Below are 115,343 nucleotides of genomic sequence, written 5' to 3' on the forward strand. Positions count from 1 at the left end.
GAGCACTCCGGTCTGGGCGGACTCATTACCGAATTCTTCATCAATGTTGCGAACAAAGACACCTTCCCGGTCATGACCTTTTTTAGTTCTGCACTGATTAACTTCGCCGTTCCGTCTGGCGGCGGGCACTGGGTTATTCAGGGGCCGTTCGTGATGCCCGCAGCCCAGGCGCTGGGCGCTGATCTCGGTAAATCGGTAATGGCGATCGCCTACGGCGAGCAATGGATGAACATGGCACAACCGTTCTGGGCGCTGCCAGCACTGGCAATCGCCGGACTCGGTGTCCGCGACATCATGGGCTATTGCATCACTGCCCTGCTCTTCTCCGGCGTCATTTTCGTCATTGGTTTAACGCTGTTCTGACGGCACCCCTACAGACAGAAGGAATATAAAATGAAAAATTGTGTCATCGTCAGTGCGGTACGTACTGCTATCGGTAGTTTTAACGGTTCACTCGCTTCCACCAGCGCCATCGACCTGGGGGCGACAGTAATTAAAGCCGCCATTGAACGTGCAAAAATCGATTCACTACACGTTGATGAAGTGATTATGGGTAACGTATTACAAGCCGGGCTGGGGCAAAATCCGGCACGTCAGGCACTGTTAAAAAGCGGACTGGCCGAAACGGTGTGCGGATTCACGGTCAATAAAGTGTGTGGTTCGGGTCTTAAAAGTGTGGCGCTTGCCGCCCAGGCAATTCAGGCAGGTCAGGCGCAAAGCATTGTGGCGGGGGGTATGGAAAATATGAGTTTAGCGCCCTACTTACTCGATGCAAAAGCACGCTCTGGTTATCGTCTTGGAGACGGACAGGTTTATGACGTAATCCTGCGCGATGGTCTGATGTGCGCCACCCATGGTTATCATATGGGGATTACCGCCGAAAACGTGGCTAAAGAGTACGGAATTACCCGTGAAATGCAGGATGAACTGGCGCTACATTCACAGCGTAAAGCGGCTGCCGCAATTGAGTCCGGTGCTTTTACAGCCGAAATCGTCCCGGTAAATGTTGTCACTCGAAAGAAAACCCTCGTCTTCAGTCAAGACGAATTCCCGAAAGCGGATTCTACGGCTGAAGCGTTAGGCGCATTGCGCCCGGCCTTCGATAAAGCAGGAACAGTCACCGCCGGGAACGCGTCTGGCATTAACGACGGTGCTGCCGCTCTGGTGATTATGGAAGAATCGGCGGCGCTGGCGGCGGGCCTAAAACCACTGGCACGCATTAAAAGCTATGCCAGCGGCGGCGTGCCCCCCGCATTGATGGGTATGGGGCCAGTACCTGCCACGCAAAAAGCGTTACAACTGGCGGGGCTGCAACTGGCAGACATTGATCTCATCGAAGCCAACGAAGCATTTGCTGCGCAGTTCCTTGCCGTTGGGAAAACCCTGGGCTTTGCACCTGAGAAAGTGAATGTCAACGGCGGAGCCATCGCGCTGGGGCACCCTATCGGCGCCAGCGGTGCACGAATTCTGGTCACACTATTACATGCAATGCAGGCACGCGATAAAACGCTGGGGCTGGCAACACTGTGCATTGGTGGCGGCCAGGGAATTGCGATGGTGATTGAACGGTTGAATTAATGAACAAAAACGCCCGATAGCGAAAGTTATCGGGCGTTTTCTTGAACATCGACAGCGAAGGTAACCCCATCAATCACCAGTCAAAACTTTTTACCAGCGTCAGCTCGCCAGCATTACGCATTGGCACGATAAAGGTTTCCTGTTTCTCATTCACAGATCCCTCATCCGTAATCAGCGTCAATTGGGCCGTAGTCAATTCAGTCTCACTATTACCGCCATAGTAGTTGATATAAACCTGATAACGCCCAGGGATCGGCGCGGGCATGGCAAAAATCTCTGGTCCATAACCTGTCGTGACATCCATATCCAGTGCACCACTGTTTTTCAGCACGGTGTTACCGTACCAGGCGTGTTCGCCATCGGGCGTGACAACATGGAGATCGAGATCGGTGTTGTCCGTATCCCACGAAAGAACCAACCGTAAACGCGCACGAATCATCCCTGCGCCTGGCGTAGAGTAAAACTGCATTTTTTGTCGGCTTTGCCCATCGGGGCTGATGACCTGCACGCTGTTGCTGCCTTCAGTGAAAATATAAGGGCGTGCAAATGAACCATCAGATTCAATTCTCTGCGGCATACTGACGCCGTTAACCACCAGCCGCCCCTGCTGAACTTTGCCCGCCGCAGCATAATTTTTTATTTTGCCGCGGATCTGCGCTGAGATATTTTGATCATCTGCCATGTTGACGGACGACGCGGGGTAATTGATCGATTGTGAGAAATTAGCATCTTCACCATCCGCTGGATGCCAGCCAGAGAGCGGCGCATCAATCTCGACATCCTGAACACCTTCGCTGTGGGCAACAGGTGAAAGCGCCACCAGTAACAACGGAAGAAAAATCTTTCGCATAGTATTAGTCCATTAATAATTGTCGGGTCAGCGTTTCGATATAGTTCTCATCCAGCCCGGTGGGATAACCATCGAACGCCAGATGCAGATACTCATGGGTTAAATCCAGTCGATCCTGAAGCGTAAAGAAGTTACGAATAAATAACCGTTTCTGCTGCCGATCGGTGTAAGGAAAACCCGAGACTAAACGGCAAACCGCAAAGACTTCAGGCTCGTTATAGCCCGTCTCACTTTGTAAGATTTGCCGCCACTGCGGCATTTTTTCCGCCAGCCAGGCTTTCGCTTTTGGCAATAACTGGCAGGTTGAACGTGGCGCTCCCCAACGGGCCAGGTTGTTATTGGGATAGGCAAACGAAAGTATCTGGTCGTAACGTTCCCCCAGCCCCGCCTGAGCGGTAGCGTGTCGCCAGGAAAGCGTCCCTTCGTTAGCACGGCTACCGTGATAATGTACCTGCTCGCCAGCATAGATGAGATCCTGCGTCCAGGCGGCCATCGCCCTCGCGCCAACAGAGGCTGGCGATGCAGAAACACGTTGAGTGGCGCTGCTGTCCGGGATGGTCAGACAATCGCCTTCGCGATCGGCGTTTTGCTGTAAAAAGGTGCGAATCGCCACGGTCATAGCTTTCGCTGCCTCAGGCGGCGTACTTTTCGCCTCGCGATCCAGCACTCTGGCAACGTACTCTTCACGATCAAGATGCGACTGCAATTTCAGTTTGCCCTTTTCTGTCAGTAAGGTCGTCTCGCCGTGGCTAACAAAGGTAATGTGGTTACCATTGGCAAACATCACGCGATAGCGCCCGTTGAGCACGCCTGATGGTACCGCCTTCGTGCTCTTATCCTGTGTCACTTTTTTCAGTGGATAGCGAGCAAACAGATCCACCAGAACACATTGCCCACTGGTAACTTGCTGTGGTACAGGCAGAACCTGATTAAGAGCGGTGGCATAACGGGTCAATACCGTTTTGCTGGTTCCGCTACCGGAAACCCACAGCGGCGTGCCATCAGTTAGCCAACCAGCAAAACCACCCTGACGGATTTCCTGTTTATCATCGGCAAACCAGCTCCAGGTTTTCACCCGGACCCGACTGCCGAGCATCGACGCCACCCCCATTTTCGAATCGTCCAGCAGCACGTCGAGTAGTATTTCCTGGGCTTTGTTTTGCGCAGGTAACGTCGCGAGTGAATCGAGCAGTGACTTTACAGTTACCGATGTTTCTGGTTTTAGCGTGGTAAGCGACGTTACCCACGTGGGCGACTGACGCTGTTGCCAGTATTGCTCCCACACATCGCTACGAATGTGCAACCGTTGCGGCGCAAAATAGAGACCACAGGAGCGCACCAGAGCGGTATCACGTGTAATACTTTCTCCCGCCTGGCAACAGTAAACTTCTTCGGGAGATTTTCCCTGACACTGGTACGGCTGTTCCGGTTGATGGGTATCTTCCAGCCATGCGTAAACATACAGCTTCCATAAGCTACCCAACGGCGTGGAGAGCGTATCCGGTAGCGTCGAGACGGAAGCTACGCCTGATGGCGTCAACTGATAAAGTTGATCATGCTGCGTACCACGCAGCGCCAGTTGCAGCGGCAGCTCTCCCGCAAGCGTTGGTAAAGAAATCCACGCCAATAGCCAGACAACTTTGCACCAGTTCATCTATTTCACCTGCATCCCGGCCCATACGTCACCAACCGCAAAACGCTGCTGTGCTGGCGCATAAGTGCGCACGTAACGCGCCGGAGGCAGAACGAATTGCCCTTTTTGCGAGAAACGTAACAGATGGCGGAAAGTCACCGTTCCCTTCAATTCTTTCACCGGCACCATATAGGACAGTTCCCCCATTTCATTACGTGCTTTTTCCAGCAGTTGTCCTTTTTGCTTTCCGGTACTGGGTTTACTGACTGAAATACCCCATGTCGTGCGCTCAACGTCAGCCCCTGGCGGCAGCGGTACTTCCAGTTGACCGTAACGTAGCGACGCGTCTTGCTCGCTGGTGAGCGTGATTTCATCGAGGTACAGCGAATCGCTGTCAATTTCATTGCTGGTAACCGATTGCAAGGTGAAGCTCATCTCTTCATCTCCCGGAATCAGCCGATACAACTGTCGCTCAACCGTTACCGGAACATGACTTTGCTGCACGTTTTTTGCCGGTTCACGCCAGCGGATCTGCACATTTTGCGGCGGTAGTTCGTCACCGAAAGAGAGCGTTTCAGGCACTCCCTGACCGACCCAGCGCCAGTATTCGCCCCCTCCGGCAGCTTTCTGTTTGGCCCATGCCCCCACTGGAGCAGGTAATACGACTGGAGGCATTGTAGACATATACTTCGCCAGCCAGTTCATGGCCAGTGCGCGTTCAATACCGGATTGTTGAGTGGTTAAACCACGTAAAATGGCTGCGGCCTGGATTGCATCGCCACCGCTATTTAGCAATATGACAGTGCGCGCCAACGGTTGATTGCTATTCGCCGCTTTCTGCCACGCATCATTCTGAACCTGCGGCATGACAATGGAGGTTAGTTGCGCTTTCTTCATGAGCGTGCTGGATAACACTTTCGCTACCGCATCAGCCAACGGAGATTCCGGCGCGCCGAGAATCAGGCTGTCGTTAATATTGCTAGTATCTTCCGTTGACAAATCTTCCGTTTTTACCCCTCTTTGGGAGATGGTTTCATCCAGCCCTTTTAACAGCGTTCCACAAGGCAGATTCATCTCCTGCGCCCACGCCAGCACCAGCGCACGATGCAATAACGGCATGTTATCCGCCTGCTCCGCATAGCTGTCGAGCATATGTTGCCAGTATTCTGGTTGCTGTGTGACACCCAATGCCTGGCTGGCCTGCCAGTCGGCGTACCATGCCCACGCCGTCATAAACGCATCGCCGCTCTCATCTTCCCCCCACCAGGTAAAGCGCGCTCCCGGCCCCGCCAGTTGCATCAGCCGTAAACGGCTGTTTTGCATCATCTGCCGAATGTCATTTGCAGCAGCACTCTGATGATCGGCAAGCGTACGCCAGGCAAGACTCAGCGGAATAAGTCGGCTGGCGGTGTTGACCACTCCACCCCACGGTTCTTCAATTAACGCATCCAGGTTGTTGCGGAAAATCTCCTGCGGTGTTTCGCTACTTTGTAGCCGGACATTACTTGCCTGCTCGGGCAGCATCAGCGCATTATCGCCACCGCTGAGCATGACGTTCTTCTGCTGTTCGACAGGCCAGGCGTCATCAACAAAAGCCAGTCTGGTGCTAATGCTGTCCTGCACTTGTCCATTTTGCTGCAATTCTGCACTTAACAAACCAGATTGCTGAATGTTCTGCGCCAGAGAAATATAGTTTGCCCCTTTATGTAGCGTCAGCGGCTGACGTGCCTCTTCACCAGCGAATTTGCTCACCAGTTCAACCGGTTCGTTATCCTGTTGGCTGAAGATAAACAGCCCAGCATCTGGTTTATCGCCCTGTCGATAGACCGTTGGCAAACTCCACTTCATATAGAGATTTTTTTCCGAACGCAGGTAAGCTCGCCCCTGCCCGACCAGTCCGTCACCGTTCATCCCACGGGCGGTAATACGCCAGCGAGTTAACGAATCTGGCATCAGGAAAGTAAAGTACGCTTTCCCTTTTTTATCGGTGGTCAGCGATGGCAACCATGCGGCGGTATCAACCTCTTCACGTCGTGGACGTTCCAGCATTTTCACCCGGCGCTCGCTACGGTTGGTCGCGCCAGGCGCAACAGGTTCGCTGGAGAGCGCCTGGTCGTAGCTGATAAATGATAAGCTGGAACTGGTACGAACATTGTTTCGCCCCAGGGGATAGAAAAACTTGCCGATATTTGGTGCGATTTCTGGTTGCAGCGCGTAGATCATTTCATCGACCACGCCGACAGTTAGTTGTGCTGAAACAGGTTTCCCTTTCAACAGCGAGGTTAATTCCACATTCACCAGCTCACCCGGTTGGTACTGGGCTTTATCTGTTTTCACCCGAATATCTAACTGGGGGACAACCACTTTGATACCGGCATTTTGAAAACTGTACTGACCATTGCGGGTATAGAGCACCGAAAAAGTGATGTTAGGCGCAAAGGTATTACTGACTGGAATGCGGGCCTCATACTGGGTATCGCTTACACGTTGCAGCGTCAGCCAGTTGGACGGATGCGATAGCAGCGACTGTTGTTCCACCCGATCGCGCTCCAGTGTTAACAACGCTTCATCAATAGGTTCCGGGAAGGTAATCAGCATCTTCGCGGTTTCGCCTGGCTGGTACAGTGTTTTATCCGCCACAATATCTACCGTACCGGCATGTGCGGTATACCCCGCGCCACTTACAGCATGACTTAATCCCGCGAGAATTAAGCCGTCTTTATCGCGCAAAGTCAGGTTATAGTTGCCCGGTTTGTCAAAATTTACCGTGAATGATTTGCCGCCGGATGCCAGTTCCCCGCTCTGGCTGGCTCTGTCTTCCAGACGCAACCACTCGTACTTAACGGGAACCTGCTTTGACGTTTCCAGCGCAGCATAGCGAAAAACAACCGACTCACCGCTATTACTGTATTGCGCGGCGGTGCTTAGCGTGTAATGCGCCAGGCCGCGTTCAATGAGGATCTCTTTGGTGGTGGTGACGCGATACGCCGCACCGTCGCTGGCAGAGACTGTCAGTAAATAACGACTCGGTTTATCAGAAGCAGGAAGATTCAACGCCACATGACCGCTATCGTCTGAAACAGTTTCACTGTCTTCAAGCGACACCGGGAAACGTCCTGCATAGCGCAAATCGTTACCGACCATCGAAAGTTGTTGTGCGCGTAAGCTTAATTGCACGCGAGCATTTTTTACCGGCTCGCCGTCTGGATAAAGCAGTTGCAGTTTGCCGCTCACCGCCTCGCCGGTTTTGAAATCCTTTTTATCGAGCGCTAAACCAATCTCAAAATGGGGTTTGATGTAGCTTGCGACGCGAAAGCTGCTGCTATAAACCTGATTGCGGTAGGCCAGCCGTAGCTCATAGCCACCAGCAACGGCATTTTCTGGTAACTGAAATGAACTCTGCCCGCCGTTACGGCCATCAAGCGTGACATTAACGGTTTGCAACAAGCTACCGTTGGCGTCCAACACCGAAAGTTTCGCCGGAGCACTGACAATGGGGGATGAATGTAGCGGATCGTGAAATTCACGTCCCATTACTTTGACATCAACACGATCGCCTGCGCGGTACAGAGGACGGTCGGTAAAAATATACAAGCGCGTGTTGTAGATTTCGCTTTCGTAGAAGAAGTTCTCTGATACAAAAACACCGCCTTCAGCATCTTTGCCGAGAATGTATGAACGTTCCGGTGATATATGCTGTAACTGTAACGTACCGCTATCATCGGTGACGCCACGTGTCATCACGCCAAGACCGTCAGTCCAGAGGATCTCAGATCCAGGCTTCGCTTCACCCTGTGTTTTGCCAGCGGTCCACACCAAAAGCTCATTACCCGACACTTTGCTGAGCGCCACGGTATTAGAGACAAACACCACCGTCGTCGCCCGATAACTACCGATCATCGCTTCGACGAGGTACAGCCCCGGCTCTTGTTTGCCCAGAGGGATATAGATATTTCCCGGCTGCGGCGAAATGAAATTACTGGATGCGCCTTCCAGTTTCACGCCCTGCTGCGGCGCAACGGGTTTTGCCTGCCACAATGGATAACGGAACTGTTCCACCAGAGGATATTTCTTCAGCGGTGAAAACTGGCTGTTTTGTACATAACGCGAAGGTTTGATGATGGCATTGCCAATCTGCAACTCGGGTAATGCCTGGGTCACATTCTGCCGCGACTGATAAGAGAAAGAACGTTGCATCACGCGGCGGGACTTGCCGTACCAGTTATCCCACAGCCAGGTTAATGTATTGCTAAGGCCATCGCCCAGATATTGCGGCTGCACCATAATGCGGTGCAGGTTTTTCTGCTGACGCAGGAATGAAATGGGATCAGGAATGCGATATAAACGAATATCCACTCCGCCGTATTCTTCCATCTGATAGCGCTGATAATCACGCCCTGGCGCTTCCAGTCGAATTTTCGCCTCTTCGCCGCTGCTAAAACTGCTGTCGGCGAGCAGAAAGAAGGTACCACCAGCGGGCGGCGCATAGTTGCTGGAAGGAAGCGAATCGTCGGCTTTAACAATCCCCATCCCCGCGAGAGACAGGTACAGGCAGGCCGCTATCGCGCCAGAAAATTTAAACGATAAATGCCAATGAAATTGGGATTGGAATCGTTGGGTATCCATCGGGTGTCCTTCCATGTCATAAGTTGTTGCAGACTGACTGCGCGCATTCCGTTGTCAGTTTTTGTGGCGCTTCCGGTGTGGTAGATGATGTAACGCCCCATCCATACCATTAAGTGCTGGTCATCGCCCTGATCGAAAAAAATCATATCGCCAGGCAACGCCTGGTTTATGTCCTGGCCAATAAAATGGCTGTTGTACTGAATCAAATTAATTGCGGTCACATAGGGGCCAGTTTTCCCATTCCCCTGGCTCCAGTTTTGTGCCAATTGCCGCTGTTCAGGTGTTAGCTCCATCTCTGGCGGCAGATACTGGTTAGATATGCTGTTATTTTTTAGCCATTTACTGTCATGAACTTTCAACGCCTCGTTTGCCGCAAAGCGCACCAGACCCGCGCAATCCTGCTGATACCAACGTGGGCTTGGCCCCTGACGAAGTTGTTCCTGGGCAATGCGCACAAACCAGGCACGAAATAGTCCCGATTGTTCGACATCCAGCATTTCGCTATGGGCGAAAAAACAAAACAGCCAGCAAATCAGCGCCGACAACACGCGCCTCATAATGGTTGCCAGCTAACAGGCAACCACTGCCAGGTAGCCCCGGGCTCCATCTTGACCAGTTTCATTGCATAACGGGGTTGTTGCGATAAAGCGTCCAGCTTAGGCATTAATAAAGTCTGCGCTGCGTTATAAAAAACAGGCTCAAGGTTTTTTGGCAAGCTGGCCAACGTTTCATTACGCAGTAATTTTGCCACCCCTTGTGGATTGATATAGACCGGAATGACGCCATCAGCCGGTATTACATCCACCATTGCCGGGCGCGTTTTGTTCAGCGTTTGCAGCGCGTTATTAACCAGCGTGTCGTCAAGGGAGAAAATCAGCGTCTTGTTCTGCATCGCCAGCGAGACGCGGAAAAAATAATCGGACATCAGTTGTTCTGGTTTCGCCGCCTGGGCTGTGGGATACTGACCATAACGGGAACTGACTTCACGCCGCCAGATTAGCGCGTCGCCCTGTTGTGTTTGCGTTACCGGCAACACACCTTCAGGTGCTTTGCTCTCGAGGGCCCCGATTGTTTGTGTAAACAGCTTCCCTGGCAGTTGCGCTTGCTCGGCAGCGCCATCAAATTGACCAATAAACAGGGGGGTTTGCAACCTGGAATCTTCATACCAGCATAGCCCGGCAGCACCGTCCAACATCCCGCTCAATTTGTCGTTTTCCTGGCTGATATGCGAGAGCATCTCTTCGGCAATACCGTGCGAATAAGGCAGCGCCACGCAGAAGCTGGCGCCAGCAGGCATACTGCGCCATACCGGAGTGAAATCAAAACTGGCATCGACACTGGCGGATTCATCATTCAACGCCAGAAAGCTGCGCCAGCCATCATTGCTCATTTCAAAGCGCACGCCAGCAAAAGAAGGAATTAGCCGCTGGTAACCTAAACCCAGCAAATTAGCGCTAACCACGATACGCTGGCGAACAAGTGGTTTTTCAGCGGAGGATTGCAAACGGTCTTCCAGGCCAAAGCTGGCCTCCCAGCGTTTTTTCCCGCTCAACAAATCACTCGCGATCGCCGTGGCTTCGGTATCCTGCTGGTCGCCTTTAAACAACATATCTGTGCTGGAAAAAACCAGCATCTTGTCCTGATAACGGGTAAACAGCAGTGAGTTATTGCCGTTATAGCGCAGTTGATAAACAGGTATGGTTTCGTTATTAATCGTAATGCTACTGATCTCCGTCTTACTTAACTGGCTGTCGCTGGTGGCGGCAAACAGTAACGGCTCCAATAACTTACTCAAACCACTGCGTTGAATCAGCACGATATAATGCGACAGATGGCCTTGTTTGTCGTGCCACAGCGCCGCTTGCGCTGGCTGGTCTAACAATGAAGAAAAGAGCTTATCTTTCAGCGTTAAATCATGTTCATACACAATGCGCCGAATACTGCCTTCAATCCCCAGACGGTCAGCATGGTTCTGATAATAAAAAACGAAATCTTCACTTAGAACATCGCGCAGAAAAGGAATTGTGAGGAGGTCTTTGGGAAGCTGGCTTAACGAATCGCTGTCGAGAAAGAGGTCCGGCTCATTGAGATCGATTTGCAGATTGTTGTGCACCACCAGAGGCGACAACGTTTTTTCTGGCCCACTGCCAGCATATTGCAATGCCCAGACACCCGCGGAAAGCAGTGCTATTGCGCCAAAACCTACAAGACCATAAAACCGCCAGCCTTTCGCCCTTTTTTCACCACTCATTGCCACATTCCTTGTGTAAAGCCAGCCATTTTTTACGGGCGATGCAAAATTTTCTCGCGCCTTAATACAACAAAAGCCCAGACTTTGCAGCCTGGACTTTTCAATTCAAAAAAGGGAGATTACTCCCTTTTGGCATGAAGAAATAAAATTATTCTTCTTCTGGTTCGTCGTCAACGTCCACTTCCGGAGCGATTTCATCGTCCCCTTCCGCTGCGCTGCCGTCAATAGCATCCAGATCTTCATCGTCAACTGGTTCTGCAACACGTTGCAGCCCCACCACGTTCTCCCCTTCTGCAGTACGGATAAGGATCACGCCCTGGGTGTTACGGCCCACGATGCTGATCTCCGACACGCGAGTACGGACCAGCGTCCCCGCATCAGTGATCATCATGATCTGGTCGCAGTCATCAACCTGCACCGCGCCAACCACTAAACCGTTACGTTCGGTAACTTTGATGGAGATGACCCCTTTCGTCGCACGCGACTTAGTTGGATACTCCTCCACCGCGGTACGTTTACCGTAACCGTTCTGCGTTGCAGTAAGGATTGCGCCATCGCCGCGCGGCACGATCAGAGAGACGACTTTATCGCCTTCGCCTAAACGGATACCGCGAACACCGGTAGTGTTGCAACCCATTGCGCGGACAGAAGACTCTTTGAAGCGCACCACTTTACCTTCGGCGGAGAACAGCATCACTTCGTCTTCACCGCTGGTCAGGTCAACGCCGATAAGTTCATCGCCTTCAACCAGTTTGATCGCCACTTTACCGGCAGTACGCAGACGGTTGAATTCGGTCAGGACCGTTTTCTTCACGGTACCGTTAGCGGTCGCCATGAAGACTTTCACGCCTTCTTCAAACTCGGTCACCGGCAGGATCGCAGTGATACGTTCGTCCTGCTCCAGCGGCAGCAGGTTGACTATCGGACGACCACGCGCGCCACGGGTCGCTTCCGGCAGTTGATAAACTTTCATCGAATAGACGCGACCACGGCTGGAGAAGCACAGGATATGATCGTGGGTGTTCGCCACCAGCAGTCGGTCGATAAAGTCTTCATCCTTAATACGTGCGGCAGATTTACCTTTACCGCCACGACGCTGCGCTTCGTATTCAGAAAGCGGCTGATATTTCACGTACCCCTGATGAGAGAGCGTGACAACAACATCTTCCTGAGTGATCAGATCTTCCAGGTTGATATCTGCGCTGTTGGCAGTGATTTCCGTGCGGCGTTTGTCACCGAACTGTTCACGAACCAGCTCCAGCTCTTCACGGATCACTTCCATCAAGCGATCGGCGCTGCCAAGAATACGCAACAGTTCCGCAATCTGATCTAACAACTCTTTATATTCGTCGAGCAGTTTTTCATGCTCAAGGCCGGTCAGTTTCTGCAAACGCAGATCCAGAATCGCCTGAGCTTGCTGCTCGGTCAGATAGTACAACCCGTCACGCACGCCAAACTCGGGTTCCAGCCATTCTGGACGCGCAGCATCGTCGCCAGCACGTTCCAGCATTGCGGCAACGTTGCCCAGCTGCCACGGATTGGCAACCAGTGCGGTTTTCGCTTCTGCCGGGGTCGGCGCATGACGGATCAGTTCAATGATCGGGTCGATGTTCGCCAGCGCCACAGCTAATGCTTCAAGGATATGCGCACGGTCACGGGCTTTACGCAGTTCGAAAATGGTACGACGGGTCACCACTTCGCGGCGGTGACGAACAAACGCAGCGATGATGTCTTTCAGGTTCATGATCTTCGGCTGACCATGGTGCAATGCCACCATGTTGATACCGAAGGAAACCTGCAACTGGGTCTGGGAATAGAGGTTGTTGAGCACCACTTCACCGACCGCATCGCGTTTAACTTCAATCACGATGCGCATCCCGTCTTTGTCAGACTCGTCACGCAACGCGCTGATGCCTTCCACGCGTTTTTCTTTTACCAGTTCCGCAATTTTCTCGATCAGACGCGCTTTGTTCACCTGATACGGAATTTCGTGGACGATAATGGTTTCACGCCCGGTTTTGGCGTCAACTTCCACTTCGGCGCGCGCACGGATGTACACCTTACCGCGACCGGTACGGTAAGCTTCTTCGATACCACGGCGACCATTAATGATCGCTGCCGTCGGGAAGTCCGGCCCCGGGATGTGTTCCATCAGCCCTTCAATGCTGATGTCTTCATTATCAATATACGCCAGACAACCGTTGATGACTTCCGTCAGGTTGTGCGGCGGGATGTTGGTTGCCATACCTACGGCGATACCGGAAGAACCGTTCACCAGCAGGTTAGGAATTTTGGTCGGCATGACGTCCGGAATTTTTTCCGTGCCGTCATAGTTATCAACGAAATCGACCGTCTCTTTTTCGAGATCGGCCATCAGTTCATGGGCAATTTTCGCCAGACGGATTTCCGTATAACGCATTGCCGCCGCAGAGTCGCCGTCGATAGAACCGAAGTTACCCTGACCGTCTACCAGCATGTAACGCAGCGAGAATGGCTGCGCCATACGGACGATCGTGTCATAAACCGCCGAGTCACCATGGGGATGGTATTTACCGATTACGTCACCAACGACACGGGCAGATTTTTTATAGGCTTTGTTCCAGTCATTGCCTAGTACGTTCATGGCGTAAAGTACGCGACGGTGTACCGGCTTCAGGCCATCTCGGACATCCGGCAGCGCACGGCCAACAATGACCGACATAGCATAATCCAGATAGGAGCTCTTCAGCTCTTCCTCAATGTTGACCGGTGTAATTTCTCTCGCAAGGTCGCTCATCTAACCGCTATCCCTCTACTGTATCCCGGATTCAAAGGTCGCAAATTATAACACAGCCGCGCAGATTGAGGTAAACCTATACGCTTTATTCACATCCAATGCCTGATATACTCGATTGTCTTGCCAATTACGGAGTAGAAGTGCCAATGAATGCCGAAAAATCGCCGATAACCCATAACGTAGACCACGAAGAGATCGCGAAATTTGAAGCCGTTGCTTCCCGCTGGTGGGATCTGGAAGGCGAATTTAAGCCACTGCACCGCATTAATCCGCTGCGTCTGGGCTATATTGCCGAGCGTGCTGGCGGATTATTTGGCAAAAAGGTGCTCGATGTCGGTTGTGGCGGCGGCATTCTGGCCGAAAGTATGGCGCGAGAAGGCGCGACAGTGACCGGACTAGATATGGGATTTGAGCCATTGCAGGTGGCAAAACTGCATGCGCTGGAAAGCGGTATCCAGGTCGAGTACGTGCAAGAAACCGTTGAAGAGCACGCGGCAAAACATGCCGGGCAGTATGATGTAGTGACCTGCATGGAGATGCTGGAGCATGTTCCCGATCCGCAATCAGTCGTCAGAGCCTGTGCGCAACTGGTGAAGCCAGGTGGCGATGTCTTTTTCTCGACGCTTAACCGCAACGGCAAGTCGTGGCTGATGGCAGTGGTCGGCGCGGAATATATTTTGCGCATGGTGCCGAAAGGCACGCATGATGTGAAGAAGTTTATTAAACCGGCAGAATTGCTGGGCTGGGTGGATCAGACCAGTTTAAAAGAGCGTCATATGACCGGGCTGCATTACAACCCGATCACGAATACTTTTAAGCTCGGCCCCGGCGTTGATGTGAACTATATGCTGCACACGCAGAATAAATAAGATTGTTAGCCGGATACTTCCGGCCACCGTGCCAATGCCTGATGCGACGCTTGCCGCGCCTTATCAGGCCTACAAATGGCTCCCCCGTAGGACGGATAAGACGTTTACGCCGCATCCGGCTACGATTCCAATGTCTGATGCGACGCTTAACGCGTCTTATCAGGCCTACAAACGGTCCCCGTAGGACGGATAAGGCGTTTACGCCGCATCCGGCTACGATTCCAATGCCTGATGCGACGCTTACCGCGTCTTATCAGGCCTACAAATGGCTCCCCCGTAGGACGGATAACGCGTTTACGCCGCATCTGCCAACAGTGCAGGTCAGACAGCGATTACCATTTCACCGTCATCGATAAAAACCCTGCCGTCTGGGAAAAATCGTCGCTTCCTTTCTGCCACGCCACGCTACCGCGCAGGGAAACTCGCTGACTGATATTGCCTGTGATTCCCACTTTTATTTCACCCCGTTGCTTCACCGCATCGTCGCTGACAGTGCTGCCATCTTCTTTAATTTCCGCCGAATGGGGATCGTGATAATAATTCAGATCTAACGTTGGCGTGACATGAAAGGCGGTACGCCACTCACTATGTAATCCAAGCCGCGTCTGAATATCATCACCCTGTGATTGTGAAACCCAGGCATGATTGGCCGCGGTGAAATCGTTTTGCTTCACTCCCTGATAGATAACCTGCGCCTGAGGTTCAATCAACACGCCGCTTCCCGGCAACCATTGATACCCTGCTTCCAGCGAGGCGACAATCCCTGATGAATGGTAATGATCTGTGCCGTCGCCGGGTTCGGAAACATCATTGTTAAACCAGGCGTATTGCAGCCAGCTATCCAGCCACGCGCCCTGTTGCTGGCTACCATGTTGAAACCAGCTTGAGGTTAGCCCTACAGAATAACCATGGTTCTGGTTATCGGCACGGGTCGAGGTAATATTTGAGCGACTATCGCCCTGATTATCGCTATAGCCGCCAACCGCCCCCAGCATCCACTCACCATCATCGCCCCAACGTTCAGTCAGCAGGTTACCGCTAAGCTGTACCGTAGAGGTGTCTTCGTGCTGGGCCAACTGCCCCGCTGCCGTGTAACGATAATGCCCGCCAATAACACGCAGATGTAACGGTTGACCATCACCGCCGGCGTGATCGCGCCGCTCCATGACAAACGCCAGGTTTGCCGCCCGCAAGTTATTAAGATAGCCCCCGATTTTCGCGTTCAGCACGGGTTGATAAGCTGGTGTCGGGTCCGGCGTTGGGTCTGGAGTTGGGTCAGGGTCAGGATCTGGCGTAGGATCAGGATCGGGAGTCGGATCAGGCGGAGGCGTCGGGGTCACTTTTTGCGAACGCAAATACCAGTCGTTGTCATCTTCTACTAACGTGTAGTCATAGGCTCCCATATTGACGTAACCGTTACCCGACAGACTAAACTGCGCGTTATTTTGGTATTGCGCGGGATCGGCGACAAAATCAACGACTTTAATGCCCGTGGATGTCGGCTCGCCAATACCGGTAATGGGGTTAACCTCCACCGTAGTGCTACCGGAAGTATTGCCATTAAGCACCAACATATCGCTCGCAGAATCATCGCCATCTAATTCACTGTCGAGCAGCAACATACCACCGCCAGTATAATCGCCATTCACCGTCAATGTATCGCCAGCAACGCCATTTTGCAGACTGACTGCACCGGACGTATTGGTCAGATCACCATTAACCGTCACGTCTGAAAGATAAGTCAGGCTGTCAGTTTCAAGGTTGGTATTAAGCTCACCTGTCAACGTCATGCCGTCGGTGGCATTCACCAGCGTACCGCCACCACTAAATAACGCAGCATCCAGCGCCTGGCTCGTATCCTGTTGTGTCAATCGCAACACAGTACCATCGGTTATGTCGATATCGCCGCCAGAGGTGGCATCGATTGAGCGTATATCCTGATTTTGCCCGGTTTCAAACACACCATCTTCCCCTACCCACAGTGAAGATGCATAAGGAATAATATTCTCCGCATCGCCTTTTAGCGTTCCGTCCTCCACACGTACCGCAGACGTCGCGGTGCCGCTGGCAGTCAACTCCAACGTCCCTCCCCCACTTTTAGTCAACGTACTCACGCTATCCAGTTGTTGTCCGGTACTATCCGCCATTAATCCGCCCCATTGCGTATCGACGCCATCCTCCACACGGATTTCACCATCAGCGCGCATTTCAATATTCCTGCCCTGACCTGTTGTAGCCGAGCGAGTATCAACATCAGCCGTCACATCCATTTCACTGTGTTGTTGAGGATCTGTGAAGATCACTGAGCGGTTGTAACTTGTATCCCCCAATTGCGAATTATCACTGACTTCAAGCGTACCGGAGGCTATTTGCGTATTACCGAGGTAACCGTTGTTATTCGCCAGCGTGACGCGCTGCTCCCCCGCATTGATGACGACATAAACGCCATTCTGGCTGGCATCACTGCCGCCAATATGTAAATCATCGCCACTGCTGATATCAACGACATCATTACTGCCAATCACCGTCCCCCCGCTGCCGCTGATTTGCAGGCCGTCATTGTACGAGCCATCGCCATCCCAGGTGGTGAAATCAGAGAGGTCCAATACTCCGCCATTCAACACGATCGATTGCGGATCGGACTGCATTGCCAGTAAATCGGCCTGATTTCCCGCCAGCGACAATACGGCGTTATCTTCCACCACAATATCGCCGGTTAATGCCATCGACTGCGCCCCTGTCAGGAGGTAGCTGCCATCTTGCGCTACCGTCAACTGTCCTTCACCCTGAATCGTGCCGGAAAAACCGCCCTGGTTTACGGTAACATTACCGCCTGCGTCGATATTCAAAATGCCATTAGCAAAACCGGTTAATGAGTGCACAAACGTTTGTTGTGTATTGCCAACATTCAGTTCTGCCTGATACTCAGGATGAACAGTGCTGCCGACCATCAGACCAAAGCAATCCTGCGGATCGCTCTGACAGTGCGTGTCGCCGACATTCATTAACTCATCGCTGCGCCCCAGCGTCACCTCGCCATTCTGGATACTCATCTCGCCGGTAAACGCATTATTGTCGGCATTGAGGACTAACTCTCCCGCGCCCTCTTTCACGATGACTCCCGTTCCGGCAAGAGAATCAATCGCGCCATCGTTGCTGGTATTGCCTATTATCAGCGTCTTATCGGCGGCAATGTTAAATTCAGCCACACTATGGCCGATATACATAAAGCCCCCCGCCGCTGCCGTCGCCGAATGGCCATATCCCGAGGCGCTGTTATTTTCATCAATCATCACACCATTGTTTTGGTCATAATTATCATCAACAGAAATATCAATAAGATACGGGGATGTGGTGCTGCTGGTATAAATTGCTCCGCCATAACCTTCGGCATAGTTATTGGTAAAGGAGGTATTATTAATTATCGTTTTTCCTGAAAGATGTGTGTTATCCGTATTATTATCCGTAACATCAATGGCACCGCCGTCCCCATCACTATAGCTGGTTGATGTATATGCCTGATTATTATCAAAAATGACATCATTTAAATAAACATCATTATTGATAGAATAAATAGCACCACCTTTACCATCATTGGCGATATTATTCTCAAATATCGCATTAGTGATATTTAAATCCACATCACCGGCATCGTTTGTTCCCGCAGAATAAATTGCTCCGCCATAGCCCCCTGCAACGTTACTGTCGAAAATAACATTCGCAAGATTTATCGTTGAATTTTCTTTGGCAAAGATAGCTCCGCCATTATTATATTCGCCACTAATCGAGTTATTAGCAAACAGGGTCATCCCCGTTTCATTTTGTGGAGATATCGTAAAGTCAGCACCTTGTTGTAAAAATACTGCGCCACCACTGGCATTATTAGCCATATCCGAAAAAATCAACCATTGCCCGTCAGCAACATTCCAGGCCTGTGAACCTCCAGAAACGTTCTGTCGGCTTGCCTGGCAACTGGTAGTAACGTTTCTCCCCTGACATGAAGCCATAATCTGCGACGCTGCGTTAGCACGCGTAAACGCGCAGGCAACGACAGCCGGGAAAATTAATAGATATCCCTTCCTGATAAAAACAATCCGTTTTTTATTCATAATCTGACAGCCTGTGAGAAATAACACGCCATCATTAAAAATCATTTTGTGATTATCGATACACATCAATTGTAAAAAAAACGCATAAAAGAGATTATTCCACTAATAATATCCACCTCAAATGGGGCTATTATTTTCATTAAAGCCACTGAATCTTTAAAAAATAATAATTAAAAAACATCATAGCGATTAATGCTTTTCTTGTTTACCTGGAGTAATAAACAAAGCGAACTTTAATTTTACATTTACTGATTAAAAAATACCTGTTTTGTGAACTGAAACCATTTACATCCGTTCACATTATGAGCATGGCATCACGCACATATGTTGTATAAATCCGTGCCGTCATCAAATTTTGCGACATTGTTAAAAAGAACAATAAATAATCCAGATCAATAATCATCTCAAATTTAGCGTTCAAGAAATCATCGAACAGTTATTTTTAACAAATTTTTCTCTTCCCATTGACTTTCCCGAACACCTTGTCTGACCTAAGATGCGTGGAAGTCACTTTTTCCTCCCCGAGTTATCCACAAAGTTATGCACTTGCAAGAGGGCCATTTTCACACTATCTTGCACTGAATCCCAAACATACCCCCTATATATAGTGTTCTCAGTGGCTTTCCTCACTACTTGTAGCCAGGGCAATACTATTGCGGAAAGAATTCCAAAAACAGGTACTACAGACATGAATCAGAATCTGCTGGTGACAAAGCGCGACGGTAGCACAGAGCGCATCAACCTCGACAAAATCCATCGCGTTCTGGACTGGGCGGCAGAAGGACTGCATAACGTTTCGATTTCCCAGGTCGAACTGCGCTCCCATATTCAGTTTTATGACGGTATCAAAACCTCTGACATCCACGAAACCATTATCAAGGCAGCTGCTGACCTGATCTCCCGTGAAGCACCGGATTATCAGTATCTCGCCGCACGCCTGGCGATCTTCCACCTGCGTAAGAAAGCCTACGGCCAGTTTGAGCCGCCAGCGCTGTATGACCACGTAGTAAAAATGGTCGAAATGGGCAAATACGATAATCATCTGCTGGAAGACTACACGGAAGAAGAGTTCAAGCAGATGGACACGTTTATCGATCACGACCGTGATATGACCTTCTCTTACGCTGCCGTTAAGCAACTGGAAGGGAAATATCTGGTACAAAACCGCGTGACCGGCGAAATCTACGAGAGCGCCCAGTTCCTCTATATTCTGGTTGCGGCGTGCCTGTTCTCGAACTACCCGCGTGAAACACGTCTGCAATACGTGAAGCGTTTTTACGACGCGGTTTCCACATTTAAAATTTCGCTGCCGACACCGATTATGGCAGGCGTACGTACTCCGACTCGTCAGTTCAGCTCTTGTGTACTGATCGAGTGCGGCGACAGCCTGGATTCCATCAACGCCACCTCCAGCGCGATCGTGAAATATGTTTCTCAGCGTGCAGGTATCGGTATTAACGCTGGTCGTATTCGTGCACTGGGTAGCCCAATTCGCGGTGGCGAGGCGTTCCATACCGGCTGTATCCCGTTCTATAAACATTTCCAGACCGCAGTGAAGTCCTGTTCTCAGGGCGGCGTGCGCGGTGGCGCAGCAACGCTGTTTTACCCGCTCTGGCATCTGGAAGTTGAAAGCCTGTTGGTGCTGAAGAACAACCGCGGCGTTGAAGGCAACCGCGTGCGCCATATGGACTACGGCGTACAAATCAACAAACTGATGTACACCCGCCTGCTGAAAGGCGAGGAAATCACCCTGTTCAGTCCATCTGATGTACCGGGGCTGTACGACGCGTTCTTCGCCGATCAGGAAGAATTTGAACGTCTGTACACCCAATATGAGAAAGACGACAGCATCCGCAAACAGCGCGTGAAAGCCGTTGAGCTGTTCTCGCTGATGATGCAGGAACGTGCGTCTACCGGGCGTATTTACATTCAGAACGTTGACCACTGCAACACCCATAGCCCGTTTGATCCGGCGGTAGCGCCAGTACGCCAGTCTAACCTGTGCCTGGAAATCGCCCTGCCGACCAAACCGCTGAATGATGTCAACGACGAAAACGGTGAAATCGCACTGTGTACGCTGTCCGCTTTTAACCTGGGCGCAATTAACAGCCTGGATGAACTGGAAGAACTGGCAATTCTGGCAGTTCGCGCACTTGATGCACTGCTGGATTATCAGGATTACCCGATCCCGGCAGCAAAACGCGGGGCAATGGGCCGTCGTACGCTGGGTATTGGTGTGATCAACTTCGCTTACTATCTGGCTAAGCACGGTAAACGCTACTCCGACGGCAGCGCCAACAACCTGACGCATAAAACCTTCGAAGCCATTCAGTATTACCTGCTGAAAGCCTCTAATGAGCTGGCGAAAGAGCAAGGCGCGTGCCCGTGGTTTAACGAAACCACTTACGCGAAAGGCATCCTGCCGATCGATACCTATAAAAAAGATCTGGATGCCATCGCTAATGAGCCGCTGCATTACGACTGGGAAGCATTGCGTGAGTCGATCAAAACGCATGGCCTGCGTAACTCCACGCTTTCTGCCCTGATGCCGTCCGAGACCTCTTCGCAGATTTCTAACGCCACTAACGGTATTGAACCGCCGCGCGGTTACGTCAGCATTAAAGCGTCGAAAGACGGTATTCTGCGCCAGGTGGTGCCAGACTATGAGCACCTGCACGACGCCTATGAACTGCTGTGGGAAATGCCAGGCAACGATGGCTACCTGCAACTGGTAGGTATCATGCAGAAATTTATCGATCAGTCGATCTCTGCTAACACCAACTACGATCCGTCACGCTTCCCGTCAGGAAAAGTGCCGATGCAGCAGTTACTGAAAGACCTGCTCACCGCCTACAAATTCGGGGTCAAAACGCTGTATTATCAGAACACCCGTGACGGCGCAGAAGACGCACAGGACGATCTGGTGCCGTCAATTCAGGATGATGGCTGCGAAAGCGGCGCATGTAAGATCTGATATTGTGATGCCGGATGCGGTGTAAACGCCTTATCCGGCCTACGGCTCGGTTTGTAGGCCTGATAAGACGCGCCAGCGTCGCATCAGGTGCCGGATGCGGCGTAAAATGCCTTATCCGGCATTAAACTCCCAACAGGACATATTCATGGCATATACCACCTTTTCACAGACGAAAAATGATCAGCTTAAAGAACCGATGTTCTTTGGTCAGCCGGTCAACGTGGCCCGCTACGATCAGCAAAAATATGACATTTTCGAAAAACTGATCGAAAAGCAGCTCTCTTTCTTCTGGCGTCCCGAAGAGGTTGACGTCTCCCGCGACCGCATCGATTACCAGGCGCTGCCGGAACACGAAAAACACATTTTTATCAGCAACCTGAAATACCAGACATTGCTGGATTCCATTCAGGGACGTAGTCCAAACGTCGCGCTGTTGCCGCTGATCTCAATTCCTGAACTGGAAACCTGGGTAGAAACCTGGGCATTCTCAGAAACGATTCACTCTCGTTCCTATACTCATATCATCCGTAATATCGTTAACGATCCGTCTGTTGTATTCGACGATATCGTCACCAACGAGCAGATTCAGAAACGTGCGGAAGGGATCTCCCGTTATTACGATGAACTGATCGAGATGACCAGCTACTGGCATCTGCTGGGTGAAGGTACGCACACTGTTAACGGTAAAACCGTGACCGTTAGCTTGCGTGAGCTGAAAAAGAAACTTTATCTCTGCCTGATGAGCGTTAACGCGCTGGAAGCGATTCGCTTCTACGTCAGCTTCGCTTGCTCTTTTGCGTTTGCAGAACGTGAACTGATGGAAGGCAACGCCAAGATTATTCGTCTGATCGCCCGTGATGAAGCTCTGCATTTGACTGGCACCCAGCATATGCTGAATCTGCTACGTAGCGGCGCGGACGATCCAGAAATGGCGGAAATTGCCGAAGAGTGTAAGCAGGAGTGCTATGACCTGTTTGTCCAGGCGGCACAGCAAGAAAAAGACTGGGCGGATTATCTGTTCCGCGATGGCTCGATGATTGGTCTGAACAAAGATATTCTCTGCCAGTACGTGGAGTACATCACCAATATTCGCATGCAAGCAGTCGGTTTGGATCTGCCGTTCCAGACGCGCTCTAACCCGATCCCGTGGATCAACACCTGGCTGGTGTCTGATAACGTGCAGGTGGCTCCGCAAGAAGTGGAAGTCAGTTCTTATCTGGTCGGTCAGATTGACGCGGAAGTGGACACCGACGATTTGAGCAACTTCCAGCTCTGATGGCCCGTGTTACCCTGCGCATCACTGGCACACAACTGCTGTGCCAGGATGAACACCCCTCCCTTCTGGCGGCGCTGGAATCCCACAATGTGACGGTTGAGTATCAGTGCCGCGAAGGCTACTGCGGCTCTTGCCGCACACGACTCGTTGCAGGTCAGGTAGACTGGATTGCTGAACCGTTAGCCTTTATTCAGCCAGGGGAAATTTTGCCCTGTTGTTGCAGGGCAAAAGGCGATATTGAAATTGAGATGTGAGCTTAGTGGGCAACATTTCGCTTACCCGACTTACAAAATCTGGGATTTGCAAGCCGGGTAAGGCAAAGTCGTCACCCAACAATTTTAGTGTTTATCTTTCAGGAAATTCACCGCTTTATCTGGAAAATCGGTAAATAGCCCGTTCACTCCCGCCTTGTTATACAGAACGTCATACAGTTGATTCACATCTGTCGTATATTCCGGCAGCTTATCCGACCGTACAGTATAAGGGTGCACCACCAGCTTATTCTGCTGCGCATCTTGTACCATACCCGTGAGTTTGATATTGCCCGGCTGAGATGTCTCCTCAATCAGCATATGGTAATCCGGTCCGATACCGTCAGCATATTCTGCCACCTGTTTCATGGCACCCGGCTTAAACATCCAGTCGTAGTTGTAATTGACCCAGGTTCCATCCGCTTGTTTCTGCTGGGTTTCATTCCAGTCGGTGTAGGCGATTAGCTGTACCAGATTGAGATCCATACCCATTTTCGGTTCCAGCTCATTCTTAATACGCTTCAGTTCATCAACATCAAAGCATTGCAGATAAACTTTATCGTCTTTACCGGTGTAGCCATATTTCTTCAGCACTTCCAGCGTTTTCGCCGCAATATCCTTCCCTTCCTGATGATGGAACCACGGCGCTTTAATTTCTGGATAGATACCAATATTTTTTCCGGTCGAATGGTTTAATCCCTGAACAAACTCAATCTCGTCTTCGAAAGTGTGTACCCGGAAGTCAGATTTACCCATCGGGAAACGTCCCGGGTAAGTCTGCACTTTTTTACCGTTTTCAATATCAAAGCCTTCGGTAAATTTCAGGGATTTAATTTCATCCAACGTAAAATCTATCGCGTAGTAACGACCATCTTTACGCGCCCGATCCGGGAAACGATCGGCAACATCAGTCACGCGGTCAAGATAGTGGTCATGCAGAACGACCAGATGGTCGTCCTTAGTCATTACCAGATCTTGCTCCAGATAATCCGCCCCCTGCGCATACGCCATCGCTTTTGCTGGCAGCGTATGCTCCGGCAAATAACCGCTGGCGCCACGATGCGCTATCACTATTTTCTCGCTGCTATCCGCCGCCATTGCACCGCTCCCCATGATCATCGAACTCATCATGATCGCCATGCTAAGGTTTTTCAGCGTCAATTTCATGTCATTAGCCTCCGTTGCGTTTTTGTCGTAATTCCTGATGGCGGCGTTTTTCGCCAATCATCACAATAATCAACAAGATAACTGCCAGGATACTGCCGCCAATCATCACCATGAAGCCGCCATCCCAGCCAAAGTAGTCAACCGTGTAGCCGACGATCGCACTTGCCGCTACAGAACCGCCCAGGTAACCAAACAGTCCGGTAAAACCAGCCGCAGTACCTGCCGCCTTTTTCGGCGCCAGTTCCAGCGCGTGCAAACCGATTAACATGACAGGGCCATAGATCAGGAAGCCGATGACGATCATACAAATCATATCGACAGTTGGGTTGCCAGCCGGGTTCAGCCAGTAAACGATAGTGGCGATAGTGACCAACGTCATAAAGAAGACGCCGGTTGCGCCACGATTACCGCGGAAGACTTTGTCCGACATCCAGCCGCACAGCAGGGTGCCCGGAATGCCCGCGTACTCATAGAAGAAGTAGGCCCAGGAAGATTTATCCAGCGCGAAATGCTTCACTTCTTTCAGGTAAGTTGGCGACCAGTCAAGAATGCCGTAGCGCAACAGATAAACGAACACGTTGGCGATAGCGATGTACCACAACAGTTTGTTCGGCAGCACATACTGCATGAAGATTTGCTTCGCGGTCAGCTCCTGTTCCGCTTTTTCACTGTAGTCGTCAGGATAATCATTTTTATATTCTTCAATCGGCGGCAGACCACAGGATTGCGGGGTATCGCGCATCATTGCAAAAGCGAACAACGCCACCAGAATGGCGCAGAAAGCTGGCATATAAAGCGCCGCATGCCAGTCATTGAACCAGGCCATCCCCAGCAGAAACAGCAGCGGCGGGATACCACCGCCGACGTTATGCGCACAGTTCCAGACGGAAACAACGCCACCGCGTTCTTTCTGCGACCACCAGTGCACCATCGTACGTCCGCACGGCGGCCACCCCATCCCCTGAAACCAACCACAGAGGAATAACAGCACAAACATCACGGCAATGCTCGATGTCGCCCACGGCACAAAGCCCATAAACAGCATAACGGAGGCAGCCAAAATCAAGCCTGCTGGCAGGAAAACGCGCGGATTCGAGCGATCCGAAACCGAACCCATGATAAATTTCGAAAAACCATAGGCGATTGAGATCCCGGAAAGCGCAAAACCTAAGTCGCCGCGTGAAAATCCCTGCTCTACCAGATAAGGCATTGCAAGAGCAAAGTTCTTACGAACCAAATAGTAAGCAGCATAGCCAAAGAATATCCCCAGGAAAATCTGCCAGCGCAATCGACGATAAGTCGGGTCGATCTCCGCAGCAGGTAAGCGCGCTTTGTGTGGCGCTGGTTTAAAAATACTCAACATTTATAGCCTCCGTGGCCCGTAGTCTTATTTTGTGATTAACAGCCTGATTCACCAGGAGAATCTGCCATTGTTTTAGTGGTCGCGATGTTAATTAATCATTCATTTTATGAATGTGAATTACCGCACACATTGCTGAATCAAATTCAACAAATGTTCAAAATGACGCACGAAATCACGTTTCACTTTCGAATTATGAGCGAATATGCGCGAAATCAAACAATCAATCATTTTTATATGGCTAAATGATAAAAAACGAACTTTTGAGGGATAACAATGAAAACTCGCGACTCGCAAACAAGTGACGTGATTATCATTGGCGGCGGCGCAACGGGAGCCGGGATTGCCCGCGACTGTGCCCTGCGCGGGCTGCGCGTGATTTTGGTTGAACGCCATGATATTGCCACCGGCGCTACCGGGCGTAATCATGGATTACTACACAGCGGCGCGCGCTATGCGGTGACAGATGCAGAATCAGCGCGCGAATGTATTAGCGAAAACAAGATACTGAAACGCATTGCGCGTCACTGTGTCGAACAAACTAATGGCCTGTTTATCACTCTCCCGGAAGACGACCTCTCCTTTCAGGCGACTTTCATCCGCGCCTGCGAAGAGGCAGGAATTAGTGCAGAAGCTATTGACCCGCAGCAGGCGCGCATTATCGAACCTTCTGTTAACCCGACACTGATTGGCGCGGTAAAAGTCCCTGATGGCACCGTGGATCCATTTCGTTTGACCGCAGCCAACATGCTTGATGCCAAAGAACATGGCGCAGTTATCCTTACCGCACATGAAGTGACGGGTCTGATTCGCGATGGCGCGACGGTGTGTGGCGTGCATGTGCGTAATCATCTCACTGGCGAAAAACAGTCGCTGCATGCCCCTGTCGTCGTTAACGCTGCCGGGATCTGGGGGCAACATATTGCCGAATATGCCGATTTACAGATTCGCATGTTCCCGGCAAAAGGATCGCTGCTGATCATGGATCACCGCATTAATCAGCACGTGATTAACCGCTGCCGTAAACCTTCCGACGCCGATATTCTGGTGCCTGGCGACACCATTTCTCTTATTGGTACGACATCTTTGCGCATTGATTATGACGAAATTGACGACAATCGGGTGACGGCAGAAGAAGTCGATATTTTATTGCGCGAAGGGGAAAAACTGGCGCCGGTAATGGCGAAAACGCGTATTTTGCGGGCCTACTCTGGTGTACGTCCACTGGTGGCAAGTGATGACGATCCCAGTGGACGTAATGTTAGCCGTGGCATCGTTTTACTCGATCACGCTGAGCGCGATGGCCTGGATGGGTTTATCACGATTACTGGCGGCAAACTGATGACCTACCGTCTGATGGCGGAATGGGCAACTGATGCTGTATGCCGCAAACTCGGCAACGCACGTCCCTGCATCACCGCAGATACCCCGTTGCCGGGCTCACAAGAACCGACTGAAGTCACATTGCGTAAAGTGATTTCCCTGCCTGCCCCACTTCGCGGTTCTGCCGTTTATCGTCATGGCGATCGCACACCTGCGTGGCTTAGCGAAGGTCGTCTGCATCGCAGCCTGGTCTGTGAATGCGAAGCTGTTACAGCAGGTGAAGTGCAGTACGCCGTAGAAAATCTAAACGTTAATAGCCTGCTGGATTTACGTCGCCGTACCCGTGTCGGAATGGGCACTTGTCAGGGCGAACTCTGTGCCTGCCGCGCTGCCGGATTACTGCAACGTTTCAATGTCACCACCTCCGCGCAATCTATCGAACAACTTTCCACCTTCCTTAACGAACGCTGGAAAGGCGTGCAGCCCATTGCCTGGGGAGATGCACTGCGCGAAAGCGAATTTACCCGCTGGGTTTATCAGGGACTGTGTGGTCTGGAGAAGGAGCAGAAAGATGCGATTTGATACAGTCATTATGGGCGGCGGTCTTGCTGGATTACTCTGCGGCCTGAAACTGCAAAAGCACGGTCTACGTTGCGCGATTGTCACTCGTGGACAGAGCGCGCTGCATTTCTCGTCTGGATCGCTGGATTTGCTGAGTCATCTGCCAGACGGACAGCCAGTGAATGATATTCACACCGGACTGGAAGCGTTAAGCCAACAAGCCCCTGCACATCCTTATAGTCTGCTCGGCCCACAACGTGTACTCGACCTTGCTTGTCGGGCGCAATCGTTGATTGCAGAAAGCGGCGCACAATTGCAAGGCAGCGTAGAACTGGCGCACCAACGGATTACCCCACTCGGCACTCTGCGCTCGACCTGGCTAAGCTCACCGGAAGTGCCAGTCTGGCCACTGCCAGCAAAGAAAATATGTGTGGTGGGGATAAGCGGTCTGATGGATTTTCAGGCACATCTTGCGGCAGCTTCGCTACGCGATCTGAAGCTGGAAGTTGAAACTGCCGAAATAGAGCTGCCGGAACTGGATGTTCTGCGCAACAATGCGACTGAATTCCGCGCCGTGAATATTGCACGTTTTCTTGATAACGAAGAAAACTGGGCGCTGTTATTGAGGGCCCTTTTACCTGTTGCTAATACCTGTGAAATGATCCTGATGCCAGCCTGCTTCGGTCTGGCGGATGACAAACTCTGGCGTTGGTTGAACGAAGAATTACCTTGCTCATTAATGTTGTTGCCGACGTTGCCGCCTTCAGTACTGGGCATTCGTTTGCAAAACCAGCTTCAACGTCAATTCGTACGTCAGGGAGGCGTATGGATACCGGGTGATGAAGTGAAAAAAGTGACCTGCAAAAATGGCGTTGTGAACGAAATCTGGACGCGCAATCACGCAGATATTCCGCTGCGTCCACGCTTTGCCGTGCTAGCCAGCGGTAGTTTCTTTAGCGGTGGACTGGTAGCAGAACGTAATGGCATTCGCGAGCCGATTCTCGGCCTTGATGTCCTGCAAACCGCAACGCGCGGAGAATGGTATCGGAGTGACTTTTTTGCGGCCCAACCGTGGCAACAGTTTGGTGTAATCACTGACGAAGCGCTACGCCCGTCGCTGGCGGGTCGAACCGTAGAAAATCTGTTTGCCATTGGGTCAGTGCTGGGCGGATTTGATCCCATTGCTCAGGGATGCGGGGGCGGCGTTTGCGCTGTCAGCGCATTACATGCTGCTCAACAGATTGCCCAGCGTGCAGGAGGTCAACAATGAACGACACCAGTTTCGAAAATTGCATTAAATGTACAGTTTGCACCACCGCCTGCCCGGTCAGTCGGGTAAATCCGGGTTATCCGGGACCGAAACAGGCCGGACCGGATGGCGAACGTCTGCGTCTGAAAGATGGCGCACTGTATGATGAGGCGCTGAAGTACTGCATTAACTGCAAACGTTGCGAAGTCGCCTGCCCGTCCGATGTGAAGATTGGCGATATCATTCAGCGCGCCCGGGCAAAATATGACACCACGCGCCCATCTCTGCGTAATTTTGTCCTGAGCCACACCGATCTGATGGGCAGCGTTTCTACGCCATTCGCACCAATAATAAATACGGCCACCTCGCTGAAACCAGTGCGGCAATTACTTGATGCGGCGCTAAAAATCGACCATCGCCGCACGCTGCCGAAATACTCCTTCGGCACTTTCCGCCGCTGGTATCGCAGTGTGGCGGCGCAGCAAGCGCAATATAAAGATCAGGTGGCGTTCTTCCACGGTTGCTTCGTCAACTACAACCATCCGCAACTGGGTAAAGATTTAATTAAAGTGCTCAATGCGATGGGCACTGGCGTGCAATTGCTTAGCAAAGAGAAATGTTGCGGCGTGCCGTTAATTGCCAATGGTTTTACTGATAAGGCGCGTAAACAAGCCATCACTAACGTGGAATCGATCCGCGAAGCGGTAGGCGTAAAAGGCATTCCGGTCATTGCCACCTCCTCTACCTGTACCTTTGCCCTGCGCGACGAGTACCCGGAGGTGCTGAATGTCGACAACAAAGGCTTGCGCGATCATATTGAACTGGCGACCCGCTGGCTGTGGCGCAAGCTGGACGAAGGTAAAACCTTGCCGCTAAAACCGCTGCCGCTGAAAGTGGTTTATCATACCCCGTGCCATATGGAAAAAATGGGCTGGACGCTCTACACTCTGGAACTGTTGCGTAAAATCCCCGGGCTTGAGTTAACCGTACTGGACTCCCAGTGCTGTGGAATTGCCGGAACCTACGGTTTCAAAAAAGAGAACTATCCCACTTCACAAGCTATCGGCGCGCCGCTGTTCCGCCAGATAGAAGAGAGCGGCGCGGATCTGGTGGTTACCGACTGCGAAACCTGCAAATGGCAAATAGAGATGTCCACCAGCAAACGTTGTGAACATCCCATTACGCTGCTGGCGAAAGCGCTGGCTTAACCTGCCTCCTGATGCCCGGTAAGTACATTGCTTATCGGGCATTTTTGCGTACGCGATTCCGCACCCAATGTATGCGTTTCATCACAGTGAAAATTCCCCGGAAAACGTCTCGCAAAGGCTGAAACTGGCAGATGTCAAAGGCCTGAGATACCCGTAATGTCGCGTCATCATAAACATCAGGTGACGGACAACCATGACAGAATCAACAACATCCTCCCCGCATGATGCGGTGTTTAAAACGTTTATGTTTTCACCTGAAACCGCGCGGGATTTTCTGGAAATACATCTGCCGGAACCGTTGCGTAGACTTTGCAATCTACAAACGTTAAGGCTGGAGCCCACCAGTTTTATTGAAAAAAGTTTACGCGCTTACTACTCGGATGTTTTATGGGCGGTGGAGACCAGCGACGGCGAAGGATATATCTACTGCGTGATTGAGCATCAGAGTTCGGCGGAAAAAAACATGGCGTTTCGACTGATGCGTTATGCCACCGCCGCCATGCAACGCCATCTGGACAAAGGCTATGACAGAGTCCCGCTAGTGGTGCCAATGCTGTTTTATCATGGCGAAACCTCGCCCTATCCGTACTCTCTCAATTGGCTGGATGAATTTGACGATCCGCAACTTGCCCGACAGCTCTATACCGAGGCATTTCCTTTGGTGGATATCACCATCGTGCCTGACGACGAAATCATGCAGCATCGCCGCACGGCCCTGCTGGAACTTATCCAGAAACATATTCGCGACCGTGATTTAATCAGTCTGGTCGACAGGATCACTACGCTTTTGGTTAGAGGCTTCACTAATGACAGTCAATTGCAAACACTGTTTAATTATCTGCTGCAATGCGGCGATACCTCCCGTTTCACCCGCTTTATTGAGGAGATTGCCGAACGTTCACCGCTACAAAAGGAGAGATTGATGACTATTGCTGAACGACTGCGACAGGAAGGGCACCAAATTGGCTGGCAGGAAGGTAAATTGGAGGGATTGCAGAAAGGTAAAGTAGAAGGTATGCGTGAACAAGCCATTAAAATTGCTTTGCGAATGCTGGAACAGGGCATCGATCGTGACCTGGTGCTCACAACGACCCAACTCAGCGAAGCGGATCTGGCAGCAAAACCCCACTGATCAACACAAAGGCCCACAGGTAATCCCCATGGGCCTTTGATTTTAATAGCTTCCTTTTATTCGTTGCCTGTTTTTGCCTGATTTAAACATCGCCAGACGCTTATCCAGAGCATCACTGTAGAGCATCGTATCAACGCCAACAGCGACAAAGTTCGCCCCCCATGCAAGGCATTGCTGTGCCATATCCGGGTCCACAGCCAGAAAACCAGCCGCTTTCCCTGCAGTACGGATTCGTCGGATGCTGGTTTCAATAATATGCTGCACTTCCGGGTGCCCGGCGTTATCCGGGTAACCTAACGATGCAGAGAGATCCGCTGGCCCAATAAACACGCCATCAATTCCTTCAACGTCGAGAATTTCATCAAGATTATCCAGCGCCGTTTTACTTTCCACCTGTACCAGCAAACAAAGCGAATCATTGACCCGCGCCATATAATTTTCAATGCGCCCCCAGCGAGCGGCCCGCGCTACGCTGGCGCCTACTCCTCGTTCGCCGTGAGGTGGATAGCGCATCGCAGACACCACCTGCTGCGCCTGCTCGGCGGTATCTACCATCGGGATCAACAGAGTTTGCGCCCCAATATCCAGCACCTGTTTAATCAGCGACTTACTGCCCTCAACAGGGCGAATCACCGGCTGGCTGGCATAGGGCGCTATCGCCTGTAACTGGTGATAGAGATCCTGAATGGTGTTTGGCGCATGCTCCCCGTCAATCAACAACCAGTCATAGCCGGAAGTGGCGGCGATTTCTGCCATATAGGCGGTGGTCGAACTCAACCACAGACCGATTTGCACTTCTCCCTTGCATAATCGTTCTTTGAAGGGATTGGTTAATAATGCGTTCATAATGTTCCTTGACCTGTTAATGATGTGCCGCGTCGGTCTGCGCAACCGTGCGATTTACACGCAGAGTAAAGATGATCAGCGAACCGATAACCGCCACCGCTGCCAGCGTCAGTAATCCCGCCGCATCGCTGGCAAACAGCGTTTCTGCTTTCACACGCAAAATCGGGGCGATAAAACCACCGACTGCGCCAAACAGGTTTACAAAACCAATCCCCGCAGCCAGCGCCGTACCGGAAAGCAGTTGGGTCGGCATAGTCCAGAACACCGGCTGCACGGCAATAAATCCTATTGCCGCGACACACAGCGCAACAATCGCCAGTACTGGCGAAAGCAGACCAGAAAGCCCGATACCAATGCCTGCAGCCAGTAATGTCAGCGCCGCAATAGTGCGCCGTTCGCCAGTTTTATCGGAGTAACGAGGAATAAGCCAGGTGCCAAACAGCGCAGCAACCCACGGAATGGCGGTGACCACTGAGGCCGTAAAGCCGACTTTTGTGCCCAGCAATGCAGCAACCTGCGTCGGTAAAAAGAAAATTAATCCATAAACCGCCACCTGAATAGTCAGGTAGATAATCGCCAGTTGCCAGACTCGCCCATTACGCAACGCATCGCTCAGTCGCGAAGTCACTTTCTGTTGCTCTTCACTTGTTAGCTGCTGAATAAGCAATGTTTTTTCTTCTTTGCTCAGAAAACGCGCCTGTTGCGGTGTGTCATCGAGCCAGAAGAAAGTGAATACGCCTGCGCCCACCGCCAGCAATCCTTCAATCACAAACATCCAGAACCAGCCGGGATGTCCCATAAATCCGTGCATCTCCAGTAGCGCCCCGGAAAGTGGTGAACCGAGCGTTAATGCCAGCGGCGCCCCCATATAGAACAGTCCCATGATGCTGGCGCGATTACGTTGTGGAAACCATTGCGAGGTAAGATAAATCATCCCCGGGAAAAACCCGGCTTCCGCGGCGCCAAGCAGAGTGCGAATTATCAGAAATTTCGCTTCAGTATCGGCCCATGCCATGGCTGCCGAAAGAAATCCCCACAGCAGCGTCGTCGTACCAATCCAGCTTCTGGCCCCCAGTTTGCGCATTAACAGATTTGCCGGAACACCGAGAAGCGCATACACCACAAAGAAAATACCGGCACCTAACGCATAAGCTTCATTACTCAGCCCGGTATCTATCTGGTAGGTCTGTTTGGCGAAACCAATATTTGAACGATCGAGAAACGCCAGTACGTATAGCGCCAACATAAACGGAATCAAACGCGCGCGGTTTTTCTTCACCACGGCGTCAAGCAAAGCGGTGCTCATAAAAAGCTCCTTAGAACATGTGGGCGTTACCGTTATCACCGCAACGCCCGGAGTGATTAGTGGCTGTAGGGACGTTTCAGATTGCAGTCACGATTGAGTTCAACGCCGAAGCCAGGTCTATCGAGCACCGACTTGTGAATACGACCATTCACTGGCACCGGTTCATCGCGCAGAATGGGATCAAACTGCGGACGCATCGTTGAACAATCCGGGCTGGTCATCAGGAATTCACTGAAGGGAGTATTGGTAAAGGTGATCACCGCATGGTGAGAGTAGACAGATGATCCATGTGGCACCACCAGCTGTCCGCGTGATTTGGCGATTGCGGCAATTTCCACCAGCGTGGTCAGGCCGCCACACCAACCGACATCCGGCTGCATAATATCAATACCGGTTTCTGCAAGCGTGCGGAAAGATTGCAATGTGCCGTGGTGTTCACCACTGGTGACCATCATTCCCGCAGGTGCGTTGCGCTTTAGTTCGCGATAACCTTCATATTGCTGCGGCGGCAGGCACTCTTCGATCCATTTCAGGTTATAAGGCGCGCAAGCATGGGCCAGTTTGGTGGCATAATTCACGTCCTGACTCATCCAGCAGTCGAGCATCAACCAGAAATCCTCTCCGCATTTTTCACGCATATCCGCGACCATCGCGGCATCTTTACGGATCCCCGCATCACCATCATGCGGTCCCCAGTGCGTCGGCATCTTGCCGCCGATAAATCCCATCTCTTTTGCCAAATCCGGGCGCGCACCAGTGGCATAGAACTTAATTTCATCACGTACTGCACCGCCTAAGAGTTTGTAAACCGGCAGCCCGACCACTTTGCCGAACAGATCCCACAGCGCCAGATCAACACAGGAAATCGTGTTCATTACCAGACCGCCTGAACCGGAGTAATACATAGTCGCATTGAGCATTTGATCGTGGATCAGTTTGATATCACTGACACATTTGCCCTCAATAAAACGGTTAAGGTGCTTTTCGACAATAAAACATCCCATTTCGCCAGCCGTGGATACGGCGAATCCGGTCTGGCCGTTTTCCGCTTCGACTTCAACAATTAACGTACCAAGGACGTTAATGCCAAATGACTGACGGGACTGTTCATAATCGCGGTACTTACTCATCGGAGTAGCGATATGATCGTCGATCCAGTGATTCGCCCCCTGGTCGTGATAATCACCGCCGCCAGCGCCTTTTTCTGCTGTTGCGCCGCCAGTAAACCAGGCGCGAACCTGTTTGATTTTGGGTAGGGTCATAATGCTCTCCATTTTATGATGCCAGTAAGTCAAAGGGACTTTTCCATCCCAGCAGACGTGAAATATCTTTGGCGCAGGCAATGGCCTTCCCCGCCAGATAATCACGGTTTTCTTCATTGATTTGTAAACGCGTACCCACTACCGATATCGCGGCGGTAAGTTCGTTATTGGCGTTAAACACCGGTGCGGCGACGCAACGAACATCGGCGTAATCTTCACCGTTGTCATAGCTCCAGCCCTGGCATCGAATACGCGCCAGTTCCTCGTGAAGTTGTTGTGGGTGAGTCATCGTCATCGGTGTCGCCTGTTCCCAGTTCAGACGCTCGATGATGCTTTGCCGTACAGTATCTGGCTGCCAGGCCAGCAGGCATTTGCCTATCCCGGATCGATAAAGCGACAAACTTTTTCCTTCATGGGAGCGCACGCTGATGGTGGCAGAGGATTCCACTTTCAGAATGTAATAAGCACTGCCGTTATCGATAATCCCCAGGTGGCAAAGCAACCCGGTGGTATCCATCAGTTGCGTCAGACGTGGTCGTGCCAGTTCACGGAGATCCATCTTGCTTAACGCATGACCAGAAAGCTCCACCAGTTTGGTCCACAGACAAAAATTTTCCTGATGATCGAGGCTAAGAAAACGTTGCCGCTTGAGCTCGTTAAGCAGCAGATAGGCCGTGCTTTTGGGGATTCTCAGCGTGTCGATGATTGTCGCGGCGCTACAGGGGCCAATGCGGGCAATCAAATTGAGAATATCAATAGCCCGTGTCAGGGCGGGAACTTTACTTGATTCCAACATACTGGACTCCAGTCTTAGATACTGGAATCAGTCTCTTCGCTCAGGGCAGGTAAAATTGTGAAGCGCATCAAATCCCATTTCTCGTCCAGAGGACTGGAGAAATTACGCATAAATTTGTGGATTGGCGCACAGATTTTTTCTTACTGAGTACAACATGTTGGACAATTTTACGGGGGGGAATGTGCCGGTGTCGTAAACCGGCACAGTGTGGCTGATCAGGCGGTTAAAGTCAGCGACTCAATAACGTCAATCCAGCCATGCTCGCTGGCAACATCCTGACCGTTCAACCAGCGACGCAGCATATTCAGCGCCATCATTGCGCACACGTCCTGGCGCACGCCCAGGTCGTAACGCGTGGTACTGAAATGTACACGCAGAGCGAAAGTACCGTCAGGCGTGGATAGCGCAAAATTAAGATGTTCGTTCTCAAGGCCAGAGATAGCCAGCGCCAGCCCAGCGAAATGGTTCGCCCGCCGTTCCGTTATCCAGTGCGCTGTCTGCGCCAGTGTTTCTTCCTGTGATGGCACCACTTCGCAGGCCAGCAACGGCGCTCCCACGCGGGAAAGTTGCAGTGCCAGCAAACCGCCGGTAAATTGTTCGCTTAAGGTCAGGCTGAACTGGCGTTTATGCAATTCACGGCAGATTTGTGCTGGCAGTCCTTCGGTACCTTCAAAAATTATGCTCTGCCCGGCGACGCGCTTCACTTCCAGCCACAGTTTTTCCATCGTCTCTTGTTCTGAGGCGGGTCCGGTCAGTTTCAGTTCGATTATCGGCATGGATGAGCGATAGCCCATCGTCACGCCTGGCGGCAGTTGTAGGTAATCCAGACTTTGCGCCAGATCGCTTTCTGAACGCCCAAAAGTGGTCAATCTCAAACAAACTGGCGGCTGTGGCAGGGAAAAACGCTCACGCAGACGTGGCAGAATTTCATGCTCAACCATCACCTTAAATTCCGATGGGACGCCGGGGGTGAAAAACATCAGGCAACGATTGAGCTGCACGGCAAATCCACAAGCGGTTCCCACCGGATTATTGATAAACTCAGCGCTGACGGGCAGTTCCGCCTGCTTACGATTGCTCGGCGCCATCATCCGACCACGTTCGCGGAAATAGCGCTCCATCTCCGCCAGCCAGCCTTCGTGCAACACCAGCGCCTCGCCTTTTGCTTTTGCAGCAGCCAGGGCGCTTAAATCATCGCTGGTCGGCCCCAATCCGCCATTTACAATCAGCACATCGGCATACTGACTGCGTTCACGAAGAATGGAGACTAAATCCTCAAGGTTATCGCCTACCGTATTGCGGCGAGATAACGGCAACCCCTGATGGAAGAAAAAATCGGCCAACCAGGCAGCGTTAGTGTCAACGATTTGCCCATGTAACACTTCATCCCCGGTGGAGAGCATTTCCACTTTTAACATTGCTTTCTCCTGATTTTGTTATCAAATCACTATAACGCAAAGGGAGACAAGGCGGGGGAAGAAACTAACTGGCGCGGCAGAACGTCGCGCCAAAAGACGACATCAGAAGCTGGCATTTACCCCAACATACGGACCATCAGCAATAGCGTTATCTCGATTGCCATCTTTACCCGCCAGGTTCAGATAACGGTAACCCGCTTCAATACTGAGCGGACGCATAATGGTATAACGCGCCCCCGCATTCGCTTCTTCATAGCTTTGAATGCCGCTGGAGAGCGAGTCTGGAGAATAATAATACTCACCAAACAGGCGGAAACTATTGCCAATTTTCCACTGCAAGCCACCGCCTACTGCCGCCGCATAACCTTCATTATTGTCGTTAGGGTTGGTGTAAACCCCTTTTCCACCCACCGTCGCCATTAACGGACCAAGCGGTAGATTGAGGCCCAGACCAACTCCGGCAACATCACCATCATCATCGTTATGCATCCAGTTACCGCTTAATGCCAGTCCCGTGGTTTCAGTACCAAAACCGACGCCAATGTTGGTATATTCTTTACCTGCCTGACCACTGATACTCATCGCATTAACAGATGCAGATACCAACAGCATTCCAGCCAGACTTAATAGCGCACTCTTTTTCATTTTTACTTTTTCCCGCAAGAAGATAATCAAAATTCCCCAAAGCTGCGGGATTGTACTGCCTGACGCCGGGGATTCAATGAGCGAAAAAAGTGATCTACTAACTTATTGTAACTAAATGCTTCTTGAATAGTTAAGCAATGAAAAAGTAATAACGAAAAAATTAATCGCCACGGGAATAATCATCATCGTGGTTATCATCGCAAAAAAGATCAATGCCACTTTCACGCGCGTATTCGTTGCCGTATTCTTTTATTTTCTTTTCAATTATAAGGAAGACTCCTGTGCGACAACGGACTATTGTTTGCCCCTTAATTCAAAATGATGGCGCTTACCTACTGTGTAAGATGGCTGACGATCGCGGCGTGTTTCCGGGACAATGGGCGCTGTCAGGCGGTGGTGTAGAGCCCGGCGAGCGTATTGAAGAAGCATTGCGCCGGGAAATCCGCGAAGAGCTCGGCGAACAACTGATTCTTACCGATATCACGCCATGGACCTTCAGTGATGATATTCGCACCAAAACTTATGCAGATGGACGCAAAGAAGAAATTTATATGATTTACCTGATCTTTGACTGCGTCTCTGCTAACCGGGAAGTGAAAATTAATGAAGAGTTTCAGGAATACGCATGGGTAAAACCTGAAGACCTGCCAGCATACGATTTGAATGTTGCGACCCGCAAAACATTACGTTTAAAAGGTCTGATATAAACCAATAGTGGCAGCAATTACGGCTGTCACTATTAATTCTCAATGATTAACAAATTCGCCATCAAGAAAAACTTTCCCTTTTTCAACATGCATCACCAGACCATCAAGATAATCAGGGTTAAATGTCACATCACGTTTATCTTTAGCAATATACGTCAGGCAATGGTTATGAGTGAAAATGACGATGTTTTTATCGGGTGACTTTGTTTGCACATTTTTTATTGTGTTATAAATTTCACTGCCACATTGCAAAAGTTTTTTATCTACCGTCAGTTTTTTACCTGCAGAAAACCAGGTCGCCGACTGAATAGTTCGCACCGTGTTACTGGAATAAAGATTGAAATTGGGTATATCCGCACTAAAAGCCTTACCCAATTCACGGGCATCACGAGTACCTTTTACGGTAATCCCTGTTTTATCTGATAAACATGGGTTGCCGGAACGATCGCAACGCTCTGCATGACGAAACATAACGATAACCGGGCGCTGCTGTGCCAGTCTGGCCAGCGTTTTATTGTCAATACGCGGCAACCCATTGCCACTCCAGGCTGTATGTGTACCCAGCCCCACCATTGTGGCAAGCGCCAGCAAAATGGCAGCATTTTTTTTCGACGTAAATAAAGTCCGGCAAAAGGCTAACACGTAAACACCACCTATAGGCAAGCGTAATCAGATAAATGCCATGAAAATAAACGATATTTTCATCGGTAAATAGCGACTGGAGAGATATTAAAAATCTTACAACGCACGCAAAATGCCTTAAAGTTTTGCCAAATGCAAAGCATAAATAAGAAAAAAACAAAAAAATTTAATATGTAATACTTATAGTTATTTCTTAAGGTTAAGTTAACATTCTACCCTTAGCATTCTGCCCCAAATGGCAAAATATACATAACGTTCCCTATGGCAAATATAAACAAATAGCGGGGATAAGTTTTCAATGGCTGAAGGAAAAACAATGTCAGACTTTTTGCCTTTTTCACGCCCATCAATGGGTACGGAAGAACTCACCGCAGTAAAAGACGTTCTCGAATCAGGATGGATAACCACTGGCCCGAAAAATCAGGCGCTGGAAGAAGCCTTCTGTCAGTTAACGGGAAATCAATATGCCATCGCTGTCAGTTCTGCCACTGCAGGAATGCATATCACCTTAATGGCATTGGGCATTGGCGCTGGCGATGAAGTGATTACGCCGTCAATGACCTGGGTCTCGACCCTCAATATGATCGCCCTGTCAGGCGCAACACCAGTGATGGTAGATATCGATCGCGATACTCTGATGGTCACTCCTGAACAAATCGAAGCCGCCATTACCTCCCGAACTAAAGCGATTATTCCGGTACATTATGCCGGAGCGCCTGCAGATATGGACGCTATTCACGCCATTGCCGAACGTCATGGTATCGCGGTCATTGAAGACGCCGCTCATGCCGTCGGTACGTATTACAAAGGTCAGCATATTGGCGCGAAAGGTACCGCCATTTTTTCATTTCACGCCATCAAAAATATTACCTGCGCAGAAGGTGGACTGGTGGTGACCGATGATGAAAATCTTGCCCGCCAGTTACGGATGCTGAAATTTCATGGTCTTGGCGTTGATGCTTATGACCGGCAAACCTGGGGGCGCGCTCCGCAGGCAGAAGTATTAACTCCGGGCTATAAGTACAATCTTACTGATATTAATGCTGCGATTGCCCTGACGCAGTTACATAAATTAGAGCAACTTAATGCCCGCCGCCGCGAAATTGCCCAGCAATACCTGCAGGCGATGCAATCTCTCCCCTTTCAACCATTAAATCTTCCTGTATGGCCGCACGTTCATGCCTGGCATCTGTTTATTATTCGTGTCGATGAACAGCGTTGTGGCATCAGCCGCGACGCATTAATGGAAGCATTAAAAGAAAAAGGCATTGGCACCGGATTGCATTTCCGCGCCGCCCACACGCAAAAATATTATCGCGAACGTTTTCCCACACTATCGTTACCTGATAGCGAATGGAACAGCGAACGGATCTGTTCATTGCCCCTGTTCCCGGATATGACCACCGCCGATGCCGAACGCGTCATCGCGGCCCTTCACCAACTCGCAGGACAATAATTCATGTCTGAAATCCACCCTGTTAAGAAAGTCTCGGTGGTTATTCCTGTTTATAACGAGCAGGAAAGCTTACCGGAATTAATCAGGCGCACTACCGCCGCCTGTGAGTCGTTGGACAAAGAGTATGAGATCCTGCTGATTGATGACGGCAGTAGCGATAATTCCGCACAAATGCTGGTCGATGCCTCACAAGCGGAAGGAAGCCACATAGTGTCAATTTTACTTAATCGCAATTACGGGCAGCACTCGGCGATTATGGCGGGTTTCAGTCATGTGACGGGCGATTTGATTATTACCCTTGATGCCGATTTGCAAAATCCCCCAGAGGAGATCCCGCGTCTGGTCGCTAAAGCTGATGAAGGTTATGACGTGGTAGGCACCGTACGTCAGAATCGTCAGGACAGTTGGTTTCGTAAAACGGCATCGAAGATGATCAACCGTCTGATCCAGCGCACCACCGGCAAAGAAATGGGGGATTATGGTTGCATGTTGCGCGCTTATCGGCGACACATTATTGATGCCATGCTGCATTGCCATGAACGTAGCACCTTTATTCCTATCCTGGCGAATATCTTTGCTCGCCGCGCCATTGAGATCCCGGTACATCACGCCGAGCGTGAGTTTGGTGAATCCAAATACAGCTTTATGCGCCTGATCAATTTGATGTACGACCTGGTGACCTGCCTGACAACCACGCCGCTTCGTATGTTAAGTCTGCTCGGCAGCATTATTGCGATTGGAGGTTTTAGCATTGCGGTTCTACTGGTAATTTTGCGCCTGACGTTCGGCCCGCAATGGGCGGCAGAAGGTGTATTTATGCTGTTTGCCGTGTTATTTACCTTTATTGGCGCTCAATTTATTGGCATGGGATTGCTCGGTGAATATATCGGCAGGATCTACACAGATGTCCGCGCCCGCCCCCGTTATTTTGTTCAGCAAGTTATCCGTCCCTCCAGCAAGGAAATTAAATAATGAAAACCGTTGTTTTTGCTTATCACGATATGGGTTGCCTGGGTATTGAAGCCTTGCTGGCTGCCGGTTATGAAATTAGTGCTATTTTTACCCATGCTGATAATCCTGGCGAAAAAGCGTTTTATGCTTCAGTCGCCCGTCTGGCGGCGGAAACGGGAATTCCAGTTTATGCACCAGATAATGTCAATCATCCACTGTGGGTGGAACGAATCGCCCAAATGTCGCCGGATGTGATTTTTTCTTTTTATTATCGCCATCTTATTAGCGACGATATTTTGCAACTGGCTCCCGTGGGGGCATTTAATTTGCACGGTTCATTGTTACCGAAATACCGCGGACGTGCGCCGCTGAACTGGGTATTGGTAAATGGCGAGAACGAAACAGGCGTTACGTTGCATCGGATGGTAAAAAAAGCCGACGCCGGAGCGATTATAGCGCAACAACGGGTCGTTATTTCCCCGGATGACATTGCTATTACACTGCATCATAAATTGTGCCACACGGCACGCCTTTTACTGGAACAAACATTACCCGCCATTAAACATGGTCATTTCCAGGAAATCGCCCAACGCGAGAATGAAGCCACCTGTTTTGGCCGCAGAACGCCAGATGACAGTTTTCTCGACTGGCACAAACCGGCAGACGTACTGCATAACATGGTGCGCGCGGTAGCCGATCCGTGGCCCGGTGCTTTCAGCTACGCCGGCAATCAAAAATTCACCGTCTGGTCGTCACGTGTTCATCCTGATACAAGCACCGCACAGCCGGGGAGCGTAATTTCTGTTGCACCACTGCGGGTGGCCTGTGGTCATGGCGCTCTGGAAATCATCACCGGGCAGGCAGGCGATGGTATTACCATGCAAGGCTCACAACTGGCACAAACTCTGGGTCTGGTAGAAGGTTCACGCCTGAATAACCAGCCGCTTTGCGCTGCCCAACGTCGTACCCGAGTATTAATCCTCGGCGTTAATGGTTTTATTGGCAATCATCTGACAGAACGCCTGCTGCGCGAAGATCATTATGAGGTCTACGGTCTGGATATTGGCAGTGATGCTATCAGTCGTTTTCTAAATCATCCACGTTTTCATTTTGTCGAAGGCGATATCAGCATTCATTCTGAATGGATTGAGTATCACGTCAAAAAATGTGATGTCGTATTACCGCTGGTGGCAATTGCCACACCTATTGAATACACCCGTAATCCTCTGCGTGTATTTGAATTAGATTTTGAAGAGAATCTGCGCATTATTCGTTACTGCGTGAAGTATCGTAAACGCATTATCTTCCCGTCGACCTCAGAAGTTTACGGAATGTGTAGCGATAAATACTTCGATGAAGATCATTCTAATTTGATTGTCGGTCCGGTGAATAAACCGCGCTGGATTTACTCGGTATCAAAACAGTTACTTGACCGGGTTATCTGGGCATATGGCGAAAAAGAAGGATTGCAATTTACTCTCTTCCGCCCGTTTAACTGGATGGGCCCACGACTGGACAATCTCAACGCGGCACGCATCGGCAGTTCGCGCGCTATTACGCAACTTATTCTCAATCTGGTGGAAGGTTCGCCAATTAAGCTGATTGATGGCGGAAAACAAAAACGTTGCTTTACCGACATTCGGGATGGCATTGAAGCACTGTTCCTTATTATCGAAAACGCGGGTAATCGCTGCGACGGCGAAATTATTAATATCGGCAATCCTGATAACGAAGCCAGCATTGAAGAGCTGGGCGAAATGCTGCTGGCAAGTTTTGAAAAACACCCGCTCCGTCACCATTTTCCACCGTTTGCTGGTTTCCGTGTGGTGGAAAGCAGCAGCTATTACGGGAAAGGATATCAGGATGTGGAACACCGTAAACCGAGTATCCGTAACGCCCGCCGCTGCCTCGGTTGGGAACCGAAAATTGATATGCAGGAAACCATTGACGAAACACTGGATTTCTTCCTGCGCACGGTCGATCTTACGGATAAATCATCATGACTCAGGTTGGCCTGCGTATTGATGTCGACACATTTCGTGGCACCCGTGAAGGCGTGCCGCGTCTGCTGGAGACTTTAAACCGTCATAACGTGCGAGCCAGTTTTTTCTTCAGCGTTGGCCCTGACAATATGGGCCGTCATTTGTGGCGGCTGGTGAAGCCCAAATTCTTATGGAAGATGCTGCGCTCAAACGCCGCATCACTTTATGGCTGGGATATTTTGCTGGCGGGGACGGCCTGGCCTGGAAAAGAGATTGGCGATGCCAATGCCGACATCATTCGCGAAGCGGCTAAACACCACGAAGTCGGCCTGCATGCCTGGGATCACCACGCATGGCAGGCCCGGAGCGGAAGCTGGGATCAGCAAACGATGGTGAACGATATTGCTCGCGGCCTTCGTACACTGGAAGAGATTATCGGTCAACCAGTAATCTGTTCTGCCGCTGCTGGCTGGCGTGCCGACCAACAGGTGGTTGAAGCCAAAGAAACATTCCATTTGCATTACAACAGCGACTGTCGGGGCGCCATGCCATTTCGTCCGCTGCTCGAATCGGGGAAACCCGGCACCGTGCAAATCCCGGTAACATTGCCCACCTGGGATGAAGTCATTGGTCGTGAAGTGAAAGCAGAGGATTTTAACGGCTGGCTTCTTAACCGTATCCAGAGAGATAAAGGTACGCCGGTTTACACTATTCATGCAGAAGTCGAAGGCTGTGCCTGGCACCATGATTTTGTTGATCTCCTGAAACGTGCGGCCCATGAAGGGATTACATTTTGTCCGTTAAGTGATCTGTTACCGACATCCCCTGACGCTTTGCCGCTTGGGCAAATTGTTCGTGGAAGTATCCCTGGACGGGAAGGCTGGCTTGGTTGCCAACAAACTGTGAGTGCTCTTCCATGAAATCAGTTCGCTATTACGCTGCATTCTTTGCGTTTATTGCCGTCTATTATCTGTTGCCGATCAACACTCGCCTGCTCTGGCAACCTGATGAAACGCGTTATGCGGAAATCAGCCGGGAAATGCTTGCCTCCGGCGACTGGATCGTGCCGCATCTGTTGGGGTTGCGTTATTTCGAAAAGCCGATTGCCGGATACTGGATCAACAGTATTGGGCAATGGTTGTTTGGCGCGAATAATTTTGGTGTTCGGGCTGGCGCAATCTTCGCAACCTTATTGACTGCGCTCCTGGTTAGCTGGTTTGCCTGGCGTTTATGGCGAGATAAGCGCCTGGCGCTTCTCGCCATGCTCATTTATCTGTCGCTATTCATTGTCTACGGCATCGGTACTTATGCCGTACTCGATCCGTTAATTGCGTTATGGCTGATAGCTGGAATGTGCAGCTTCTGGTTAGCAATGGAAGCGCAAACCTGGAAAGGGAAAAGCGCAGGATTCTTACTGCTGGGATTAACCTGCGGCATGGGGGTTATGACGAAAGGTTTTATCGCTCTGGCCGTCCCGGTCTTGAGCGTGCTGCCATGGGTGGCAATGCAAAAACGCTGGAAAGATCTCTTCATTTACGGATGGTTGGCGGTCATCAGTTGCATCGTGGTCGTCTTGCCGTGGGGACTGGCGATAGCGCAACGAGAGCCTGATTTCTGGCATTACTTTTTCTGGATTGAGCATATTCAGCGCTTTGCTATGGATGATGCTCAGCACAAAGCCCCCTTCTGGTATTACTTACCCGTGTTCATTGCCGGAAGCCTGCCCTGGTTGGGATTACTTCCGGGCGCCTTGCGAACTGGCTGGCGAAACCGCACTCATTCCGGGACCGTGTACCTGTTAAGCTGGACGATTATGCCGTTGCTGTTTTTCTCTATCGCTAAAGGTAAACTGCCAACCTATATTCTTTCCTGCTTTGCCCCTCTGGCGATACTAATGGCGCATTACGCTATGCAGGCGGCAAAAAATAACCCTCTTGCGCTACGCACCAACAGTTGGATAAATATCGCATTTGGCGTTATTGGCATTATTGCCACGTTTATTGTTTCCCCCTGGGGGCCAATGCGTGCGCCGATTTGGCAGAACTTCGAAAGCTATAAAGTCTTTTGTTCATGGTCGATTTTTTCGCTATGGGCACTTTTCGGCTGGTACACATTAACGAAAGTGGAAAAAACCTGGCCCTTTGCGGCGCTTTGTCCATTGGGGCTGGCGCTGTTAGTGGGATTTTCGATTCCTGACAGGGTAATGGAATCAAAACATCCACAGTTTTTTGTCGAGATGACGCGAGAATCGCTACAACCGAGTCGCTATATTCTTACCAACAGCGTTGGGGTTGCGGCAGGACTGGCATGGAGCCTACAGCGTGATGACATCATTATGTATCGCCAGACTGGCGAACTGAAATATGGCCTCAACTACCCGGATGCAAAGGGGAAATTTGTCAGCGGCGATGATTTCGCCAGCTGGCTAAGCCAACATCGCCAGGAGGGGATTATTACACTCGTACTCACGATTGACCGCGATAAAGATATCAACAGCCTTGCCATTCCGCCCGCTGATGCCATCGATCATCAGGGACGTCTGGTACTCATTCAGTATCGTCCTAAATGATCTGGTTGGTATTAGTCTTTGCGAGCCTGCTTAGCGTTGCCGGGCAACTCTGCCAGAAACAGGCGACTCGCTTTGTGGCGATAAGTAAACGGCGCCAACATATCGCCCTGTGGATGATGTTGGCGCTGGTCTGCCTCGGCCTGGCGATGGCGCTCTGGTTACTGGTATTGCAGAACGTGCCCGTGGGGATTGCCTATCCCATGCTGAGCCTGAATTTCGTCTGGGTAACGCTGGCGGCAGCAAAACTCTGGCATGAACCGGTAACCATACGGCACTGGTGCGGAGTGGCATTGATTATTGGCGGCATTGTGATTCTTGGGAGTACGGTGTAATGGGGATAATGTGGGGATTGTTCAGCGTCATTATTTCGTCTGCAGCACAATTAAGCCTCGGTTATGCGGCGGGTCATCTGCCGCCGATGATGCAGTTTTGGGATTTCATCCCGGCGCTTTTTGCGTTTGATATCGGCGCCCGGATGCTGGTCGTCGGACTGGCAGGGTATCTGCTCTCAGTTTATTGCTGGTATAAAACGCTGCATCAACTGGCACTCAGCAAGGCGTATGCCTTGTTGAGTATGAGCTATGTGTTGGTATGGATTGCATCAATAATACTTCCCGGCTGGGAAGGAACTTATTCACTGAAAGCCGCGTTGGGCGTCGCCTGTATCATTGGTGGATTAATGGTGATTTTTTTGCCCGCCCCCAAACAACGCTACTGACTTTTCCCATCGGATTGACACTGCCGCGCCCACTCCTCAACGCTATAACAGCTTGCCGATATCACTTTCACCGTGCACTGCTTTTCCCGGTTAATACAGTAAAGGGCATTCTGTAAAGGAGAGAGCAGATCCCCCACTTTCATGGCGAAGTCACTCTTTACTTCGGCGATCATTTTTATCGCCCCCCCGACATCGCAGAGCACAAGTATATGTTTGTTATCTTGTTTATCGCAGCATGACTTTTTGATCAGCCATTCCATTGCATTATCCTGTCAGATAAGATTTTTCATATTAATTTACACATTAACAGATAAACCTATCATCAATAGCAATGGAATGGTGAAAATGAGATATAAAACTAATGATTTCTTAATACTGGCGTTGAACCCACTCTTTTAATGCCTGACGCGAAATTTTAATCCCCCCATTTTTCAGCTCTGGCGGAAGCGTAAACCAACGCACCGGTTGTTGAAAACGGGCCAGTTTATCTTTCACCCATTCGCTAAGATCACCATTTTCGTGGTCATACTCCACAACCGCTACCGGGCGATGACCAAACTCTTTGTCTGCAACGGGAACAATAAACACCTGCAAAACCGCAGGATGCGCATTAATCACTCGTTCAACTTCTTCCGGCTGAATGCCTTCGCCGCCGCTAAAGAACAGATTGTCCAGACGCCCAACAATAGTCAGCTTGCCATCATGCATCTCGCCGCGATCGCGCGTGGCGTACCAGCCTTCGTCATTGACCAGCGGCACCAGTTGCCCGTTACGCCAGTAACCTTCCGCCATACTGGCGGCCCGTAGCCACACCTCATCGTTGACGATTTTAACTTCCCGCCCCGGCAACGGCGAACCGACGTCAGCCAGGCCATCAGCTTCTTTCGCACAAACCGTGGAGGCGAATTCCGTCAGACCATAACCACACCAGCAACGAATGCCCTGCTCGCGCGCCTCCTCCGTCAGTTCGACCGGGATCGCCGCACCACCAAGCAATACCGCTTTCAGGGACACAGAACTGTGGTTAACCAGCAAACGCCAAAGCTGCGTCGGTACCAACGACGCGTGGGTACAACCTGCCAGCATTTGTTCCAGCGGCTGTTTATCGCGTACCGTCATCCGTGCGCCAGCATACAACCAGCGCCACATAATCCCCTGGCCGGAGACATGGAATAGCGGCAAAGAAAGCAACCAGTCGTCCTGCTCACCAAACGGAATCAACGATAGCACGCCTTCGGCACTTGCCAGATGCGCCTGACAGGTATGGACAGCGGCTTTCGGCAACCCGGTAGAACCAGAGGTCAACGTCATTGAGCACAGACGAGTTGGCTGCCACGGAGCGGCATGTACGCCTTCGGCTGCCTGAATATGCAGCAATGTTAACGCCGGAAAGGTGTTTTCTCCCTCCGGCGCCAACGCAAATTGCAGCGTAAGATTAGGCAGTAACGCCTCAAGCAACGATTGCGGAAGCTGTGGATTGACGGGAAGCACCCGTGCTCCACATTGCAATAACGCCAGCCAGGCAAGCAGTGTTTGCGGCGAATTCCACGCCCGTAACATCACGCCGCTGCCAGCGATCACGCCCTGCGACGCAAAGCCCGATGCTAACGCATCCACACGAGCGCAAAGCTCATGCCAGTTGAGTTGCTCGTTATTGAGTCGTAAGGCAGTGGCTTTTCCCCGCACCTGCCGCCAGTGACGCCACGGCCAGTCTGAGAAAATCATAACAACCGCTCCAGTGCATCAACTTCCACTAATGGCAGCGGGCTACCCGGCCAGCGACGAACCTGCTGCGCCTGCATCAAATCCAGCGTGTCCAGCCCCGGAATAGTGTCTGGCGTTAACCAGGCAGCAATCCGCGCCAGTTGTGTTAAGCCTAAGCTCGACTCAATGGAAGAACTGATCACCGCCGTCAGCCCCAGCGCATGGGCCGCCTGTACCTGCTCGCACACTTTATCCAGACTGCCTGTGAGTGTGGGTTTGATAACCACCGCACGTACGCCCTCTTCCGCCGCAAAGGTAAAATCAGGTTCACGCAGACTTTCATCCCAGGCAATGGCAATGCCGGTTTCACGGGCAAACGCACGCGAATCATCGCGGGTTTTGCACGGTTCTTCGAGAAAAGCAATGCGATCGCGATAATCCGGGTTAACGTATTTGGCAAACTGCTGGCCTTTCAGCGGCGTCCAGGCGCGATTCGCATCAAGACGCAAATGCAGATCCGGGATTGCCTCCAGCAACAAATTCACCACCATGCCGTCACGCACCGCCTCATATAATCCCACTTTGACCTTCGCCACTTTCTCGCCCGGCATATCGGCAAGTTTGAGGATAAGATCGTCGGGATCGCCATTACATAACGGTGCAGCACGGTAATTCGCCGCCTGCGGCAACGCATCGGCGAGCTCTGCCAGCGCACAGCTCACGCCAAAGGCCACCGAGGGCATCTCTGGTAAGGCACAATCGCCAGTCAGCCAGCCATTTACCCAGGTAAGCAGCGCGCTTTGCGCCTCTTCCCAGCTTTCCTGACTGAAACCCGGCAGTGGGGAGATCTCTCCCCACCCTTCGCGCTCGCCGTCGCGCAAGCAAACGTATAGCCCGTCGCGGGTTTTTAACCGCCTGTCGCGCAGAACCACCCCCGCGTCCATGGGGATCTGCCAGCGGTATACCTGCGCGCTACGCATTACGGATTCCGCTTGAATTTGCTGAAATCAGGCTGACGTTTCTGGTTGAAAGCGTTGCGCCCTTCCTGACCTTCTTCGGTCATGTAGAACAGCATGGTGGCATTACCCGCCAGTTCCTGCAGACCTGCCTGTCCGTCACAGTCGGCGTTCAGCGCAGCTTTCAGGCAGCGCAGCGCCATCGGGCTGTTTTGCAGCATTTCACGGCACCAGCGCACGGTCTCTTTTTCCAGATCCGCCAGCGGTACAACGGTGTTCACCAGGCCCATATCCAGCGCTTGTTTCGCGTCATACTGACGGCACAGGAACCAGATTTCACGCGCTTTTTTCTGCCCGACAATGCGAGCCATGTAAGAAGCGCCCCAGCCACCATCGAAGGAGCCGACTTTCGGGCCAGTCTGGCCGAAGATGGCATTTTCCGCCGCAATGGTCAGGTCGCACATCATGTGCAGAACGTGACCACCGCCGATGGAGTAGCCTGCAACCATTGCCACAACCGGTTTCGGGCAGGTACGGATCTGACGCTGGAAGTCCAGCACGTTCAGATGATGTACGCCGGAGTCATCTTTATAGCCGCCGTAATCGCCGCGCACTTTCTGGTCGCCGCCGGAGCAGAACGCTTTATCGCCTGCGCCAGTCAGAATGATCACGCCAATGCTGTCGTCATAACGCGCATCCGCCAGCGCCTGAATCATCTCTTTTACCGTCAGGGGACGGAAGGCATTGCGCACCTGTGGACGATTAATGGTGATTTTTGCGATACCGTCGGCAGATTTTTCATAACGAATGTCCTCAAAACCTTCGGAGCAGTCGTGCCATTCAACCGGTGCGTAAAGCATTGCTTCATCAGGATAAATCATATTGTGTCCTTTAGTCAGAAACGCAAAATCTGCGCCAGACATGCGATGACGCCAGCGGGGTTTTCCCGGTGCGCGTTATGTCCGGCGCGAGGAATTACATGGCAGTCAGCAGCCAGTTCCGCCGCCAGAGCGCGGAATTTGCTGTCTCGTTCACCACATAAATAATAAAACGCAAATGTACGGGCGCTAAGATTAGCACGTAAATCAGGCTGGACGGATAGCGAGGTGGCCTCCAGCATCGCTGCAAGCGTTATACCGTTATTGTTACTGCGCAACGCCACCAGCTCCCGGCGTTGTTCGTCATTTAGCGAGGCAAAAACAGGCTGTTGATACCAGTCAGCAAAAACTACGGCTAACGATTCTGTGCGAAAACGTTGTGCCCAGCGATGATCGGAACGCTGGCGTTCTGAGCGTTGTTCAGCACGTTGCAGCCCCGGATGTCCACCTTCAACAATGAGTCCACACAGTCCCAACATCCCCTGACAAGCCGCCATCATCGCCACACGTCCGCCAAGCGAATATCCCACCAGCCAGTAATTAAGGATATTGTAACTAACAAGGGTTTTACGCAGTAAACCAATGACATCCGCAAAACCATCAACGCTAATTGCCGCCGAACCACCGTGACCTGGGAGATCAACATACAACCGCGAGTAGTCGGCAAACGCCTCGCCTGTTTCCTGCCATTCCCGACAATCGCCAGAAAAACCGTGCAAAAACACCAGCCAGGGCAAACCAGGCTTACCGTGTTTTGCCTGTGCGTGGAGGATCATAAATGACTTACCTGCGCCAGCAGTTGCTGGAGAGTCTGCGCGCCGTCGATATCATTAACCACCATTTCAATTACCGTGGCGGTTGGAGTGCGCCACGCACCCGCCAGGATCGACTCAAATTCATCCCAGCTTTGTGGGCGATGATATTTCAGCTCGAACATGGCAGCAGCGTGCTCAAAATGAACATTTTGCGGCATCAGATAAAAACGCTCGCGCTCGTTTTGAGGTGTCGGTAACAACGAGAAAATTTGTCCGCCGTTGTTGTTCACCACAATTAATACCAACGGCGCGGAAACCTGACGCAGCAACGCCAGTGCGTTCAGATCGTAGAGGGCCGAGAGATCGCCCACTATCGCTAGCGTAGGTTTTCCACTCGCCCGCTGAACGCCCGCAGCGGTAGAAACCAGCCCATCAATACCACTGGCGCCACGGTTGCTGTATACCGGATACCCCGCCGGAAGTTGCGAGAGGGCATCAATCAAACGCACCACCAGGCTGTTGCCGACAAACAGTTGTCCCTGTTCAGGCAGATAATCGTTGATACGATGCGCCAGTTGCGCTTCGCCAAATACATCACGGCGAGAGATAACCGCCTGCATTGCCTGTTCAGCCAGACGAGGGATCTCCACGCACCAGGGCTGGCGTTTTTCAGCCGGATGCAGCTCCAGCCAGTCGGCAATATTGGCAATTAGCCGACGCCCACGATGGTGCGCTGGATCAAGCCGCCCTTCGATGTTATCGACAATCCAGTATTCTTCTGGTTCGCAATTCGCCTGCCATTGCAGTAGTCGTTTGCCGGTCAGGCTGCTACCCAGTTGCACGACAATCTGTGCCTTTTGCAACTCGCTGATAGCTTTGGCATTGCTTAACCAGAGATCGGCACACGGTAATGGCTGCCCGGTTTGCGACAACACATCGCCAATCAACGGCCAGCCAAGAGTCTGCGCCCACAGAGCAACCTTTTTGCCCTCTTCCGCACTCATACGCCCGGCAACCACCACGCCGCGCTTTTGCCGCCAGAAGAACCAGTCGCGCTGTTTTTCGCTCTCCAGACGAGGCGCCTCGCGTAGCCACGGTTTATCATCCTGCCACCAGTCGCCCAGACGTTGTTGCCACGCGAGCCCGGTATCGTCCATCTCGCCATACAACGGTTCTGCAAACGGACAGTTGATATGTACCCCGCCCGCATGCAGCGTACCGAGAGCGTGGTCGATGGTGGATACCAGCCAACGCGCAGGAATATCCTGAGTCGGGCGCGGTAGTGAAATACTATGCGCAGGGTGAGAAGCGAACATACCCGGCTGACGAATCGCCTGATTCGCGCCGCAGTCAATGAGTTCCGGCGGGCGATCGGCCGTTAACAAGATCAGTTTTTCTCCGGTTAACCCGGCTTCAATCAACGCCGGATAAAGATTAGCCACCGCAGTACCGGAGGTAACAATCACCGCCACCGGCTGTTTGCTGACCTTCGCCAACCCCAGCGCCATATGCCCCAGACCACGCTCATCAAAATGGGTATGGTGAATAAAAGCGGAATTTTCCGCTGCCGCTAACGTTAACGGCGTAGAACGAGAACCAGGAGCGATGCAGACGTGTCTTACGCCGTGACGCGTTAATGCTTCCAGAATGACCGCCGCCCAGCGTCGGTTAAATGCGCTTACTGACATGAGTTTGTCCGGTATCAATATTGCGGCTAAGTATAAGGAGCTACAAAAATAGATTATTGATATGAATCGGTAATGATGCGACTCATTACTGTTCTATTTGTAATAAAGTGCGCAGCCCTGCCGCTTTGTTGTCGATTTCCTGCCACTCTTGCTCAGGATCTGAGCCTCGGACAATGCCTGCTCCGGCATACAGCCGCACGACATTGCCGCTGATTTTCGCCGAGCGCAGGGAAACGCAGAATTCACTTTGTTGTGTAGAGAGATAGCCAGCAGATCCCGCATACCATTCACGTGTAAACGGTTCATGCTGCGCGATAAATTGCCGCGCCAGATCGCGAGGTAACCCCGCTACCGCCGCCGTTGGCTGCAACTGGTGCAAGCAGACAACATCATCTGCTTTATTGAGAGAAGTCCAGATACAGCGACGCAGATGCTGCACTTTACGCAGACGAAGCACCTGCGGCGGTAACACATCCAGCGCCTGAGTATCAGCCTGTAGCCGCTGGCAGATATCTTCAACTACCAGCATGTTCTCCCGCTGATTTTTATCATCCGCCATCAGCCAGTCACCCAGCTTCTGCGCCTGTTTATCATCGGGATGATTCGCCACCGTTCCCGCCAGTGCTTCAGTGCGCAATGCGGCGTCGCGCCGCCGCCATAGTCGCTCTGGCGAGGAACCCAGAAATGCGCTTTCACCATCAAAAGCCATAAAGAAATGATAGCAGTTCAGATTGAGCCGACGGCTGGCAGCCATCATTGCCGCAGCGTTAACCGGGCTTGTAAAATGCAAATCGGTCGCCCGCGCCAGCACAACTTTATCCAGTTCACCTTCCGCTATCGTTTCGGTCGCCAGCTTAACTAACCGTGTCCAGCCCGCTTTATCAGGCCAGTGATTTTCTTGTGTAGTGGTTAAATGCAGCGCAGGTAAAGGTTTAATATTCGCCAGAGTAGTGATTAATTCTTTTGCCTGATTTGCATCGTGCTGGAGAGAGCTTTCGCTGAAAAGAGTCAAACGAAGCGTGGCTTTACCGGCGCAGCGCCGCCATTCCAGACGTGGCAGAAGTAAGTTACCTTGTGACGGGTCAAAAGAATTTAGCCCCCAAATGCGTAAATCGGTGTGCTCCGGGTACTGGCGAAGAAAACGTTGCGCCTCATCAAGTGAATGAAAACTAACTAACGCGCCCAACACAGCGGCTTCTTCATCGCCATTGCGTTGTTGCCAGTAAAATTGCGGATACGTCTGCTGACAGGCCAGCCAGCTTAAGGCATCGAAGGCATCATTGAGGGGGAAAGGAATATCGAAAACCCGAATGCCGGGTGTCGCTGGAACCGTTTGCGACAAATGGCGCAATAAATTTTCCAGCGCCGTAGTGAGTGATTGCACGCGGACCTCTCCCTGTTAAAAGCCTCACATTATACGGGGTACTCCACAAAAAATGCAGTACCCCAGTTTGGTGAGGTTTTTAACGGCGTGCCAGCAACAATCCTAATACCAGCCCAACCGCAGCCCCCACGCCAATCCCCTGCCAGGGTTTTTCATGTACGTAGTCGTCGGCACGATACACCACCTGTTTCGCCCGATAATAATAGCTATCAGAAGCCTGACCTACCCGTTTTTTCACATCATCCAGCGCCTTTTCTGCACGCGCCTTTAGCTCAACATATTTTTGATCGGCGGGATCGCCAGAGGAGCGAAGCACCTCTTCCAGTGTTTCACTCAACAACGTCAGGTCGTCATCGATATGTGTATCACCAAATTGATTAGACATCTCATCCTCCATTTGCATAAAACCTGCCACTAACTATAGACAACAGTTATCGATTACGCCTGAATGACTTCGCGCGCCATCCCGATATGCGCAATACCGTCCTCTTCATAAATATCGCTAACCGGAGTAAAGCCAAAACGACGGTAAAAACGTTGCAAATGCGCCTGTGCGCCAAGATAGATGGGTTTATCGGACCAGTGGCGAGCACATGAATCAAGTGTTTTACTCATCAACTGCTGACCGAGTTTCTCACCCCGTAAAGCTTCGCTGACTACCACCCGACCAATCACGACAGGTTCAAGCTCATCATCGCTTTTCAGGATCCTCGCATATGCCACCAGTTCTCCATTGTGCCAGCCAAGAATGTGACGGTTTTCCCCCACCAGATCGTCGCTATCAACATCCTGATAAGGGCAATTCTGCTCAACGACAAATACTGCGCAACGCAGTTGTAATAGGGCATAAAGCTGAGAAACTGATAATTCTGAGTGATGAAGATCCTGCCAGTCGATCATGATGCGCTCCTTTTGGTTGTATGCCTTATACTAGCCGGAATATTTTCAGCAGCGTGATGAACTCATGGAATTAATTTTTTTAGGTACTTCAGCGGGCGTGCCGACCCGAACGCGTAATGTCACGGCGATATTGCTAAATCTGCAACATCCAACACAAGCAGGGCTTTGGTTATTTGACTGCGGTGAAGGTACTCAGCACCAGCTACTCCACACGGCATTTAATCCTGGCAAACTGGAGCGCATTTTTATTAGCCATCTTCATGGCGATCATCTTTTCGGCTTGCCTGGTTTACTCTGTAGCCGCTCGATGGCTGGCAATGCACAACCGCTTTCGATTTATGGGCCGAAAGGGATTCGGGAGTTTGTTGAAACTGCACTCCGCCTGAGCGGCTCGTGGACGGATTATCCTCTGGAGATTGTTGAAATTAGCGCAGGTGAAATTCTTGATGATGGTCTGCGCAAAGTAACCGCATATCCACTGGAACATCCGCTGGAATGTTACGGCTATCGCGTAGAAGAACATGATAAACCTGGTGCGTTGAATGCCCAGGCCTTAAAAGCGGCGGGCGTGCCGCCTGGCCCACTGTTTCAGGAATTAAAAGCAGGCAAAACGATCACGCTGGAAGACGGTCGACAGATTAATGGCGCTGATTATGTATCAGCGCCTACACCAGGTAAAGCAATCGCCATTTTCGGCGATACTGCCCCTTGCACAGCAGCACTGGAGCTGGCTAAAGGCGTGGACGTGATGGTTCATGAAACAACACTCAATATGGAGATGGAAGCCAAAGCGAACAGTCGGGGGCACAGTTCGACCCGCCAGGCGGCAACGCTGGCCCGTGATGCCGGTGTATGTAAGCTGATAATTACCCACGTCAGCTCGCGCTATGATGACAAAGGATGCCAGCATTTATTACGCGAGTGTCGGTCGATTTTCCCGGCAACAGAGCTGGCGGAAGATTTCGCGGTGTTCACCGTATAATCTTGCAGCTAACTGATAACAGCACAAAACAGGCAACCAAAACCATTATCAAGCATCCAGCACGGCCAATCTGCTATATTGCTGACTGGCCTGATATTTTTCACCTGAATATTGGCTAACGTCTACTATCCATCAGTCCTTCCGCCAGCCCGACCAGTCGAATAAATTCTGCCCGGTAGCCCTGTGGATCCTGCCCTTTTGCCTGCTGCGCCCACTGTTTGATTTGTTGCCAGGAGGTATCGTTCAAATATTCGGAACCACGTAACTTTTGCCCATATGCAGCTACTGCTGCACGAAAAAGCATATCTTCTGAAGCAATATTAATCGTGGGGGCCAGTGGGAATTCAGCTAACTGACTTTCTTTTCCCTGCGGGGATTTCCAGCGTAATTTTAGCCAGGCTAACTCTTTCTCTTTGCCCGACTTTATAGGCGTCTTCTCCGACGTGTAGCGTAATTTATCTACCGCCGCTTTTTGTCCGTTGAGTGTTAGTTCAAACAACAAAGTTATATGTTTACCTGCGCCAATATCGCCAGCATCAACGTTGTCGTTATTAAAATCCTCTGCCTGCAGTTGGCGCTTTTCATAACCAATCTGACGGTATTCCGTCACCCACGCAGGGTTAAACTCAATCTGCGCTTTAACATCTTTTGCCACGGTAACTAACGTCTGATGCATTTCGCTGTTTAACACTTTCTGCGCTTCAGAGAGGGTATCAATGTAGCTGTAATTACCGTTGCCAACATCGGCAATTCTCACCATCATTGCCTCATTGTAATTATCCCTTCCAACACCCAGCGTCGATAGAGTAACACCAGACTCCCGCTGTTTTTTCACCATTGATTCAATCGATTTTGGATCGTCAATGCCAACGTTAAAATCTCCGTCAGTTGCTAATAAAATGCGATTAACGCCACCTTTAATAAACCCCTTCGCTGCCTGCTGATAAGCCATCTCCAGCCCGGCGCCGCCATTAGTACTGCCTCTGGCATTCAGCGAATCAATAGCAGCATTGATTTCATCTTTATGATTCCCGGAGGTAGAAGGCAACGCAATACGGGAGTCACCGGCATAGGTCACGATAGAAATGTTGTCCTGCTCACGGAGTTCTTTAACCAGCAATTTCAAAGAAGACTGAATTAGAGGTAAGCGTTCATCAGAATACATTGACCCCGACGTGTCGATAAGGAAGACCAGATTAGAAGCAGGCAGCACTTCACTTTTGAGATCCTGCGCCAGAATATCCACTTTCAGTAAGGTACGCTGCTCATTCCATGGCGCTGGCGCCAGTTCATAGCGCATAGCGAAAGGTATTGGCTTAGAAGCCGGAATAGATTGTTTGTCATTAATAACCCAGTCCGACGGAAAGTAATTCACCATCTCCTCCACCCGCACAGCGTCTGGCGGAGGTAACTGCCCCTGATTGAGAAAACGGCGCACATTCGCATAACTGCCGGTGTCAACGTCAAGACTAAATGTCGCCAACGGGTTTTGCGCTACCTGCTTAACTGGGTTGTCATCAAACTGCTGGTAGCGGGCGGTTCCTGGATTTGATATACGCGTAGCTTTTGCTTTGGCTACGCTTTCATATGCTGGCGCTGCCTGCAATTGCCCCTGTAAAGCTTGTTGATCTGTGTATTGTTGCGTTTCATTTTGTGTCGTTTCGGCTAAAACTTTTGTTTTCGCATCTGCAGCCGCTTTGGCTTCGGAGGCTCTTTGCTCTGCCACTTTTGTTGCAGCTTGTTGCGCGGCATATGCTTGCTGGTCTGTGGATGTACTGGATTGTTGTTGCTGATTTTCCTGATCATCAGGTTCCTGCCCGCATCCTGTCAAAATCAAACCGCCGATAAGCAGCATAATTATATTTTTATTTCTCATATAAATTCCTTTTAAAAAGACGCATACCCTGTCGTAGAATATGTCTTTTATATACCTCTGCCAGTATGAATGAAATACATCACTGGCACTCATCATGAACAATGATAAAAAAACATATTTCATTAATAATTTATATATGAAAAGAATCATTCCTCTCTGCGCTATATTGCTAATATTTTTTCTTCCTTTACTTGTTTTATATCAACATTACGTCAGCGCATTTCCTCCTTCACCGCAACACGCAAACCCTGAGCGGCTAGAAAAAATAGTACGCTATCTTTCACAAACTGAGTATCCACGCAGTGCCGACCATATTGATAAACTGAATATGTCTGCCAGCTATATTAAAAATATTTTCACAGAAAGCGGGGCAATAGTTACCGAACAAAGGGTTCCCATTATTGATGGGCCTTACAAAAATATTATTGCTGATTATGGCCCACAGGATGGACCGCTGATTATTATTGGTGCGCACTATGATTCCGCAACCAGTGATGAAAATGATCAATTAATCTATACGCCAGGCGCGGACGATAACGCCAGCGGCGTGGCAGGCTTACTGGAACTGGCACGTTTGTTACAGCAACAAGCACCAAAAACAGGTATCCAACTGGTCGCCTATGCCTCAGAAGAACCGCCCTTCTTCCGTAGCGATGAAATGGGAAGCGCGGTTCACGCGGCTTCGCTTAATCGCCCTGTAAAATTAATGATATCCCTGGAGATGATTGGCTATTACGACTCTGCGCCAGGGAGTCAGGATTACCCTTACTCAGCTATGTCCTGGCTTTATCCCGATCGTGGTGACTTTGTGGCTGTGGTTGGGCGTATGCAAGATATCAGCGCCGTTCGTCAGGTAAAAGCCGCACTGTTATCGGTAAAAGATCTGTCTGTTTATTCCATAAATGCGCCTGGTTTTATTCCCGGTATCGATTTCTCAGACCATCTCAATTACTGGCAGAAAGATATTCCCGCCGTCATGATTACAGACACTGCGTTTTATCGAAATAAACAATATCACCAATCTGGCGATACAGCGGACAGACTCAATTACCAGAAAATGGCGCAGGTAATTGATGGCGTTATTAGCTTGTTGCATAACAGTAAATAATAAAAATTTCTCGAGACAGCTCCAGAAAAACGACTGCCGTAATTTTATTTTGCGATATCTGATTTAAGATGCGAAGAATAAAATTCAACGGAGAAAAAACAAATGGGAATGATTGGCTATTTTGCGGAAATCAATTCAGAAAAGATTAACCAACTGCTTGAATCTGCTGAAAAACCCTTGATGGACAATATTCATGATACGCTTTCAGGATTGCGGCGACTGGATATTGATAAACGCTGGGATTTTTTACATTTTGGCCTGACAGGCACCTCTGCTTTTGATCCAGCGAAGAATGATCCGCTGAGTCGTGCTGTACTCGGTGAACACAGCCTCGAAGATGGCATAGATGGTTTCCTGGGATTAACCTGGAATCAGGAGTTAGCCGCCACCATCGAACGCCTGGAGGCACTTGACCGGAATGTGCTGCGTAAACAGTTTTCCATTAAGCGACTCAATGAAATGGAGATTTATCCGGGGGTAACCTTTTCAGAAGAGTTAGAGGGGCAACTCTTTGCCTCAATCATGCTTGATATGGAAAAGCTGATTAGCGCGTACAGACGTATGCTGCGACAGGGGAATCATGCGCTGACGGTAATTGTTGGGTGATGGCCGCGTGCAATAAAAAACCGCCGAACATGTCGGCGGCTTTCTGACTGACGAATTGACTGCTTACATCAGCGGCATTGCTAACCGCACAATGCTAATCAGCGGTTGTGGCCATACGCCCAGCACCAGTACCAACAGTGCGGAGATCAATACCACGATACCGCCTGCGCTGTACTGCCAGTTAGACGGCGCATCACGATTTGGTTGCTCCGAACCATGAAGATAGAGACTCACCGCCACGCGCAGGTAGTAGTAGAGACCGATTGCCGAACCGACAACCACCGCCCCCACCAGCCACCAAAGGTGAGCCTGGACACCGACCGCCAGCACGTAGAACTTACCGATAAAGCCCAGCGTCATTGGGATACCGGCCAGTGACAGCATCATCACCGTCATTACTGCCGCGAGAACAGGACGATGCCAGAACAGGCCACGGTAAGAGTACAGAGAATCAGCATCCGGGCCGCGATATGGACTGGACATCAGGCTGACTACACCGAACGCGCCAAGGCTGCTGAACAGATAACCAGCGAGGTAAACCCCTACCGCTTCCATCGACATCTCGCCAGTTTGCAGCGCAATCAGCGCCACCAGCAGATAGCCGAGGTGAGAGATAGATGAGTAACCAAGCAGACGTTTGATATTGGTCTGGCTCAGCGCCATCAGGTTACCGAAGATGATGGAAGCAAAGGCGATAATCGCCAGCACCACGCGAATCGCTTCGCTGTCACCCACTGGTGCGTAAAGGAACAGACGCATCACCACGCCGAAGATAGCGATTTTGCTCGCCGTCGCCAGGAAAGTGGAAACCGGGGCTGGCGCGCCCTGGTAAACGTCTGGCGTCCACAAGTGGAACGGTACCAGAGAAAGTTTGAAGCCGAGGCCAACAATCATCAGGCCGAAACCTGCCAGCAACAACGGCTCGTTGAGCATACGGTCGCCGAGGTTTTTACCCAGCGCGACAAACGACAGGTCGCCAGACTGCGCATACACCAGCGCCATACCGAACAGCAGGAAAGAAGACGCTGCGGCAGAAAGAATGGTGTATTTGATACTGGCTTCCAACGAACGTTTCTGGCGGAAAGCGTAACCGACCAGGCCAAACAGCGGCAGAGAGATCAGTTCGATACCGAGGAACAGAGACGCCAGATGGTTGGCATTCGCCAGCAGGATCCCGCCCAGCGCGGCAATTAACACCAACAGGTAGAACTCGTCCTTGTTGTCGTTATAGCCTTCAAGCCACGGGTAGGCGAAAGTACAGGTAGCGAGGCTCGCCAACAGGACCAGCCCGGTATAAAGCATGGCGAAACCATCAACGCGCATCAGCGGCGTAACGTCCATAGCGCCCGCCTGGCCGACAAACCAAAGCGAGACCAGCGCCGCGTTAAGCCCAATAACCGAGAGCGTAGCGTTGAGGAAATGATTGCGTCGCCACGCAATGGAGAGCATCACAACCACCACCGTCAAGCCGACGATCAGCAACGGTAGCAGTGCGATCAGGTTTTGTGGAGTTAAAGTCATGAGCGATTTACGGCCTTGTAGTAGTAACGGAATTAACAAACCACTGCTGGATATTGCCAATCGCGGAGTGCGAGGTATCCAGAATCGGCTGCGGATAGAAGCCCAGCAGTACCAGCAGCACCACCAGCAACAGGATCATAAACAGCTCACGCAGCGACATCCCTGGCAGTTCCTGGCTGGCAATCTGGCTTTTCGCTTTACCGAAGTAAGCGCGATGCAGCATCGCCAGCGAATAAACAGACGCAAAGACCAGCCCAAAGGTAGAGATTACGGTAATCATCGGGACAACCTGGAAGCTGCCAAACAGAATCATAAATTCGCCGACGAAGTTACCGGTGCCTGGCATCCCAAGCGTTGCCACCGCAAAGAACAGCGACAGTGCTGGCAGCCACTTCATTTTGCTCCACAGACCGCCCATCATGCGCATGTCGCGGGTATGGATACGTTCATAGAGCTGACCGCAGAGAATAAACAGACCCGCCGCTGACAAGCCGTGAGCAATCATCTGAATAACCGCGCCCTGGTAGGCCAACTGGCTGCCGGTGTAGATAGCAATCAGCACGAAGCCCATGTGGGAAACCGAGGTGTAGGCGATCAGACGTTTGATATCGGTCTGGGCGAAGGCCATCCACGCACCGTAGAAGATGCCGATAACACCCAGCCACATGGCGATTGGCGCAAACTCTGCCGACGCGTTCGGGAACAGCGGCAGGGAGAAACGCAGCAGACCGTAAGCGGCAGTTTTCAGCAAGATCCCCGCGAGGTCAACGGAACCGGCGGTCGGTGCCTGAGAGTGCGCATCCGGCAGCCAGCCATGCAGCGGAACCACCGGCATTTTCACCGCAAACGCGATAAAGAAGCCCAGCATCAACAGGTATTCCACACCGTGAGACATCGGCGTATTCAGCAGCTCTTCATAGTTGAAGGTCCAGACACCAGTCGCATTGTAGTGAACAAAAACCAGCGCCAGGATGGCAATCAACATCACCAGACCACTCGCCTGGGTGTAAATGAAGAACTTGGTTGCCGCCGTGATACGCGTTTTACCGTCAGAGGCTTTATGCCCCCACAGTGCGATCAGGAAGTACATCGGCACCAGCATCATTTCCCAGAAGAAGAAGAACAGGAACATGTCGATGGCAAGGAACACGCCGATAACGCCGCCCAGGATCCACATCAGGTTGAGGTGGAAGAAGCCCTGATATTTTTCGATCTCTTTCCACGAACAGAGTACCGCCAGCACGCCGAGCAGGCCGGTCAGCACAACCATCAGCAGCGACAGACCGTCAATGGCGAGATGAATAGAGATACCAAAACGCGGGATCCACGGCATGTCGAATTCAGACTGCCACTGCGGAATTCCGGCGGATTGCGTCAGTGAATAACCGCCCTGCAACCACAGTTGCAGCGACAGCGCCAGCGTCAATCCCATGGTTACCAGCGCTATCCAGCGCGGCACCTTGACGCCAAAGCGTTCGGTCTGCCAGCACAGGAAGCCGCCGATAAAGGGAATCAATATTAGCCAGGGTAGTAACATGGCGATCTTTATTCCTTGTAAAAGTCCCGTCAGGACCGGATTTTCAACGAATTCTCACGACAGAAAATTCTCTTCGGATTGCGGTTGTAGTGTCGGATGCGCCGCGAAGACGGCCTATCCGACCTACGTTTTTTATGCCCGTGGGCAATACAACAACCCTTAACTCAACGCAGTACCATCAACAGTGCCAGTACCACGACCGCGCCAATGCTCATGGATGCCACATACCAGCGCAGGTAGCCATTCTCACTGAGCAGCAAACCTTTACCCGCAAAGCGTGAGAGGATCGCCGGAATGTTCATCATCGCGTTCAGCGGATCGCGCTTCAGCAGCCAGGCGATACCCAGGAACGGTTTGACGAACACTTTGTCGTACAGCCAGTCGAAGCCCCAGGCATTGTACCACCAGGTCCCCAGCAGACGGCCCGGCGCACTGTTGGCGATGGAGGTCACCAGCGTACGTTTACCCAGCCACAGCCAGGCGGCCAGCAAAATGCCGACTACCGCAACCACGCCAGAAGTAATTTCCAGGGTCAACATGCTGCCGTGCGCCAACTCCGTCGTTTGCGGAAGCACGCCCTGCAGCGGCGGTACAATCAGTGCGCCAACGAAGGTGGAAAGGATCAGCAGCACAATCAACGGCAGGCTGTGGGTAATTCCTTTCACGGCGTGAGCATGAATTTGTTCTTTTCCGTGGAAGACGATGAAAATCATACGGAAGGTGTAGAGCGAGGTCATAAACGCCCCGACCAGACCTGCCACCATCAGATTGATATGACCATTCGCCATCGCACCCGCGAGGATCTCATCCTTACTGAAGAAGCCCGCAGTGACCAGCGGCAGTGCCGACAGTGCTGCGCCGCCCACCAGGAAGCAGAGATAAACCAGCGGAATAGATTTACGCAGACCGCCCATCTTGAAGATGTTCTGTTCGTGATGGCAGGCCAGAATGACGGAACCGGATGCCAGGAACAGCAGCGCTTTAAAGAACGCGTGGGTCATCAAGTGGAAAATCGCCGCATCCCATGCCTGCACGCCAAGTGCGAGGAACATGTAGCCAATCTGGCTCATGGTGGAGTAAGCGAGAACACGTTTGATGTCGGTCTGTACCAGCGCGGCAAAACCGGCCAGCAGCAGCGTAACCGCCCCAACAATGCCCACCAGATGCAGAACTTCCGGCGTCATCAGGAACAGGCCGTGGGTACGGGCGATCAGGTAGACACCCGCGGTGACCATTGTTGCAGCGTGGATCAGCGCAGAGACAGGCGTCGGGCCCGCCATCGCGTCGGCAAGCCATGTCTGCAACGGCAACTGAGCAGATTTACCGACCGCACCGCCCAGCAGCATCAGCGTCGCCCACATCAGCATGTTATTGCCGTCAGCAAAGTGCGCTGGTGCCAGTTCCACCATTTCGCGGAAGTTCAGGGTGCCCAGTTCGTTGTAAAGAATGAACAGCGCGAAAGCGAGGAACACGTCACCCACACGGGTCACGACGAACGCTTTCATTGCCGCTGCGCCATTCTTCGGATCGGTGTAATAGAAACCGATCAGCAGATAGGAGCACAGGCCCACGCCTTCCCAGCCGAGGTACATCAACAGCAGGTTGTCGGCGAGCACCAGAACGACCATGCTGGCGATGAACAGGTTGGTATAAGCGAAGAAGCGAGAGTAGCCCTCTTCACCGCGCATATACCAGGAGGCGTACATATGGATCAGGAAACCCACACCAGTGACCACCGAGAGCATGGTCAGCGACAAGCCGTCCAGCACCAGATTGAAACCGATGTTAAAGTCGCCTACCGACATCCACGTCCACAGCGGCTGGCTGTATGCCTGCTCACCGTTAGCGAAGAAGTCAACGCCGATAAAGGCAGTTACCAGCGCCGCCAGGCCCACAGAGCCTACGCCCACGATCGCCGAGACATTTTCAGACCAGCGTCCGCGAGAGAACGCCAGCAGGACGAAGCCAATCAATGGCAAAATAATGGTTAAGGCAAGCATGTTCATCCGCGCATCTCACTTACTGAATCGATGTTCAGGTTCTGGCGACGACGGTGAAGTTGCAGCAGCAGCGCAAGGCCGATACTCGCTTCCGCCGCCGCGAGGCTGATGGCGAGAATGTACATCACCTGACCGTCGGTCTGGCCCCAGTAGCTTCCGGCGACCACAAAGGCCAGCGCGGAGGCGTTAATCATGATTTCCAGACCAATCAGCATAAACAGCAGATTGCGACGGATAACCAGACCGGTTAAGCCAAGAACGAATAAGATTGCCGCGAGGATCAGTCCATGTTGTAAGGGGATCATGCGTGCTCCTCCGTTTTTCTTTTCGCGCTGTCGTCTTTACGGTTGCTCAGCACTTCACCCGCACGCTCTTCATGACCGACGTGGAAGGCCACAACCAGACCTGCGAGTAGCAGCATAGAAGCCAGTTCCACCGCCAGTACGTAAGGCCCGAACAGCGTAATACCCACTGCTTTAGCACTGATTGGCGTACCGTCGATACCCTGATCATTAACACCGAGAATGGCGTAAACAATCACCACCAGCATGATGGCCGACAAAATTGCCGGACCAATCCACACCTGCGGTTTCAGCCACTGGCGTTCCTGTTCGATTTCCGAACCGCCCAGGTTAAGCATCATCACCACAAACACGAACAGCACCATAATGGCGCCCGCGTAGACGATAATTTCCAGCGCACCGGCGAAGTAAGCGCCCAGCGAGAAGAACACCCCGGAAATCGCCAGCAGCGAAATAATCAGGTACAGCAGTGCGTGTACCGGATTGGTATGGGTGATCACTCGCAAGGTCGCAAGTATGGCTATCAGGCCACAGATATAAAAAGCGAACTCCATTGCCCCTCTCCTTACGGTAACAGGCTCTTGACGTCGATAGGCTTGGCTTCGTTCTCTGCTTCGCCCTTATCTTTGCCGTCGATTGCCATACCTGCCATCCGGTAGAAGTTATATTCCGGGTATTTGCCCGGACCGGAGATCAGCAGATCCTCTTTCTCATAAACCAGATCCTGGCGCTTATATTCCCCCATTTCAAAATCCGGGGTTAACTGGATCGCCGTGGTCGGACAGGCTTCTTCGCACAGACCACAGAAAATGCAGCGTGAGAAGTTGATGCGGAAAAATTCCGGGTACCAGCGACCGTCTTTGGTTTCTGCTTTTTGCAGCGAGATACAGCCGACCGGGCAGGCTACCGCGCAGAGGTTACAGGCTACGCAACGCTCTTCGCCGTCCGGGTCGCGGGTCAGAACGATACGACCACGATAACGGGGCGGCAGATAGACCGGCTCTTCCGGGTACATTCGCGTTTCGCGTTTGGCGAACGCGTGCAGGCCGATCATCCAGATACTACGAACCTGGGTGCCGAAACCTACTAACAATTCTTTTAAGGTCATGGTCTTAGTGCCCCTTATTGCGCCTGCCAGAGAATGACAGCCGCCGTTACCAGCAAGTTGATCAGCGTCAGCGGCAGGCAGATTTTCCAGCCGAAGGACATTACCTGGTCATAACGCGGACGCGGTAACGACGCACGAATCAAAATGAACATCATCATAAAGAACGCGGTTTTCAGCGCGAACCAGATGAATGGCGGTAACAACGGGCCTTGCCAGCCACCGAAGAACAACGTCACCATCAGTGCAGAGATGGTCACAATCCCGATGTATTCACCCACGAAGAACAGACCGAACTTCATACCGGAATATTCAATGTGGTAACCATCCGCCAGTTCCTGCTCGGCTTCCGGCTGGTCAAACGGATGACGGTGACAAACCGCCACGCCCGCGATGGCAAAGGTAATAAAACCAAAGAATTGCGGGATGACGTTCCACACATGCGCCTGGCTGTTGACGATGTCGGTCATGTTGAATGAACCGGCCTGCGCCACCACGCCCATCAGGGAAAGCCCGAGGAACACTTCGTAGCTCAGAGTCTGCGCAGAAGCACGCATCGCCCCCAGCAGCGAATATTTGTTGTTACTCGACCAGCCCGCAAACAGCACCGCGTAAACCGCCAGACCTGCCATCATCAGGAAGAACAAAATCCCGATGTTCAGGTCGGCAACCACCCAACCCGGGCTGACTGGCACAATCGCAAAGGCCAGCAGCAACGAGGTAAAGGCAATCATCGGCGCCAGAGTAAAGATGACGCGATCCGAGAATTTCGGGATCCAGTCTTCTTTAAAGAACATTTTGATCATGTCCGCGACCAGCTGGAGCGAACCGCCCCAGCCAACACGGTTAGGTCCGTAACGGTTCTGGAACAGACCCAGCAGGCGACGTTCGCCAAAGCTCATGAATGCCCCACAGGTGACAACCACCAGCAGGATCACCACCGCTTTGAGGATGGTCAGCAGGATCTCAATCAGTTCCGGTGATATCCAACTCATTGTTGTGCCTCCTTGAGATCCTCAAGATGCGCGCCAGCCAGCACCGGAGCAATGCCGGACATCCCCATCGGCAAGCCCACCTGCCCTGCCGTCAGCCCTTCGGCGATTTCAACCGGTAGCGTGACCATGTTGCCATCGTAGCTAAAGGAGACGCGTGTACCCGCGTTCACACCCAACTTCGCGGCATCTGCCGGGTTAAGTTTGATGTACGGCTGCGGCATACGGCTCTGGAAGACCGGAGCACGCTGTGACAGTTCATCGCTGCCGAACAGGTGGTAATACGGCGCGATACGCCATTTCCCTGCCTGCGGCTGGAAGCGTGCCGGTACGCTGGTGAAGTAATCCAGACCGTTTTCGCTGGTTTCAAACAGACGCACGCCTGGATCGCCAAAGCGCAGCTTGCCGCCCACTTCGTCCTGGAATTTGTTCCACGCCTGCGGGGAGTTCCAGCCCGGCGCCCAGGCAAACGGCACTTGCGAACGGTGCGCGGTCGGCTGGTTGTTACCTTCCATTGAGAAGGTGAACATGGTGTCGATATCCTGCGGTTGACGCGGCTCATGAACGCTGATGTTGGCGCGCATGGCGGTACGACCGCTGTAACGGTGCGGTTCACGGGCCAGTTTCTGCCCACGAATACGGAATGTTGCATCCGGCGCAGCATCTTTGATACCTGCCAGTTCCGGGATTTTCGCCACAACAGCGTCAATCACATGATCGAGCTGCGTCCAGTCCACTTCACGGCTCAGCAGGGTGCTGTGCAGCGAGTGTAACCAGCGCCAGCTTTCCAGCATGACAGTTTTGCTGTCGTAATAGGCCGGGTCGTAAACCTGGAAGAAACGCTGTGCGCGGCCTTCGTTGTTGATCACCGTACCGTCGCTTTCAGCAAAGCTGGCGGCGGAAAGCACCAGATGAGCGTTTTCCATAATTGCCGTGCGCTGATGGTCAACCACCATCACCAGCGGCGCTTTCGCCAGCGCAGCGTTCACGCGGGTAGCGGAAGCGTGGCGATGCAGATCGTTTTCCAGCACCACCACCGCGTCGGCGCGTCCGGTTTCCAGTTCGGTCAACGCTTCTTCCAGCGAACCGCCGCCCATAATGCCCAGTCCCATGCTGTTTACAGAGCGGGCAATCATGGTGATACCGACGTCAGCACCGCGACCTTTCAGGGCTTTCGCGACGTTAGCCGCAGCCTGGATCACTTCAGCGCTACCGGCGTTCGTCCCGGAGATAATCAACGGTTTCCTCGCACCAGCCAGTGCCTGCACGATGACGTCGATTTTGCTTTGCAGCTCAGGTTCGATACCGTCAACCGCTGGCGCGGCGTTATCCAGCGCATGGGCGATGGCAAAACCTAAACGCGCCTGATCTTCAACCGGTGCGCGGTAAGTCCACGCCGCGATATCATCCAGACGGGTGTCATCAACGTTGGTAACAAACAGCGGATGCTTCGCGCGTTGGCCAATGTTGAGGATTGCCGCAATCTGCCAGTCAGCCACTTTCTGTGCTGCCGCCATTTCACGCGCTTTACCTTTCACCGCCTGACGCACCGCCAGCGCAACGCGCGCACCGGTCTGGGTAACGTCTTCGCCCAGCACCAGTACCGCATCGTAAGATTCGATTTCGCGCAGTGCTGGCGTATAAATGCCGCCTTCACGCAGAACTTTCAGCGCCAGTTGCAGACGTTCCTGCTCACCGTGAGCGATACCGGTATAGAAGTTTTCTTCGCCCACCAGCTCACGCAGCGCAAAGTTGCTTTCCACGCTGGCACGCGGAGAACCAATACCGATCACTTTCTTCGACTGACGCAGAATATCTGCTGCGCCCTGCATTGCCTGTTCTGCGTTGAGGGTAATGAAATCATCGCCACGACGCTGTACTGGCTGACGCGGACGATCTTTCAGGTTGACGTAACCGTAACCGAAACGACCACGGTCGCAGAGGAAGTAGTGGTTTACCGTACCGTTGTAACGGTTTTCGATACGACGCAGTTCACCGTAACGCTCGCCGGGGCTGATGTTACAGCCGATGGAACATTGCTGACAGATGCTCGGCGCAAACTGCATATCCCATTTACGGTTGTAACGCTCAGAGTGCGTTTTATCGGTAAATACGCCAGTCGGACAAATTTCGACCAGGTTACCGGAAAATTCGCTTTCCAGGGTGCCGTCTTCCGGGCGACCGAAGTAGACGTTGTCGTGCGCACCGTAAACGCCCAGGTCTGTACCGTCAGCGTAATCTTTGTAGTAACGCACGCAGCGGTAGCAGGCGATGCAGCGGTTCATTTCGTGAGAGATGAACGGCCCCAAATCCTGATTACGGTGGGTACGTTTGGTGAAACGGTAGCGACGGAAACTGTGTCCGGTCATCACGGTCATATCCTGAAGATGGCAGTTACCGCCTTCTTCACATACCGGACAGTCGTGCGGGTGGTTGGTCATTAACCACTCGACCACACTTTCACGGAATTGCTTCGCTTCTTCGTCGTCAATGGAAATAAAGGTGCCATCGGAAGCCGGTGTCATACAGGACATCACCAGGCGACCACGCGTGTCTTCCGCGTTTTGGTATTGCTTTACCGCACACTGGCGGCAAGCACCGACACTTCCCAGCGCCGGATGCCAGCAAAAGTAAGGAATATCAAGGCCCAGAGACAGACAAGCTTCCAGCAGGTTGTCCGCTCCGTTGACCTCGTATTCTTTGCCGTCTACATGAATTGTAGCCATTAGCATGCTTCCAGTTTTCTCGGTCAGGGACCGAGCGTTAATCGAAATTCGGTTACCAGCGCTCTTTCAGCAGGTTCGGCTGAATCCCATTAATCAAATGGGTATTGCTGAACGGCTGTTTGATTCCCGCCTCAAATTCTTCGCGGAAATATTTGATGGCGCTCTGTAACGGCTCCACTGCACCAGGTGCGTGGGCACAGAAGGTTTTACCCGGGCCTAAGAATCGACACAGTTGCTCAAGTGTTTCGATATCGCCCGGCTGACCTTCGCCACGCTCCAGCGCACGCAGAATTTTCACGCTCCACGGCAGACCGTCTCGGCACGGCGTACACCAGCCGCAGGACTCACGGGCGAAAAACTCTTCCAGGTTACGCACCAGCGACACCATGTTGATTTCATGGTCAACCGCCATCGCCAGCGCCGTACCCAGACGGCTACCCGCTTTACCGATGCTTTCGAATTCCATCGGCAGGTCAAGATGCGCTTCGGTCAGGAAGTCGGTGCCCGCACCACCTGGCTGCCAGGCTTTGAATTTCAGGCCGTCACGCATACCACCAGCGTAATCTTCAAGGATTTCACGCGCGGTGGTGCCGAACGGCAGTTCCCACAGGCCCGGATTTTTCACCCGACCGGAGAAGCCCATCAGCTTGGTGCCAGCATCTTTGCTTTTCGAGATGTTCTGATACCACTCCACGCCGTTCGCGAGGATCGCCGGAACGTTGCACAGGGTTTCAACGTTGTTGACGCAGGTCGGTTTACCCCATGCGCCGGAGGTTGCCGGGAATGGCGGCTTCGAGCGCGGGTTAGCGCGACGCCCTTCCAGGGAGTTGATTAACGCTGTTTCTTCACCGCAGATATAGCGCCCTGCCCCGGTATGGACAAACAGTTCGAAATCGAAACCTGTTCCCATAATGTTTTTGCCAAGCAGACCCGCTTCGGTCGCTTCGGCAATGGCACGGCGCAGATTCACTGCCGCTTCAATATATTCGCCACGCAAGAAGATGTAGCCACGATACGCTTTCAGCGCAAACGCAGAAATGAGCATACCTTCCACCAGCAGGTGCGGTAGTTGCTCCATCAGCAGGCGGTCTTTATAGGTGCCCGGCTCCATTTCATCGGCATTACACAGCAGGTAACGGATGTTCATGGATTCGTCTTTCGGCATCAGGCTCCACTTCAGGCCAGTAGAAAAGCCCGCGCCGCCGCGCCCTTTCAGGCCAGAGTCTTTAACCTGATTAACGATTTCGTCAGGAGACAACCCGGTCAGCGCCTTACGCGCGCCTTCGTAACCGTTTTTACTGCGATATTCGTCCAGCCACACTGGCTGTTTGTCATCGCGCAGACGCCAGGTCAGCGGATGCGTTTCGGGAGTACGGATAATGTTTTTCATTTATACCGCTCCAGCAGTTCAGGGATCGCTTCCGGGGTCAGATGCGCGTGAGTATCCTCATCGATCATCATGTTTGGCCCTTTATCGCAGTTCCCCAGGCAGCAGGTTGGCAGCAGCGTAAAGCGACCGTCAAACGTGGTTTGCCCTGGTTTGATATTCAGTTTTTTCTCCAGCGCAGCCTGAATGCCCTGGTAACCGTTGATGTGACAGACCACGCTGTCGCAATAACGGATCACATGGCGGCCTACCGGCTGGCGGAAGATCTGGCTGTAGAATGTAGCCACGCCTTCAACGTCGCTCGCCGGAATACCCAGCACATCGGCGATCGCGTGGATCGCGCCGTCCGGCACCCAGCCACGCTGCTTCTGAACGATTTTCAGCGCTTCAATGGACGCCGCACGCGGGTCTTCGTAGTGGTGCATCTCGTGCTCAATCGCTTCACGCTCAGCCGCACTCAGCTCAAAAGCCTCGGTTTGTGGTTGTTGATTCTCGTGCATAATTAGCGGTCCACATCTGACATAACAAAATCGATACTGCCCAGATAAACAATCAGGTCAGACACCAGGCTGCCGCGGATCGCCGCCGGAATTTGCTGCAAATGCGCATAACTCGGCGTGCGAATACGGGTGCGATAACTCATGGTGCTGCCGTCGCTGGTCAGGTAGTAACTGTTGATCCCCTTAGTCGCCTCAACCATCTGGAAGGATTCATTGGCAGGCATCACCGGACCCCACGACACTTGCAGGAAGTGGGTGATCAGGGTTTCGATATGTTGCAGCGTGCGCTCTTTCGGCGGCGGCGTGGTCAGCGGGTGATCCGCTTTGAACGGGCCTTCCGGCATGTTGTTGAGGCACTGCTCAAGAATACGCAGACTCTGGCGCAACTCTTCTACTTTCAGCATTACGCGGGTGTAACAGTCAGAAACGCCACCGCCCACCGGAATTTCGAAGTCGAAGTTTTCATAGCCAGAATAAGGACGCGCCTTACGTACGTCGAAGTCGATCCCGGTGGCACGCAGGCCCGCGCCGGTGGTGCCCCACTCCAGGGCCTCTTTCGCGCCGTAAGCGGCAACGCCCTGGGAACGACCTTTCAGAATGGTGTTTTGCAGCGCCGCTTTCTCGTAAGACGCCAGACGTTTCGGCATCCAGTCGAGGAATTCACGCAGCAGACGATCCCAGCCGCGCGGCAGGTCATGCGCTACGCCACCAATACGGAACCACGCCGGGTGCATACGGAAACCGGTGATCGCTTCCACCAGATCGTAAATTTTCTGACGATCGGTAAAGGCGAAGAACACGGGCGTCATCGCGCCGACGTCCTGAATAAAGGTCGAGATATACAGCAGGTGGCTGTTGATGCGGAACAGTTCGGAGAGCATTACGCGAATGACGTTAACGCGATCCGGCACGGTGATCCCGGCCAGTTTCTCTACCGCCAGAACGTACGGCATTTCGTTAACGCAGCCGCCGAGGTATTCGATACGGTCAGTATATGGAATGTAGCTGTGCCAGGACTGGCGCTCGCCCATCTTTTCCGCGCCACGGTGGTGGTAACCGATGTCTGGTACGCAGTCGACGATCTCTTCACCGTCAAGTTGCAAAACGATGCGGAAGGCACCGTGCGCCGACGGGTGGTTCGGACCGAGGTTGAGGAACATGAAGTCTTCATTTTCGGTGCCGCGCTTCATCCCCCACTCTTCTGGTTTGAAAGTCAGGGCTTCCATCTCCAGATCCTGTTTGGCCTTAGTCAGCTCAAACGGGTCGAATTCAGTGGCGCGCGCCGGGTAATCTTTACGCAGCGGGTGGCCTTTCCAGGTTTGCGGCATCATGATGCGGCGCAGGTTCGGGTGACCGTCGAAAGTAATGCCAAACAGATCCCAGGTTTCACGCTCATACCAGTTAGCGTTCGGGAACAGTTTGGTGAAGGTCGGTACGTGCAGGTCGTTTTCTGCCAGCGCCACCTTCAGCATGATATCGCGGTTACGATCGATAGAAATCAGATGGTAGAAAACGGAAAAATCCGCGGCAGGTAACCCTTCGCGGTGTGTACGCAGACGTTCGTCCATGCCGTGTAAGTCAAACAGCATGACGTAAGGTTTCGGCAGTTTCTTCAAGAAATCGCCAACTTCCAGTAATTGTTCACGCTTGATCCACACAACGGGAACCCCGGTGCGAGTCGCCTGAACAGTAAAGGCATCCGGCCCAAAACGGTTGCGCAGTTCGCCAATCACCGGATCATCGAGATGATCACGGGTCTGCCAGGCGGGTTCTTGCGCGGTTAAGTCGGTCATATTGTTCACCATTGCAAATGGTCCGTGGTGACTGTCAGCGCAGTAAGCTTCGCGAAATAGATTTAGGAATAAGCGAAGAAAAATCCCTTTGCCGACAGGCGCAAATTAAATCTCGTCAGGTGTACGCAGATTGGTAACGGCAATGCGTTCACCGCGCTTGCGTTCGCGCTCTGACTGCATATTGGCGCGATAGACGCCCTGATCGCCAACCACCCAGGAGAGCGGACGACGTTCTTTGCCGATTGATTCCTGCAACAGCATCAGTGCCTGCATATACGCTTCAGGGCGCGGCGGACAGCCCGGGATATACACATCGACCGGAATGAATTTATCGACGCCCTGCACAACGGAATAAATATCGTACATACCGCCGGAGTTGGCGCAGGCTCCCATTGAGATAACCCATTTTGGTTCCAGCATCTGGTCGTACAGACGCTGAATAACCGGCGCCATTTTGGTAAAACAGGTTCCTGCAACCACCATCAGGTCAGCCTGACGCGGCGAAGCACGCAATACTTCTGCGCCAAAACGCGCCACGTCATGTACCGCGGTAAACGAAGTCACCATCTCAACGTAACAACAGGAAAGACCGAAGTTATACGGCCAAATTGAGTTTTTACGACCCCAGTTAACCATGTCATTGAGCTTGCCCATAAACACGTTTTTGTTAACTTCTTGCTCCAGAGGGTCAGTTACGATCTCCTGCTTTTGCAGGGGGTAACGGTCGTTCTCACCGTTGGGATCTATGCGGGTGAGCGTATAATCCATCTTAATGCCTCGCGGTTAGCGTTGACGATTAGCGATACTGTTCGTTTCCGGGTTCATACGCTCGCGGCGTGAACGCGCGGGCGTCCAGTCCAGCGCGCCAATACGCACCAGATAAACCAGACCTGCCAGTAACACAAAAATAAAAATTGCAGCTTCCACAAAGCCTACCCAGCCGCTTTCGCGGATAGAGGTTGACCATGCGAACAGATACAGCGCTTCAACGTCGAAGATAACGAAGAACATGGCCACCAGATAAAACTTGGCGGACAAGCGTAAGCGGGCGGAGCCGACCGAGTCGATACCTGATTCAAACGGCACGTTTTTCGACCTCGCGCGTGCGCGACCGCCTAAAAACCAACCGCCTACCAGCATCAGACAACACAGGCCAATGGCAACGATAAGAAAGATAGCGAATGCCCAGTGATGAGCGATGACTTCAGTGGATGTTGACATACTCATTGCTTACTCATCAAAAGTAGCGCCAGATTCACTGCTCTTCACGGCAGATGGACGCCACATCGATTCATGGGGAGGAATAAAAAAAACCTTACAATCACTGTAGAAACTCTTTTATACAGCTAATTGATGTGGTCTTTTACTCCTTTATATAACCTTTTGTCAACTTTAACAAAGGTTTCTTCACATTATTTTACACAATGCCAACAACATTTGCACTTAGTGCTCTTTCATCCCGGATCATTGACGACTCCAGGAAAATTAGATGTTGTTGAATCGTGTCCGTTGTGAAGCAATGGAAAAAATACGGTTCTATTTTGACAGGAATTTGTGTCGATGCCTCCCCCCAAAAGAGAGTATTTTCTTGATCTGTGACACGCTTTTGTTAATACATAACAAAAATACAGCAATAAATTCACTTATGTTTTAACATTTTTGTAGCAAAAGATTTTTCCAGCCGTTTTTTTGCACAAAACACGATTCAGGCGCTGATGGTTGAAAAACGAACATTTTTGAACCATCAGCAATAAGAAACCATAGCTTTTATCCAAAAAAAAGCCACTGGTGTTCAAAAAACATCCAGTGGCTTATTTTGTACAAAAACACGAAGAAAAATAACTTACAACCCGTGATTATTCAAAATCACCTTCAATGAGCAGAGAATCATCCCCTTCTTGCGGCGATATAGAGCCGTACTGCCACGGGCTCTGGTAGCTTTCCATTGCCTGATAAATCACCTGTGCCAATTCATTATTGCTTGCCGGGTCATAGCACAACAGATACTCAGTATCTGGCAATGGCGGCAGATCATCTACAGCGCCGAGAACGCGAAGATCGGGACTCATCATCTCTACGGGCCTTGCTGTTACGCCAAGCCCCGCTTTCACGGCAGCCCGCACAGCAGGGAGTGTTGAAGCAACATACGCCAGTCGCCATGGAATATTGGCTTCATTGAGCGTGGCAAGAACCATATCACGGAACGGACTAGGGTCATCCAGCAACACAAGTGGAATAGCTTCACCTTTTTGCAGAACATATTCTGCTGCACAATACCAATGGGTCGGAGAAGTACGAAGATTCAAAGACTTAAAGTTATCAGGTCGGTGGGTGGTAACAATTAAATCAACTTCCTGAGACTTCAACATTTCTGCCATATATGCATTGCGTTTAACACGAACATCCAACGCAAGCTTCGGATAAACCGAACTAACACGATTTAGCAGGAAAGGTAAGATTGTATCGGCAGATTCATCTGAAGCACCGATAGTTAACACGCCCTGAAGATTGCTGAACATTAATGATGAGCAAGCCTCATCATTAAAACGCAAAATTTTCCTCGCGTAGCCAAGAAGCTGAATGCCATGTTCGGTTAGCAGCTTATTGCGGCCGTGACGCGCAAACAGTTCCTTTCCAACGAGTTGTTCCAGACGCTGCATTTGTTGGCTCACGGCAGACTGAGTGCGGCACACTGCAGCGGCTGCGGCTGCAAACGTGTTCAGATCGGCAACAGCAACAAATGTTCTCAGCAGATCAAGATCGAGGTTAATTATCGGGCGATTTGCACTTATCATATATTATCACTTACTGGCGGCTCATACTGAGCTGGTTAATGCTGTGCACACACAAACAAGCAATTCCATTTGTAATGTGCCTCCCTGGCAGTTTCATCCGTAAGACCGAATGAAAGTTAAAAAGCATATGAGCAGGACTAAAAGAATCTCTCACATTGTTCCGTTATAATGCTTAATGCCACCCAAAGAATATATCTTCTGGATATCACATATCTATTAAGTTACTCACTCTTTTCTATTTATTTCATGGGTGAGTTTGTCTAAATGTAAATGTTGAACCTTATGCCACTGCAGTACGGCAACGCCAACTACGCGTAATCGCGACGCATGAACACTGACGCTAAGCTGGCTTTGGCAGCAGGCCCCGTCATTCGTTGTATCATTTTACCCCAAAACCCTTTTACTTATAAGGGTCATTGCGAATTATCTTATGCAAAGTTATGTTATGTCAGGCAAAGTAATCTTCTATTATTAACAGGCATAACTCAGTCTCTTTGAATATTAAATAATAATTAATTTGCAACTTATGAATTCATTAACCACGCTTATCAATAAGCCTCTCAATGGCGTCTATGCTTTACTTCTGCGATCACAACTTAGTTTAATATTTCAATAATGACGAAATATCAAGAACAACTTATGTTAATGATTCCGGTAACAAGGACATGTTTTATACAATTATCTTTCAGATGAAAAAACCGCCCCTTAAACCAACAACCAGAATAATCAACTAGCAAAACACAATAATTAAGGATATGCATCTTATTATTTCGCAATAATTAAGTCATAAACAGCATAATTCTGTCGCCATATTCAACAAAATGTTCCTCTGCGGAGCTTCAAAACACTGCGCCGTGGGAGTACATTGTTCTAAGCTGACTTCCACGGCAGGGAGTGGCGATAACAGCGAAAAAGGTCGAGATTCATGTCCCCCATTGAAAAATCCAGCAAACTAGAAAATGTCTGCTATGACATCCGCGGTCCAGTGCTAAAAGAAGCAAAACGCCTGGAAGAAGAAGGTAACAAGGTATTGAAATTGAACATCGGCAACCCTGCCCCGTTCGGTTTCGACGCGCCAGATGAGATCCTCGTCGACGTGATCCGCAATCTGCCCACGGCACAAGGTTATTGCGATTCGAAAGGTCTCTACTCTGCACGTAAAGCGATCATGCAGCACTACCAGGCTCGGGGGATGCGTGATGTTACCGTTGAGGATATTTACATCGGCAATGGTGTATCAGAGCTAATCGTTCAGGCGATGCAAGCGTTACTGAACAGCGGTGATGAAATGTTGGTCCCGGCTCCTGATTATCCGTTATGGACTGCAGCCGTTTCACTCTCCAGCGGTAAAGCTGTGCATTATCTTTGCGACGAGTCTTCTGACTGGTTCCCGGATCTCGATGATATTCGCGCCAAAATTACGCCACGCACGCGCGGGATCGTGATTATCAACCCGAACAACCCAACGGGCGCGGTGTATTCCAAAGAGCTTTTAATGGAGATTGTTGAGATTGCGCGCCAGCATAATCTCATTATCTTCGCTGATGAAATTTACGACAAAATTCTCTATGACGACGCAGAGCATCACTCGATTGCTGCAATGGCGCCAGACCTGCTGACAATCACCTTTAACGGTTTGTCGAAGACCTATCGCGTGGCGGGCTTCCGTCAGGGCTGGATGGTGCTGAACGGACCGAAAAAACACGCAAAAGGATACATCGAGGGTCTTGAGATGCTGGCCTCAATGCGCCTTTGCGCCAACGTTCCGGCACAACACGCAATACAGACCGCGCTGGGCGGCTATCAGAGTATCAGCGAATTTATCATGCCGGGCGGGCGCCTCTATGAACAGCGTAACCGCGCCTGGGAACTGATTAACGATATTCCTGGCGTTTCCTGCGTGAAACCGCGTGGCGCGCTGTATATGTTCCCGAAAATTGACGTCAAACGCTTTAATATTCACGATGACCAAAAAATGGTGCTGGATTTCCTGTTGCAGGAAAAAGTGCTGTTGGTACAGGGAACGGCATTCAACTGGCCATGGCCGGATCACTTCCGTATCGTGACGCTGCCTCGGGTCGATGATATCGAACAGTCCTTAAGTAAATTCGCCCGTTTCCTTTCCGGTTATCATCAGTTGTAATCTTAAATTCACTGCCGGAGATTACATCTGGCAGTGTTATCCCCCCACAATGACCTCATGATGTCATCACATATAAGGTCACTATGAAGCAGAGCCATTTTTTTGCCCATCTCTCCCGCCTGAAACTCATTAACCGTTGGCCGCTGATGCGTAATGTGCGGACAGAAAATGTATCTGAACACAGTTTACAGGTGGCGATGGTCGCCCACGCGCTGGCAGCGATTAAAAACCGCAAGTTTGGTGGTCAGGTCAACGCCGAGCGCATCGCTTTGCTGGCGATGTACCACGATGCCTCTGAAGTGCTCACTGGCGATCTCCCCACTCCGGTGAAATATTTCAACTCGCAAATTGCCCAAGAATACAAAGCTATTGAGAAAATCGCCCAACAAAAGCTGGTCGATATGGTTCCAGAAGAGTTACGGGATATCTTTGCACCGCTAATCGATGAACATGCATATAGCGATGAAGAAAAGTCGATTGTTAAACAGGCGGATGCATTGTGTGCCTATCTGAAATGCCTGGAGGAACTCGCCGCCGGGAACAACGAGTTTTTACTGGCAAAAACGCGGCTGGAAGCCACACTTGAAGCTCGTCGGAGTCAGGAGATGGACTACTTTATGGCTGTTTTCGTCCCCAGCTTCCATCTTTCGCTTGATGAGATTAGCCAGGATTCGCCACTGTAAGATGCCGGAGCTCGCCGACGTTGGCCTGATAAGACGCGTCAGCGTCGCATCAGGCATCTTGTCAAAATGGAAACAACATCGGAATCATCACCACGCAAACCACCATAACAATAATGGTGAATGGAACCCCCAACTTAACAAAGTCACTGAAGCGGTAATTCCCCGGGCCTAAAACCAACGTGTTAACGGGAGAAGAAACTGGCGTCATAAAGGCAGCGGATGCAGCCATTGCCACGACCATGGCAAACGGATAAGGCGACACGCCCATCGTTTTGGCGGCAGCCAGCGCAATCGGCGCCATCAATACCGCTGTCGCGGTGTTTGAAATAAACAGGCCAATCACCGCCGACAGTACAAACAAACAGCCAAGCATCATATGCGGCCCGTAACCGCCGCCAATATCCATTAACCCTTTCACCACTAACGCAACGCCACCGGTTTTTTGCAATGCCACAGCAAACGGCATCATCCCGACAATCAAAATAATGCTCGGCCAGTGAATGGATTTATAGGCGCTTTCGGCATCTATACAGCGAAATTTGCCCATCAGCAGACAAGCGATGATTGCTGCAATGGGATTGGGGATCTCATCAGTCAGCATTAACGCTACCATCAGTACCAGGCAGAAAATAGCATGTGGCGCCTGGCTATGCGCTGGCGAGGCTTCACTCACCTCTTCCGGCAAATTCAGCGCCACGAAATCACGCCCCTGTTTTGCCAACATCCCTATCAGTTTCCAGTTACCGACAACCAGAATAATATCGCCCAGCAGCAGAGGCTCATCCGCCAGCGACCCTTCCAGCGCCACGCCATTGCGTTTCAGGCCCACCACATTCAGTCCATAGCGGGTACGAAAACCAATTTCACGCACTGATTTACCAATAAGCTCTGACTCTGGAATTAATGAAATTTCCGCCATGCCGACATCAAGCGCCTGATCGGAAAAATATTCTCCACGCAGAACCATCGGTTCCAGCAGTTGCTCACTACAAAATTGCCGGAGATCGACGTCAGCCGCTGACATATCAATAAGTAAAACGTCACGCGCGCGGAATTCAGAAACCCCATTAACATTCACAATGACACGACGAAAACGGCGCCAGCGTTCAACACCAATGACGTTAGCGCCGTAACGCTCACGCAGTTTGAGATCGTCCAGCCGTTGACCAATCATTGGCGAACCGGGGCGGATAGCCAGGCGACGCGCGCGCCCGGTCAGGCGATATTCACGGATAAGATCGCGAAAGGTACGGCGAGTCCAGCCTTCGCGCTGGGGAGTCAGGGTATCCCCTTTCAACATAAAGCGCATCACCAGCATATAGAAAATGCCCAGCACCAATACAACCAGACCGATAGGCGTTACGCTAAAAAAACTAAAGCCATGATAACCTTCACGAAGTAATTCACTGTTCACCACCAGGTTAGGCGGCGTCGCCACCAGGGTCATCATACCGCTGATCAACCCGGCAAAACTCAAGGGCATCATCAGGCGAGACGGCGACGTTTGCATACGCATAGCGACGCTCAATACCACGGGGATAAAGATTGCAACGACGCCCGTTGAGCTCATAAATGCGCCAAGGCCCGCGACAGTCAGCATCAACAAAACCAACATTTTGATTTCACTGTTACCGGCCACTTTGACCAGCCATGTTCCCATCACGGTGGCAACCCCTGTGCGCACAAGGCCATCGCCAATAATAAACAGAGCGGCGATCAGCACAACGTTAGGATCGGAAAAGCCGGAAAAAACCTCGGTGACTGTCAGCGTACCGCTTAAGGCGAACGCGACAATGACAAACAAAGCGACCGCATCCATACGCACTTTGCCCGTTGCAAACAAAATTATGGCAACTACCAACAATGAGAGGACCCAAATCAATTCACCGTTCACAACTTATCCTTGTTAATTGAGGGGGATGGGTTAATCTTGCCACAAAAAAGCCCCGGCGAAACGGGGCTAAATCATGATCGGGTGTTTCACTGAAAAATAACGTCGCCATTTGGCTGTTTGGTTACTTTAATCTGCTCCAGACTATGAAGAACCAAATCCACCTCATTTAACCGCGGGGTATCTGCCGGCGCATTGACGGCGATAACCTGGCAACCCGCTGCCAGACCAGAAAGCACGCCAGCAGGAGCATCTTCCACCACAACACACTCCTGCGGTGCCAGACCAAGCAGTTGCGCCCCTAACAGATATGCATCCGGCTCTGGTTTTCCACGCTTAACCCGTTCTGCGGTAACAAAAACTTCCGGTGCGGGAAGCCCTGCCACTTTGTGACGCGCTCGTGCAACTGGCATGGAACCTGACGTCACAATCGCCCATGGAATACCCGCTTTATTCAAATCATTGAGTAAAGCAATCGCTCCCGGAAGCGCAGTAATGCCTTCGGTTTCTGTGGCCTCGACTTGTTCCAGACGCGTAAACTCTGCGGCAATTTCCGCTTCGGATTTCCCCGCCATAAAGTGGCGCAGAGAGGTGATTGCCTGCTTACCGTGAATAAAAGCGAGCACCTCTTCCGGTGTGAGCCCATGACGTTTCGCCCAGTTGCTCCATGCCCGTTCCACCGCAGGCAGAGAGTCCACCAGCGTGCCATCAAGATCAAACAGAAAACCTTTGCACCGCACGCGGGCCTCCTCAGGCGTTAATGATTTGATTAATTTCGTTAGCACTCAGATGATACTGACGAGGGCAAGCATGCCAGACATTCAACATGCGTTGATATTTCTCCCACATTGGCGTCTGTGCATTAAAGCCGTGAGTCCCGGCGTCAAAATGCGTGTAACGCCCTTCAACATTAACCATAAACCGTACATAACCGAGATAACGCGCTTCGGTAGCAGCGTCGAAGCCGAGGAAGGTGACACGGCGCTCATCAATAGATTGTCGGTCCTGCAAATTAGACCAGGAAACATGCAGCGCGTGATACATCTCCATAATGTCGATAATCGTGCGGCAAGTTTCTTCTTTCAGCTCGCCAAACTCGCGATCCAGTTCACGCATCTGCAACCCATAACCACGCTCAATGATTGTTTGCAGACGGCGGTAACGCTCAGCATTCGCCGGATCGAGCATAGTCATCATTTTGTATTGATTAGACAAAATAAGACGTTGCGCGTTGGTCATTTCCATTATTGACTCCTGTATCACAGTACTACGGTGAAAAAAGAAGGCCGATGCCTGCCTTCTTTTATATGCGTAATCAGGGTTCAATTACAAATCATCAAGGAAAGTTTTATCCAGTTGTTTGAAGGCACGCTTAAGCGTGTCAGCTAATGCCTGATAATCCGGCTTGCCTTCTACCGGAGCTAAGGCTTGCCCGGCTTCCTGCAATTTACCGCGAACTTCATAAAACCAGCTCAGGATCGCCGGGGGTAATGGCGTAACAGAACGTTTACCCAGCCACCATAGCCCCTGCATCGGTAAACTCAGGGCGAACAATGCGGTAGCGACAGCCGGCCCAAGCTGACCACCCAGCGCAATTTGCCAGCAAAGAGTAAAGACGGCGATCGGCGGCATATAGCGGATCGCATAGCGCGTCATCCTGATGACGCGATTGTCAACAAAGACCGGGGCAAGGCGTTTTTCCATCGGCCACGTCTTTGAGTAGTGCTGTCCCCGGCGGAACAAACTAAAAAAATTAACAGAACGATTATCCGGCGTTGACATGCTTCACCTCAACTTCACATATAAATATTCAAAAATTTGTGTAAATTCACAACTCAGCGGGACAACGTTCAAAACATTTTGTCTTCCATACCCACTATCAGGTATCCTTTAGCAGCCTGAAATGGCCGAGTAGTACATAATCATTGAGTCGTCAAATTCATATACATTATGCCATTGGCTGAAAATTACGCAAAATGGCATAGACTCAAGATATTTCTTCCATCATGCAAAAAATTTTGCAGTGCATGATGTTAATCATAAATGTCAGCGTCATCATGCGCTACGCTCTATGGCTCCCTGACGTTTTTTTAGCCACGTATCAATTATAGGTACTTCCATGTCGAGTAAGTTAGTACTGGTTCTGAACTGCGGTAGTTCTTCACTGAAATTTGCAATCATCGATGCAGTAAATGGTGAAGAGTATCTTTCTGGTTTGGCCGAATGTTTCCACCTGCCTGAAGCGCGTATCAAATGGAAAATGGACGGCAATAAACAAGAAGCGGCTTTAGGTGCAGGCGCCGCTCACAGTGAAGCGCTGAACTTTATCGTTAATACTATTCTGGCACAAAAACCAGAACTTTCTGCGCAGCTGACTGCTATCGGTCACCGTATCGTACACGGCGGCGAGAAGTATACCAGCTCCGTAGTAATCGATGAGTCTGTTATTCAGGGTATCAAAGATGCGGCTTCTTTTGCACCGCTGCACAACCCGGCTCACCTGATCGGTATCGAAGAAGCGCTGAAAGCCTTCCCACAATTGAAAGACAAAAACGTTGCCGTGTTCGACACCGCATTCCACCAGACTATGCCGGAAGAGTCTTACCTCTACGCCCTGCCGTACAATCTGTACAAAGAGCACGGCATCCGTCGTTACGGCGCACACGGCACCAGCCACTTCTATGTAACTCAGGAAGCGGCGAAAATGCTGAACAAGCCAGTAGAAGAGCTGAACATCATCACCTGCCACCTGGGCAACGGTGGTTCCGTTTCTGCTATCCGCAACGGCAAATGTGTTGACACCTCTATGGGTCTGACCCCGCTGGAAGGCCTGGTCATGGGTACTCGTTCCGGCGACATCGATCCGGCGATCATTTTCCACCTGCACGACACCCTCGGCATGAGCGTTGATGCCATCAACAAACTGCTGACCAAAGAGTCCGGCCTGCTGGGTCTGACCGAAGTAACCAGCGACTGCCGCTATGTTGAAGACAACTATGCGACAAAAGAAGATGCAAAACGCGCAATGGACGTTTACTGCCACCGTCTGGCGAAATACATCGGCGCTTACACCGCGTTGATGGATGGTCGTCTGGATGCCGTTGTATTCACCGGTGGTATTGGTGAAAATGCCGCGATGGTTCGTGAACTGTCTCTGGGCAAACTGGGCGTACTGGGCTTCGAAATTGACCATGAACGCAACCTGGCTGCACGTTTCGGCAAATCTGGTTTCATCAACAAAGAAGGTACCCGTCCTGCGGTGGTTATCCCAACCAACGAAGAACTGGTTATCGCGCAAGACGCGAGCCGCCTGACTGCCTGATTTCACACCGCCAGCCCAGCTGGCGGTGCTGTTTTGTAACCCGCCAAATCGGCGGTAACGAAAGAGGATAAACCGTGTCCCGTATTATTATGCTGATCCCTACCGGAACCAGCGTCGGACTGACCAGCGTCAGCCTCGGCGTTATCCGTGCTATGGAACGCAAAGGCGTTCGTCTGAGCGTTTTCAAACCTATTGCTCAGCCGCGTACCGGTGGCGATGCGCCCGATCAGACAACGACTATCGTGCGTGCCAGCTCTTCCACCACGACAGCCGCTGAACCGCTGAAAATGAGCTACGTTGAAGGTCTGCTTTCCAGCAATAAAAAAGATGTGCTGATGGAAGAGATCGTCGCGAACTACCACGCTAACACCAAAGACGCTGAAGTGGTTCTGGTTGAAGGTCTGGTACCGACACGTAAGCACCAGTTTGCCCAGTCTCTGAACTACGAAATCGCGAAAACGCTGAACGCGGAAATCGTCTTCGTTATGTCTCAGGGTACTGACACCCCGGAGCAACTCAAAGAGCGTATCGAACTGACTCGCAACAGCTTTGGCGGTGAAAAAAACACCAATATCACCGGCGTTATCGTTAACAAACTGAACGCACCGGTTGATGAGCAGGGGCGTACCCGTCCTGATCTGTCCGAGATTTTTGACGACTCCACCAAAGCAAAAGTGAACAACGTTGATCCGGCGAAGCTGCAAGATTCCAGCCCGCTGCCGGTTCTCGGCGCTGTGCCGTGGAGCTTTGATCTGATCGCGACCCGTGCGATCGACATGGCTCGCCACCTGAACGCGACCATTATCAACGAAGGCGACATCAACACTCGCCGTGTGAAATCCGTCACTTTCTGCGCACGTAGCATTCCGCACATGCTGGAACACTTCCGTGCTGGCTCTCTGCTGGTAACTTCCGCAGACCGTCCTGACGTTCTGGTTGCTGCTTGCCTGGCTGCAATGAATGGCGTAGAAATCGGCGCCCTGCTGCTGACTGGCGGCTACGAAATGGACGCGCGCATTTCCAAACTGTGCGAACGTGCTTTCGCGACCGGCCTGCCGGTATTCATGGTGAACACCAACACCTGGCAGACTTCTCTGAGCCTGCAGAGCTTCAATCTGGAAGTTCCGGTTGACGATCATGAGCGTATCGAAAAAGTTCAGGAATACGTTGCTAACTACATCAACGCTGACTGGATCGATTCTCTGACCGCGACTTCTGAGCGTAGCCGCCGTCTGTCTCCGCCAGCGTTCCGTTATCAGCTGACTGAACTGGCGCGCAAAGCGGGCAAACGTATCGTTCTGCCGGAAGGCGACGAACCGCGTACCGTTAAAGCAGCCGCTATCTGTGCGGAACGTGGTATCGCGACTTGCGTACTGTTGGGTAACCCGGCAGAGATTAACCGCGTAGCTGCATCTCAGGGCGTAGAACTGGGCGCAGGCATTGAAATCGTTGATCCAGAAGTGGTTCGCGAAAACTATGTTGCTCGTCTGGTCGAACTGCGTAAGAACAAAGGTATGACCGAAACCGTTGCCCGCGAACAGCTGGAAGACAACGTGGTTCTCGGTACTATGATGCTGGAACAGAATGAAGTTGACGGTCTGGTTTCTGGTGCAGTTCACACCACTGCAAACACCATCCGTCCGCCGCTGCAGTTGATCAAAACTGCGCCGGGCAGCTCTCTGGTATCTTCCGTGTTCTTCATGCTGCTGCCGGAGCAGGTTTACGTTTACGGTGACTGTGCGATCAACCCGGATCCGACTGCTGAACAACTGGCAGAAATCGCAATTCAGTCCGCAGATTCCGCCGCTGCTTTCGGTATCGAACCGCGCGTAGCAATGCTTTCCTACTCCACCGGTACCTCTGGTGCTGGTAGCGACGTAGAGAAAGTTCGCGAAGCGACTCGTCTGGCGCAGGAAAAACGTCCTGACCTGATGATCGACGGCCCGCTGCAGTACGACGCTGCGGTAATGGCTGACGTTGCGAAATCTAAAGCGCCGAACTCTCCGGTTGCAGGCCGCGCTACCGTGTTCATCTTCCCGGATCTGAACACCGGTAACACCACCTACAAAGCGGTACAGCGTTCTGCCGACCTGATCTCCATCGGGCCAATGCTGCAAGGTATGCGCAAACCGGTTAACGACCTGTCCCGTGGCGCTCTGGTTGACGATATCGTCTACACCATCGCTCTGACCGCGATTCAGTCTGCTCAGCAGCAGTAATCACACCTGTTTCGCAATATTGCGGAAACCAAATCCGGAAATAGTCACTATTTCCGGATTTTTATTCTCTACGCAGTGAAAAGTAGTGCCTGATTATTCAGCTTAACTGCGCTGCATCAATGAATTACCACGCCTCGCTTTGCATACTTATTTCTTTTTCTTATCTCAGGGAAAGTTTGCGCTATGTCCGCAATAACTGAATCTAAACCAACCAGAAGATGGGCAATGCCCGATACGTTGGTGATTATCTTTTTTGTCGCTATTTTAACCAGTCTCGCCACCTGGGTTGTTCCGGTGGGGATGTTTGACAGCCAGGAAGTGCAGTATCAGGTTGATGGTCAGACAAAAACGCGCAAAGTCGTAGATCCTCACTCATTTCGCATTTTGACCAACGAGGCAGGTGAACCGGAGTATCACCGCGTACAACTGTTTTCGACGGGAGATGAACGTCCGGGCCTGATGAATTTCCCGTTTGAAGGACTTACCTCTGGCTCGAAATATGGGACAGCCGTTGGCATCATCATGTTTATGCTGGTGATTGGTGGCGCGTTTGGCATCGTCATGCGTACAGGAACCATTGATAACGGCATTCTGGCGCTTATCCGCCATACGCGGGGAAATGAAATCCTCTTCATCCCGGCGCTGTTTATTCTCTTTTCGCTCGGTGGCGCAGTATTCGGTATGGGGGAAGAGGCTGTCGCCTTTGCCATCATTATCGCCCCGCTTATGGTCCGGCTGGGTTATGACAGTATTACCACCGTCCTGGTAACCTATATTGCCACGCAGATCGGTTTTGCCAGTTCGTGGATGAACCCGTTTTGCGTGGTCGTCGCTCAGGGGATTGCGGGGGTTCCGGTCCTTTCCGGCTCAGGCTTGCGCATCGTAGTGTGGGTTATCGCCACGCTGATTGGCCTGGTCTTCACCATGGTGTACGCCTCACGAGTGAAAAAGAATCCTCTGCTGTCACGCGTTCATGAGTCCGATCGCTTCTTCCGCGAAAAGCAGGCTGATGTTGAAGAGCGCCCGTTCACCCTGGGTGACTGGCTGGTCTTGATTGTTTTAACTGCGGTGATTATCTGGGTGATTTGGGGCGTGATCGTTAATGCCTGGTTTATTCCAGAGATTGCCAGCCAGTTCTTCGCCATGGGGCTGGTGATTGGCATCATCGGCGTTATCTTCCGTCTTAACGGCATGACCGTTAACACGATGGCCTCGTCATTTACCGAAGGGGCACGAATGATGATCGCCCCAGCCCTGTTAGTTGGTTTCGCCAAAGGGATTTTGCTGCTGGTTGGTAACGGCGAAGCAGGCGATGCCAGCGTGTTAAATACTATCCTCAACAGTATTGCTAATGCTATTAGCGGACTGGATAACGCGGTCGCCGCCTGGTTTATGCTTCTCTTCCAGGCGGTATTTAATTTCTTTGTCACATCCGGCTCTGGTCAGGCTGCGTTAACCATGCCGTTACTGGCACCGCTCGGCGATCTGGTCGGGGTTAACCGTCAGGTTACCGTGCTGGCCTTCCAGTTTGGTGATGGCTTCAGTCACATCATTTACCCAACCTCAGCTTCACTAATGGCAACGCTGGGGGTCTGCCGGGTAGACTTCCGTAACTGGCTTAAAGTTGGGGCGACGCTACTTGGACTGCTGTTTATTATGTCCAGCGTGGTGGTGATTGGCGCTCAATTAATGGGTTACCATTAAGTCGAAAATCCCCTTGCCAGTCTCTCTGGCAAGGGGAACTGATTACAATAACTCTCTGGCTGCCGCTACAATATCATGCGCTGTTAATCCGTACTCTCTCTGTAAAAAGTCCTGAGTTCCTACCTGACCATAGCGCTCCTTCACCCCCACGCGACGCATCGGTACCGGACAGCTTTCGACCAGGACCTCCGCAACAGCCGATCCCAGTCCATTGTGAATACTGTGGTTTTCACAAGTCACAATACGCCCTGTTTTCTCGGCATAATTTCTAATCAACATGCGATCCACAGGTTTAAGGGTAAACATATCAATCACCGCGGCACTCACGCCACTCTGCTCCAGTTGACGTGCAGCCTCCAGAGCTTCCGCAACCATAATGCCATTAGCAATCAGCGTGATATCAGTGCCTTCACGCAGGACATTCCCCTTACCAATGGAAAATGTTGTTCCTGGCGCATAGATACTTGTCGCTTGCTTGCGGATCGTACGAACCCAGTAAAAACCATCAAGCGCCACAAGCTGGCGTAAAATATCACTAAACATCACCGCATCGGTCATTTCCAGCACCACCGAATGCGCCAGCCCACGCACAATTCCCATGTCTTCAAACGACATATGTGTTCCGCCGTTGTGACAGGCAGTAACGCCTGCATCGGAAGCGATCACTTTGACATTGCCACGTTGGTAATCGAGCGACATAAATAACTGATCAAAACATCGACGGCTGGCGAATGCGGTAAAAGTGTGCACAAATGGCTTGCGACCAGTCAACGCCAGACCTGCTGCTGTACCAATAACATTGGCTTCCATAATGCCGCAGTTGATTACCTGCTGTGGATAATCCCGCGCCACGCTATCCATTGCCATGGAGCTCATTAAATCCGCTTCAAGGGCAATGACAGCACTATCAGTCTCAATCTGCTGCGCGATGAATCCGGCATAGACTTTGCGCATTTCAATACTGTCTTTTTGTCCTGCAGGTGCGAGCTTAATCATGCATGGCCTCCAGTTGGCGAATAGTTTCGTTTAACGTCTCCTTCATTTCTGGCGTCAGACGCAGGTGATGAGAATTGCTAAGTTGCTCAAGGTACGGCACGCCCTGCCCTTTAATGGTATCAAGGATGACAACAAGTGGTCTGGCATCTGCCGGCCTGACAGGTTTCACTACCCGCACTAACTCATTAATGTCATCGCCTTTTACCGTTATGACATCAAAACCAAAAGCACGGAATTTCGCTTCTAAATCAAATGGATTGATAATCTTATCCAGTTCGCCATCAAGTTGTTGTTTATTCCAGTCGATGAAAACCGTGAGATTATTCAGTCGATGGTGAGCAATAAACTGGAAGGCTTCCCAGCACTGGCCTTCATTAAGCTCTCCGTCGCCGACAATACAAAAAACCCGATTACGGCGCCCCGCCAGTTTATGGGAGAGCGCCATCCCACCAGCAATAGATATCCCCTGCCCCAGCGATCCTGTAGTGGCATCCACACCGCGAGTTTTTAATCTGTCGGGATGACTTGGTAAACGTGTACCGTTCTGATTTAAGGTTCTTAATTCTTCCAGAGGAAAATAACCTTTCAGCGCCAGAGTGCTATAAAGAGCCGGCCCTGCATGTCCTTTCGACAACACAAAGTAGTCACGCTCAGGCCAGTCAGGATCCGCAGGATCAATTTTCATCACTACGCCATACAGTACCGCCAGCGTTTCAACCACCGACATACAGCCGCCATAATGGCCAAAACCAAGATGATTCAGCGATTTAAGTGTTTCGGTGCGAATATCCCGTGCAAATTGAGTGACTTCTCTGACATTCATGATTTGGCTCCACTCGTCTCTTGCGCCTTAGTAGCGACTTTATTTTTGGCAAAAATATTCCAGGCGACCAGCAATACAAACAGCGCTACCACAACCCCCGTAATCGCAAAAGGAGAGAGATATCGCGCAAGGTTGCCAAGAACGATGCCGACAGCACCAAAATCAGCATCAGAAAACGTGGTATTGGCAAACCCAATCGCCCCGAGAACAGGCAGTAGCAACACAGGCAAGAAGGTAATCAATAACCCATTCGCAAACGCCCCGATCATTGCACCGCGACGTCCGCCTGTAGCGTTACCAAATACGCCTGCAGTCGCACCGGTGAAGAAGTGGGGAACGACACCAGGAAGGATCAGCACCAGCTTCATCTGCCCCAACAAAAATAGCCCCACCAAACCGCCAAGAAAGCTAAACAAGAAACCAACTAATACTGCGTTTGGCGCATACGGATACACAACCGGGCAATCGAGGGCTGGACGGGCATTCGGTACCAACTTTTCCGAGAACCCGGTAAATGCAGGTACAATTTCCGCGAGAATTAAACGTACACCTTGCAGAATGATAAATACGCCAGCAGCGAAGGTGATGGCCATAATGATGGCGTAGACAAGGTAGTTTTGACCGCCACTGAACTGGCTTTCAACGTACTCACGCCCGGCACTGATCGCCATGATCAGATAAATCACCATCATCGTAAGAGAAATAGAGATGGAACTGTCGCGCAGGAAGCTCAGATTTTTGGGCAAGTTCATCTCTTCGGTGGAGCGGGAACCTTTACCGCACACGCTGCCAATCCAGCCAGAGAGCACATATCCCAGAGTACCAAAGTGACCAAAAGCGATTTCATCATTCCCGGTAATACGCCTCATATAGCGTTGGGCCAACGCCGGGAAAAATGCCATCACCAGTCCCAGAATAAGAGAACCGGTAAAGACCAGTGAAATCCCTTCAAAACCCGCCACCGTAAGAATGACGCCAATCATGCAGGCCATATAAAAGGTGTGGTGCCCGGTCAGGAAGATATATTTCAGGCGCGTAAATCTGGCGACAATAATATTAGCCACCATACCAAATGCCATAATTAACGCCGTAGAAGCGCCATATTTTTCCAGCGCAATTGAAACTATCGCTTCATTATTTGGGATAATCCCCTGAATATTAAAAGCATGTTCAAACATACTTCCCAGTGGATTTAACGACCCGACCAGGACCGTTGCGCCGCCACCCAGTACAATAAATCCAAGGATAGTTTTAATTGTGCCTTTAACAACATCAGAAAAAGCTTTTTTCTGCGCAACCAGGCCAATTAAGGCAATCAACCCAACCAGTACCGAGGGTACTTTCAGGATATCAACAACAAAATTCAGCGTTTCAAGGATAAACATATCCACCTCGCTTCAATCAGAATTATCGTTTGGCGAACCAGTTGCGCAGTTGCGTTTCGAGTTCATTAATGTCAATGATGTTGTTGATAACCACCAGTTGACCTTCCGGCACGCTGGCGCTGGCTGCAATATCTTTCGCCATCACAAACAAATCGGCTGCGCCTGGAGTTGCAGATGAAAGATCGGAGTGTTCCACTTCCGCATCTATCTCCATTTTTTTCAGGATCTTTTTAATATTCATTTCAACCATAAAACTACTACCAAGCCCCGACCCGCAAATAGCCATGATTTTCATTGTATTCACCATTTTAATTTGTAGAGGTTCCCATCACGCAATGGCGTAATGTTGTGAAAAGATTGAATTTATAATGTAATTAGAATCGTGAAATTATCGTTTTTATTTCCTCCAGGTTACGAGCCTGATGTAATTCCTGTAAATCTTTTTCACTGGAGAATAACTCAGCCAGTGCAGATATCATTTCGATATGACTGTGTTTGTCTGGTGCGGCAAGTAAAACGATGACATCTACAGGATCAAATTCCTCGGCATTAAAACTGACACCTTCTTCGAGTTTTAATAATGATAACCCTAACCCTTTAGCCCCTTCTTCCGGTCGTGCATGAGGCATCGCCAATCCCGGCGCCAGAACATAATAGGGTCCCAATTTTTCATGCTGTTTTTTGATTGCAGTAAGATAATCCGTTGTAATAAGTCCAGCGTCCAGTAACGGTTTGCCGCAAATATCCAATGCCTGTTGCCAGGAGTCGACACTCTTACGCAATACAATTGTTGAATCAGAAAGCCAGGTATTAAGCACTTGTCCTCCTCATTTCCCGTATCAATGAGCAGACTTTAAGCAAGCAACGGCGGCATATCTGAGATCAATCTCACAAAGATAGCGCTATCAATATGTATCATTCATATTTGTGATAGCGCTATCAAAACGGATTTCACTGATGAAATCCAAGCTTCCGGCAGAAATTAAGAGGTATACTCTGCTACCAACAGGAAGCCGTCGATGACAAGCAAAAAAAGATCTCCATATGTAGTCGCTGAGCAGGATTTTGTATGGCAATAACCCGAAAACGTCGCAGTACAGGTAAAGTCACTATCGCCGATGTCGCGCAACTCGCAGGCGTTGGCACAATGACGGTATCCAGGGCGTTACGTACGCCTGAACAAGTTTCCGATAAACTACGAGAGAAGATCGAAGCCGCTGTAAATGAACTGGGGTATATGCCTAATCTCACTGCAAGTGCGCTGGCATCGGCATCCTCTCATACTATTGCGATGGTCGTCCCCAATCTGGCCGAAGCGGGATGTACAGAAATGTTTGCCGGACTGCAACATGTGCTACAGCCTGCGGGATATCAGATAATCCTGGCCGAATCACGTCACCGCCTGGAACAAGAAGAAAAAGTGCTGGAAACTCTGCTGGCGTCGAATATCGCCGCAGCTATTTTGCTCAGTGTTGAGCATAGCGATACCGTGCGCAACTGGCTCAAAAATGCTTCAATTCCCGTTATGGAAATCGGCGCCATTCGTACCGACCCGATTGATATGAACATTGGTATTGATAATGTCGCTGCGATGTTCGAACTGACAGATATGCTGGTACAACGTGGTTATCAGAATATCGGCCTGCTGTGCGCTAACCAGGAACAGTGGATCTTTCAGCAACATTTACAGGGATGGTATAAAGCCATGTTGCGCCATCATATGTCTCCCAACCGCGTTATTAACGCCGCGCTGCCACCGGTATTTTCCACCGGGGCGTCACAATTGCCGGAATTTTTACTCGCATGGCCGGAACTGGACGCTCTGGTATGTGTGTCTGATGAACTGGCCTGTGGTGTTTTGTATGAATGTCAGCGAAGACGCATCAAAGTACCTGACGATCTCGCCGTAGTAGGATTTGGCGACAGTGATGTTAGCAAAGTTTGCCAGCCCCCGTTAACGACAATGACCGTTCCTCATCGGAAAATTGGTCTGGAGGCAGGGAAGGCTTTACTGGAACGAATTAAAGAAGGTAACTGGAGCGATCGAAAACCCATCGCTCCCAGTTTGTGCTTACGAGAAAGTTGCTGAAACTTATTAAGCCTCTTCCGAATCTTCTTGAATTTCTAGTTCATTCCTGACGTTACGCTTCATCCACAGCGCCAGAGCTTTCAGTGAATCTGGCGTGAATTCATCGCAACGAGCGGTGATTTCTTCCGGGGTCAGCCAGCATACCTCACTAATTTCATCTTCCTGAAGGGCGAAGGGGCCGTGAGAAACACAGCTAAACAACGCGCCCCAAACCCGGCAATTTTTATCCTCAAAATAGAACTGACCGTGCTCAGCAAAGGGAACTCCGGCAATGCCCAACTCTTCTTCCGCCTCGCGGCGTGCGGATTCCAGCAGTTGCTCATCAGCCTGAACTACACCACCTGCCGTAGCATCTAACATCCCAGGTAAAAAGTCTTTTGTCTCGGTACGACGCTGAACCAGAATTTTGCCCATGCCATCATGCACTACAATGTAAGTTGCACGATGACGCAGACACTCTGCTCGCATCTGTTCCCGGCTGGCTTGTGCAATGACTTCATTCTCTTCATTGACAATATCCACCCATTCAGTACTTGCCAAACGACGCTGTTCCATTATCAGGAAACCTTCTTTTTCTGGCGCTCTTACGGCGCATTTTGAGTTGTTGGGTAAATTACGGATTAATCGCAACCTGCGCAATGATACTTTGATCATTGAGTGCGATTACACTTAAAACGCCATCTTCCAACATGCCGTAGCTTGCCGGAAAACCGCCTTTCGGAATGCTCACCGAACCGGGGTTAAAGTGGAAAATTTCTCCCCGCTGTTCCGCGACCGGCAGATGGGTGTGTCCATACACCAAAACATCATTCTGGTTTAAAGCAGGCAGATTATCCGGGCCAAACAGATGACCATGCGTTAGAAACAGTCGTTGTTTTTCCATTAACACCTGTTGCCATGGCGCAGTCATCGGGAAATGCAGCAGCATCTGATCCACTTCGCTGTCGCAGTTGCCACGCACTGCGATAATTTTATGCGCCACTTCATTTAACCGCTCGGCTACCTTTGCTGGCGCATACCCTTCAGGCAGTGCGTTTCGCGGGCCATGATTCAGCACATCGCCGAGAATCACCAGCCACTGAGCACCGCTTTGGGCAAATAAATCAAGAACACGTTCCGTCGCCGGTAACGACCCATGAATGTCCGATGCAAACATCAGTTTCATCACTCACTCCTCGTCGAAAAAACGTAAGCTATAATACTGGATTCTGCTGCCGCTATCAGCCAGATTGCTTCGCTGAAAGTGCAATAAAACGCTGAACGGAAGCCCTCTGCTACCGGAGTGCCGCATAATCCACCAACCGATCCGACACGTTGCCGCCAACGGCCCATAGCCTTGCCATGCGGACTGTAAATATTCACCAGGATCAATAGACTGCGGGTCTTTCTCCAGCAACTCCCCCTGGCGGATAATACATGACGGGCACCTGACCAACATGTAATAGCGGATTCACTCATTATATCCCCGGCGATAAATGGGCTTGCTATCAAACTATAGAGCTTTTTCACCACTGTCATGTGACGAAAAATCACGCAAATCGCCACGCTTTCTATACTTAAGGTGTTCTGATTATTAGACAACCGGAGCCGCGATGCTCGATCTCTATTTCGCCCCAACACCGAATGGTCAAAAAATTACGTTGTTTCTTGAAGAAGCAAGACTGGACTATCGCTTAATCAACGTCGACCTCGGTAAAGGCAGCCAGTTTCGCCCGGAGTTTTTGCGTATTTCGCCCAACAATAAAATTCCGGCAATTGTTGATCACGCGCCAGACGATGGCGGCGAGCCGTTAAGCCTCTTTGAGTCCGGTGCAATTCTGTTGTATCTGGCAGAGAAAACGGGACTCTTTTTGAGTCACGAACCGCGTGAACGCGCCGCCACATTACAGTGGTTATTCTGGCAGGTTGGCGGACTGGGTCCGATGCTCGGACAAAACCATCATTTCAATCATGCTGCACCACAGACCATTCCTTATGCCATTGAGCGTTACCAGGTAGAAACCCTGCGCCTTTATCATGTCATGAACAAGCGTCTGGAAAACTCGCCCTGGTTGGGCGGCGAAAATTACAGCATTGCAGATATTGCCTGCTGGCCGTGGGTGAATGCATGGCTCCGCCAGCGAATTGATCTCACGATGTATCCGGCGGTAAAGAACTGGTATGAGCGAATCCGTTCTCGTCCGGCTACCAACCAGGCACAGCTAAAAGCTCAACTCAATGATGAAATTTCGAATGGTTAACAAATAAAGGTTCTCGTGTATTATTTCGGTCTAAGTAAAACAACGGAGAACCTGCAATGGCACAACCTGCCGCTATTATTCGTATAAAGAACCTTCGTTTACGTACGTTTATCGGAATTAAAGACGAAGAGATTAACAATCGTCAGGATATTGTTATCAATGTCACTATCCACTACCCCGCCGATAAAGCACGCACCAGCGAAGATATTAACGACGCACTGAATTACCGCACCGTCACCAAAAACATCATTCAGCACGTTGAAAATAACCGCTTCTCTTTGCTGGAAAAATTAACTCAGGATGTGCTCGACATCGCACGTGAACATCACTGGGTGACGTATGCTGAAGTGGAGATCGATAAACCTCACGCGCTGCGCTACGCCGACTCAGTATCAATGACCTTGAGCTGGCAGCGCTGACCGCCATATCGGGAGGCAGCATGAACATAGTGATCACCGGAGGAACGGGATTAATGGGTCGCCATTTGATTCCGCGTTTGCTGGAGCTGGGACATCAAATCACGGTAGTGACGCGTAACCCGCCGAAAGCCAGCTCCGTTCTCGGTCCCCGGGTGACACTATGGCAAGGGCTTGCCGATCAAAGCAACCTCAACGACGTTGATGCGGTAATCAACCTGGCCGGAGAACCGATTGCCGATAAACGCTGGACTCACGAGCAAAAAGAGCGTCTTTGCCAAAGCCGCTGGAGTATCACACAAAAACTGGTGGAGTTAATTAACGCCAGCAATACGCCGCCGTCAGTGTTTATTTCGGGTTCGGCGACGGGTTATTACGGCGATCTGGGGGAAGTGGTCGTCACTGAAGAAGAACCGCCGCATAACGAATTTACCCATAAACTCTGCGCCCGTTGGGAGGAAATTGCCTGTCGGGCGCAAAGCGACAAAACGCGCGTGTGCCTGTTGCGTACCGGCGTGGTGCTGGCACCTGATGGCGGTATCCTCGGCAAAATGTTACCGCCGTTTCGCCTCGGTTTAGGCGGCCCGATAGGTTCCGGTCGGCAGTATCTGGCCTGGATTCATATCGATGATATGGTCAACGGTATTCTCTGGCTGCTGGATAACGAGCTGCGCGGGCCGTTTAATATGGTTTCGCCCTACCCGGTACGCAATGAACAATTTGCCCATGCGCTCGGTCATGCACTGCATCGCCCGGCGATTATACGCGCCCCCGCGACCGCCATTCGGTTGTTAATGGGCGAATCTTCAGTACTGGTGTTAGGTGGACAACGCGCACTTCCTAAAAGGCTGGAAGAAGCGGGTTTTGCGTTTCGCTGGTACGATTTAGACGAGGCGCTGGCGGATGTCGTTCGCTGATGTGGTTTACTGCAAACATCCGCCAGTTAACTCCCGGTGTTATAGGGTTAGTGGCTTTGCGCGATAAGATCGTCTGGCGAAAGTCGGGTCAGCGTCAGGATGACTTCGTGGTCAAATCCTTTTTCCAGCATCTCCTGAGCAATACGCAGGGCTTCTTCGCGTTTGCCCAGAATTAATCCGTCATTCCGCCCTTCTTCACGTAATCTGTCAGCAATGGTCATCAGTTTCTCCTTTTCTTGTGGTGCGCGTTCTGTTATCTCACCAATAAATGCACGGAAACGCTGGGCATCCCCCGTTTGTAATACGTAATTAAACAGGGCTTTTAGCTGTCTGTCATTAGTGTTCCCTGTAACTAGCAGCGAAACAATTTGGTCGACTAATCCCAACAGATCGCGCTGACGAATATGTTTCTGAATTAACTCCAGTAACGCCATTTTGCGATGTTGCATAATCTCGTCATCTGGCACCACGGTAATATCCACCAGCGGAAAAGCCGATGAATAAATTTTGCGGGCAATCGCAGGCTCGGCAAATTCATCAAGCCAGCAGAGAGAATAAGGATAAGGACTTCTGCAACCATGATAAAACAGCATCGGGATCACCAAAGGCAGTTCTTTATAGCCTGCATCAAGATGGTTTTGCATCGCAGCAATGGAATAGCGCATCATGCGAAAAGCCATTAATTCTTCCGGCTTACTTTGGTGCTCTATCACTACATAAATATAACCCGCTCCCTCCTGCGTTTTCACAGACCACAAGAGATCGGAATAATATTGCCGCAGGTCTTCATCAATAAAACTATTAGGCTCCAGTTTGAGCGTCGTTAAGTCACACAGTTTGCGCAGCGGTGCGGGAAGATGAATATCAATAAAATCCCGCGCGGTGTCTGGATGGCGTAAAAAAGATTTAAATACCGCATCATGCGGCGTGGAAGTTGTCGATATGGTCATGGCGTTCCGTCACCCCTCAAATTTAAGATGACGAGACAATAACCTCCCTTTATAAACAAGGCAGCAAGCAGTTTTTATATCTGGACAGCGAATTCAGAAGTATTTTTAGCGGATTGCAACTTTTACATTTCAACGGAAGCCAACTCGCAAATTAGCCATGAAAATACTCCGGCAGCGTTAACCACCGGAGAGGCAATTATTTCAGCGATCCCTTAAGGAACTGTTGCAAACGAGGGCCTTGCGGGTTGCCGAATAACTGCTCCGGCGCGCCTTCTTCTTCTATTTTTCCCTGATGGAGGAAAATAACATGAGTAGAAACATGGCGGGCAAAGCCCATTTCATGGGTTACCACCACCATGGTTTTCCCCTCTTCCGCCAGTTTTTGCATAATGCGCAGCACTTCGCCTACCAGTTCAGGATCGAGCGCCGAGGTAGGTTCATCAAACAGCAGAACTTCCGGTTCCATTGCCAGCGCCCGAGCAATGGAAACACGCTGTTGCTGACCGCCGGAAAGATGCACCGGATATTTCCCCTGCGCACGTTCGTCTATACCGACTTTCGCCAGATACTTCACCGCCCGCTCGCGTGCTTCCTGCTTGCTCAGGCCCAGCACCTGAATCGGCGCTTCCATGACGTTTTCCAGTACCGTCATATGGCTCCAGAGATTGAAGTGCTGGAACACCATAGTCAGACGCGTACGTAATAACCGTAACTGATTTTTATCGGCGACTTTAAGTTGACCGTCTTGATCACGTACCAGACTGATCGTCTGACCGTTAACCACGATCGAGCCTTCGCTTGGTTTTTCGAGGAAGTTAATGCAACGCAGAAAGGTACTTTTCCCCGATCCCGACGATCCGATGATGCTTATGACATCTCCGGCGTTTGCTTGCAACGAGACCCCTTTCAGCACTTCATGTTCGCCGTAGCGTTTGTGCAAATCGATAACGTTTAATTTATTCTCGGACATCGTATTCTCAGTGCGTTGAAGAAGGTTTCACATGCTGCAACCAGCGTTTTTCCGCTCTGCGAAAGAGGCTGATCAGGACATAAGAGATGATTAAATAGAGTACCGCGGCAATACCGAAGGCGGTAAAAGGTTGATAGGTCGCGGCATTGATATCACGGGCAATTTTCAGCAGATCCGGCACCGTGGCGGTAAATGCCAGCGCAGTCGAATGCAGCATCAGGATCACTTCGTTGCTATACGCCGGTAAAGCAATACGCAGCGCCGAAGGCAAAATAATGCAGCGATACATTTTAAAGGTCGAGAAGCCATAGGCTCTGGCGGCTTCAATTTCCCCATGCGGCACCGAACGGATTGCCCCGGCAAAAATCTCGGTGGTGTAAGCACAGGTGTTGAGCGTTAGCGCCAGCACGGTGCAGTTAAGGCCACTGCGGAAAAAAGCATTAAGGAATTCAGTTCCCTTAACAATCTCCAGCGTGTACATGCCGGAATAGAACACCAGCAACTGCACATACAGCGGCGTACCGCGAAAAATATAAGTAAATAGCCAAATCGGAAACTGAATATATTTATTACTGGAGACGCGACCAATCGCCAGAAACAGCGCCAGAATTCCGCCTATCACTACCGACAAAATCAACAACCATAGAGTGATCGCCACGCCAGTAAAGCGATAACCGTCGGTCCACAGTAGCGGTTTCCAGTATTCATGTAATATTTCGATCACAGGTCGGCCCTCTTCACACCCACAGAGTAGCGGCGCTCAAGGAACAGCAGCACACCATTGGAAACGGTAGTGAAAACCAGATAAATCACGCCGCAGACGATGGCGAAATAGAACGGTTCCCAGGTACTTTTGCCCGCCAGTTGCGTGGCTTTGACGACATCTTCCAGACCAAGTAACGAAACCAGGGCGGTAGATTTGAGGATCACCTGCCAGTTGTTGCCAATCCCCGGCAGGGCATAACGCATCATCGCCGGAAACATAATCCGCCGAAACACTTGCCAGCGAGTAAAGCCAAATGCCGTCGCCGCCTCTATATGCCCTTTCGGCACCGCCATAAACGCACCGCGAAATGTTTCAGTGAAGTAAGCGCCGTAGATAAAACCGAGAGTGATAATACCGGCAACCATCGGGTCGATATCAATCTGTCCGACGCCCATCGCCTCCGTCACCGTGTTTAACGCAATCTGCAAACCGTAGAAAATCAGCAGCATCAACACTAAATCCGGCACACCACGAATCAGTGTGGTGTAGCCTTCAAAAATCAGCCCCGAAAGCCGGTTTTGCGACAGCTTACCGCCAGCGCCAATTAAACCGATGATTACAGCAAGCACTACAGAGCTGATAGCCAGCTCCAGCGTGACAAGCGCCCCCTGTAAAATAACGCCTGAAAAACCATACAACATGCTGCCTGTCCTGTTGTGTGTGGTGAATTACCGCCTCTTGTCTCCCTCCGGCTCTTCGAAGGGAGCGGGCTTTCTTTCACCGATGGCGATTAACCACCATAAACATCAAAATCGAAGTACTTTTTCGCTAATTTCTCGTAAGTACCGTCAGCGCGCATTTCGGCAAAGGCTTTGTTCAGTGCCTCGCGCAGTTCGTTATCGTCTTTACGCAGGCCCATGCCGGTGCCTACGCCAAACAATTTTTCATCTTTAACAGACGGGCCGCCGAATTTGTAATCTTTACCCACTGGCTGCTTGAGGAAACCTTCGCTGGCGGCTACTTCGTCCTGGAACGCGGCATCAATGCGCCCGGCAGTCAGGTCAGAATAAATATTGTCCTGTCCCTGATAAGAGACAATTTCAATGCCTTTTGGCGCCCAGTACTCGTTACCGAACGTCTCCTGCGTGGTGCCCTGCAGTACCCCTACCCGCTTACCTTTCAATGATTCAACCGTCGGCTGAATGTCAGAATTTTTCGCGACCACCAGACGAGAATCGGCAGCGTACAGTTTGTCGGTGAAAGCAATTTCCTGCTGACGTTTTTCAGTGATGGAAAGCGATGACATGATGGCGTCTATCTTCTTCGCTTTTAATGACGGAATTAACGCATCCAGCGGATTCTCAACAAACGTACATTGCGTATTGATGCGTTTACACAGCTCTTTCGCCAGATCGATATCAAAGCCAACCAGCTCGCCTTGTGAATTTTTTGATTCAAATGGCGCATAAGTCGGATCCGTACCAATACGGATATTTTGTGGAATTGCAGCAAGCGCCGCAGTTGCACTCGATAAGGCCAGAACCAGAGAGAGCGATAGCACCCGTTTTTTCATAATGTCCTCAACTGACAGTCTTTTTATAGGGAATATTTACAGGTTTGTTACACTTATCGTGCCATAAAATTAACCAATAAGGCAAAGTGTCCGGGCCATCTTGTTGTATTATTTTGCATTAAAATTGCTTAAGTATGCATTTCAATGCACCACAATAGTGCAACAAACCTGAAGTGCCCCTGATGAATGTCCCATCAAGTGCAGCTTCCCGGCGGCGAATTAATCGCCGTAGACATTAAAGTCGAAGTACTTTTTCGCCATCTTGTCGTAAGTGCCATCCTGACGCAGCTCGCCAAGGGCTTTATCAAACGCGGCCTTCAGTTCTGTATCATCTTTACGCAACCCTACACCCGTACCATCGCCGAAGTATTTTTTGTCTTTTACCGATGGGCCTGCAAAGGCAAAATCTTTACCGGCTGGCTGCTTAAGGAAACCTTCACTGGCAGCCACTTCATCCTGAAGCGCAGCATCCAGGCGCCCAGCAGCAAGATCGGAATAGACCAGATCCTGGTTGGCATAAGCCACTACATCAATACCTTTACTACGCCAGTTATCATTGGCGTAAGCTTCCTGAGTAGAACCTTGCAGCACGCCCACATGTTTACCTTTCAGCGAATCCAGCGTTGGCTGGATCGGTGAACCTTTAGCAGCAATCAGACGAGAGTCCGCGGCATACAGCTTGTCGGAGAAGGCTATCTCCTGCTGGCGTTTATCGGTAATGGAGAGCGATGAAATAATGGCGTCGATTTTTTTCGCTTTCAGTGAGGGGATCAACGCATCAAAGTCACTGGCAACCCAGGTACATTTCACCTGCATCCGTTTGCACATCTCGTTACCGAGATCGATATCAAAGCCAACAAAATCACCTTTGGCATCTTTCGATGAGAACGGCGCATAAGTGGTATCCGTCCCGATACGTACCGTCTCCGGCAGCGCCGCGTAGCTGGAAGCAGCTGCGGAAATACCGACTAATAAAGACAGAGCGAGAATCGACTTCTTCATACATAACCCTCAAGTGAGATGGCTTTTTTATGTTGTGTGTTTGCAGGCTCGTTCATGCAGGTCTTATGCCATCTTACCGACAATCAAAACATTCGACGTTAAATATGTTAATAAGACGTTGCATTATTGTCCTGAAGTTGAAGATAGCAGGTATGTCGGTTGGATCGCAGCGTTTCGCTTCAATGACAGGAACAAAATGTTGAGGATTTGATCGCGGTTGCAAAATTGCCCTGAAACAGGGCAATTGTGGGATTATGCGCCCTGCCAGCGAGCAAAAAGATCTTCAGGAAGCGTTATGGCAAACTGGTCAAGAACACGGTTAACTGTCTGATTTATCACATCATCCAGCGATTGTGGGCGATGATAAAACGCCGGAACAGGCGGCATAATTACCGCACCAATTTCTGCCGCCTGAGTCATTAAACGCAGGTGGCCTAAGTGCAACGGTGTTTCACGCACACAAAGCACCAGCGGTCGACGCTCTTTCAGCACCACATCTGCCGCACGGGTCAGTAAGCCATCAGTATAGCTATGTACAATGCCGGAAAGGGTTTTGATTGAACAGGGTAAAATCACCATCCCCAGAGTCTGGAAAGAACCGGAAGAGATACTGGCGGCAATATCGCGCGCATCATGCGTGACATCAGCTAATGCCTGCACTTCGCGCAGGGAAAAATCCGTTTCGAGAGATAGGGTCTGGCGCGCCGACTGGCTCATCACCAGATGCGTTTCAACATCTGCGACATCACGCAGAACCTGCAATAAACGTACGCCATAAATCGCGCCGCTGGCACCGCTGATGCCCACAATAAGTCGTTTCATAAATAGTTGCCCTGTCAGACTTGCAGGCAGACTTTGCAGGATTTCGGCGGGAGTTGCAAGTCAGGGTGCCAGACCGACACCCTGAGCGAAGGTGTTATCCTTCGTTATGCATTTCCAGATTTTCCACTTCGTTCTGACGCTGCACCGCTTTAGCGTCGTCGTTACGTAAGGTATCGAGGAAATCGAGGTAGCCCTGATCAACATCTTTAGTCACATAGATGCCGTTAAACACCGAACATTCAAACTGCTGAATATCCGGGTTTTCAGCGCGAACGGCTTCGATCAGATCGTTCAGATCCTGGAAGATAAGTCCGTCAGCACCGATGATCTGCCGAATTTCATCCACTTCACGTCCATGAGCGATCAATTCGTTAGCGCTCGGCATATCAATACCGTAAACGTTCGGGAAGCGGATTTCCGGTGCCGCAGAAGCCAGGTAAACTTTCTTCGCTCCGGCCTCACGTGCCATTTCGATAATCTGTTCAGAGGTGGTGCCACGGACGATGGAGTCATCGACCAGCAGAACGTTTTTATCGCGGAACTCAGCGCGGTTGGCATTTAGTTTACGACGTACAGACTTACGACGCAGTTGCTGGCCTGGCATGATGAAGGTGCGACCAACATAGCGGTTTTTAACAAAGCCCTGGCGGTACGGTTTCCCCAGAATTCGGGCGATTTCCAGCGCAATATCGCAGGAAGTTTCTGGAATCGGGATCACCACGTCGATATCCAGATCTTCCCATTCGCGGGCAATTTTCTCGCCCAGTTTCGTGCCCATATTCACACGCGCGCTGTAAACGGAAATTTTGTCGATGAATGAATCCGGGCGAGCAAAGTAAACATACTCAAACAGGCACGGATTGCTGACCGGATTGTCAGCACACTGACGGGTAAACAACTGCCCTTCTTCAGTGATGTAAATCGCTTCGCCCGGTGCGACGTCACGCAGAAACTCAAAGCCCAGGGTGTCGAGCGCAACGCTTTCGGAGGCGACCATATATTCTGTGCGATTATCGTCAATATCGCGTTTTCCCAACACCAGCGGACGAATACCGTTAGGATCGCGAAAAGCAACCATACCGTGACCGATAATCATCGCCACGCAAGCATACGCACCGCGGATTAAGCGGTTTGTGGCAGCAATGGCGGCAAAAATATTGTCGGCTTCCAGCGGGTAATGGCGGAAGTTGTCCAGTTCACTGGCGAAGATATTGAGCAGAATTTCCGAGTCGGAAGTGGTGTTGATGTGGCGGCGTTTTTCTTCAAACAGCTTTTTACGCAACTCGTGAGCGTTGGTCAGATTGCCGTTGTGAGCAAGCGTGATGCCATACGGAGAGTTAACATAAAACGGCTGCGCTTCAGAAGCGCTGGAGCTGCCAGCCGTCGGGTAACGCACATGACCAATGCCCATATTGCCTTGCAAACGCTGCATATGGCGAGCATCAAATACATCACTCACCAGCCCGTTCGCTTTCCGCAAGCGGAAGCAGTTATTGGCATCAATGGTGATGATGCCGGCGGCATCCTGACCACGATGCTGAAGCACCGTTAAGGCATCATAAATCGACTGGTTAACCGGCATAACACCGGCGATACCGACAATACCGCACATACGTCTTTTTCCTCGTTAAGCCACATCTCAGAGCACTTACGCTCTGGGCAAGAAACTTGACGAGCTTTGCAGATAATCAAAAAACCATCTGATGATAAAACTGAACTGTGGGATCAGCTGTGATTTGCTCCAGTCTTCACTTTTCGATACCCCGGTAAAGGAGTCGAGAAAGAAAAGAATAGCGGCGACAATCAGCACACCACGCAATGCGCCGAAACAGACGCCCAGCACCCGATCGGTGCCTGACAACCCTGTTTTCTCCACTAACTGGCCTATCACAAAGTTCACGATAGCACCAACGATCAAAGTGGCGATAAACAGTACTGCAATGGCAATCCCATTTCGAACCAGTTCGTCTTCAAAGCCCGTAAACCAGACTGACAGGTAAGTGTAGTAATGGCTGGCGACAAAGAAAGCACAACCCCATGTCACCAGCGATAACGCTTCACGAACAAAGCCGCGGATCAGGCTTACCAGAGAGGAAAAAGCAATCACCGCGATTATGGCGTAATCAATCCAGACCATATGTGTCCCACGATTTTACGCCCTGTCATCCTGTTCGGGGCGCATTCTAACAGAAAAAGAAAACGTTTGCGTAGGGATTTCCTTCCCGCGCATCAATAAAAATGGCGCTGAAAAAATATTCAACGCCATCGACTTTTTATGCCTTTTGCGGCATTGGGCAACGGCTGTCGGATGCGGCGTAAACGCCTTATCCGATCTACGGGTCTATTCCAGCGTAGGCCTGATAAGACGCACCAGCGTCGCATCAGGCAATCACTGTCGGATGCGGCGTGAACGCCTTATCCGACCTACGGCTCAACCCCTGCGTAGGCCTGATAAGATGCGCCAGCATCGCATCAGGCAACGGCTGTCGGATGCGGCGTGAACGCCTTATCCGACCTACGGGACTCCCCTGCGTAGGCCTGATAAGACACGCTAGTGCCGCATCAGGCAACACCGTATTAATTCGGCGTATAGCCCATCACCACGCCGCTCAGGCCAGAAAGCTGTTTCAGTTCGCCAAGCGAACCTTTCAACTTATCTTTCGAAGCATCAGGCCCAACAAGAATACGGGTAATTTTACCCTGCACTGGCGTGGATGGCGACGTATAAACCCGATATCCCGCACCGCGCAGCTTGCCGACAATCTCATTCACTTTATCGGCATTTTTCAGTGCGCCCAATTGAACCACGTAGGCTTTGCCCGTCGGCGCCGCTTTTTCTTCCACAACCGGCTTCGGCGCTGGCGGCGCTTCAACCTTCGGCTTAGGCGGCTCCACCGGTTTCGGCTTCGGTGGCGCGACCGGCGCGGGCTCCGGTTCAAACTCGGTATTATTGGCCGCAATGGTTGCCGGATCGAGCGACGGTGCGGCGGCATCACCCGCCCGCACCTCTTCCGCCGCGCCTTCCGGCGGCTGCGTCGGCAGCGCCTGGGTGGCGGCTGGCATCATATCGGGTTCATCACGATCGCCCGGCTTTGGCACCAGAGGGATCGCAGCGAACTCATCCTGATAATGTTTTTTCTGCCCGTCGAGCAGCCCCGGAAGCACAATCACCCCCAGCGCCACCAGCACTATTGTGCCTACTAACCGATTCTGAAACTTACTCGCCACCGCTTCTCCTCGCGTCAATCACTTCCATGACATGTGCGACCGTATGGAACGAACCACACACCAGCACGGTATCTTCCGCTTTAGCGTCCGCCATCGCGGCATCCCATGCCTGCGCAACGCTATCAAATCGTTTGCCGTTCCCCAGATGTTCCAGCAGTTGCTCTGCTGTGGCACCACGCGGCCCTTCCAGTGGCGCACAATACCAGTCATCAACCACGCTTTTCAACCAGGCCAGAGTTCCGGCAATATCTTTATCATGTAGCATACCGATAACCGCCAACACACGCCCGTTTTTCGGTAACGCTTGCATACGCCCGGTGAGATATTCCGCCGCATGAGGATTATGGGCGACATCAAAAATAACACGTGGCGACTCGCTCACAATCTGGAAACGTCCTGGCAAAATTGCGCTGGCAATGCCGTCGCGAATTGCCTGTTCACTGACGTCAAGGTCGCTGGCTCGTAGCGCCGCCAACGCCGTTGCGGCATTCGGTTGCGGGACTAGCGGCAACGGCAGATTTTCCAGCGTGCCGTGCGCATCGGTAAACGACCAGTTATGATCGGTCACGGAATAACTCCATTCAACGCCACAACGCTGCAACAATGCGCCTTTCTCCTGCGCCACATCAGCAATGGTGTAAGGCATTATCGGCTCGCCGACAATCGCCAGTTTTTCGTGGCGGAAAATCCCCGCTTTCTCGCGACCAATGCTTTCACGATCCGGCCCCAACCAGTCGGTATGATCCAATGCAATGCTGGTCACCACAGCGACATCGGCATCGACAATGTTAGTCGCATCCAGGCGACCGCCCAACCCCACTTCCAGGATCACCACATCGAGTTGCGCCTGTTTAAACAGCCACAACGCCGACAGCGTACCGTATTCAAAATAGGTCAGGGAAATATCACCGCGTGCGACCTCTATTTCAGCAAAAGAGGCGGTATGCGCGGATTCCGGCAATTCCAGGCCTTGTACACGAACTCGCTCGGTATAACGCACCAGATGCGGCGAACTGTACACACCGACTTTGTACCCTGCCGCCATCAGTATCGATTCCAGCGTACGGCAGGTTGTACCTTTGCCATTAGTGCCTGCGACGGTAAACACAAACGGCGCAGGTTTGAGGACGCCGAGACACGCCGCGACCTGACTTACACGCTCAAGACCGAGATCGATAGTTTTACTGTGCAGGTTTTCCAGATAAGAAAGCCACGAAGCCAGAGGCGACGCGGCTTGAGGAATGCGTTTGATATTCATGGTATCCGCTGATTCGTTACGAGGTGAAAAGCAAAAGGGCAGAGCCGACGGCCCTGCCCTTATCAGTTATCAGGCCTCAGATTCCTGATCCGGTACCGGAGGCACCACTTCGCCTTCACGCGGCGCATCAGGATTCGGCGCTGGCAGATTCATCAGCTTCGCCAGAATGCTGGCCAGTTTCAGGCGCATTTCCGGGCGACGGATGATCATATCGATGGCGCCTTTCTCGATCAGGAATTCACTGCGCTGGAATCCTGGCGGCAGTTTTTCGCGTACAGTCTGCTCAATAACGCGCGGACCGGCAAAGCCAATCAACGCTTTCGGTTCAGCAATGTTGAGATCGCCCAGCATCGCGAAACTTGCAGAAACACCGCCCATGGTCGGGTCAGTCAGCACGGAAATATACGGCAGTCCGCGCTCCTGCATTTTCGCCAGCGCGGCAGAAGTTTTCGCCATCTGCATCAGCGACATCAGCGCTTCCTGCATACGCGCGCCACCAGAAGCGGAGAAGCAGATCAGCGGGCAGTTATCTTCCAGCGCCTGTTCGACAGCACGCACGAAACGCGCACCAACCACGGAACCCATTGAACCGCCCATAAAAGCGAATTCGAATGCCGCAGCGACAACCGGCATCCCATACAGGGTGCCTTTCATCACGACCAGCGCATCTTTTTCGCCGGTTTCTTTCTGCGCAGAAGCCAGACGGTCTTTATACTTCTTGGAGTCACGGAACTTCAGCACGTCTTTTGGCTCAAGCTCGCTACCCAGCTCCACAAGGCTTCCTTCATCTAACAGGCTATGCAGGCGATTACGCGCCGTCATGCGCATGTGATGGTCACACTTCGGACAGACCTCAAGATTACGCTCCAGCTCAGCGCGGTATAAAACCTGACCGCAGCTATCACACTTAGTCCACACCCCTTCAGGAATGCTCGCCTTGCGGGTGGGAGTAATGTTGCTTTTAATTCGTTCAATCCAGCTCATTAGGGACCTTTCTGTCTGAACCTGGTTCGATGCCAGTTTTATCTTTGGGGACGCATAATGCCATTTTTGCCCCCAACAGACCATGAATGTTGCACATTAAAACATAACAGCCCGAAACTTTGGATAAAAAAGTGGTCGAACCGCGGAGTTACTTTTTATTTTGCGGCGCGTGCCGCAGCGCGTTTGTGGCGAATAAATTCGAAAACACCTGGCAATATTGAAACAAAAATAATGCCAACAATCATCAGTTTAAGGTTGCTCTGAATGAAGGGGAGCGTTCCGAAGAAATAGCCAGCGTAGGTAAAAAGCAGTACCCACAACAACGCGCCAATCACGTTGAAAGCGGCGAAATGACGGTACGACATGTGGCCCATCCCCGCGACAAACGGGGCGAACGTTCTGACGATAGGCACAAAACGGGCAAGAATAATGGTTTTGCCGCCATGCTTCTCATAAAACTGATGGGTTTTATCGAGATAACTGCGACGGAAAATCTTCGAATTGGGATTGCTGAATAACTTCTCACCGAACAGTCGGCCAATGGTGTAGTTGACCGCGTCACCGACAATTGCGGCAATCAGCATCAGTACGACCATCATATGAACGTTGAGATCGTTAGTTTCCAGTGATGCCAACGCTCCGGCAACAAACAGTAGAGAATCACCAGGCAAAAACGGCGTTACCACCAACCCGGTTTCGCAGAACAGAATCAAAAACAAAATGGCATAAACCCAGACGCCGTACTGCGCGACCAGCTCCGCCAGGTGCACATCTATATGCAAAATAAAATCGATGAGGAAATAAATCAGGTCCATATTTGCCTATGCCTTGTGCGACTAAATTAGTCCGCCAGAAACAGCGGGCCCATTGGTGGTTTTGGAAGATCAAATCGGTCTGGATAATCCACCGCGACCAGATATAGCCCTTCCGCTTTCGCCGTTGCTGCCGCCAGCGTTCTGTCCTTTGCCGCCAACAGCTCTGCTATCCAACTCTCCGGCTGGTGGTGGGCGCCAACTTCCATCAGGCTACCGACAATATTCCTCACCATGTGATGTACAAAGGCATTTGCTTTGATATCCACCACCACATAAGGTCCGTGACGCGTAACGTTGATATGCATCACGTTGCGCCACGGTGTCCGGGACTGGCACTGCACCGCGCGAAACGAGGTGAAATCATTCTCGCCCAGCAGGCATTGCGCAGCCCGATGCATCCGCTCGGCGTCCAGTGGTTCGTAAAAGTGAGTCACACCTTTACTCAACACTGCCGGGCGCAGTCGATGATTGTAGATGATGTAGCGATAACGGCGAGCCATAGCGCTAAATCGGGCATGAAAATCATCTGGTACAGCTTTAACCCAACGCACGGCGATATCACCAGGTAAATTCGCATTGACGCCTAGCGTCCATGCGGCATCCTTACGCAGAGCGGTAGTTTCGAAATGCACCACCTGCCCCGTACCATGCACGCCTGCGTCAGTACGCCCGGCGCAGAACACGGTGATCGGTTCGTTCGCCACCTGCGAGAGCGCTTTTTCCAGTTTTTCCTGCACACTGCGTACTTCGTTTTGCCGTTGCCAGCCGTAATACTTACTACCGTCGTACTCAATGCCCAGCGCAATTTTATAAACTGGCGATGGTTGCTGGTCGGACATCAGTACAGATACTCCTGCACCAGTTTCTCAGCGATTTTCACAGCCATTAGCGCACCGCCAAAGCGAACGTTATCGGCAACAGACCAGAACTGAATTTGCTCCGGCATACCGTAGTCATTGCGCACGCAACCAACAGACAGATGCGGCGTACCGGAAGCGTCGCCGACCTGAGTCGGGAACTCGTTCTCTTCGGAAAGCACAATATCTTCGCCTTGCGCAAAAGCATCACGCGCTTCTTCCGCCGCCAGCGGACGCAATGCTTCAAAGTTCACCATCTGGGCGTGACCATAAAAGACGGGTGACTGCACGACGCTCGCTGAAATCATCAGCCCCTCGTCCTGCAAAATTTTGCGGACTTCATCGACGATACGACGCTCTTCGCGCACACTACCTTCCCTGTCCGGCAATAACGGCAGCATGTTGAACGCCAGTTGACGACCGAAGAAATCATCTTCATCAATCGGAATGCCGTTGAGCAATTTTGCGCTCTGCCCGGCTAAGGCATCGACCGCTTTTTTACCCTGAGCAGAGGCAGAAATCAGGCTGGTAACGCTAATGCGCGACAAACCGCCCTGATCGATTAACGGTTTCAGCGCCGCCAGCAATTGGCTGGTCAGGCTGTCCGGTACGGCAATAACGTTGCGGTTACGGTAATCGGTCAGCACGAACGGGTTCACTTCCGGCACCACCAGCGGTACATCGGGTTCGAGGGCAAACAATCCGCTGCTATCAATGACCAGGCACCCTGCGTTGGTCGCTTCTTCAACCCAGCTCGCAGTGGCTTCTTTGCCAGCGACAAAAAACGCCAGCTGCGCCTGCGTCCAGTCAAAATCGACGACATCCTGCACGATGATTGTCTTACCACCAAAGCGCAGATGTTCACCTGCGCTTTCGTTACGTGCCAGTGCATAAATTTCTCCAACCGGGAACTGACGTTCAGCCAGCGTTTCGAGCAGGGCTTCACCCACAGCGCCAGTTGCGCCCAGGATGGCAATGTTCCAGCCTTCAGACATGGTGGTTTACTCCAGAAATAGCAAAACTCCCTGCCGATATTACAGCAGAGAGCATGAAGAAGAGATTAACGTGCCGGATGATGAACGGCGTTAAAACCCAGTTTACACAGTAATGCCGCCGCGCTGGCGTCATCACACATCACATACAGAGACGACCATTCACGGCGCTCAAGGTAATTTTTGCGCAATTTATCGAACTCACCCGGAATCCCAGCAACTTTGCGCAGTGGCGCATCATCGCGGCGCACATCATACACCAAATGCACCAGCCTTTTTAGCGTTGGCTGATCGAGAGAACCATGTAGCGTAATGCGACCAAACTCCGGCGCAGGCAGCAACGTATCCAGCGCAACGTGCTGCTCATGACCGATAAACTTGCTGTAAGCTTCAAACACTTGCGTTGTACCACGCGCTTTCCCTTCCAGGGTATAGCCCGCGATATGCGGCGTACCGATATCTACTTTTTTCAGCAGCTCCACATTGAGCTCCGGTTCGCCTTCCCAGACATCCAGCACTACGCTCAGCTTCTGGCCTTCGTTCAGACAGGTCAGCAGCGCGGTATTATCGACAACCGCGCCACGACAGGCGTTAATCAGAATCGCCCCCGGTTTCAGTCTGCGAATCAGTTTTTCGTCCGCCAGATGCTGCGTTTTATACGGCCCGTCTTTGAACAGCGGCGTATGGAAAGTCAGAATATCCGCTTGTGCAACTAACTCGTCCAGCGAGCGAAAATCGCCTTCATCTCCACGATCGGCGCGTGGCGGGTCGCACAACAAAGTGCGAATGCCCAAGGCTTCCAGGCGCGCCTGTAATCGACGACCGACGTTACCGACGCCCACGATACCAACAGTACGCTCATGCAGTGAAAATCCATCACGCTCAGCAAGCATTAGCAGTGATGAGAAAACGTACTCCACGACGGCAATTGCATTGCAACCTGGCGCTGCGGAAAAGCCAATCCCCGCCTGTTTCAACCATGCCCCATCAACATGGTCGGTCCCTGCAGTAGCAGTACCGACAAATTTAATGGGTTTTCCGGCCAGCAAAGATTCGTTCACCTTCGTGACCGAACGCACCATCAACGCATCTGCGTCATCCAGTTGTGCAACGGGAATCGGACGACCGGGAACCGCTTTCACCTCACCCAAACGGCTAAATAATTCACGGGCATAAGGCATATTTTCATCAACAAGGATTTTCACGTTTGTGGTACCTGTATGAGACGAGAGTTAACCAAACAAGTGTGCCATAATCTCGCGCCCAGGCATACTTGCGATGATTTCAGGTATAAGGATACATAATGATACAACCTATTTCCGGCCCTCCTCCCGGGCAACTGCCAGACCGGGAAAACAGCGCAGGCACTCAGCCTTTATCCAGTCTGCAACGTACCGCCCTGGAAAGCTTGATGACCAAAGTAACCTCGCTGACGCAACAACAGAGAGCGGAGTTATGGGCCGGCATCAAACACGACATCGGCCTGCCAGGCGATTCACCTTTACTCTCGCGCCACTTCCCCGCTGCGGAACATAACCTCGTGCAACGTCTGCTTGCCGCGCAAAAGAGCTATTCTGCTCGTCGGCTTTTAGCCCAGTTAGGAGAATATTTACGGTTGGGAAATAACCGTCAGGCGGTTACGGATTACATCCGAAATAACGTTGGTCAGACACCGCTTAACCAACTCTCGCCAGAACAATTAAAGACCATTCTTAACCTGTTACAGGAAGGGAAAATGGTTATTCCTCAACCACAGCAACGTCAGGCTACCGATCGTCCTTTATTACCGGCGGAGCATAATACGCTTAAACAACTGGTGACTAAACTCGCCGCGGCGACAGGGGAACCCAGCAAGCAGATCTGGCAGTCGATGCTGGAGCTTTCTGGTGTGAAAGATGGCGAACTAATCCCGGCAAAACTGTTTAACCATCTGGTCACCTGGTTGCAGGCGCGTCAGAGCTTAAGCCAACAAAATACCCCGACGCTGGAATCGCTTCAGATGGCGCTAAAGAAACCGCTGGATACCAACGAGCTGGCAGCACTATCCGCGTATATCGAGCAAAAATATGGCCTTTCCGCGCAATCCGTCCTTTCTTCTGTACAGGCTGAGGATATCCTGAACCAGCTCTATCAACGGCGGGTTAAAGGGATTGATCCACGAGACATCCAGCCACTGCTCAATCCCTTTCCACCATTAATGAACACATTGCAAAATATGGCCACACGTCCCAGCGTGTGGATTTTGTTAGTCGCCATCCTCATCATGCTGGTCTGGCTGGTACGTTAACCCCGGCGAAACGACAGTATCGTGACAATAATTCCCAGCACCGCCGATATCGCCCCGGCAAGGAACACCGAAGGATAACCAAACGAGGTCGCCAGCATTCCCGCCAGCGGCCCGGAAACACCGAGCGCAATATCCTGAAATGCCGCGTAGCCACCCAACGCAGTACCCCGAACTTGCGACGGAACACGCTTAACCACTTCCACACCCAATGCCGGAAAGATAAGCGAACATCCTGCTCCGGTTAACGCCGCGCCAGCTAATGCTACCCATGCGCCTGGCGCCTGCCAGAGCAGCAACAAGCCCACGGTTTCCACCAACAGAGAGACAATTGCCACTTTCACGCCGCCAAAACGGTCTGGCATCCAGCCAAACATTACGCGCATCACCACGAACGCGCCGCCAAATGCAGTAAGCGTAAAGCCCGCCATCGCCCAACCTTTGCTGGCAAAGTAGAGCGAAACAAAGGTGCCGATAACGGCAAAGCCAACGCCTTGTAGCGCCAGGCCTAACCCGGGTTTCCAGATAAGCCCAATGACGCTCCATAGCGATGGACGTTCTCCTGCCATAGCCGGTACTTTACGCACGGTACCGTTACAGGCCCACGCCAGTAACGGCAATGCCATTGTGGTAAGCGCCAGTGCAGCAAAACCGTAATGACTATGAATCAGTAAACCAAGCGGCGCGCCAACCGCCAGCGCGCCGTAAATTGCCATTCCGTTCCACGACATCACTTTGCCGGAATGTTTTGGCCCGACAATGCCTAATCCCCAGGTCAGGGCGCCCGTCAGCAACTGGCTTTCGCCAAAACCAAGAATCAACCGCCCAACAACCAACAGGGAAAATTTGATTGGCGCGGAAACCGGTAAAAGCGCCGCCAGCAGCAACGCAACGCCAGCCAGACAGCAAGCTAACATCCCCTGGAGCGCCGAACGTTTCGCACCATATTGATCGGCCAGCCGCCCGGCATAGCCGCGTGTCAAAACTGTCGCCAAAAACTGAATGCCGACGGCAATTCCAACCATGGTGTTGCCATAGCCCAACTCATGATGGACAAACAGCGGGATAACCGGCAACGGCAGTCCGACTGTCATGTAGGTAAGGAAAACCGCAAGAGCGATGCGAAAGAGCGAAAAATTAGCGGAAGAACGTGTTTCTGTTTGGCTTACAGCAGTCATGTATTACTCCAGAATGCAGCGCAAGGCGAGGAGTGAACTCGTCTCATCTATCTGGTTTTCAGGGTTACGGAGCGTTGGCAGGATTTAACGCGTACGTATATTCAGAAGGACATCGACAAAGCAGAAAGTTTGCCTGGAACAAGCGACTATTGTCAATGATGTGAAAAAGGGAACCATCAGGTTCCCTTTTGCGTTAGTGTCGGATGCAACATTGGCACGTAACGTCGGATGCGACGCTGGCGCGTCTTATCCGACCTACTCCAACTACTCCGACCTACTCCGAATTAATCTTTCAGCTTACGCATCACCAGCGTGGCGTTGGTGCCACCGAAGCCGAAGCTGTTAGACATAACAGTGGTCAGCTCGCGATCGATAGTTTCGGTCACGATGTTCAGACCCGCAGCCTGCTCGTCCAGCTCTTCAATGTTAATGCTCGGGGCAATGAAGCCGTGCTCCAGCATCAGCAGAGAGTAGATAGCTTCCTGTACGCCTGCCGCGCCCAGAGAGTGACCGGTCATTGCCTTGGTTGCAGAAATCGCCGGGCTCTTATCGCCAAATACTTCGCGGATAGCCGCCAGCTCTTTCACGTCGCCGACCGGAGTCGAAGTCCCGTGGGAGTTCAGGTAGTCGATTGGCGTATCAACACCGTGCATCGCCATCTGCATACAACGTACTGCGCCTTCGCCAGACGGAGCAACCATGTCTGCACCATCAGAGGTTGCGCCATAACCAACGATTTCAGCGTAGATGTGCGCGCCGCGCGCCAGCGCGTGTTCCAGCTCTTCAACGACTACCATACCGCCGCCGCCAGCGATAACGAAACCGTCACGATGCGCGTCATAAGTACGGGAAGCTTTTTCCGGGGTATCGTTGTATTTAGTGGACAGCGCACCCATCGCGTCAAATTCGC

The 115,343-nt window shown here is 51.3% G+C and carries 100 protein-coding genes (2 of these 100 running past the window's edge); 31 read left to right on the forward strand and 69 right to left on the reverse strand.

Annotation, left to right across the window (positions count from 1 at the left end; genetic code table 11):
- On the forward strand, positions 1-363 hold the 3' end of the coding sequence (locus PS053_RS06550; RefSeq protein ID WP_256879017.1) for a TIGR00366 family protein. It extends 960 nt beyond the left edge of the window; the window shows 363 of its 1,323 coding nt (coding positions 961-1,323); its start codon lies beyond the left edge, outside the window; it ends in the stop codon at positions 361-363.
- 30 nt (positions 364-393) lie between these two features.
- Positions 394-1,578, forward strand: coding sequence for an acetyl-CoA acetyltransferase (atoB, locus tag PS053_RS06555; RefSeq protein WP_000786538.1), 1,185 nt, complete (start codon positions 394-396; stop codon positions 1,576-1,578).
- Positions 1,579-1,651: 73 nt separating this feature from the next.
- On the opposite strand, the gene PS053_RS06560 is transcribed toward atoB, so the two are convergent.
- The 6 genes from PS053_RS06560 to gyrA form a co-directional block, all read right to left on the reverse strand.
- Positions 1,652-2,428 carry a YfaP family protein gene (locus PS053_RS06560; protein ID WP_001225831.1) on the reverse strand — a complete coding sequence of 259 codons (777 nt, stop codon included), beginning with the start codon at positions 2,426-2,428 and terminating at the stop codon, positions 1,652-1,654.
- Between the two features lie 4 nt (positions 2,429-2,432).
- A complete protein-coding gene (locus PS053_RS06565; RefSeq protein WP_256879016.1) occupies positions 2,433-4,082 on the reverse strand; it encodes a YfaQ family protein in 1,650 nt (549 codons plus the stop codon).
- Entirely contained in the window at positions 4,083-8,591 is a 4,509-nt protein-coding gene (locus PS053_RS06570) for an alpha-2-macroglobulin family protein (protein WP_256879033.1), read from the reverse strand.
- Positions 8,592-8,620: 29 nt separating this feature from the next.
- Positions 8,621-9,244 (reverse strand): DUF1175 domain-containing protein, encoded by a 624-nt coding sequence (locus PS053_RS06575; protein ID WP_161537231.1) that lies wholly within the window; start codon positions 9,242-9,244, stop codon positions 8,621-8,623.
- Positions 9,241-10,938: a DUF2138 domain-containing protein gene (locus PS053_RS06580; RefSeq protein ID WP_161537232.1), complete on the reverse strand. Its 1,698-nt coding sequence runs from the start codon at positions 10,936-10,938 to the stop codon at positions 9,241-9,243. Before PS053_RS06580 ends, PS053_RS06575 begins: the two co-directional genes overlap by 4 nt.
- A 148-nt stretch (positions 10,939-11,086) precedes the next feature.
- Positions 11,087-13,714, reverse strand: coding sequence for a DNA topoisomerase (ATP-hydrolyzing) subunit A (gene gyrA / locus PS053_RS06585; protein WP_256879015.1), 2,628 nt, complete (start codon positions 13,712-13,714; stop codon positions 11,087-11,089).
- A 146-nt stretch (positions 13,715-13,860) separates the two neighbouring features.
- Between gyrA and ubiG the strand changes: the two genes are divergently transcribed.
- Positions 13,861-14,583, forward strand: coding sequence for a bifunctional 2-polyprenyl-6-hydroxyphenol methylase/3-demethylubiquinol 3-O-methyltransferase UbiG (gene ubiG / locus PS053_RS06590; RefSeq protein WP_059258306.1), 723 nt, complete (start codon positions 13,861-13,863; stop codon positions 14,581-14,583).
- Positions 14,584-14,915: 332 nt separating this feature from the next.
- Here ubiG and yfaL read toward each other — a convergent pair whose 3' ends face one another.
- Positions 14,916-18,692, reverse strand: coding sequence for an AIDA-I family autotransporter adhesin YfaL/EhaC (yfaL, locus tag PS053_RS06595; protein ID WP_256879014.1), 3,777 nt, complete (start codon positions 18,690-18,692; stop codon positions 14,916-14,918).
- A gap of 688 nt (positions 18,693-19,380) precedes the next feature.
- On the opposite strand from yfaL, the gene nrdA reads away from it, so the two are divergent.
- The 3 genes from nrdA to yfaE all read left to right on the forward strand — a co-directional run bounded on the left by nrdA (position 19,381) and on the right by yfaE (position 23,196).
- Entirely contained in the window at positions 19,381-21,666 is a 2,286-nt protein-coding gene (gene nrdA, locus PS053_RS06600; RefSeq protein WP_001075187.1) for a class 1a ribonucleoside-diphosphate reductase subunit alpha, read from the forward strand.
- 145 nt (positions 21,667-21,811) lie between these two features.
- On the forward strand, positions 21,812-22,942 hold the full coding sequence (gene nrdB, locus PS053_RS06610; RefSeq protein WP_000332034.1) for a class Ia ribonucleoside-diphosphate reductase subunit beta: 1,131 nt from the start codon (positions 21,812-21,814) through the stop codon (positions 22,940-22,942).
- On the forward strand, positions 22,942-23,196 hold the full coding sequence (gene yfaE / locus PS053_RS06615; protein ID WP_000135043.1) for a ferredoxin-like diferric-tyrosyl radical cofactor maintenance protein YfaE: 255 nt from the start codon (positions 22,942-22,944) through the stop codon (positions 23,194-23,196). The genes nrdB and yfaE overlap by 1 nt, the downstream gene beginning before the upstream one ends.
- Before the next feature lie 84 nt (positions 23,197-23,280).
- Here yfaE and glpQ read toward each other — a convergent pair whose 3' ends face one another.
- Both glpQ and glpT read right to left on the reverse strand, forming a co-directional pair.
- Positions 23,281-24,360 carry a glycerophosphodiester phosphodiesterase gene (gene glpQ, locus PS053_RS06620; RefSeq protein ID WP_059234689.1) on the reverse strand — a complete coding sequence of 360 codons (1,080 nt, stop codon included), beginning with the start codon at positions 24,358-24,360 and terminating at the stop codon, positions 23,281-23,283.
- Positions 24,361-24,364: 4 nt separating this feature from the next.
- Positions 24,365-25,723 (reverse strand): glycerol-3-phosphate transporter, encoded by a 1,359-nt coding sequence (gene glpT, locus PS053_RS06625; RefSeq protein ID WP_000948747.1) that lies wholly within the window; start codon positions 25,721-25,723, stop codon positions 24,365-24,367.
- 273 nt (positions 25,724-25,996) lie between these two features.
- Here glpT and glpA point away from each other — a divergent pair, with 273 nt between their 5' ends.
- The 4 genes from glpA to PS053_RS06645 all read left to right on the forward strand — a co-directional run bounded on the left by glpA (position 25,997) and on the right by PS053_RS06645 (position 31,193).
- The gene (gene glpA, locus PS053_RS06630; protein WP_137648447.1) at positions 25,997-27,625 is read left to right on the forward strand and encodes an anaerobic glycerol-3-phosphate dehydrogenase subunit A; all 1,629 of its coding nucleotides are present in this window, start codon (positions 25,997-25,999) and stop codon (positions 27,623-27,625) included.
- Positions 27,615-28,874, forward strand: a complete 1,260-nt coding sequence (gene glpB / locus PS053_RS06635) for a glycerol-3-phosphate dehydrogenase subunit GlpB (protein WP_256879013.1) — start codon at positions 27,615-27,617, stop codon at positions 28,872-28,874. The genes glpA and glpB overlap by 11 nt, the downstream gene beginning before the upstream one ends.
- The gene (gene glpC, locus PS053_RS06640; RefSeq protein ID WP_001000348.1) at positions 28,871-30,061 is read left to right on the forward strand and encodes an anaerobic glycerol-3-phosphate dehydrogenase subunit GlpC; all 1,191 of its coding nucleotides are present in this window, start codon (positions 28,871-28,873) and stop codon (positions 30,059-30,061) included. The genes glpB and glpC overlap by 4 nt, the downstream gene beginning before the upstream one ends.
- A 193-nt stretch (positions 30,062-30,254) precedes the next feature.
- Positions 30,255-31,193: an ISNCY family transposase gene (locus tag PS053_RS06645; protein ID WP_059214381.1), complete on the forward strand. Its 939-nt coding sequence runs from the start codon at positions 30,255-30,257 to the stop codon at positions 31,191-31,193.
- Between the two features lie 42 nt (positions 31,194-31,235).
- On the opposite strand, the gene yfaU is transcribed toward PS053_RS06645, so the two are convergent.
- The 6 genes from yfaU to PS053_RS06675 form a co-directional block, all read right to left on the reverse strand.
- The gene (gene yfaU / locus PS053_RS06650) at positions 31,236-32,039 is read right to left on the reverse strand and encodes a 2-keto-3-deoxy-L-rhamnonate aldolase (RefSeq protein WP_059214382.1); all 804 of its coding nucleotides are present in this window, start codon (positions 32,037-32,039) and stop codon (positions 31,236-31,238) included.
- 16 nt (positions 32,040-32,055) lie between these two features.
- Complete coding sequence (locus PS053_RS06655; RefSeq protein WP_059223800.1) at positions 32,056-33,345, reverse strand: MFS transporter; 1,290 nt, start codon at positions 33,343-33,345, stop codon at positions 32,056-32,058.
- A 56-nt stretch (positions 33,346-33,401) separates the two neighbouring features.
- Complete coding sequence (gene rhmD / locus PS053_RS06660; protein ID WP_256879012.1) at positions 33,402-34,607, reverse strand: L-rhamnonate dehydratase; 1,206 nt, start codon at positions 34,605-34,607, stop codon at positions 33,402-33,404.
- A 13-nt stretch (positions 34,608-34,620) separates the two neighbouring features.
- Complete coding sequence (locus PS053_RS06665) at positions 34,621-35,403, reverse strand: IclR family transcriptional regulator (RefSeq protein WP_000894199.1); 783 nt, start codon at positions 35,401-35,403, stop codon at positions 34,621-34,623.
- Positions 35,404-35,618: 215 nt separating this feature from the next.
- The gene (locus PS053_RS06670) at positions 35,619-36,821 is read right to left on the reverse strand and encodes a nicotinamide mononucleotide deamidase-related protein YfaY (protein ID WP_059219542.1); all 1,203 of its coding nucleotides are present in this window, start codon (positions 36,819-36,821) and stop codon (positions 35,619-35,621) included.
- 102 nt (positions 36,822-36,923) lie between these two features.
- Complete coding sequence (locus PS053_RS06675) at positions 36,924-37,466, reverse strand: YfaZ family outer membrane protein (protein WP_000747854.1); 543 nt, start codon at positions 37,464-37,466, stop codon at positions 36,924-36,926.
- 281 nt (positions 37,467-37,747) lie between these two features.
- Between PS053_RS06675 and nudI the strand changes: the two genes are divergently transcribed.
- On the forward strand, positions 37,748-38,173 hold the full coding sequence (nudI, locus tag PS053_RS06680; protein ID WP_010330642.1) for a nucleoside triphosphatase NudI: 426 nt from the start codon (positions 37,748-37,750) through the stop codon (positions 38,171-38,173).
- A 39-nt stretch (positions 38,174-38,212) separates the two neighbouring features.
- Here the strand turns inward: nudI and PS053_RS06685 are convergent, their stop codons facing one another.
- Entirely contained in the window at positions 38,213-38,815 is a 603-nt protein-coding gene (locus PS053_RS06685) for a histidine phosphatase family protein (RefSeq protein ID WP_256879011.1), read from the reverse strand.
- 316 nt (positions 38,816-39,131) lie between these two features.
- Between PS053_RS06685 and arnB the strand changes: the two genes are divergently transcribed.
- The 7 genes from arnB to arnF are packed head-to-tail and all read left to right on the forward strand — an operon-like array spanning position 39,132 to position 46,491.
- Complete coding sequence (gene arnB, locus PS053_RS06690) at positions 39,132-40,271, forward strand: UDP-4-amino-4-deoxy-L-arabinose aminotransferase (RefSeq protein WP_044710764.1); 1,140 nt, start codon at positions 39,132-39,134, stop codon at positions 40,269-40,271.
- Positions 40,272-40,274: 3 nt separating this feature from the next.
- Positions 40,275-41,243: an undecaprenyl-phosphate 4-deoxy-4-formamido-L-arabinose transferase gene (arnC, locus tag PS053_RS06695; RefSeq protein ID WP_001289506.1), complete on the forward strand. Its 969-nt coding sequence runs from the start codon at positions 40,275-40,277 to the stop codon at positions 41,241-41,243.
- On the forward strand, positions 41,243-43,225 hold the full coding sequence (arnA, locus tag PS053_RS06700; RefSeq protein WP_137650894.1) for a bifunctional UDP-4-amino-4-deoxy-L-arabinose formyltransferase/UDP-glucuronic acid oxidase ArnA: 1,983 nt from the start codon (positions 41,243-41,245) through the stop codon (positions 43,223-43,225). The genes arnC and arnA overlap by 1 nt, the downstream gene beginning before the upstream one ends.
- On the forward strand, positions 43,222-44,124 hold the full coding sequence (gene arnD / locus PS053_RS06705) for a 4-deoxy-4-formamido-L-arabinose-phosphoundecaprenol deformylase (RefSeq protein WP_025238669.1): 903 nt from the start codon (positions 43,222-43,224) through the stop codon (positions 44,122-44,124). The genes arnA and arnD overlap by 4 nt, the downstream gene beginning before the upstream one ends.
- Positions 44,121-45,773 (forward strand): lipid IV(A) 4-amino-4-deoxy-L-arabinosyltransferase, encoded by a 1,653-nt coding sequence (gene arnT, locus PS053_RS06710; RefSeq protein ID WP_059223813.1) that lies wholly within the window; start codon positions 44,121-44,123, stop codon positions 45,771-45,773. Before arnD ends, arnT begins: the two co-directional genes overlap by 4 nt.
- On the forward strand, positions 45,770-46,105 hold the full coding sequence (gene arnE, locus PS053_RS06715) for a 4-amino-4-deoxy-L-arabinose-phosphoundecaprenol flippase subunit ArnE (RefSeq protein WP_000638039.1): 336 nt from the start codon (positions 45,770-45,772) through the stop codon (positions 46,103-46,105). The genes arnT and arnE overlap by 4 nt, the downstream gene beginning before the upstream one ends.
- Entirely contained in the window at positions 46,105-46,491 is a 387-nt protein-coding gene (arnF, locus tag PS053_RS06720) for a 4-amino-4-deoxy-L-arabinose-phosphoundecaprenol flippase subunit ArnF (protein WP_000512330.1), read from the forward strand. The genes arnE and arnF overlap by 1 nt, the downstream gene beginning before the upstream one ends.
- Here arnF and pmrD read toward each other — a convergent pair.
- The 9 genes from pmrD to PS053_RS06765 all read right to left on the reverse strand — a co-directional run bounded on the left by pmrD (position 46,485) and on the right by PS053_RS06765 (position 54,756).
- Complete coding sequence (pmrD, locus tag PS053_RS06725; protein ID WP_000455032.1) at positions 46,485-46,751, reverse strand: signal transduction protein PmrD; 267 nt, start codon at positions 46,749-46,751, stop codon at positions 46,485-46,487. The two genes, arnF and pmrD, sit on opposite strands and share 7 nt — an antisense overlap.
- 109 nt (positions 46,752-46,860) lie before the next feature.
- Positions 46,861-48,216 carry an o-succinylbenzoate--CoA ligase gene (gene menE / locus PS053_RS06730; protein ID WP_000577630.1) on the reverse strand — a complete coding sequence of 452 codons (1,356 nt, stop codon included), beginning with the start codon at positions 48,214-48,216 and terminating at the stop codon, positions 46,861-46,863.
- On the reverse strand, positions 48,213-49,175 hold the full coding sequence (gene menC, locus PS053_RS06735; protein ID WP_001255548.1) for an o-succinylbenzoate synthase: 963 nt from the start codon (positions 49,173-49,175) through the stop codon (positions 48,213-48,215). Before menC ends, menE begins: the two co-directional genes overlap by 4 nt.
- On the reverse strand, positions 49,175-50,032 hold the full coding sequence (gene menB / locus PS053_RS06740) for a 1,4-dihydroxy-2-naphthoyl-CoA synthase (protein WP_024164754.1): 858 nt from the start codon (positions 50,030-50,032) through the stop codon (positions 49,175-49,177). The genes menC and menB overlap by 1 nt, the downstream gene beginning before the upstream one ends.
- Before the next feature lie 14 nt (positions 50,033-50,046).
- Positions 50,047-50,805 (reverse strand): 2-succinyl-6-hydroxy-2,4-cyclohexadiene-1-carboxylate synthase, encoded by a 759-nt coding sequence (gene menH / locus PS053_RS06745; protein WP_256879010.1) that lies wholly within the window; start codon positions 50,803-50,805, stop codon positions 50,047-50,049.
- Positions 50,802-52,472 carry a 2-succinyl-5-enolpyruvyl-6-hydroxy-3-cyclohexene-1-carboxylic-acid synthase gene (menD, locus tag PS053_RS06750; RefSeq protein ID WP_256879009.1) on the reverse strand — a complete coding sequence of 557 codons (1,671 nt, stop codon included), beginning with the start codon at positions 52,470-52,472 and terminating at the stop codon, positions 50,802-50,804. The genes menH and menD overlap by 4 nt, the downstream gene beginning before the upstream one ends.
- Positions 52,473-52,557: 85 nt before the next feature.
- On the reverse strand, positions 52,558-53,856 hold the full coding sequence (gene menF, locus PS053_RS06755; RefSeq protein ID WP_059217366.1) for an isochorismate synthase MenF: 1,299 nt from the start codon (positions 53,854-53,856) through the stop codon (positions 52,558-52,560).
- Positions 53,857-53,935: 79 nt separating this feature from the next.
- Positions 53,936-54,241 (reverse strand): stress response protein ElaB, encoded by a 306-nt coding sequence (gene elaB, locus PS053_RS06760; protein WP_000070616.1) that lies wholly within the window; start codon positions 54,239-54,241, stop codon positions 53,936-53,938.
- A gap of 53 nt (positions 54,242-54,294) precedes the next feature.
- Positions 54,295-54,756 carry a GNAT family N-acetyltransferase gene (locus tag PS053_RS06765; protein ID WP_256879007.1) on the reverse strand — a complete coding sequence of 154 codons (462 nt, stop codon included), beginning with the start codon at positions 54,754-54,756 and terminating at the stop codon, positions 54,295-54,297.
- A 64-nt stretch (positions 54,757-54,820) separates the two neighbouring features.
- Here PS053_RS06765 and rbn point away from each other — a divergent pair, with 64 nt between their 5' ends.
- Positions 54,821-55,738 (forward strand): ribonuclease BN, encoded by a 918-nt coding sequence (gene rbn / locus PS053_RS06770; protein ID WP_054410670.1) that lies wholly within the window; start codon positions 54,821-54,823, stop codon positions 55,736-55,738.
- Positions 55,739-55,853: 115 nt separating this feature from the next.
- Here rbn and PS053_RS06775 read toward each other — a convergent pair whose 3' ends face one another.
- On the reverse strand, positions 55,854-57,614 hold the full coding sequence (locus PS053_RS06775; RefSeq protein ID WP_256879006.1) for a vWA domain-containing protein: 1,761 nt from the start codon (positions 57,612-57,614) through the stop codon (positions 55,854-55,856).
- Between the two features lie 136 nt (positions 57,615-57,750).
- Here PS053_RS06775 and PS053_RS06780 point away from each other — a divergent pair, with 136 nt between their 5' ends.
- Both PS053_RS06780 and PS053_RS06785 read left to right on the forward strand, forming a co-directional pair.
- Positions 57,751-58,722 (forward strand): M28 family metallopeptidase, encoded by a 972-nt coding sequence (locus PS053_RS06780; RefSeq protein ID WP_256879005.1) that lies wholly within the window; start codon positions 57,751-57,753, stop codon positions 58,720-58,722.
- A 102-nt stretch (positions 58,723-58,824) separates the two neighbouring features.
- Entirely contained in the window at positions 58,825-59,328 is a 504-nt protein-coding gene (locus PS053_RS06785) for a YfbM family protein (protein WP_000525378.1), read from the forward strand.
- A 63-nt stretch (positions 59,329-59,391) separates the two neighbouring features.
- On the opposite strand, the gene nuoN is transcribed toward PS053_RS06785, so the two are convergent.
- From nuoN to lrhA, 14 genes are all read right to left on the reverse strand, one after another.
- Positions 59,392-60,849 carry an NADH-quinone oxidoreductase subunit NuoN gene (nuoN, locus tag PS053_RS06790; protein ID WP_059223829.1) on the reverse strand — a complete coding sequence of 486 codons (1,458 nt, stop codon included), beginning with the start codon at positions 60,847-60,849 and terminating at the stop codon, positions 59,392-59,394.
- A gap of 7 nt (positions 60,850-60,856) precedes the next feature.
- Positions 60,857-62,386, reverse strand: a complete 1,530-nt coding sequence (nuoM, locus tag PS053_RS06795; protein ID WP_000926457.1) for an NADH-quinone oxidoreductase subunit M — start codon at positions 62,384-62,386, stop codon at positions 60,857-60,859.
- Positions 62,387-62,550: 164 nt separating this feature from the next.
- Entirely contained in the window at positions 62,551-64,392 is a 1,842-nt protein-coding gene (gene nuoL, locus PS053_RS06800; RefSeq protein ID WP_256921788.1) for an NADH-quinone oxidoreductase subunit L, read from the reverse strand.
- On the reverse strand, positions 64,389-64,691 hold the full coding sequence (gene nuoK / locus PS053_RS06805) for an NADH-quinone oxidoreductase subunit NuoK (RefSeq protein WP_000612644.1): 303 nt from the start codon (positions 64,689-64,691) through the stop codon (positions 64,389-64,391). The genes nuoL and nuoK overlap by 4 nt, the downstream gene beginning before the upstream one ends.
- Positions 64,688-65,242: an NADH-quinone oxidoreductase subunit J gene (gene nuoJ, locus PS053_RS06810; RefSeq protein ID WP_256879003.1), complete on the reverse strand. Its 555-nt coding sequence runs from the start codon at positions 65,240-65,242 to the stop codon at positions 64,688-64,690. The genes nuoK and nuoJ overlap by 4 nt, the downstream gene beginning before the upstream one ends.
- A gap of 11 nt (positions 65,243-65,253) precedes the next feature.
- Positions 65,254-65,796: an NADH-quinone oxidoreductase subunit NuoI gene (gene nuoI / locus PS053_RS06815; RefSeq protein ID WP_000172749.1), complete on the reverse strand. Its 543-nt coding sequence runs from the start codon at positions 65,794-65,796 to the stop codon at positions 65,254-65,256.
- Positions 65,797-65,810: 14 nt separating this feature from the next.
- Positions 65,811-66,788: an NADH-quinone oxidoreductase subunit NuoH gene (nuoH, locus tag PS053_RS06820; protein WP_000118507.1), complete on the reverse strand. Its 978-nt coding sequence runs from the start codon at positions 66,786-66,788 to the stop codon at positions 65,811-65,813.
- On the reverse strand, positions 66,785-69,511 hold the full coding sequence (gene nuoG / locus PS053_RS06825) for an NADH-quinone oxidoreductase subunit NuoG (RefSeq protein ID WP_256879002.1): 2,727 nt from the start codon (positions 69,509-69,511) through the stop codon (positions 66,785-66,787). Before nuoG ends, nuoH begins: the two co-directional genes overlap by 4 nt.
- A 52-nt stretch (positions 69,512-69,563) precedes the next feature.
- Entirely contained in the window at positions 69,564-70,901 is a 1,338-nt protein-coding gene (gene nuoF, locus PS053_RS06830; protein WP_000789507.1) for an NADH-quinone oxidoreductase subunit NuoF, read from the reverse strand.
- Positions 70,898-71,398, reverse strand: coding sequence for an NADH-quinone oxidoreductase subunit NuoE (gene nuoE / locus PS053_RS06835; RefSeq protein WP_000545042.1), 501 nt, complete (start codon positions 71,396-71,398; stop codon positions 70,898-70,900). Before nuoE ends, nuoF begins: the two co-directional genes overlap by 4 nt.
- A 2-nt stretch (positions 71,399-71,400) precedes the next feature.
- Positions 71,401-73,203: an NADH-quinone oxidoreductase subunit C/D gene (nuoC, locus tag PS053_RS06840; protein WP_000247869.1), complete on the reverse strand. Its 1,803-nt coding sequence runs from the start codon at positions 73,201-73,203 to the stop codon at positions 71,401-71,403.
- Between the two features lie 93 nt (positions 73,204-73,296).
- Positions 73,297-73,959 carry an NADH-quinone oxidoreductase subunit NuoB gene (gene nuoB, locus PS053_RS06845; protein ID WP_000386733.1) on the reverse strand — a complete coding sequence of 221 codons (663 nt, stop codon included), beginning with the start codon at positions 73,957-73,959 and terminating at the stop codon, positions 73,297-73,299.
- Positions 73,960-73,974: 15 nt separating this feature from the next.
- Positions 73,975-74,418: an NADH-quinone oxidoreductase subunit NuoA gene (nuoA, locus tag PS053_RS06850; RefSeq protein WP_000062997.1), complete on the reverse strand. Its 444-nt coding sequence runs from the start codon at positions 74,416-74,418 to the stop codon at positions 73,975-73,977.
- 629 nt (positions 74,419-75,047) lie between these two features.
- Positions 75,048-75,986 (reverse strand): transcriptional regulator LrhA, encoded by a 939-nt coding sequence (lrhA, locus tag PS053_RS06855; protein WP_000622294.1) that lies wholly within the window; start codon positions 75,984-75,986, stop codon positions 75,048-75,050.
- Positions 75,987-76,911: 925 nt separating this feature from the next.
- On the opposite strand from lrhA, the gene alaA reads away from it, so the two are divergent.
- Both alaA and yfbR read left to right on the forward strand, forming a co-directional pair.
- On the forward strand, positions 76,912-78,129 hold the full coding sequence (gene alaA, locus PS053_RS06860) for an alanine transaminase AlaA (RefSeq protein WP_256879001.1): 1,218 nt from the start codon (positions 76,912-76,914) through the stop codon (positions 78,127-78,129).
- Positions 78,130-78,212: 83 nt separating this feature from the next.
- Positions 78,213-78,812, forward strand: a complete 600-nt coding sequence (gene yfbR, locus PS053_RS06865) for a 5'-deoxynucleotidase (protein ID WP_000813871.1) — start codon at positions 78,213-78,215, stop codon at positions 78,810-78,812.
- A gap of 61 nt (positions 78,813-78,873) precedes the next feature.
- Here the strand turns inward: yfbR and PS053_RS06870 are convergent, their stop codons facing one another.
- The 4 genes from PS053_RS06870 to yfbV form a co-directional block, all read right to left on the reverse strand.
- Positions 78,874-80,706, reverse strand: coding sequence for an SLC13 family permease (locus PS053_RS06870; RefSeq protein WP_054411564.1), 1,833 nt, complete (start codon positions 80,704-80,706; stop codon positions 78,874-78,876).
- 86 nt (positions 80,707-80,792) lie between these two features.
- Positions 80,793-81,443 carry a hexitol phosphatase HxpA gene (gene hxpA / locus PS053_RS06875; RefSeq protein ID WP_137648439.1) on the reverse strand — a complete coding sequence of 217 codons (651 nt, stop codon included), beginning with the start codon at positions 81,441-81,443 and terminating at the stop codon, positions 80,793-80,795.
- 10 nt (positions 81,444-81,453) lie between these two features.
- Positions 81,454-81,948: a YfbU family protein gene (locus PS053_RS06880; protein ID WP_000426128.1), complete on the reverse strand. Its 495-nt coding sequence runs from the start codon at positions 81,946-81,948 to the stop codon at positions 81,454-81,456.
- 81 nt (positions 81,949-82,029) lie between these two features.
- Positions 82,030-82,485 carry a terminus macrodomain insulation protein YfbV gene (yfbV, locus tag PS053_RS06885; protein ID WP_000106632.1) on the reverse strand — a complete coding sequence of 152 codons (456 nt, stop codon included), beginning with the start codon at positions 82,483-82,485 and terminating at the stop codon, positions 82,030-82,032.
- Between the two features lie 337 nt (positions 82,486-82,822).
- Between yfbV and ackA the strand changes: the two genes are divergently transcribed.
- The 3 genes from ackA to yfcC all read left to right on the forward strand — a co-directional run bounded on the left by ackA (position 82,823) and on the right by yfcC (position 87,948).
- Positions 82,823-84,025, forward strand: a complete 1,203-nt coding sequence (gene ackA, locus PS053_RS06890) for an acetate kinase (RefSeq protein WP_000095701.1) — start codon at positions 82,823-82,825, stop codon at positions 84,023-84,025.
- A 74-nt stretch (positions 84,026-84,099) separates the two neighbouring features.
- Complete coding sequence (gene pta / locus PS053_RS06895; RefSeq protein ID WP_000086738.1) at positions 84,100-86,244, forward strand: phosphate acetyltransferase; 2,145 nt, start codon at positions 84,100-84,102, stop codon at positions 86,242-86,244.
- A 183-nt stretch (positions 86,245-86,427) separates the two neighbouring features.
- Positions 86,428-87,948 (forward strand): putative basic amino acid antiporter YfcC, encoded by a 1,521-nt coding sequence (gene yfcC, locus PS053_RS06900; RefSeq protein ID WP_001274484.1) that lies wholly within the window; start codon positions 86,428-86,430, stop codon positions 87,946-87,948.
- 42 nt (positions 87,949-87,990) lie between these two features.
- On the opposite strand, the gene PS053_RS06905 is transcribed toward yfcC, so the two are convergent.
- The 5 genes from PS053_RS06905 to PS053_RS06925 form a co-directional block, all read right to left on the reverse strand.
- Positions 87,991-88,944: a transketolase family protein gene (locus PS053_RS06905; RefSeq protein ID WP_000593042.1), complete on the reverse strand. Its 954-nt coding sequence runs from the start codon at positions 88,942-88,944 to the stop codon at positions 87,991-87,993.
- Entirely contained in the window at positions 88,937-89,767 is an 831-nt protein-coding gene (locus PS053_RS06910; RefSeq protein ID WP_001102826.1) for a transketolase, read from the reverse strand. The genes PS053_RS06905 and PS053_RS06910 overlap by 8 nt, the downstream gene beginning before the upstream one ends.
- Complete coding sequence (locus PS053_RS06915; RefSeq protein WP_000470234.1) at positions 89,764-91,152, reverse strand: PTS ascorbate transporter subunit IIC; 1,389 nt, start codon at positions 91,150-91,152, stop codon at positions 89,764-89,766. The genes PS053_RS06910 and PS053_RS06915 overlap by 4 nt, the downstream gene beginning before the upstream one ends.
- Positions 91,153-91,174: 22 nt before the next feature.
- Positions 91,175-91,447 carry a PTS sugar transporter subunit IIB gene (locus tag PS053_RS06920; RefSeq protein ID WP_000699817.1) on the reverse strand — a complete coding sequence of 91 codons (273 nt, stop codon included), beginning with the start codon at positions 91,445-91,447 and terminating at the stop codon, positions 91,175-91,177.
- A 79-nt stretch (positions 91,448-91,526) separates the two neighbouring features.
- A complete protein-coding gene (locus PS053_RS06925; RefSeq protein ID WP_256879000.1) occupies positions 91,527-91,970 on the reverse strand; it encodes a PTS sugar transporter subunit IIA in 444 nt (147 codons plus the stop codon).
- Positions 91,971-92,221: 251 nt separating this feature from the next.
- On the opposite strand from PS053_RS06925, the gene PS053_RS06930 reads away from it, so the two are divergent.
- Positions 92,222-93,241 carry a LacI family DNA-binding transcriptional regulator gene (locus tag PS053_RS06930; RefSeq protein WP_001018810.1) on the forward strand — a complete coding sequence of 340 codons (1,020 nt, stop codon included), beginning with the start codon at positions 92,222-92,224 and terminating at the stop codon, positions 93,239-93,241.
- Positions 93,242-93,247: 6 nt separating this feature from the next.
- Here PS053_RS06930 and yfcD read toward each other — a convergent pair whose 3' ends face one another.
- Positions 93,248-93,796 carry an NUDIX hydrolase YfcD gene (gene yfcD, locus PS053_RS06935; protein WP_000437929.1) on the reverse strand — a complete coding sequence of 183 codons (549 nt, stop codon included), beginning with the start codon at positions 93,794-93,796 and terminating at the stop codon, positions 93,248-93,250.
- A gap of 58 nt (positions 93,797-93,854) precedes the next feature.
- Positions 93,855-94,406: a phosphodiesterase gene (yfcE, locus tag PS053_RS06940; protein ID WP_002461696.1), complete on the reverse strand. Its 552-nt coding sequence runs from the start codon at positions 94,404-94,406 to the stop codon at positions 93,855-93,857.
- A 427-nt stretch (positions 94,407-94,833) separates the two neighbouring features.
- Here yfcE and yfcG point away from each other — a divergent pair, with 427 nt between their 5' ends.
- The 3 genes from yfcG to PS053_RS06955 are packed head-to-tail and all read left to right on the forward strand — an operon-like array spanning position 94,834 to position 96,814.
- Positions 94,834-95,481 (forward strand): GSH-dependent disulfide bond oxidoreductase, encoded by a 648-nt coding sequence (gene yfcG / locus PS053_RS06945; RefSeq protein ID WP_059217374.1) that lies wholly within the window; start codon positions 94,834-94,836, stop codon positions 95,479-95,481.
- A gap of 56 nt (positions 95,482-95,537) precedes the next feature.
- Positions 95,538-95,900 (forward strand): dihydroneopterin triphosphate 2'-epimerase, encoded by a 363-nt coding sequence (folX, locus tag PS053_RS06950; protein WP_000068455.1) that lies wholly within the window; start codon positions 95,538-95,540, stop codon positions 95,898-95,900.
- Between the two features lie 20 nt (positions 95,901-95,920).
- Entirely contained in the window at positions 95,921-96,814 is an 894-nt protein-coding gene (locus PS053_RS06955; RefSeq protein WP_059223841.1) for a TIGR01777 family oxidoreductase, read from the forward strand.
- 47 nt (positions 96,815-96,861) lie between these two features.
- Here PS053_RS06955 and PS053_RS06960 read toward each other — a convergent pair whose 3' ends face one another.
- The 16 genes from PS053_RS06960 to pdxB form a co-directional block, all read right to left on the reverse strand.
- A complete protein-coding gene (locus PS053_RS06960) occupies positions 96,862-97,764 on the reverse strand; it encodes an Rpn family recombination-promoting nuclease/putative transposase (RefSeq protein ID WP_151401207.1) in 903 nt (300 codons plus the stop codon).
- Positions 97,765-97,960: 196 nt separating this feature from the next.
- The gene (hisP, locus tag PS053_RS06965) at positions 97,961-98,734 is read right to left on the reverse strand and encodes a histidine ABC transporter ATP-binding protein HisP (RefSeq protein ID WP_256878999.1); all 774 of its coding nucleotides are present in this window, start codon (positions 98,732-98,734) and stop codon (positions 97,961-97,963) included.
- A 7-nt stretch (positions 98,735-98,741) separates the two neighbouring features.
- On the reverse strand, positions 98,742-99,458 hold the full coding sequence (locus PS053_RS06970; protein WP_000569948.1) for an ABC transporter permease: 717 nt from the start codon (positions 99,456-99,458) through the stop codon (positions 98,742-98,744).
- Positions 99,455-100,141 (reverse strand): histidine ABC transporter permease HisQ, encoded by a 687-nt coding sequence (hisQ, locus tag PS053_RS06975; RefSeq protein WP_000965524.1) that lies wholly within the window; start codon positions 100,139-100,141, stop codon positions 99,455-99,457. Before hisQ ends, PS053_RS06970 begins: the two co-directional genes overlap by 4 nt.
- 89 nt (positions 100,142-100,230) lie before the next feature.
- Positions 100,231-101,013: a histidine ABC transporter substrate-binding protein HisJ gene (gene hisJ / locus PS053_RS06980; protein WP_044708932.1), complete on the reverse strand. Its 783-nt coding sequence runs from the start codon at positions 101,011-101,013 to the stop codon at positions 100,231-100,233.
- Between the two features lie 219 nt (positions 101,014-101,232).
- Entirely contained in the window at positions 101,233-102,015 is a 783-nt protein-coding gene (gene argT, locus PS053_RS06985; protein WP_000748233.1) for a lysine/arginine/ornithine ABC transporter substrate-binding protein ArgT, read from the reverse strand.
- A 252-nt stretch (positions 102,016-102,267) separates the two neighbouring features.
- Positions 102,268-102,837, reverse strand: coding sequence for a flavin prenyltransferase UbiX (ubiX, locus tag PS053_RS06990; RefSeq protein WP_000825696.1), 570 nt, complete (start codon positions 102,835-102,837; stop codon positions 102,268-102,270).
- A gap of 94 nt (positions 102,838-102,931) precedes the next feature.
- Positions 102,932-104,449, reverse strand: a complete 1,518-nt coding sequence (purF, locus tag PS053_RS06995) for an amidophosphoribosyltransferase (protein WP_000334210.1) — start codon at positions 104,447-104,449, stop codon at positions 102,932-102,934.
- A gap of 36 nt (positions 104,450-104,485) precedes the next feature.
- Positions 104,486-104,974 carry a colicin V production protein gene (gene cvpA / locus PS053_RS07000; protein ID WP_000262113.1) on the reverse strand — a complete coding sequence of 163 codons (489 nt, stop codon included), beginning with the start codon at positions 104,972-104,974 and terminating at the stop codon, positions 104,486-104,488.
- A 440-nt stretch (positions 104,975-105,414) separates the two neighbouring features.
- A complete protein-coding gene (dedD, locus tag PS053_RS07005) occupies positions 105,415-106,065 on the reverse strand; it encodes a cell division protein DedD (RefSeq protein ID WP_025238643.1) in 651 nt (216 codons plus the stop codon).
- Complete coding sequence (gene folC, locus PS053_RS07010; RefSeq protein ID WP_256878997.1) at positions 106,055-107,323, reverse strand: bifunctional tetrahydrofolate synthase/dihydrofolate synthase; 1,269 nt, start codon at positions 107,321-107,323, stop codon at positions 106,055-106,057. The genes dedD and folC overlap by 11 nt, the downstream gene beginning before the upstream one ends.
- A gap of 69 nt (positions 107,324-107,392) precedes the next feature.
- Complete coding sequence (gene accD / locus PS053_RS07015) at positions 107,393-108,307, reverse strand: acetyl-CoA carboxylase, carboxyltransferase subunit beta (protein WP_204620046.1); 915 nt, start codon at positions 108,305-108,307, stop codon at positions 107,393-107,395.
- Between the two features lie 155 nt (positions 108,308-108,462).
- Entirely contained in the window at positions 108,463-109,122 is a 660-nt protein-coding gene (locus PS053_RS07020) for a DedA family protein (RefSeq protein ID WP_000364341.1), read from the reverse strand.
- Positions 109,123-109,148: 26 nt separating this feature from the next.
- Positions 109,149-109,961 carry a tRNA pseudouridine(38-40) synthase TruA gene (truA, locus tag PS053_RS07025; protein WP_256878996.1) on the reverse strand — a complete coding sequence of 271 codons (813 nt, stop codon included), beginning with the start codon at positions 109,959-109,961 and terminating at the stop codon, positions 109,149-109,151.
- Positions 109,961-110,974, reverse strand: coding sequence for an aspartate-semialdehyde dehydrogenase (locus PS053_RS07030; RefSeq protein ID WP_001289144.1), 1,014 nt, complete (start codon positions 110,972-110,974; stop codon positions 109,961-109,963). Before PS053_RS07030 ends, truA begins: the two co-directional genes overlap by 1 nt.
- 65 nt (positions 110,975-111,039) lie before the next feature.
- Complete coding sequence (gene pdxB / locus PS053_RS07035) at positions 111,040-112,176, reverse strand: 4-phosphoerythronate dehydrogenase PdxB (protein ID WP_059228077.1); 1,137 nt, start codon at positions 112,174-112,176, stop codon at positions 111,040-111,042.
- Between the two features lie 98 nt (positions 112,177-112,274).
- On the opposite strand from pdxB, the gene flk reads away from it, so the two are divergent.
- Entirely contained in the window at positions 112,275-113,258 is a 984-nt protein-coding gene (gene flk / locus PS053_RS07040) for a flagella biosynthesis regulator Flk (protein ID WP_273774839.1), read from the forward strand.
- Here flk and PS053_RS07045 read toward each other — a convergent pair.
- Together PS053_RS07045 and fabB are read right to left on the reverse strand one after the other, a co-directional pair.
- On the reverse strand, positions 113,255-114,433 hold the full coding sequence (locus tag PS053_RS07045; protein ID WP_256878994.1) for an MFS transporter: 1,179 nt from the start codon (positions 114,431-114,433) through the stop codon (positions 113,255-113,257). The two genes, flk and PS053_RS07045, sit on opposite strands and share 4 nt — an antisense overlap.
- Positions 114,434-114,717: 284 nt before the next feature.
- On the reverse strand, positions 114,718-115,343 hold the 3' portion of the coding sequence (gene fabB / locus PS053_RS07050) for a beta-ketoacyl-ACP synthase I (RefSeq protein ID WP_000817188.1). Its footprint extends 595 nt past the window's final position; 626 of the gene's 1,221 nt are visible here — the last part of the coding sequence; its start codon lies beyond the right edge, outside the window — the gene reads right to left on this strand; the stop codon is at positions 114,718-114,720.

Source organism: Escherichia albertii, assembly GCF_028622335.1.
Lineage (GTDB): Bacteria > Pseudomonadota > Gammaproteobacteria > Enterobacterales > Enterobacteriaceae > Escherichia > Escherichia albertii.

Coding starts and splice junctions, on each gene's coding strand:
- atoB (WP_000786538.1), top strand. CDS start 394: ATGAAAAATTGTGTCATCGTCAGTGCGGTACGTACTGCTATCGGTAGT.
- PS053_RS06560 (WP_001225831.1), bottom strand. CDS start 2,428: ATGCGAAAGATTTTTCTTCCGTTGTTACTGGTGGCGCTTTCACCTGTT.
- PS053_RS06565 (WP_256879016.1), bottom strand. CDS start 4,082: ATGAACTGGTGCAAAGTTGTCTGGCTATTGGCGTGGATTTCTTTACCA.
- PS053_RS06570 (WP_256879033.1), bottom strand. CDS start 8,591: ATGGGGATTGTTAAAGCCGACGATTCGCTTCCTTCCAGCAACTATGCG.
- PS053_RS06575 (WP_161537231.1), bottom strand. CDS start 9,244: ATGAGGCGCGTGTTGTCGGCGCTGATTTGCTGGCTGTTTTGTTTTTTC.
- PS053_RS06580 (WP_161537232.1), bottom strand. CDS start 10,938: ATGAGTGGTGAAAAAAGGGCGAAAGGCTGGCGGTTTTATGGTCTTGTA.
- gyrA (WP_256879015.1), bottom strand. CDS start 13,714: ATGAGCGACCTTGCGAGAGAAATTACACCGGTCAACATTGAGGAAGAG.
- ubiG (WP_059258306.1), top strand. CDS start 13,861: ATGAATGCCGAAAAATCGCCGATAACCCATAACGTAGACCACGAAGAG.
- yfaL (WP_256879014.1), bottom strand. CDS start 18,692: ATGAATAAAAAACGGATTGTTTTTATCAGGAAGGGATATCTATTAATT.
- nrdA (WP_001075187.1), top strand. CDS start 19,381: ATGAATCAGAATCTGCTGGTGACAAAGCGCGACGGTAGCACAGAGCGC.
- nrdB (WP_000332034.1), top strand. CDS start 21,812: ATGGCATATACCACCTTTTCACAGACGAAAAATGATCAGCTTAAAGAA.
- yfaE (WP_000135043.1), top strand. CDS start 22,942: ATGGCCCGTGTTACCCTGCGCATCACTGGCACACAACTGCTGTGCCAG.
- glpQ (WP_059234689.1), bottom strand. CDS start 24,360: ATGAAATTGACGCTGAAAAACCTTAGCATGGCGATCATGATGAGTTCG.
- glpT (WP_000948747.1), bottom strand. CDS start 25,723: ATGTTGAGTATTTTTAAACCAGCGCCACACAAAGCGCGCTTACCTGCT.
- glpA (WP_137648447.1), top strand. CDS start 25,997: ATGAAAACTCGCGACTCGCAAACAAGTGACGTGATTATCATTGGCGGC.
- glpB (WP_256879013.1), top strand. CDS start 27,615: ATGCGATTTGATACAGTCATTATGGGCGGCGGTCTTGCTGGATTACTC.
- glpC (WP_001000348.1), top strand. CDS start 28,871: ATGAACGACACCAGTTTCGAAAATTGCATTAAATGTACAGTTTGCACC.
- PS053_RS06645 (WP_059214381.1), top strand. CDS start 30,255: ATGACAGAATCAACAACATCCTCCCCGCATGATGCGGTGTTTAAAACG.
- yfaU (WP_059214382.1), bottom strand. CDS start 32,039: ATGAACGCATTATTAACCAATCCCTTCAAAGAACGATTATGCAAGGGA.
- PS053_RS06655 (WP_059223800.1), bottom strand. CDS start 33,345: ATGAGCACCGCTTTGCTTGACGCCGTGGTGAAGAAAAACCGCGCGCGT.
- rhmD (WP_256879012.1), bottom strand. CDS start 34,607: ATGACCCTACCCAAAATCAAACAGGTTCGCGCCTGGTTTACTGGCGGC.
- PS053_RS06665 (WP_000894199.1), bottom strand. CDS start 35,403: ATGTTGGAATCAAGTAAAGTTCCCGCCCTGACACGGGCTATTGATATT.
- PS053_RS06670 (WP_059219542.1), bottom strand. CDS start 36,821: ATGTTAAAAGTGGAAATGCTCTCCACCGGGGATGAAGTGTTACATGGG.
- PS053_RS06675 (WP_000747854.1), bottom strand. CDS start 37,466: ATGAAAAAGAGTGCGCTATTAAGTCTGGCTGGAATGCTGTTGGTATCT.
- arnB (WP_044710764.1), top strand. CDS start 39,132: ATGTCAGACTTTTTGCCTTTTTCACGCCCATCAATGGGTACGGAAGAA.
- arnC (WP_001289506.1), top strand. CDS start 40,275: ATGTCTGAAATCCACCCTGTTAAGAAAGTCTCGGTGGTTATTCCTGTT.
- arnA (WP_137650894.1), top strand. CDS start 41,243: ATGAAAACCGTTGTTTTTGCTTATCACGATATGGGTTGCCTGGGTATT.
- arnD (WP_025238669.1), top strand. CDS start 43,222: ATGACTCAGGTTGGCCTGCGTATTGATGTCGACACATTTCGTGGCACC.
- arnT (WP_059223813.1), top strand. CDS start 44,121: ATGAAATCAGTTCGCTATTACGCTGCATTCTTTGCGTTTATTGCCGTC.
- arnE (WP_000638039.1), top strand. CDS start 45,770: ATGATCTGGTTGGTATTAGTCTTTGCGAGCCTGCTTAGCGTTGCCGGG.
- arnF (WP_000512330.1), top strand. CDS start 46,105: ATGGGGATAATGTGGGGATTGTTCAGCGTCATTATTTCGTCTGCAGCA.
- pmrD (WP_000455032.1), bottom strand. CDS start 46,751: ATGGAATGGCTGATCAAAAAGTCATGCTGCGATAAACAAGATAACAAA.
- menE (WP_000577630.1), bottom strand. CDS start 48,216: ATGATTTTCTCAGACTGGCCGTGGCGTCACTGGCGGCAGGTGCGGGGA.
- menC (WP_001255548.1), bottom strand. CDS start 49,175: ATGCGTAGCGCGCAGGTATACCGCTGGCAGATCCCCATGGACGCGGGG.
- menB (WP_024164754.1), bottom strand. CDS start 50,032: ATGATTTATCCTGATGAAGCAATGCTTTACGCACCGGTTGAATGGCAC.
- menH (WP_256879010.1), bottom strand. CDS start 50,805: ATGATCCTCCACGCACAGGCAAAACACGGTAAGCCTGGTTTGCCCTGG.
- menD (WP_256879009.1), bottom strand. CDS start 52,472: ATGTCAGTAAGCGCATTTAACCGACGCTGGGCGGCGGTCATTCTGGAA.
- elaB (WP_000070616.1), bottom strand. CDS start 54,241: ATGTCTAATCAATTTGGTGATACACATATCGATGACGACCTGACGTTG.
- PS053_RS06765 (WP_256879007.1), bottom strand. CDS start 54,756: ATGATCGACTGGCAGGATCTTCATCACTCAGAATTATCAGTTTCTCAG.
- rbn (WP_054410670.1), top strand. CDS start 54,821: ATGGAATTAATTTTTTTAGGTACTTCAGCGGGCGTGCCGACCCGAACG.
- PS053_RS06775 (WP_256879006.1), bottom strand. CDS start 57,614: ATGAGAAATAAAAATATAATTATGCTGCTTATCGGCGGTTTGATTTTG.
- PS053_RS06780 (WP_256879005.1), top strand. CDS start 57,751: ATGAAAAGAATCATTCCTCTCTGCGCTATATTGCTAATATTTTTTCTT.
- PS053_RS06785 (WP_000525378.1), top strand. CDS start 58,825: ATGGGAATGATTGGCTATTTTGCGGAAATCAATTCAGAAAAGATTAAC.
- nuoN (WP_059223829.1), bottom strand. CDS start 60,849: ATGACTTTAACTCCACAAAACCTGATCGCACTGCTACCGTTGCTGATC.
- nuoM (WP_000926457.1), bottom strand. CDS start 62,386: ATGTTACTACCCTGGCTAATATTGATTCCCTTTATCGGCGGCTTCCTG.
- nuoL (WP_256921788.1), bottom strand. CDS start 64,392: ATGAACATGCTTGCCTTAACCATTATTTTGCCATTGATTGGCTTCGTC.
- nuoK (WP_000612644.1), bottom strand. CDS start 64,691: ATGATCCCCTTACAACATGGACTGATCCTCGCGGCAATCTTATTCGTT.
- nuoJ (WP_256879003.1), bottom strand. CDS start 65,242: ATGGAGTTCGCTTTTTATATCTGTGGCCTGATAGCCATACTTGCGACC.
- nuoI (WP_000172749.1), bottom strand. CDS start 65,796: ATGACCTTAAAAGAATTGTTAGTAGGTTTCGGCACCCAGGTTCGTAGT.
- nuoH (WP_000118507.1), bottom strand. CDS start 66,788: ATGAGTTGGATATCACCGGAACTGATTGAGATCCTGCTGACCATCCTC.
- nuoG (WP_256879002.1), bottom strand. CDS start 69,511: ATGGCTACAATTCATGTAGACGGCAAAGAATACGAGGTCAACGGAGCG.
- nuoF (WP_000789507.1), bottom strand. CDS start 70,901: ATGAAAAACATTATCCGTACTCCCGAAACGCATCCGCTGACCTGGCGT.
- nuoE (WP_000545042.1), bottom strand. CDS start 71,398: ATGCACGAGAATCAACAACCACAAACCGAGGCTTTTGAGCTGAGTGCG.
- nuoC (WP_000247869.1), bottom strand. CDS start 73,203: ATGGTGAACAATATGACCGACTTAACCGCGCAAGAACCCGCCTGGCAG.
- nuoB (WP_000386733.1), bottom strand. CDS start 73,959: ATGGATTATACGCTCACCCGCATAGATCCCAACGGTGAGAACGACCGT.
- nuoA (WP_000062997.1), bottom strand. CDS start 74,418: ATGAGTATGTCAACATCCACTGAAGTCATCGCTCATCACTGGGCATTC.
- lrhA (WP_000622294.1), bottom strand. CDS start 75,986: ATGATAAGTGCAAATCGCCCGATAATTAACCTCGATCTTGATCTGCTG.
- alaA (WP_256879001.1), top strand. CDS start 76,912: ATGTCCCCCATTGAAAAATCCAGCAAACTAGAAAATGTCTGCTATGAC.
- yfbR (WP_000813871.1), top strand. CDS start 78,213: ATGAAGCAGAGCCATTTTTTTGCCCATCTCTCCCGCCTGAAACTCATT.
- PS053_RS06880 (WP_000426128.1), bottom strand. CDS start 81,948: ATGGAAATGACCAACGCGCAACGTCTTATTTTGTCTAATCAATACAAA.
- yfbV (WP_000106632.1), bottom strand. CDS start 82,485: ATGTCAACGCCGGATAATCGTTCTGTTAATTTTTTTAGTTTGTTCCGC.
- ackA (WP_000095701.1), top strand. CDS start 82,823: ATGTCGAGTAAGTTAGTACTGGTTCTGAACTGCGGTAGTTCTTCACTG.
- yfcC (WP_001274484.1), top strand. CDS start 86,428: ATGTCCGCAATAACTGAATCTAAACCAACCAGAAGATGGGCAATGCCC.
- PS053_RS06905 (WP_000593042.1), bottom strand. CDS start 88,944: ATGATTAAGCTCGCACCTGCAGGACAAAAAGACAGTATTGAAATGCGC.
- PS053_RS06910 (WP_001102826.1), bottom strand. CDS start 89,767: ATGAATGTCAGAGAAGTCACTCAATTTGCACGGGATATTCGCACCGAA.
- PS053_RS06915 (WP_000470234.1), bottom strand. CDS start 91,152: ATGTTTATCCTTGAAACGCTGAATTTTGTTGTTGATATCCTGAAAGTA.
- PS053_RS06920 (WP_000699817.1), bottom strand. CDS start 91,447: ATGAAAATCATGGCTATTTGCGGGTCGGGGCTTGGTAGTAGTTTTATG.
- PS053_RS06930 (WP_001018810.1), top strand. CDS start 92,222: ATGGCAATAACCCGAAAACGTCGCAGTACAGGTAAAGTCACTATCGCC.
- yfcD (WP_000437929.1), bottom strand. CDS start 93,796: ATGGAACAGCGTCGTTTGGCAAGTACTGAATGGGTGGATATTGTCAAT.
- yfcE (WP_002461696.1), bottom strand. CDS start 94,406: ATGAAACTGATGTTTGCATCGGACATTCATGGGTCGTTACCGGCGACG.
- yfcG (WP_059217374.1), top strand. CDS start 94,834: ATGCTCGATCTCTATTTCGCCCCAACACCGAATGGTCAAAAAATTACG.
- folX (WP_000068455.1), top strand. CDS start 95,538: ATGGCACAACCTGCCGCTATTATTCGTATAAAGAACCTTCGTTTACGT.
- PS053_RS06955 (WP_059223841.1), top strand. CDS start 95,921: ATGAACATAGTGATCACCGGAGGAACGGGATTAATGGGTCGCCATTTG.
- PS053_RS06960 (WP_151401207.1), bottom strand. CDS start 97,764: ATGACCATATCGACAACTTCCACGCCGCATGATGCGGTATTTAAATCT.
- hisP (WP_256878999.1), bottom strand. CDS start 98,734: ATGTCCGAGAATAAATTAAACGTTATCGATTTGCACAAACGCTACGGC.
- hisQ (WP_000965524.1), bottom strand. CDS start 100,141: ATGTTGTATGGTTTTTCAGGCGTTATTTTACAGGGGGCGCTTGTCACG.
- hisJ (WP_044708932.1), bottom strand. CDS start 101,013: ATGAAAAAACGGGTGCTATCGCTCTCTCTGGTTCTGGCCTTATCGAGT.
- argT (WP_000748233.1), bottom strand. CDS start 102,015: ATGAAGAAGTCGATTCTCGCTCTGTCTTTATTAGTCGGTATTTCCGCA.
- ubiX (WP_000825696.1), bottom strand. CDS start 102,837: ATGAAACGACTTATTGTGGGCATCAGCGGTGCCAGCGGCGCGATTTAT.
- purF (WP_000334210.1), bottom strand. CDS start 104,449: ATGTGCGGTATTGTCGGTATCGCCGGTGTTATGCCGGTTAACCAGTCG.
- cvpA (WP_000262113.1), bottom strand. CDS start 104,974: ATGGTCTGGATTGATTACGCCATAATCGCGGTGATTGCTTTTTCCTCT.
- folC (WP_256878997.1), bottom strand. CDS start 107,323: ATGAATATCAAACGCATTCCTCAAGCCGCGTCGCCTCTGGCTTCGTGG.
- accD (WP_204620046.1), bottom strand. CDS start 108,307: ATGAGCTGGATTGAACGAATTAAAAGCAACATTACTCCCACCCGCAAG.
- PS053_RS07020 (WP_000364341.1), bottom strand. CDS start 109,122: ATGGACCTGATTTATTTCCTCATCGATTTTATTTTGCATATAGATGTG.
- truA (WP_256878996.1), bottom strand. CDS start 109,961: ATGTCCGACCAGCAACCATCGCCAGTTTATAAAATTGCGCTGGGCATT.
- PS053_RS07030 (WP_001289144.1), bottom strand. CDS start 110,974: ATGTCTGAAGGCTGGAACATTGCCATCCTGGGCGCAACTGGCGCTGTG.
- flk (WP_273774839.1), top strand. CDS start 112,275: ATGATACAACCTATTTCCGGCCCTCCTCCCGGGCAACTGCCAGACCGG.
- PS053_RS07045 (WP_256878994.1), bottom strand. CDS start 114,433: ATGACTGCTGTAAGCCAAACAGAAACACGTTCTTCCGCTAATTTTTCG.